The organism is Microbacterium sp. JZ70 (assembly GCF_053903225.1).
Genome location: NZ_CP096405.1, coordinates 1,932,246 through 2,047,588, shown reverse-complemented (window position 1 = coordinate 2,047,588; position 115,343 = coordinate 1,932,246). Strand labels below are relative to the sequence as shown.

At 71.1% G+C, this 115,343-nt stretch carries 94 protein-coding genes and 1 tRNA gene (2 of these 95 cut by a window edge); 52 read left to right on the top strand and 43 right to left on the bottom strand.

The annotated features are described in order from the left end of the window. The 6 genes from gap to uvrA form a co-directional block, all read right to left on the bottom strand. Positions 1–764 carry the 5' portion of a type I glyceraldehyde-3-phosphate dehydrogenase gene (gap, locus tag M1D46_RS09240; protein ID WP_271174037.1) on the bottom strand. Its footprint begins 241 nt before the window's first position, so the window shows 764 of its 1,005 coding nt (coding positions 1–764); the start codon lies at positions 762–764; the stop codon falls past the left edge of the window. A gap of 99 nt (positions 765–863) precedes the next feature. Further along, positions 864–1,490, bottom strand: coding sequence for a superoxide dismutase (locus M1D46_RS09235; RefSeq protein WP_271174036.1), 627 nt, complete (start codon positions 1,488–1,490; stop codon positions 864–866). A gap of 126 nt (positions 1,491–1,616) precedes the next feature. Then, on the bottom strand, positions 1,617–2,591 hold the full coding sequence (gene whiA, locus M1D46_RS09230; protein WP_271174035.1) for a DNA-binding protein WhiA: 975 nt from the start codon (positions 2,589–2,591) through the stop codon (positions 1,617–1,619). A 127-nt stretch (positions 2,592–2,718) separates the two neighbouring features. Beyond that, entirely contained in the window at positions 2,719–3,588 is an 870-nt protein-coding gene (rapZ, locus tag M1D46_RS09225; RefSeq protein ID WP_271174034.1) for an RNase adapter RapZ, read from the bottom strand. A 10-nt stretch (positions 3,589–3,598) separates the two neighbouring features. Next, positions 3,599–5,551 carry an excinuclease ABC subunit UvrC gene (uvrC, locus tag M1D46_RS09220; protein ID WP_456285391.1) on the bottom strand — a complete coding sequence of 651 codons (1,953 nt, stop codon included), beginning with the start codon at positions 5,549–5,551 and terminating at the stop codon, positions 3,599–3,601. Position 5,552: 1 nt separating this feature from the next. Further along, complete coding sequence (uvrA, locus tag M1D46_RS09215) at positions 5,553–8,441, bottom strand: excinuclease ABC subunit UvrA (RefSeq protein WP_456285390.1); 2,889 nt, start codon at positions 8,439–8,441, stop codon at positions 5,553–5,555. A 232-nt stretch (positions 8,442–8,673) separates the two neighbouring features. Between uvrA and M1D46_RS09210 the strand changes: the two genes are divergently transcribed. After that, positions 8,674–8,799, top strand: coding sequence for a hypothetical protein (locus tag M1D46_RS09210; protein ID WP_456285389.1), 126 nt, complete (start codon positions 8,674–8,676; stop codon positions 8,797–8,799). Between the two features lie 46 nt (positions 8,800–8,845). Here the strand turns inward: M1D46_RS09210 and uvrB are convergent, their stop codons facing one another. From uvrB to coaE, 4 genes are read right to left on the bottom strand one after another with little or no spacing between them, the layout of a single operon-like run. Further along, a complete protein-coding gene (gene uvrB / locus M1D46_RS09205) occupies positions 8,846–10,927 on the bottom strand; it encodes an excinuclease ABC subunit UvrB (protein WP_271174030.1) in 2,082 nt (693 codons plus the stop codon). Between the two features lie 9 nt (positions 10,928–10,936). Next, complete coding sequence (locus M1D46_RS09200) at positions 10,937–12,562, bottom strand: 5-oxoprolinase subunit B/C family protein (protein WP_456285387.1); 1,626 nt, start codon at positions 12,560–12,562, stop codon at positions 10,937–10,939. After that, positions 12,559–13,314: a 5-oxoprolinase subunit PxpA gene (gene pxpA / locus M1D46_RS09195; protein ID WP_456285385.1), complete on the bottom strand. Its 756-nt coding sequence runs from the start codon at positions 13,312–13,314 to the stop codon at positions 12,559–12,561. The genes M1D46_RS09200 and pxpA overlap by 4 nt, the downstream gene beginning before the upstream one ends. Then, positions 13,311–13,913: a dephospho-CoA kinase gene (gene coaE, locus M1D46_RS09190; protein ID WP_456285384.1), complete on the bottom strand. Its 603-nt coding sequence runs from the start codon at positions 13,911–13,913 to the stop codon at positions 13,311–13,313. The genes pxpA and coaE overlap by 4 nt, the downstream gene beginning before the upstream one ends. A 34-nt stretch (positions 13,914–13,947) precedes the next feature. Between coaE and M1D46_RS09185 the strand changes: the two genes are divergently transcribed. From M1D46_RS09185 to M1D46_RS09175, 3 genes are read left to right on the top strand one after another with little or no spacing between them, the layout of a single operon-like run. Continuing rightward, positions 13,948–15,939 (top strand): FAD/NAD(P)-binding protein, encoded by a 1,992-nt coding sequence (locus M1D46_RS09185; protein ID WP_456285383.1) that lies wholly within the window; start codon positions 13,948–13,950, stop codon positions 15,937–15,939. Continuing rightward, the gene (locus tag M1D46_RS09180; RefSeq protein ID WP_271174025.1) at positions 15,936–16,631 is read left to right on the top strand and encodes an SDR family oxidoreductase; all 696 of its coding nucleotides are present in this window, start codon (positions 15,936–15,938) and stop codon (positions 16,629–16,631) included. The genes M1D46_RS09185 and M1D46_RS09180 overlap by 4 nt, the downstream gene beginning before the upstream one ends. Then, positions 16,628–17,104, top strand: a complete 477-nt coding sequence (locus M1D46_RS09175) for a tetratricopeptide repeat protein (protein WP_456285382.1) — start codon at positions 16,628–16,630, stop codon at positions 17,102–17,104. Before M1D46_RS09180 ends, M1D46_RS09175 begins: the two co-directional genes overlap by 4 nt. Before the next feature lie 188 nt (positions 17,105–17,292). Here M1D46_RS09175 and M1D46_RS09170 read toward each other — a convergent pair whose 3' ends face one another. Next, positions 17,293–18,015, bottom strand: a complete 723-nt coding sequence (locus tag M1D46_RS09170; protein WP_456285381.1) for a hypothetical protein — start codon at positions 18,013–18,015, stop codon at positions 17,293–17,295. Between the two features lie 170 nt (positions 18,016–18,185). Here M1D46_RS09170 and M1D46_RS09165 point away from each other — a divergent pair, with 170 nt between their 5' ends. Then, positions 18,186–18,548 (top strand): VOC family protein, encoded by a 363-nt coding sequence (locus M1D46_RS09165; RefSeq protein ID WP_271174022.1) that lies wholly within the window; start codon positions 18,186–18,188, stop codon positions 18,546–18,548. Positions 18,549–18,643: 95 nt separating this feature from the next. Here the strand turns inward: M1D46_RS09165 and rpsA are convergent, their stop codons facing one another. Then, on the bottom strand, positions 18,644–20,092 hold the full coding sequence (gene rpsA / locus M1D46_RS09160; RefSeq protein ID WP_271174021.1) for a 30S ribosomal protein S1: 1,449 nt from the start codon (positions 20,090–20,092) through the stop codon (positions 18,644–18,646). A 284-nt stretch (positions 20,093–20,376) separates the two neighbouring features. On the opposite strand from rpsA, the gene M1D46_RS09155 reads away from it, so the two are divergent. The 5 genes from M1D46_RS09155 (at position 20,377) to M1D46_RS09135 (ending at position 28,692) form a co-directional block, all read left to right on the top strand. Continuing rightward, the gene (locus M1D46_RS09155; RefSeq protein ID WP_456285380.1) at positions 20,377–21,612 is read left to right on the top strand and encodes a dicarboxylate/amino acid:cation symporter; all 1,236 of its coding nucleotides are present in this window, start codon (positions 20,377–20,379) and stop codon (positions 21,610–21,612) included. A gap of 61 nt (positions 21,613–21,673) precedes the next feature. Further along, the gene (gene rmuC, locus M1D46_RS09150) at positions 21,674–23,059 is read left to right on the top strand and encodes a DNA recombination protein RmuC (RefSeq protein WP_421075761.1); all 1,386 of its coding nucleotides are present in this window, start codon (positions 21,674–21,676) and stop codon (positions 23,057–23,059) included. A 110-nt stretch (positions 23,060–23,169) separates the two neighbouring features. Beyond that, complete coding sequence (locus tag M1D46_RS09145; RefSeq protein ID WP_456285379.1) at positions 23,170–26,445, top strand: pectinesterase family protein; 3,276 nt, start codon at positions 23,170–23,172, stop codon at positions 26,443–26,445. Positions 26,446–26,563: 118 nt separating this feature from the next. After that, complete coding sequence (locus tag M1D46_RS09140; protein WP_456285378.1) at positions 26,564–27,748, top strand: hypothetical protein; 1,185 nt, start codon at positions 26,564–26,566, stop codon at positions 27,746–27,748. A 17-nt stretch (positions 27,749–27,765) separates the two neighbouring features. Further along, positions 27,766–28,692, top strand: coding sequence for a carbohydrate kinase family protein (locus tag M1D46_RS09135; protein ID WP_456285377.1), 927 nt, complete (start codon positions 27,766–27,768; stop codon positions 28,690–28,692). Here M1D46_RS09135 and M1D46_RS09130 read toward each other — a convergent pair whose 3' ends face one another. The 8 genes from M1D46_RS09130 to otsA form a co-directional block, all read right to left on the bottom strand. Beyond that, positions 28,693–29,982, bottom strand: coding sequence for an RNA polymerase sigma factor (locus M1D46_RS09130; RefSeq protein ID WP_456285376.1), 1,290 nt, complete (start codon positions 29,980–29,982; stop codon positions 28,693–28,695). A 4-nt stretch (positions 29,983–29,986) separates the two neighbouring features. Further along, positions 29,987–30,406 (bottom strand): YciI family protein, encoded by a 420-nt coding sequence (locus tag M1D46_RS09125; protein WP_282979800.1) that lies wholly within the window; start codon positions 30,404–30,406, stop codon positions 29,987–29,989. A gap of 157 nt (positions 30,407–30,563) precedes the next feature. After that, entirely contained in the window at positions 30,564–31,592 is a 1,029-nt protein-coding gene (gene ilvC, locus M1D46_RS09120; RefSeq protein WP_271174013.1) for a ketol-acid reductoisomerase, read from the bottom strand. 60 nt (positions 31,593–31,652) lie between these two features. Next, complete coding sequence (gene ilvN, locus M1D46_RS09115; protein ID WP_271174012.1) at positions 31,653–32,162, bottom strand: acetolactate synthase small subunit; 510 nt, start codon at positions 32,160–32,162, stop codon at positions 31,653–31,655. A 1-nt stretch (position 32,163) separates the two neighbouring features. Beyond that, on the bottom strand, positions 32,164–33,969 hold the full coding sequence (locus tag M1D46_RS09110; protein ID WP_456285375.1) for an acetolactate synthase large subunit: 1,806 nt from the start codon (positions 33,967–33,969) through the stop codon (positions 32,164–32,166). A gap of 63 nt (positions 33,970–34,032) precedes the next feature. After that, a complete protein-coding gene (ilvD, locus tag M1D46_RS09105; RefSeq protein ID WP_271174010.1) occupies positions 34,033–35,736 on the bottom strand; it encodes a dihydroxy-acid dehydratase in 1,704 nt (567 codons plus the stop codon). Positions 35,737–35,811: 75 nt separating this feature from the next. Next, positions 35,812–36,609, bottom strand: coding sequence for a trehalose-phosphatase (gene otsB, locus M1D46_RS09100; protein ID WP_456285374.1), 798 nt, complete (start codon positions 36,607–36,609; stop codon positions 35,812–35,814). Then, entirely contained in the window at positions 36,606–38,021 is a 1,416-nt protein-coding gene (gene otsA, locus M1D46_RS09095; protein ID WP_271174008.1) for an alpha,alpha-trehalose-phosphate synthase (UDP-forming), read from the bottom strand. Before otsA ends, otsB begins: the two co-directional genes overlap by 4 nt. A 171-nt stretch (positions 38,022–38,192) precedes the next feature. On the opposite strand from otsA, the gene M1D46_RS09090 reads away from it, so the two are divergent. The 4 genes from M1D46_RS09090 (at position 38,193) to M1D46_RS09075 (ending at position 40,998) form a co-directional block, all read left to right on the top strand. Continuing rightward, on the top strand, positions 38,193–38,480 hold the full coding sequence (locus M1D46_RS09090; protein ID WP_271174007.1) for a hypothetical protein: 288 nt from the start codon (positions 38,193–38,195) through the stop codon (positions 38,478–38,480). Positions 38,481–38,556: 76 nt separating this feature from the next. Beyond that, complete coding sequence (locus M1D46_RS09085; protein ID WP_456285373.1) at positions 38,557–39,009, top strand: MarR family winged helix-turn-helix transcriptional regulator; 453 nt, start codon at positions 38,557–38,559, stop codon at positions 39,007–39,009. Beyond that, on the top strand, positions 39,006–40,235 hold the full coding sequence (locus tag M1D46_RS09080) for an MFS transporter (RefSeq protein ID WP_456285372.1): 1,230 nt from the start codon (positions 39,006–39,008) through the stop codon (positions 40,233–40,235). The genes M1D46_RS09085 and M1D46_RS09080 overlap by 4 nt, the downstream gene beginning before the upstream one ends. 118 nt (positions 40,236–40,353) lie before the next feature. Next, the gene (locus M1D46_RS09075; protein WP_456285371.1) at positions 40,354–40,998 is read left to right on the top strand and encodes a GntR family transcriptional regulator; all 645 of its coding nucleotides are present in this window, start codon (positions 40,354–40,356) and stop codon (positions 40,996–40,998) included. Here M1D46_RS09075 and M1D46_RS09070 read toward each other — a convergent pair. After that, positions 40,983–42,425: an anthranilate synthase component I family protein gene (locus M1D46_RS09070; protein WP_456285370.1), complete on the bottom strand. Its 1,443-nt coding sequence runs from the start codon at positions 42,423–42,425 to the stop codon at positions 40,983–40,985. The genes M1D46_RS09075 and M1D46_RS09070 overlap by 16 nt on opposite strands. Beyond that, positions 42,422–43,018: an anthranilate synthase component II gene (locus M1D46_RS09065; RefSeq protein WP_456285369.1), complete on the bottom strand. Its 597-nt coding sequence runs from the start codon at positions 43,016–43,018 to the stop codon at positions 42,422–42,424. The genes M1D46_RS09070 and M1D46_RS09065 overlap by 4 nt, the downstream gene beginning before the upstream one ends. A 45-nt stretch (positions 43,019–43,063) precedes the next feature. Here M1D46_RS09065 and M1D46_RS09060 point away from each other — a divergent pair, with 45 nt between their 5' ends. Next, complete coding sequence (locus tag M1D46_RS09060; RefSeq protein ID WP_456285368.1) at positions 43,064–43,855, top strand: aminotransferase class IV; 792 nt, start codon at positions 43,064–43,066, stop codon at positions 43,853–43,855. Between the two features lie 23 nt (positions 43,856–43,878). Beyond that, the gene (locus M1D46_RS09055; RefSeq protein WP_456285367.1) at positions 43,879–44,532 is read left to right on the top strand and encodes an SIMPL domain-containing protein; all 654 of its coding nucleotides are present in this window, start codon (positions 43,879–43,881) and stop codon (positions 44,530–44,532) included. Between the two features lie 37 nt (positions 44,533–44,569). Here M1D46_RS09055 and M1D46_RS09050 read toward each other — a convergent pair whose 3' ends face one another. Further along, positions 44,570–45,958: a glycoside hydrolase family 43 protein gene (locus tag M1D46_RS09050; RefSeq protein WP_324011656.1), complete on the bottom strand. Its 1,389-nt coding sequence runs from the start codon at positions 45,956–45,958 to the stop codon at positions 44,570–44,572. Positions 45,959–46,101: 143 nt separating this feature from the next. After that, positions 46,102–46,272: a hypothetical protein gene (locus tag M1D46_RS09045; protein WP_271173998.1), complete on the bottom strand. Its 171-nt coding sequence runs from the start codon at positions 46,270–46,272 to the stop codon at positions 46,102–46,104. Between the two features lie 238 nt (positions 46,273–46,510). On the opposite strand from M1D46_RS09045, the gene M1D46_RS09040 reads away from it, so the two are divergent. Then, a complete protein-coding gene (locus M1D46_RS09040) occupies positions 46,511–47,164 on the top strand; it encodes a phosphoribosyltransferase (protein WP_456285366.1) in 654 nt (217 codons plus the stop codon). 10 nt (positions 47,165–47,174) lie between these two features. Continuing rightward, positions 47,175–47,879 carry an IclR family transcriptional regulator gene (locus tag M1D46_RS09035; protein WP_271173996.1) on the top strand — a complete coding sequence of 235 codons (705 nt, stop codon included), beginning with the start codon at positions 47,175–47,177 and terminating at the stop codon, positions 47,877–47,879. Between the two features lie 10 nt (positions 47,880–47,889). Here the strand turns inward: M1D46_RS09035 and M1D46_RS09030 are convergent, their stop codons facing one another. After that, positions 47,890–49,779: an FAD-binding monooxygenase gene (locus M1D46_RS09030; protein ID WP_456285365.1), complete on the bottom strand. Its 1,890-nt coding sequence runs from the start codon at positions 49,777–49,779 to the stop codon at positions 47,890–47,892. 274 nt (positions 49,780–50,053) lie between these two features. Here M1D46_RS09030 and M1D46_RS09025 point away from each other — a divergent pair, with 274 nt between their 5' ends. Next, entirely contained in the window at positions 50,054–51,697 is a 1,644-nt protein-coding gene (locus M1D46_RS09025; RefSeq protein WP_456285364.1) for a thiamine pyrophosphate-binding protein, read from the top strand. Positions 51,698–51,754: 57 nt separating this feature from the next. Here M1D46_RS09025 and M1D46_RS09020 read toward each other — a convergent pair whose 3' ends face one another. Next, positions 51,755–53,137 (bottom strand): MFS transporter, encoded by a 1,383-nt coding sequence (locus tag M1D46_RS09020; protein WP_456285363.1) that lies wholly within the window; start codon positions 53,135–53,137, stop codon positions 51,755–51,757. A gap of 158 nt (positions 53,138–53,295) precedes the next feature. On the opposite strand from M1D46_RS09020, the gene M1D46_RS09015 reads away from it, so the two are divergent. From M1D46_RS09015 to M1D46_RS08990, 6 genes are read left to right on the top strand one after another with little or no spacing between them, the layout of a single operon-like run. After that, on the top strand, positions 53,296–54,762 hold the full coding sequence (locus M1D46_RS09015; protein WP_456285362.1) for a fumarylacetoacetate hydrolase family protein: 1,467 nt from the start codon (positions 53,296–53,298) through the stop codon (positions 54,760–54,762). A gap of 4 nt (positions 54,763–54,766) precedes the next feature. Beyond that, the gene (locus tag M1D46_RS09010; protein ID WP_271173991.1) at positions 54,767–55,474 is read left to right on the top strand and encodes a GntR family transcriptional regulator; all 708 of its coding nucleotides are present in this window, start codon (positions 54,767–54,769) and stop codon (positions 55,472–55,474) included. Beyond that, positions 55,471–56,982 carry a 5-carboxymethyl-2-hydroxymuconate semialdehyde dehydrogenase gene (gene hpaE / locus M1D46_RS09005; protein ID WP_456285361.1) on the top strand — a complete coding sequence of 504 codons (1,512 nt, stop codon included), beginning with the start codon at positions 55,471–55,473 and terminating at the stop codon, positions 56,980–56,982. Before M1D46_RS09010 ends, hpaE begins: the two co-directional genes overlap by 4 nt. 34 nt (positions 56,983–57,016) lie before the next feature. Further along, entirely contained in the window at positions 57,017–58,180 is a 1,164-nt protein-coding gene (hpaD, locus tag M1D46_RS09000) for a 3,4-dihydroxyphenylacetate 2,3-dioxygenase (protein WP_456285360.1), read from the top strand. Beyond that, complete coding sequence (gene hpaH / locus M1D46_RS08995) at positions 58,177–58,965, top strand: 2-oxo-hept-4-ene-1,7-dioate hydratase (protein ID WP_456285359.1); 789 nt, start codon at positions 58,177–58,179, stop codon at positions 58,963–58,965. The genes hpaD and hpaH overlap by 4 nt, the downstream gene beginning before the upstream one ends. Then, positions 58,950–59,753, top strand: coding sequence for an HpcH/HpaI aldolase family protein (locus M1D46_RS08990; RefSeq protein WP_456285358.1), 804 nt, complete (start codon positions 58,950–58,952; stop codon positions 59,751–59,753). The genes hpaH and M1D46_RS08990 overlap by 16 nt, the downstream gene beginning before the upstream one ends. A 9-nt stretch (positions 59,754–59,762) precedes the next feature. Here the strand turns inward: M1D46_RS08990 and M1D46_RS08985 are convergent, their stop codons facing one another. Next, complete coding sequence (locus tag M1D46_RS08985; RefSeq protein ID WP_456285357.1) at positions 59,763–62,174, bottom strand: glycoside hydrolase family 2 TIM barrel-domain containing protein; 2,412 nt, start codon at positions 62,172–62,174, stop codon at positions 59,763–59,765. Continuing rightward, positions 62,171–62,899: a TetR/AcrR family transcriptional regulator gene (locus M1D46_RS08980; RefSeq protein ID WP_456285356.1), complete on the bottom strand. Its 729-nt coding sequence runs from the start codon at positions 62,897–62,899 to the stop codon at positions 62,171–62,173. The genes M1D46_RS08985 and M1D46_RS08980 overlap by 4 nt, the downstream gene beginning before the upstream one ends. Before the next feature lie 85 nt (positions 62,900–62,984). Between M1D46_RS08980 and M1D46_RS08975 the strand changes: the two genes are divergently transcribed. The 7 genes from M1D46_RS08975 (at position 62,985) to M1D46_RS08945 (ending at position 74,347) form a co-directional block, all read left to right on the top strand. Beyond that, entirely contained in the window at positions 62,985–64,505 is a 1,521-nt protein-coding gene (locus M1D46_RS08975; protein WP_456285355.1) for an ABC transporter substrate-binding protein, read from the top strand. A gap of 52 nt (positions 64,506–64,557) precedes the next feature. Further along, entirely contained in the window at positions 64,558–65,499 is a 942-nt protein-coding gene (locus M1D46_RS08970; RefSeq protein WP_456285354.1) for an ABC transporter permease, read from the top strand. After that, on the top strand, positions 65,496–67,337 hold the full coding sequence (locus tag M1D46_RS08965) for a dipeptide/oligopeptide/nickel ABC transporter permease/ATP-binding protein (RefSeq protein WP_456285353.1): 1,842 nt from the start codon (positions 65,496–65,498) through the stop codon (positions 67,335–67,337). The genes M1D46_RS08970 and M1D46_RS08965 overlap by 4 nt, the downstream gene beginning before the upstream one ends. Beyond that, entirely contained in the window at positions 67,334–68,188 is an 855-nt protein-coding gene (locus tag M1D46_RS08960; protein ID WP_456285352.1) for an ATP-binding cassette domain-containing protein, read from the top strand. The genes M1D46_RS08965 and M1D46_RS08960 overlap by 4 nt, the downstream gene beginning before the upstream one ends. Then, on the top strand, positions 68,188–69,921 hold the full coding sequence (locus tag M1D46_RS08955; RefSeq protein ID WP_456285351.1) for a DUF5605 domain-containing protein: 1,734 nt from the start codon (positions 68,188–68,190) through the stop codon (positions 69,919–69,921). The genes M1D46_RS08960 and M1D46_RS08955 overlap by 1 nt, the downstream gene beginning before the upstream one ends. Positions 69,922–70,065: 144 nt before the next feature. Continuing rightward, positions 70,066–71,793 (top strand): DUF5605 domain-containing protein, encoded by a 1,728-nt coding sequence (locus M1D46_RS08950; protein ID WP_456285350.1) that lies wholly within the window; start codon positions 70,066–70,068, stop codon positions 71,791–71,793. Continuing rightward, complete coding sequence (locus M1D46_RS08945) at positions 71,786–74,347, top strand: family 78 glycoside hydrolase catalytic domain (RefSeq protein ID WP_456285349.1); 2,562 nt, start codon at positions 71,786–71,788, stop codon at positions 74,345–74,347. The genes M1D46_RS08950 and M1D46_RS08945 overlap by 8 nt, the downstream gene beginning before the upstream one ends. Before the next feature lies 1 nt (position 74,348). Here the strand turns inward: M1D46_RS08945 and M1D46_RS08940 are convergent, their stop codons facing one another. The 6 genes from M1D46_RS08940 to M1D46_RS08915 all read right to left on the bottom strand — a co-directional run bounded on the left by M1D46_RS08940 (position 74,349) and on the right by M1D46_RS08915 (position 82,454). Continuing rightward, entirely contained in the window at positions 74,349–75,572 is a 1,224-nt protein-coding gene (locus tag M1D46_RS08940; RefSeq protein WP_456285348.1) for an MFS transporter, read from the bottom strand. 175 nt (positions 75,573–75,747) lie between these two features. Beyond that, entirely contained in the window at positions 75,748–77,205 is a 1,458-nt protein-coding gene (locus M1D46_RS08935; protein WP_456285347.1) for a family 43 glycosylhydrolase, read from the bottom strand. Positions 77,206–77,303: 98 nt separating this feature from the next. Next, on the bottom strand, positions 77,304–78,188 hold the full coding sequence (locus tag M1D46_RS08930) for an ATP-binding cassette domain-containing protein (protein ID WP_456285346.1): 885 nt from the start codon (positions 78,186–78,188) through the stop codon (positions 77,304–77,306). After that, the gene (locus tag M1D46_RS08925) at positions 78,185–79,975 is read right to left on the bottom strand and encodes a dipeptide/oligopeptide/nickel ABC transporter permease/ATP-binding protein (protein WP_456285345.1); all 1,791 of its coding nucleotides are present in this window, start codon (positions 79,973–79,975) and stop codon (positions 78,185–78,187) included. Before M1D46_RS08925 ends, M1D46_RS08930 begins: the two co-directional genes overlap by 4 nt. After that, on the bottom strand, positions 79,972–80,913 hold the full coding sequence (locus tag M1D46_RS08920) for an ABC transporter permease (RefSeq protein ID WP_456285344.1): 942 nt from the start codon (positions 80,911–80,913) through the stop codon (positions 79,972–79,974). The genes M1D46_RS08925 and M1D46_RS08920 overlap by 4 nt, the downstream gene beginning before the upstream one ends. 20 nt (positions 80,914–80,933) lie before the next feature. Further along, entirely contained in the window at positions 80,934–82,454 is a 1,521-nt protein-coding gene (locus tag M1D46_RS08915; protein WP_456285343.1) for an ABC transporter substrate-binding protein, read from the bottom strand. Positions 82,455–82,674: 220 nt separating this feature from the next. On the opposite strand from M1D46_RS08915, the gene M1D46_RS08910 reads away from it, so the two are divergent. Next, positions 82,675–83,691, top strand: coding sequence for a LacI family DNA-binding transcriptional regulator (locus tag M1D46_RS08910; RefSeq protein ID WP_456285342.1), 1,017 nt, complete (start codon positions 82,675–82,677; stop codon positions 83,689–83,691). A gap of 9 nt (positions 83,692–83,700) precedes the next feature. Here M1D46_RS08910 and M1D46_RS08905 read toward each other — a convergent pair whose 3' ends face one another. Beyond that, positions 83,701–86,394 carry a family 78 glycoside hydrolase catalytic domain gene (locus M1D46_RS08905; protein WP_456285341.1) on the bottom strand — a complete coding sequence of 898 codons (2,694 nt, stop codon included), beginning with the start codon at positions 86,392–86,394 and terminating at the stop codon, positions 83,701–83,703. A 145-nt stretch (positions 86,395–86,539) separates the two neighbouring features. Here M1D46_RS08905 and M1D46_RS08900 point away from each other — a divergent pair, with 145 nt between their 5' ends. Then, positions 86,540–88,966 (top strand): glycoside hydrolase family 2 TIM barrel-domain containing protein, encoded by a 2,427-nt coding sequence (locus tag M1D46_RS08900; protein WP_456285340.1) that lies wholly within the window; start codon positions 86,540–86,542, stop codon positions 88,964–88,966. A gap of 89 nt (positions 88,967–89,055) precedes the next feature. Here M1D46_RS08900 and M1D46_RS08895 read toward each other — a convergent pair whose 3' ends face one another. After that, positions 89,056–90,906 carry a PKD domain-containing protein gene (locus M1D46_RS08895; protein ID WP_456285339.1) on the bottom strand — a complete coding sequence of 617 codons (1,851 nt, stop codon included), beginning with the start codon at positions 90,904–90,906 and terminating at the stop codon, positions 89,056–89,058. 197 nt (positions 90,907–91,103) lie between these two features. After that, positions 91,104–91,835 carry a FadR/GntR family transcriptional regulator gene (locus M1D46_RS08890; RefSeq protein WP_456285338.1) on the bottom strand — a complete coding sequence of 244 codons (732 nt, stop codon included), beginning with the start codon at positions 91,833–91,835 and terminating at the stop codon, positions 91,104–91,106. A gap of 109 nt (positions 91,836–91,944) precedes the next feature. Here M1D46_RS08890 and M1D46_RS08885 point away from each other — a divergent pair, with 109 nt between their 5' ends. From M1D46_RS08885 to M1D46_RS08845, 9 genes are all read left to right on the top strand, one after another. After that, positions 91,945–93,771, top strand: coding sequence for a dihydroxyacetone kinase family protein (locus M1D46_RS08885; protein WP_456285337.1), 1,827 nt, complete (start codon positions 91,945–91,947; stop codon positions 93,769–93,771). After that, positions 93,768–94,238 (top strand): ribose-5-phosphate isomerase, encoded by a 471-nt coding sequence (locus M1D46_RS08880; protein ID WP_456285336.1) that lies wholly within the window; start codon positions 93,768–93,770, stop codon positions 94,236–94,238. Before M1D46_RS08885 ends, M1D46_RS08880 begins: the two co-directional genes overlap by 4 nt. Continuing rightward, positions 94,238–95,002, top strand: coding sequence for a triose-phosphate isomerase family protein (locus tag M1D46_RS08875; RefSeq protein WP_456285335.1), 765 nt, complete (start codon positions 94,238–94,240; stop codon positions 95,000–95,002). Before M1D46_RS08880 ends, M1D46_RS08875 begins: the two co-directional genes overlap by 1 nt. Then, on the top strand, positions 94,999–95,793 hold the full coding sequence (locus tag M1D46_RS08870) for a sugar phosphate isomerase/epimerase family protein (RefSeq protein WP_456285334.1): 795 nt from the start codon (positions 94,999–95,001) through the stop codon (positions 95,791–95,793). Before M1D46_RS08875 ends, M1D46_RS08870 begins: the two co-directional genes overlap by 4 nt. Beyond that, positions 95,790–96,662 (top strand): phosphogluconate dehydrogenase C-terminal domain-containing protein, encoded by an 873-nt coding sequence (locus tag M1D46_RS08865; RefSeq protein ID WP_456285333.1) that lies wholly within the window; start codon positions 95,790–95,792, stop codon positions 96,660–96,662. The genes M1D46_RS08870 and M1D46_RS08865 overlap by 4 nt, the downstream gene beginning before the upstream one ends. Positions 96,663–96,669: 7 nt before the next feature. Next, on the top strand, positions 96,670–97,428 hold the full coding sequence (locus tag M1D46_RS08860; RefSeq protein ID WP_456285332.1) for an SDR family NAD(P)-dependent oxidoreductase: 759 nt from the start codon (positions 96,670–96,672) through the stop codon (positions 97,426–97,428). Positions 97,429–97,452: 24 nt separating this feature from the next. Beyond that, complete coding sequence (locus M1D46_RS08855) at positions 97,453–99,186, top strand: hypothetical protein (protein ID WP_456285331.1); 1,734 nt, start codon at positions 97,453–97,455, stop codon at positions 99,184–99,186. Positions 99,187–99,377: 191 nt separating this feature from the next. Then, entirely contained in the window at positions 99,378–100,967 is a 1,590-nt protein-coding gene (locus M1D46_RS08850; RefSeq protein ID WP_456285330.1) for a DUF222 domain-containing protein, read from the top strand. A 79-nt stretch (positions 100,968–101,046) separates the two neighbouring features. Next, positions 101,047–101,403: a hypothetical protein gene (locus M1D46_RS08845; RefSeq protein ID WP_456285329.1), complete on the top strand. Its 357-nt coding sequence runs from the start codon at positions 101,047–101,049 to the stop codon at positions 101,401–101,403. Here the strand turns inward: M1D46_RS08845 and M1D46_RS08840 are convergent. Next, positions 101,395–102,117, bottom strand: coding sequence for a response regulator (locus M1D46_RS08840; protein ID WP_324011681.1), 723 nt, complete (start codon positions 102,115–102,117; stop codon positions 101,395–101,397). The two genes, M1D46_RS08845 and M1D46_RS08840, sit on opposite strands and share 9 nt — an antisense overlap. Next, the gene (locus M1D46_RS08835; protein WP_456285328.1) at positions 102,114–103,394 is read right to left on the bottom strand and encodes an ATP-binding protein; all 1,281 of its coding nucleotides are present in this window, start codon (positions 103,392–103,394) and stop codon (positions 102,114–102,116) included. Before M1D46_RS08835 ends, M1D46_RS08840 begins: the two co-directional genes overlap by 4 nt. Before the next feature lie 123 nt (positions 103,395–103,517). Here M1D46_RS08835 and M1D46_RS08830 point away from each other — a divergent pair, with 123 nt between their 5' ends. From M1D46_RS08830 to M1D46_RS08815, 4 genes are all read left to right on the top strand, one after another. Continuing rightward, on the top strand, positions 103,518–104,540 hold the full coding sequence (locus tag M1D46_RS08830; protein WP_456285327.1) for a tripartite tricarboxylate transporter substrate binding protein: 1,023 nt from the start codon (positions 103,518–103,520) through the stop codon (positions 104,538–104,540). Continuing rightward, the gene (locus tag M1D46_RS08825) at positions 104,537–105,115 is read left to right on the top strand and encodes a tripartite tricarboxylate transporter TctB family protein (protein ID WP_324011687.1); all 579 of its coding nucleotides are present in this window, start codon (positions 104,537–104,539) and stop codon (positions 105,113–105,115) included. Before M1D46_RS08830 ends, M1D46_RS08825 begins: the two co-directional genes overlap by 4 nt. Then, the gene (locus M1D46_RS08820; protein WP_456285326.1) at positions 105,115–106,653 is read left to right on the top strand and encodes a tripartite tricarboxylate transporter permease; all 1,539 of its coding nucleotides are present in this window, start codon (positions 105,115–105,117) and stop codon (positions 106,651–106,653) included. The genes M1D46_RS08825 and M1D46_RS08820 overlap by 1 nt, the downstream gene beginning before the upstream one ends. A gap of 108 nt (positions 106,654–106,761) precedes the next feature. Beyond that, positions 106,762–107,658: an EamA family transporter gene (locus M1D46_RS08815; RefSeq protein ID WP_456285325.1), complete on the top strand. Its 897-nt coding sequence runs from the start codon at positions 106,762–106,764 to the stop codon at positions 107,656–107,658. Positions 107,659–107,782: 124 nt separating this feature from the next. On the opposite strand, the gene M1D46_RS08810 is transcribed toward M1D46_RS08815, so the two are convergent. Then, a tRNA-Lys gene (locus M1D46_RS08810) sits at positions 107,783–107,855 on the bottom strand. A gap of 170 nt (positions 107,856–108,025) precedes the next feature. Between M1D46_RS08810 and M1D46_RS08805 the strand changes: the two genes are divergently transcribed. Beyond that, positions 108,026–108,862: an inositol monophosphatase family protein gene (locus M1D46_RS08805; RefSeq protein ID WP_324011695.1), complete on the top strand. Its 837-nt coding sequence runs from the start codon at positions 108,026–108,028 to the stop codon at positions 108,860–108,862. Further along, positions 108,859–109,422, top strand: coding sequence for a hypothetical protein (locus M1D46_RS08800; RefSeq protein WP_456285324.1), 564 nt, complete (start codon positions 108,859–108,861; stop codon positions 109,420–109,422). Before M1D46_RS08805 ends, M1D46_RS08800 begins: the two co-directional genes overlap by 4 nt. A gap of 7 nt (positions 109,423–109,429) precedes the next feature. On the opposite strand, the gene M1D46_RS08795 is transcribed toward M1D46_RS08800, so the two are convergent. Together M1D46_RS08795 and M1D46_RS08790 are read right to left on the bottom strand one after the other, a co-directional pair. Further along, the gene (locus M1D46_RS08795; RefSeq protein ID WP_456285323.1) at positions 109,430–110,752 is read right to left on the bottom strand and encodes a hypothetical protein; all 1,323 of its coding nucleotides are present in this window, start codon (positions 110,750–110,752) and stop codon (positions 109,430–109,432) included. 65 nt (positions 110,753–110,817) lie between these two features. After that, the gene (locus tag M1D46_RS08790; protein WP_456285322.1) at positions 110,818–111,360 is read right to left on the bottom strand and encodes an RNA polymerase sigma factor; all 543 of its coding nucleotides are present in this window, start codon (positions 111,358–111,360) and stop codon (positions 110,818–110,820) included. An 84-nt stretch (positions 111,361–111,444) separates the two neighbouring features. Between M1D46_RS08790 and M1D46_RS08785 the strand changes: the two genes are divergently transcribed. Continuing rightward, positions 111,445–112,266, top strand: a complete 822-nt coding sequence (locus M1D46_RS08785; RefSeq protein WP_324011702.1) for an aldo/keto reductase — start codon at positions 111,445–111,447, stop codon at positions 112,264–112,266. A gap of 33 nt (positions 112,267–112,299) precedes the next feature. Here the strand turns inward: M1D46_RS08785 and M1D46_RS08780 are convergent, their stop codons facing one another. Then, positions 112,300–113,064 (bottom strand): IclR family transcriptional regulator, encoded by a 765-nt coding sequence (locus tag M1D46_RS08780; RefSeq protein ID WP_271173968.1) that lies wholly within the window; start codon positions 113,062–113,064, stop codon positions 112,300–112,302. Positions 113,065–113,170: 106 nt separating this feature from the next. Here M1D46_RS08780 and M1D46_RS08775 point away from each other — a divergent pair, with 106 nt between their 5' ends. Both M1D46_RS08775 and M1D46_RS08770 read left to right on the top strand, forming a co-directional pair. After that, positions 113,171–114,622 carry a GntP family permease gene (locus M1D46_RS08775; RefSeq protein WP_456285321.1) on the top strand — a complete coding sequence of 484 codons (1,452 nt, stop codon included), beginning with the start codon at positions 113,171–113,173 and terminating at the stop codon, positions 114,620–114,622. Then, a protein-coding gene (locus M1D46_RS08770) for a CaiB/BaiF CoA transferase family protein (RefSeq protein ID WP_456285320.1) crosses the window boundary here: on the top strand, positions 114,622–115,343 show its 5' portion. The gene runs 505 nt beyond the window's last position; 722 of the gene's 1,227 nt are visible here — the first part of the coding sequence; it begins with the start codon at positions 114,622–114,624; its stop codon lies beyond the right edge, outside the window. Before M1D46_RS08775 ends, M1D46_RS08770 begins: the two co-directional genes overlap by 1 nt.

The following is a 115,343-nucleotide window of genomic DNA, read 5'->3' as shown; positions in this document are numbered from 1 at the left end:
AGGGTGAGCTCGCGCTCGGTCTCGACCGTGAGGTCGGTGATCGAGCCGGTGGGGACCGGCACGCGGAGCGCGAAGCCGTCGAGCTTGCCCTTGAGCTCGGGCAGCACGAGGCCGATGGCCTTGGCCGCACCGGTCGAGGTCGGCACGATGTTGAGCGCGGCGGCGCGGGCGCGGCGGAGGTCCGAGTGCGGACCGTCCTGGAGGTTCTGGTCCGCCGTGTACGCGTGGACCGTGGTCATGAGGCCGCGAACGATGCCGAACTTGTCGTTGAACACCTTCGCCAGGGGTGCGAGGCAGTTCGTGGTGCACGACGCGTTCGAGATGATGTGGTGGTTCTCGTGGTCGTACTGGTCCTCGTTCACGCCGAGGACGAACGTCGCGTCCTCGCCCTTCGCGGGAGCCGAGATGATGACCTTCTTCGCGCCGCCCTCGATGTGCTTGCGCGCGTCGTCGGCGTTCGTGAAGCGACCGGTCGACTCGATGACGATGTCGACGCCGAGCTCGCCCCAGGGCAGGGCCGCCGGGTCGCGCTCCGCGAGGGCGGCGATCTTGCGGCCGCCGACCGTGATCGACGTCTCGTCGTAGGTGACCTCCTGGTCGAGCACGCCCAGGATCGAGTCGTACTTGAGCAGGTGCGCGAGGGTCTTGTTGTCGGTGAGGTCGTTGACGGCGACGATCTCGAGGTCAGCCCCCTGCGCGAGAGCCGCGCGGAGGTAGTTGCGGCCGATACGACCGAAGCCGTTGATTCCGATCCGAACAGACACTGGGTCTTCTCCTGAATATCGTTGGTGCGCCCGCACAGGCGCTGTGGAGGGGAAGGCCGTCCGGGCGGGCTCGCACCCCGCGTCGGACGGCCGTGTCACTCAGGACGCTACCAGGAGACCGGCGGTCTTCTCGCGTGCGGCGGCGAGACGCTGCTGCACGTTGTCCCAGTTGACGATGTTCCAGAACGCCTTGACGTAGTCCGCCTTCACGTTCTGGTAGTCGAGGTAGAAGGCGTGCTCCCACATGTCCAGCAGCAGGACGGGGACGGTGCCCGCCGCGAACTGCGACTGCTGGTCGAAGAACTGCTGGATGATCAGCTGCTGGCCGATCGAGTCCCAGAAGACGCCGGCCCAGCCGGACCCCTGGATGCCGAGGGCGGCCGCGTTGAACTGGCCTTGGAAGCCCTCGAACCCGCCGAAGTACTCGTCGATCGCCGCGGCGATCTCGCCCTCGGGGCGCTCCTGGCCCTCGGGCGTGAGGTTCGTCCAGAAGATCGAGTGGTTGGTGTGCCCGCCCAGGTTGAACGCGAGGTCCTTCTCGAGCTTGTTGACGTTCGCGAACTCGCCCTTCGCACGAGCCTCAGCGAGCTGCTCGAGCGCGGTGTTGGCGCCGGCGACGTACGTCGCGTGGTGCTTGGAGTGGTGCAGCTCCATGATGCGGCCGCTGATGTGCGGCTCGAGGGCTGCGTAGTCGTAGGTGAGCTCCGGGAGCGTGTACTTCGCCATGCGTCGATTCTTCCCATCTCTCGGCGCCGCCGAGCGGCGCTGTCCGGTGCCTCCCCGCTGCGCGGACGGAGGGTTCCCTCACATCCTAATGACGCGGGGGGACCGGGGATGGGCCTTGACGCCGGATTACTCCGCGCCGACGGGCACCGCGGCCTGCGTGCCCGGGATGCCCTCCTGCTCGGCGCGCTTGTCGGCCATCGCGAGCAGACGGCGGATGCGACCGGCGACGGCGTCCTTCGTGAGCGGCGGGTCGGCGTGGTGTCCGAGCTCGTCGAGGCTCGCGTCGCGGTGCGCGAGTCGGAGCGTGCCGGCCTCGCGGAGGTGGTCGGGGACGTCCTCGCCGAGGATCTCGAGGGCGCGCTCGACGCGCGCGCACGCGGCGACGGCGGCCTGCGCCGAGCGGCGGAGGTTGGCGTCGTCGAAGTTCACGAGGCGGTTGACGCCAGCGCGCACCTCGCGGCGCTGCCGCATCTGGTCCCACTCGGCCGCGACCTTGACGGCGCCGATCGCCTGCAGCATGCCGCGGATGCCCTCGGCTTCGCGGATGACGACGCGCGGGACGCCGCGCACCTCGCGCGCCTTCGCGGAGATGCCGATGCGCCCGGCCGCTCCGACGATGGCCATGCCGGCCTCGCCGGTCGGGCAGGCGACCTCGAGCGACGCCGAGCGTCCCGGCTCGGACAGGCTGCCGGCGCCGAGGAAGGCGCCGCGCCAGATGGCGGCCAGGTCGTCGCGCGTGCCGGTGGTCAGCCGGTTGGGGAGACCGCGCACGGGGCGGCGGCGCTGGTCGAGCAGGCCGGTCTGCCGCGCGAGCGTCTCGCCTCCGTCGACGACTCGCACCGCGAAGTGCTCGCCGTCGCGCGACCCCGAGCCCTGGATGTGCGCGATCTCGGGGCGGACGCCGTAGATCTCGGCGATGTCGCGCGCGACGCGGCGCGCGAGGTGGGGCGAGTCGACCTCGGCCTCGACCGCGACGCGGCCGGCGATGGAGTGGAGGCCGCCCGAGAACCGCAGCAGCGCCGTCGTCTCAGCGATCCGAACCGAAGGACGCGGGTCCCTGACGGTGATCAGCTCTGCCTTGACATCGGCGGTCAGTGACACGGATTTCCCCACTCTCGAAGACGGTGATTCGGCCATTTTGGCGCAAGGGTCAAGCTTAGCCGCCATACCCCCGCAGAGACCGGGTGCGAACTCCCAGCCGACGGGGTTATGGCGCCATCGGCGCCGTCTACTCGCGCCCGAGATCGCGGTGCCGCACGCGGACCGCGACACCCGGGACATCCTTCAGCCGCTCCGCCAGCGCCAGCGCCATCGCGACGGAGCGGTGCTTGCCGCCCGTGCACCCGACGGCGACCGTGGAGTGGCTCTTGTTCTCGCGCTGGTAGCCCTCGAGCACGGGTGTCAGGGCCTCAGCGTACGCGTCGAGGAACGCGCGCGCACCCTCCTGATCGAGCACGTAGTCGCTGACCGCAGGGTCCTGCCCGGTGAGCGCGCGGAGGTCGTCGTTCCAGAACGGGTTGGGGAGGAACCGCATGTCGGCGACGAGGTCCGCGTCGGGCGGCAGACCGTACTTGAACCCGAAGCTCATGACGGTGACGCGGTGCCGCGGCGCCCCCTCCTCGCGGAGGAGGTCGGTCACGTGCGTGGCGAGCTGGTGGATGTTGTAGCTCGAGGTGTCGATGATGATGTCGGCGCTGCCGCGCACGGGAGCGAGGATCTCGCGCTCTCGGCGGATGCCGTCGAGCAGCGTGCCGTCGCCCTGCAGCGGATGGGGCCGGCGCACGGCCTCGAAGCGGCGCACGAGCACGTCGTCCGACGCGTCGAGGAAGAGCATCCGGAGGTTGTTGCGCTCACGCAGCGCCTGGGTGGCCGCCGGCAGCTCGGCGAAGAGGTCGCGGCCGCGCACGTCGACGACCGCCGCGATCCGCGGGAGCTGGTCGCCGAGGCGCCCGGAGAGGTCGAGCAGCGGGCGCAGCATCTGCGGCGGCAGGTTGTCGACGACGTACCAGTCGAGGTCCTCGAGCGCGTTCGCGACCGTCGAGCGGCCCGCACCGCTCATCCCGGTCACGATCAGGACCTCGCCCGCTGTCTCCGTCATCGACGCCAGCCTAGCGATCATCCGCTCCTGCCGCCTCGACGGCGGCCTCGCGCGCATCGTCGCGGTGCAGGTGCTCGTAGATCGTCGCCGCGAGCTTCGGTCCGATCCCCGGGAGCTCCTCGATCTGCTCGATCGTCCCCTCGCGGAGGGCGGCCACCGAGCCGAAGTGCCGGAGCAGGGAGCGGATGCGCGCGTCGCCGAGCCCCGGCACCTCGCTCAGCACCGTGCGGATGTCGCGACGCCGCCGCTTGCGCTGGTGGGTGATCGCGAACCGGTGCGCCTCGTCGCGCAGACGCTGGACGAGGTAGAGCGCCTCCGACGTGCGCGGGAGGATCACGGGGTAGTCCTCCCCCGGCAGCCAGAGCTCCTCGAGGCGCTTCGCGATCCCGCACAGCGCGATCTCCTCGTGGCCCGAGTCCGCGAGCGCGCGGGCGGCGGCCGCGACCTGCGGCTGTCCGCCGTCGACGATGAGGAGCTGCGGCGGGTACGCGAATCGCCGCCGCTTCGCGGGGGCCGTGACGACGCCGTCCTCGCCGCTCGTCGCGAGCTCCGCGGCGTCGGGCTCGACCTCCTCGGGGCGGTCGAGGTACGCGAGCCGGCGCATGAGCACCTGGTGCATCGAGTCGGTGTCGTCGGTGGTCTCGGCGATCGAGAACGACCGGTACTGGTCCTTGCGCGGCAGCCCGTCCTCGAACACGACCATCGACGCCACGACGTTCGTGCCCTGCAGGTGCGAGATGTCGTAGCACTCGATGCGCAGCGGCGCCTCGTCCATCCCGAGCGCCTCCTGCAGATCGCTGAGCGCCTGCGAGCGGGCGGCGTAGTCGCTCGTGCGCCGCGTCTTGTGCCGCATGAGGGCCTGCGTGGCGTTGAGGGTCGCATTGCGCAGCAGCTCGGCGCGCTGGCCGCGCTGCGCCACGAGCACCTCCACGCGGCGGCCGCGCTTGCCGGTGAGCCACTCCTCGATCTCCGCCGCATCGGGCGGGAGGACGGGCACGAGCACGCGACGCGGGATGTCGGCGGGCGCCGCATCGCCGTACACGCGCTGGAGGATCTGGTCGACGAGGTCAGGGCCCGAGATGTCGAGCTCCTTGTCGATCGTCGTCGAGTGGACGCCGCGCACGCGGCCGCCGCGGATCACGAAGTGGTGGACGGCCGCGGAGAGCTCGTCCTCCGCGACGCCGAACAGGTCCGCCTCGGTGTCCTCGGGCAGCACGAGCGCGCTCTTGTTGAGGACGGCGTCGATCGAGGCGAGCTTGTCGCGGTACACCGCCGCCTGCTCGTAGTCCATCGCGGCCGCCGCCGCCTTCATCCGCGCGGTCAGCTCGCGCGTGAAGCGCTCGTCGCCGCCGTTCATGAACGCGATGAAGTCGTCGACGATCGCGCGGTGCTCCTCGATCGTCACGCGCTGCGAGCAGGGGCCGCCGCACTTGCCGATCTGCCCGGGGAAGCACGGCCGCCCCGTCTGCATCGCGCGCTTGTAGGACGCGTCGCTGCACGTGCGGATCGGGAACACCTTGATCATCAGGTCGATCGTGTCGCGCACGGCCCAGATCTTCGGGTACGGCCCGAAGTACTTCGCGCCGGGGATGCGCCGGTTGCGCGTCACCATCACGCGGGGCGCCTCGTCGCCCAGAGTGATCGCGAGGAACGGGTACGACTTGTCGTCCTTGTAGCGGACGTTGTACGGCGGGTCGAACTCCTTGATCCACTGGTACTCGAGCTGCAGCGAGTCGACGTCGGTGGGCACGACGGTCCACTCCACGGACGACGCGGTCGTGACCATCCGCCGTGTGCGCTCGTGGAGCGTGTGCAGCGGCGCGAAGTAGTTCGACAGCCGCTGCCGGAGGTTCTTCGCCTTCCCGACGTAGAGCACCCGCCCGTGCGCGTCGCGGAAGCGGTACACGCCGGGGTTCACGGGGATCTCCCCCGGCTTCGGCTTGTACGGGAGGTGGTCGGCCATGTCAGCCGGCCTTGCGCTGCCGTTCGGCCATCCCGAGCACCTCGGCGAGGAACGCGCCCGTGTGGCTGCCGTCGGTCTTCGCGACCTGCTCTGGCGTGCCCGTCGCGACGATCGTTCCGCCGCCCGAGCCGCCCTCGGGGCCGAGGTCGACGATCCAGTCGGCCGACTTGATGACGTCGAGGTTGTGCTCGATCACGATGACGCTGTTGCCCTTGTCGACGAGCCCGTTCAGCACCTCGAGGAGCTTGCGGACGTCCTCGAAGTGCAGACCCGTCGTCGGCTCGTCGAGCACGTAGATCGAGCGCCCGTTGCTGCGCTTCTGCAGCTCGGTCGCGAGCTTGACGCGCTGCGCCTCGCCGCCGGAGAGGGTCGTCGCCGCCTGCCCGAGCCGGACGTAGCCCAGCCCCACATCGACGAGCGTCTTCATGTACCGGTGGATGGCCTGGATCGGCTCGAAGAACTCCTCGGCCTCGGCGATCGACATCTCGAGGACCTCGGCGATGTTCTTGCCCTTGTAGTGCACCTGCAGGGTGTCGCGGTTGTAGCGCTTGCCGTGGCACACCTCGCAGTCGACGTAGACGTCGGGGAGGAAGTTCATCTCGATCTTGAGCGTGCCGTCGCCCGAGCACGCCTCGCACCGCCCGCCCTTGACGTTGAAGCTGAAGCGGCCGGCCTTGTAGCCGCGCACCTTCGCCTCCGGCGTCTCCGCGAACAGGTTGCGGATGCGATCGAAGACGCCCGTGTAGGTCGCGGGGTTCGACCGCGGCGTGCGCCCGATGGGCGCCTGATCGACGTGCACGACCTTGTCGAGGTGCTCGAGGCCCGTGACGCGCGTGTGCTTGCCGGGCACGGTGCGGGCGCCGTTGAGGCGCTGCGCGAGCACCTCGTAGAGGATGTCGTTCACCAGGGTCGACTTGCCCGACCCGCTCACGCCGGTGACCGCCGTGAGCACGCCCAGCGGGAACTCGGCGGTCACGTTCTTGAGGTTGTTCGCACGGGCCCCGACGACCGAGAGCATGCGCTTGCGGTCGATCCGGCGGCGCTTGCGCGGGATCTCGATCATCCGCCGGCCGGCGAGGTAGTCGCCGGTGAGCGACCGATCGTCCTCGACGAGCGCCTCGAACGGACCGGAGTGGATGACCTCTCCCCCGCCGATGCCCGCGCGCGGGCCGATGTCGACGACCCAGTCGGACGCCTCGATCGTCTCCTCGTCGTGCTCGACGACGACGAGCGTGTTGCCGAGGTCGCGCAGCGTGACGAGCGTCTCGATGAGTCGCCGGTTGTCGCGCTGGTGGAGGCCGATCGACGGCTCGTCGAGCACGTAGAGCACGCCCGTCAGGCCCGTCCCGATCTGCGTCGCGAGCCGGATGCGCTGCGCCTCCCCGCCCGAGAGCGACCCGGCGGCGCGGCTCAGCGTGAGGTAGTTGAGGCCGACCTGGATGAGGAACTCGAGGCGGACGCGGATCTCGCGCAGGATCTGCGCGGCGATCTGCTTCTCGCGGTCGGTCAGCGTGACCTGGTTCATCATCGCGAGCGTGTCCTCGAGGCTGAGGTCGGCCGTCTCGGCGATCGACCGGCCGCCCACCTTTACCGCGAGCACCTCGGGCTTGAGGCGCGCGCCCTCGCACACGGGGCAGGGGACCTCGCGCAGGTACTCCGCCCACCGCGCTCGCGTGGTGTCGGTCTCGGCCTGCGCGTACTGGCGCTCGATGTAGGGCACGACGCCCTCGAAGCCGCTCGCGTACCGGACCTCGCGGCCCCAGCGGTTCTTGAACCGCACGTTGACCTTGTAGTCCTGCCCGTGCAGGACCGCGTCCTTCACGATCTGCGGGAGCGCCCGCCACGGGGTGTCGAGCGAGAAGCTCATCTCGTCGGCGAGGCCCTCGAGGAGACGCTCGTAGTACTGGAAGAGGCCCTTGCCCTGCGTCGTCCACGGCACGATGACGCCCTCGCGGATCGAGAGCTCCTCATCGCCGAGCATGAGCTCGACGTCGACGGACATCCGGGTGCCGAGACCCGAGCACGCGGGGCAGGCGCCGAACGGGGCGTTGAACGAGAACGTGCGCGGCTCGATCTCGGTGAGCTGGAGCGCGTGCCCGTTGGGGCAGGCGAGCTTCTCGGAGAACGACTGCCACGCGTCGTCGCCCTCCTCGTCGACGAAGTTGACCTGGAGGACGCCGCCCGCGAGGCCGAGCGCGGTCTCGACGGAGTCGGTCACGCGGCCGAGGATGTCGGCGCGAGCGACGAGACGGTCGACGACGACCGCGATGTCGTGCTTGTACGACTTCTTGAGCACGGGCGGCTCAGCCAGCTGCACGAGCTCGCCGTCGACGACCGCGCGCGAGTAGCCCTTGGCCGCGAGCTCCTTGAAGAGGTCGACGAACTCGCCCTTCTTCTGCGTGACGACAGGCGCGACGATCTGGTAGCGCGTGCCCTCCTCGAGGGTCATCAGCTGGTCGGCGATCTGCTGCACGGTCTGGCGCTGGATCCGCTCGCCGCACTGCGGGCAGTGCGGCACGCCGATGCGCGCCCACAGGAGGCGCAGGTAGTCGTAGATCTCGGTGATCGTGCCGACGGTCGAGCGCGGGTTCCGGTTCGTCGACTTCTGGTCGATCGACACCGCGGGGCTCAGCCCCTCGATGAGGTCGACGTCGGGGCGGTCGACCTGGCCGAGGAACTGGCGCGCGTACGCGCTCAGCGACTCGACGTAGCGCCGCTGCCCCTCCGCGAAGATCGTGTCGAACGCGAGGCTCGACTTCCCCGAGCCCGACAGGCCGGTGAACACGACGAGCGCGTCGCGCGGGATGTCGAGGTCGACGTTCTTGAGATTGTGCACGCGGGCACCGCGGACACTGATCTTTCCGGGCGAGGCGACGGGGATGATGGGCACGATCCAATCCTACGGACCCCCACGGACATCTGGACGTTTGTTCGACGTGTTCGCTCAGCGGATTCGAAGATCCGCGCGTGACGAGCGGTGCCGCGCATCCCCTGTCCTCCGCGCCCCGGGAGGCGCACACTGGAGGGAGAGGAGATGATCAGCATGGAGAGCGGCGCACCACCACCCGCATCTCCGGGAGCGCATCCGCGAGGCGGGCGGCATCTACGAGTGGGCCAACGACGTGCTCATCCGCATCGCTGGACCCGCGCAGCTCGGCGACGGACCCGGCGCGCCGTGCACGCACTGCGGTCGCACGCGCGTCGAGCACGTCGAGCGCGACGGCGTGCTCTACTGCCCGGAGGACTGAGTGCAGCCGCGTCCGCGCCGGGCCCCGCCCGACGCGGACCGCGCGCTCACGCGTGCCCGGCCTTCTCCATCTGCCGGAGCTCCTTCTTGAGGTCCTGGACCTCGTCGCGCAGCCGCGCGGCGAGCTCGAACTTGAGCTCCTCGGCGGCGACGAGCATCTGCTGCGTGAGGTCGGCGATCGCCTCCTCGAGCTGCATGGCCCCCTCCGCGGCGATGCCCTCGCGCTTGCGCACGGGCGTGGGTGCGCGCCCCTTGCCGGTCTTGGTGCGCGCGGAGTCCCGCTTCGAGAGCAGGCTCGCGGTGTCGGCCTCCTCGCGCGCGAGGGAGTCGGTGATGTCGGCGATCCTCTTGCGCAGGGGCTGCGGGTCGATCCCGTGCTCGCGGTTGTAGGCGATCTGGATCTCTCGCCGCCGCTCGGTCTCGTCGATCGCCTTGCGCATCGAGTCGGTGATGCTGTCGGCGTACATGTGCACCTCGCCGGACACGTTGCGCGCGGCGCGCCCGATCGTCTGGATGAGCGAGGTGCCCGAGCGCAGGAAGCCCTCCTTGTCGGCGTCGAGGATGGCGACCAGCGAGACCTCGGGGAGGTCGAGCCCCTCGCGCAGCAGGTTGATGCCGACGAGCACGTCGTACACGCCCTGACGCAGTTCGGTGAGCAGCTCGACGCGCCGCAGCGTGTCGACGTCGGAGTGGAGGTACCGGACGCGGACGCCGTGCTCGCCGAGGAAGTCGGTGAGCTCCTCCGCCATCTTCTTCGTGAGCGTCGTGACGAGCACGCGCTCGTCGCGGTCGACGCGCTGGCGGATCTGCTCGAGGAGGTCGTCGATCTGCCCCTTGGACGGCTTGACGACGATCCGCGGGTCGACGAGGCCCGTCGGGCGGATGATCTGCTCCACGACCGTGTCGGCCACGCCCATCTCGTACTTGCCGGGGGTCGCCGACAGGTAGACCGTCTGCCCGATGCGCTCCTTGAACTCGTCCCACCGCAGCGGCCGGTTGTCCATCGCGCTCGGCAGGCGGAAGCCGTGCTCGACGAGCGTGCGCTTGCGGGATGCGTCTCCCTCGTACATGGCGCCGATCTGCGGCACCGTGACGTGCGACTCGTCGATGACGAGGAGGAAGTCGTCGGGGAAGAAGTCGAGCAGGGTGTGCGGCGGCTCGCCCGGCGCGCGCTGGTCGAGATGGCGCGAGTAGTTCTCGATCCCGGAGCAGAAGCCGAGCTGCTGCAGCATCTCGAGGTCGAAGGTCGTGCGCATCTTCAGCCGCTGCGCCTCGAGCAGCTTGCCCTGCTTCTCGAACTCCTGCAGGCGCTCGGCGAGCTCCTCCTCGATGGTCTTGATCGCCCGCTGCACGGTGTCGGTGCCGGCCGCGTAGTGCGTCGCCGGGAAGATCGCGACCGCGTCCATGCGCTCGATGACATCGCCCGTGAGCGGGTGCAGCTTGTAGAGCGCCTCGATCTCGTCGCCGAACAGCTCGATCCGGATGGCGAACTCCTCGTACACGGGGATGATCTCGATCGTGTCGCCGCGGACGCGGAAGTTGCCGCGCGAGAAGTCGACGTCGTTGCGGTTGTACTGCATCGCCACGAACTGGCGGATGATCGCGTCGCGGTCGTAGCGCTCCCCCACCTGGAGCGCGACGAGCGCGCGGAGGTACTCCTCGGGCGAGCCGAGGCCGTAGATGCAGGACACCGTGCTCACGACGACGGCATCGCGGCGGCTCAGCAGCGTGTTCGTCGTGGAGTGCCGCAGCCGCTCGACCTCCGCGTTGATCGACGAGTCCTTCTCGATGAAGGTGTCGGTCTGCGGGACGTACGCCTCGGGCTGGTAGTAGTCGTAGTACGACACGAAGTACTCGACCGCGTTGTTCGGCAGAAGATCGCGGAACTCGTTCGCGAGCTGCGCCGCGAGGGTCTTGTTGTGCGCGAGGACGAGCGTGGGGCGCTGCACCTGCTCGATGAGCCACGCGGTCGTCGCGGACTTGCCCGTTCCGGTCGCGCCGAGCAGGACCACGTCGGTCTCACCCGCGTTGATGCGCGCGGCGAGTTCGGCGATCGCCTTGGGCTGGTCGCCGCTGGGCTGGTACTCGCTCACCACCTCGAAGGGCCGGACGCTGCGTGTGGTCTGCATGCCTCCAGCCTAGGAGGGGCGTCCGACATCGGCGCCGGAGAGCCGGAAGCGCACGCGCGCGCCGGGCGGGATCTGCCCCGCCAGGTCGAGGTCGGCGGCCACCACCGAGGCGATCACGGGATAGCCGCCGGTCAGCGGGTGGTCGGGCAGGAAGACGACCGGATGGCCGTGCGGCGGCACCTGGACGGCCCCCGTCTCCGTCCCCTCGCTCGGGAGCTCGCCCGGCACGGCGCGCGCGAGCGGCCGCGAGCCCTCGAGGCGGATCCCGACCCGGTCCGAGCGGGACGTCGCCGCCCACTCGTCGCCGAGGAGCGCGTCGAGGGCATCCGCCGCGAACCAGTCGTCGCGCGGTCCGAGCACGACCCGCAGCTCGACGGTCTCGCCAGGGGCGGGAAGAGCACACGGCGCGGGTGACCACGGTGCCACGGCCTCGCGGACCCCGGAGAGCCCGCGCAGCGGGACGACATCGCCCGCTCGGAGAGCGCGTCCGCCGAGCTCGCGCGGCCCGATGCCGGCGAGGGTGTCGGTCGCGAGGCTGCCGAGCACGGGCGTGAGAGCGAGACCGCCTCGGAACGCCACGAGGGCGCGCACACCGCGCGTCGCGAAGCCCGTCACGAGCTCGTCGCCCTCGCGGAAGGCGGTCGGCGCGCCGCGCGGCACCGGCTCGACCCCGCCGTCGGCGTGCACGAGCGCCGCGTCGACCTCCGCGCCCGCGAGCGCGAGGACGCCAGCGCCGCGGAGGCGCAGCCGCGCTCCGCCGCCGAGCAGCTCGAGGCCGGCCTCGCCGTGCCCGTTGCCGACCGCGGCGTTGGCCGCGCGCAGGGCCCCGCGGTCCGCCGCGCCCGACGCGGAGACGCCGAGGTGCGCGCGCGCCGGTCGGCCGAGATCCTGAACGAGGAGCTGCAGCCCGGGCTCGATGACCTCGACAGCAGGGGCGATGCCGCGATCGCCCGGCATGTCGACCGCGCGCGCTCCGAGCGGAGCCGGACGTCCCCTGCGTCGGTCGGCCGCGGTCGCGGGATGCGCGCGCGAGGCGTCGACGAAGCGCACGGTCGTTCCCGGGAGCAGGAGCGCGGGCGGATCCCGGTCGAGGTCCCAGAGCGCGGCGTCGGTGCGCCCGATCAGCTGCCAGCCGCCCGGGCTCTCCCGCGGGTAGACGCCCGAGTACCGGCCGGCGAGCGCGACCGCTCCCGCAGGGACGCGCGCGCGAGGCGACGCCCTCCGCGGCACGTCGAACACGGGGTCGTCGCCCACGAGATAGCCGAAGCCCGGCGCGAACCCCGTGAACGCGACGCGCCACGTGGCCGTCTGGTGGCGGGCAGCGACCTCGGCGGGCGAGAGGCCGAGGTGCTCCGCGACCTCGTCGAGGTCCTCGCCGTCGTAGTGCACGGGGATCTCGACGCAGCGGTCGGCGGCGGCCGTGCGCGCCGCGAGCGCGATCCGCTCGAGCGCGATCCGCACCTCGGGCAGGCGCCGCGGCTCGCAGCGCACGAGCACCGTGCGCTCGGCCGGGACGAGCTCGACGACCCCGACGGGCGGCGCCTCCTCGAGCGCCGCGTGGAGCCGGACCGCGCTCTCGAGGTCGTCCACCTCGACGAGGAGGGCACGGTCGGATGCCGTGAGGATGCGCCTCATGGGCGGGCGGCGAAGGGGGCGATCGCGATGCCCTCGCGCTCGAGCAGGGCGCGCACCGCGGTCGCCATGGCGACGGCCCCCTGGCTGTCGCCGTGCACGCAGACCGAGGCGGGGCGGACGCGGATGACGGTCCCATCGACGGCCTCGATCTCGCCGTCCCGCGCGAGGCGCAGGACCCGCTGGGCGACGACATCGGGGTCGTGCAGGAGCGCTCCCGTCTCGCCGCGTGGTGCGAGCGCGCCCGAGGGCAGGTAGCCGCGGTCGGCGAACGCCTCGGTGGCGGTGGCGAGGCCCGCGCGTGCTGCCGCCGCGAGGAGGGCGCTGGCGGGCAGGCCCAGGACGACGAGCCGGGAATCGACCGCGCGGACGGCCGCGGCGACGGCGGCAGCGCGCACCGGATCGGACGCGGCGGCGTTGTACAGCGCGCCGTGCGGCTTGACATAGCGGATGGCCGCGCCGTCGGCGAGAGCCTGCAGGTCGTGCAGCTGGCGCTCGATGCTCTCCTGCAGCGCGGCCGCGCCGATCTCGACGGGGCGACGTCCGAATCCCGCTCGGTCCTCGTAGCCAGGATGCGCGCCGACGACGACGCCGCGCCGGGCCGCCGCGCGGAGCGTCGCGCGGATCCCGTCGGGTGTTCCCGCGTGCGCGCCGCACGAGACGTTCGCGCTCGTGACCACCGCGAGCATCGCGTCGTCGTCGCTCACGACGCGATCCGGCGCGTTCTCGCCGAGGTCGGCGTTGAGGTCGATCACGGGCCGCCCGTGAGAGATCGCCAGAGCGCGTCGGCCTGGGCGAGCGTTTCGTCGAGCGAGCCCGACGTGTCGATGACGACATCGGCGAGGGCGAGCCGCTCGTCGTCGCCGGCCTGGCTGGCGATCCGGGCGGCGGCGTCCGCCTCGCTCATGCCCCGCTCGGTCACCAGGCGACGACGGCGCACGTCGGCCGGAGCGTGCGCGACGACGATCCGATCCCACTCCCCTGCTCCGCGGGCTTCCGCGAGGAGGGGCACGTCGTAGACGACCACGGTGTCCGGATCGGCATCGAGCGCGGCGCGGAAGCGGCGCTGCGACTCGGCCTTGACGGCCGGGTGGACGATCGCGTTGAGGCGCGCGAGCCGCTCCCGGTCGCCGAACACGATCGCGCCGAGCGCCGCACGGTCGAGTGCGCCGTCCTCGGTGAGCACGTCGTCTCCGAACTCCTCGGCGATCGCCGCGAGCACGGGCTGGCCGGGCGCCTGCACCTCTCGGACGAGCGCGTCGGCGTCCACGATGACCGCGCCGTGCTCCGCGAGCCGGCGCGCGATGGTCGACTTGCCCGACGCGATCCCGCCCGTCAGTGCTACCAGTGGCATGCCGCCAGTCTAGGAGCGCGCGAGAATGGAGGGGATGCCCACCACTGCCCGACCCGTCATCGCGATCGTCGGCGGCGGACCCCGCGGGGTCTCGCTGCTCGAGCGGATCGGCGCGAACCTCCCTCGCGGCGCCGCGCTCGACGTGCACCTCATCGACGACACGCAGATCGGAGCCGGCCGGATCTGGCGCACCGACCAGCCGCGCGAGCTGTGCATGAACACGCTCGCCGACGCCGTGACCCTCTTCACGGACGACGCCGCGAGCATCGCCGGCCCGATCCGCCCCGGCCCGACCCTCTACGAGTGGTGCCAGCTCGTCCGGCACGGCGCCCACGGCGGCGCGGATGCCGTCGTCTCGCGCATCCCGGAGGCTCACGTCGCCGCCTTCGCCCGTGTGCCGGTCCGTCCCGGCCTCGCGGGTGAGTACGGCGCCGAGCTGCGCGCGCAGCGCCCGGAGTCGCATCCGTCGCGCGCCCTCTACGGCGAGTACATCGCGTGGTGCCTCGCGCATGCGAAGGCGACCCTCCCCGCTGGCGTGCGCGTCCACGAGCACCTCGCGCGCGTCGTGGGCGCCCGGCGTCACGACGGGCGCGACATCCTCGACCTCGGCGATCGGGAGATCGCAGCAGACGCGGTCGTCGCGGCGACCGGATGGCTCGAGCGCACGGTGACCGCCGAGGAGCGCAGGATCCTCGGTGCGGTCGACGCGCACCCCTCCCTCATCTGGGTCCGCCCCGACTCGCCCGCCGATCAGTCCCTCGACAGGGTGCCCGACCGCGCCGAGGCGATCGTGCGGGGGCTCGGCATGGGCTTCTTCGACGCCATGGCCCTACTGAGCGTCGGGCGCGGCGGGCGCTTCGCCGACGACGCCGGCGCTCCGGGCGGCCTCCGATACGAGCCGTCGGGGCGCGAGCCCCTGCTCCACGTGACGTCGCGGCGCGGAGTGCCGTTCCGCGCGAAGACGCTGTACGGCTCCCTCCCGCCGCGGGCTCCTCAGCACCACCTCCGCGCCGTCGACTGGACGGCCGTCCCCCGCCCCATCGACTTCGACGGACGTGTGTGGCCGCTCATCCTGCGCGACGCGTTCGCCGACTACCACACGACGCTCGCGCGCGTGAAGCCGGACGCCGTGGATCTCCGCGCGGCCCTCGACGCCATCCGCTCCGCTCCGCTCGAGGCGACGGGCGCCGCGACCCGCGAGCGGATCTCGGTGCTCGCCGACGCGGTCTCCCCGTTCGTCGCCGATCCGGAGGATCGGCTCGACCTGGCGGCGGCCATCCTGCCGGGCGAGGGCGCCACGTGGGCGTCGCCTGCGGAGTACGCGTCCTGGGTCGAGCGGTTCGTCCTCGACGACCTCGCCGAGGCCGAGCGCGGCCTCGACAGCCCGCTCAAGGCGGCGCTGTGGTCGATCGCCTCCGCCCGCGGCGTGGTGAGCCGCATCGGCGCGTTCGGCGGCTTCGACGCGGAGTCCCGCGCCGCGGGGTTCCGAGCTCTGATGACGGTCGGCGGGATGGTCGGATCGGGGCCGCCCGCGTTCCGCAGCCGGCAGCTGCTCGCCCTCATGCGCGCGGGCATCGTGCGCTTCATCGGCCCGGGCGCCGCTGTGACGTCCGCCGACGGCGCGTTCCACGCATCCTCGCCCGCGGTCTCCGGCTCCGGGGTCTCGGCCCCCGTGCTCGTGGACGCGTGGATGCACGCCCACGACGTGGCGGAGACCGCGGACCCGCTCGTCCGCTCGCTCGCGGCGGACGGCAGGGTCCGCCCGTTCGAGGCGCCGTCCCGGGCGTCGGGCGGCGTGGCGACCGGCGGATTCGACATCGAGCCCGCCACGGGGCGCCTCGTGCACGCCGACGGCACCGTCGACCCGTCGTTCCACGTGGCCGGCATCCCGATCGACGAGACCATGCACGACGCGATCATCAGCCCGATGCCGCGCACCGACCCCACCATGCTGCGCGAGACCGATCGCGTCGCACGGTCCCTCATCGCCGCGGCCGCGGCATCCGACCACGGGAGCACGACATGACCGAGAACCGACCCGTCGCGATCGTCACGGGAGCCACCGGCGGGATGGGCACCGAGATCGTGCGCGACCTCGTCCGCACGCACCGCGTCATCGCACTCGGACGCCGCGACGACGCGCTCGCGGCGCTCGCGGCCGAGACCCACGCCGAGCCCCGCCGCCTGGACGTCACCGACCGCGACGCGCTCGCCGCTCTCTCTTCCGACCTCGACCGCGTCGATGTCCTCGTGCACGCCGCCGCGGTGGGCGACCACATCTCGGTCGAGGACGCGACGGAGGACGACTGGCTGCGGATGCTGTCGACGAACGTCGTGGGGCCCGCGCTCCTCACGCGCGCTCTGCTGCCCCAGCTGCGCGCGAGCGCGGCGACCGTCGTGTTCATCGGCTCGGGAGCAGGTACGCGGCCGGTGCCCGGCAGTGCGGTGTACACGGCGTCGAAGCACGCCCTCCGAGCCGTCGCCGACGTGCTGCGCCTCGACGAGGAGAGGCACCGCATGCGCGTCGTCACGATCGCACCCGGCCAGACCGACACGCCCATGCTGCGCGCCGGGATCCCCGCCGAGAGCTACACCGCCGAGCGGTACATCCGCCCCGCGACCGTCGCGGCGTCGGTCCGCTACGTCGTCGACCTGCCCGCCGACGCGCACATCACGGATGTGGCGCTGCGCCCGCGCCAGGAGATCGCACGCCTGTGAACGCGGAATGGGAGAAGCGGGTCGCGGCCGTCTGGGCCGACGACGACGAGTCCACCCTCGTCGAGCGGATGGCCGCGGTCGCGGCCGATGCGCCGCATCCCGCGCTCGCGGCGTTCGAGCTGGGCGGCGCGCACGACAGCGTCGGCCGCGAGGAGGAGGCGCTCGAGCTCTACGAGCGGGCTGCCGCCGCGGGGATCGCGGACCTCGACCCCGATCGGGCCGCGCAGCTCGCGATCCAGCGCGCATCGACGCTGCGCAACCTCGGCCGCGCCGACGACGCGATCGCCCTCCTCGAGGCCGCGCCTGCGCACCCCGCGACAGGTACGGCGCGGGAGGTGTTCCTCGCCCTCGCGCTGCACAGCGCGGGCCGCGACGCGGAGGCGCTGCGGACGGCGATCGAGGCGCTCGTCCCGTCGCTGCCGCGCTACCGCCGCTCGGCGGCCGCGTATGCGCGGGAGCTCACGGGCGAGTGAGCGGCCTCATGCGGAGACGATCCGCCAGCGTGCGCTGATCTTCGGCGCACCGCGCGCCCGCGCGAACGAGCGCCCCGGCCGGTTGGGGGTGGTCCGGCCGGGGCGCCCCTTCTCTCTCCCACGGATTCCTCTCCCGAGAATCCGAGCACGGGCTCCTCTCCCAAAGAGCCCGAGTCCGAGGCGGCGAGTCAGAACTCGAAGCCGCCGAAATCTCCTCCGAAATCTCCGAAGCCGCCGATGTCGGCGGCGCCGCCGTCGGCAGCCGCATCGGCGCCATCCGCGCCGCCGGCGTCGGCCGACGCGTCCTCGCCGCCCGAGCCGTCCTCCCCGCCCGCGAAGGACGGCGCGAGGAAGGCGCTCACGAGCGCCGAGCCGACGACGTAGCCGGCGACCGTCCCGAGCAGGGATCCGCCGACGATCGTCCCGAGTCCCGGGCCCTGACGGCCGCCGCCCAGCGTGCGCTCCATCGTGCCCGGGTTGAGGTACTCGGCCCGCGTGGCGGCCCGTGCCATGGTCGCGGGATCCGCATTCGCAGGACGCTCCTGCGGGGGCAGGGTCTGCGACAGATCCGCCAGGACCTGCTGCCGCTGAGCCTCGGTGAGCCGGCCGAACGCCTCGGCATGCACCTGCTCGATCGTCTCGGGCGGGGCCGTGCGGAGGAGGTAGCGGTAGCGCTCGACGGCAATCTCGTCCTCGCTCCGGCCTGCGGCGCTCGGCGGAGGCGGAGTGGTGTCCGTCGTGTACGAGCGCGAGGTGGGCCGCCCGTCGGCGTCGATCGTGCCGAAGGCGGTCGTCTGCGGAGGCGGGGTCTGCGCGTAGCTGCGCGTGCGATCCTGATCGACGGAGGTCGAGGAGCGCTCGTCGCCCATGACGGCGCGCGCAGCCTGCCTGATGCGGTCGAGGAATCCCATGATCAACCTCCTGTCGGGGTTCGTGATCCGAAGATAGCGCCCCTGGCTCCGTGCCGCGTGTCCCTTCTCTATGCGTCCGCTGTGCGCGCTCGCGGGCCGTGCCCTTGTCCTCCCCCGCCGGCGGCGGTACGGTGACCGCGTCCACCGCCACCCGCTGTGAAAGGACCGCCATGCCCCACGGAGACATCACCCACATCGACATCCCGGTGTCCGACCTCGATCGCGCCGCGGCGTTCTACGGCGAGCTGTTCGGATGGGAGATCTCGGCGCCTCCGGGCTTCGAGGAGTACCCCATGTGGCAGGCGCCGAACAAGATCTCGGGCGGAGGGCTCGCGCCGCGCAGCGCGGACTTCACGCAGCCGCGCTCGTACGTCGAGGTCGACTCGATCGACGACGTGCTGGCGAAGGCGCAGGCCGCCGGCGCGACGGTCGTCATGGAGAAGACGCCGATCACCGAGACGAGCTGGTGGGCCGTCTTCCGCGATCCGGACGGCAACGACATCGGACTCTTCGAGGGCGTCGTCGGCATGTAGCCGGCGCGCACGACAAAGGGCCGGCTCCCGAAGGAGCCGGCCCTTTGCCGTGTGATCGCAGCGTCAGCGGATCAGATCCGCCGCGTCAGCGGGATTCAGCGACCGGAGAGCTTCTCGCGCAGAGCGGCGAGAGCCTCGTCGTCGGCGAGCGTGCCGGCGCCGGTCGACTCGCTCGAGAAGGTCGGCGCGCCGAACTCCTCGCCGGCCTCGGCCTCGGCCTCGAGGGCCTTGGCGACCTGGGCCTTGTGCGACTCCCAGCGAGCCTGGGCGGCAGCGTACTCCTGCTCCCACTTCTCGCGGGCCTCGTCGAAGCCCTCGAGCCACTGGCCGCTCTCGGGGTCGAAGCCCTCGGGGTACTTGTACTCGCCGTTCTCGTCGTACTCGGTGGCCATGCCGTACAGCGCCGGGTCGAACTCGGTGCCGTTGGGGTCGACGAGGTCGTTCGCCTGCTTGAGCGAGAGCGAGATGCGACGGCGGTCGAGGTCGATGTCGATGACGCGGACGAAGACCTCCTCGCCGACCGAGACGACCTGCTCGGCGAGCTCGACGTGCTTGTTCGAGAGCTCCGAGATGTGGACGAGGCCCTCGATGCCGTCCGCGACGCGGACGAACGCACCGAACGGCACGAGCTTCGTGACCTTGCCCGGCGTGATCTGGCCGATCGCGTGGGTGCGGGCGAAGACCTGCCAGGGGTCCTCCTGCGTCGCCTTGAGCGAGAGCGAGACGCGCTCGCGGTCGAGGTCGACCTCGAGGATCTCGACGGTGACCTCCTGGCCGACCTCGACGACCTCGGAGGCGTGCTCGATGTGCTTCCACGACAGCTCCGAGACGTGCACGAGGCCGTCCACGCCGCCGAGGTCGACGAACGCACCGAAGTTGACGATCGACGAGACGACGCCCTTGCGGACCTGGCCCTTGTGCAGGTTGTTGAGGAACTGCGTGCGCGTGGCCGACTGCGTCTCCTCGAGGAGCGCGCGGCGCGACAGCACGACGTTGTTGCGGTTCTTGTCGAGCTCGAGGATCTTCGCCTCGATCTCCTGGCCGAGGTACGGCGTCAGGTCGCGCACGCGGCGGAGCTCGATGAGCGACGCGGGGAGGAAGCCGCGCAGCCCGATGTCGACGATGAGACCACCCTTGACGACCTCGATGACCGTGCCGGTGACGACGCCGTCGTTCTCCTTGATCTTCTCCACGTCGCCCCACGCGCGCTCGTACTGCGCACGCTTCTTCGACAGGATCAGACGGCCTTCCTTGTCCTCCTTCTGGAGGACGAGGGCCTCGACGTGGTCGCCGACGCTGACGACCTCGTTGGGGTCGACGTCGTGCTTGATGGAAAGCTCGCGCGAGGGGATGACGCCCTCGGTCTTGTAGCCGACATCGAGGAGGACCTCGTCGCGGTCGATCTTGACGATCGTGCCGTCGATGATGTCGCCGTCGTTGAAGAACTTGAGCGTCTTCTCGACCGCGGCCAGGAAGTCCTCAGCAGAGCCGATGTCGTTGATCGCGACCTGCTTGGTGGCCGGGGCGGTCGTTGCGTTAGTCATGTAGTGGGTTGTCCTTGTTGAGGGATGATCGGGCCTCGCGACTCGGATGCCATGGGCCTGCTGGCCGACGCACGGCACCCCGGATGAGCCGAGGCAGTGGATTGGATTGTGCTGTCCCACGCTACGCGGCACTCGGCGGCACGCCAAGAGCGCGCACGCGCGCGACAGTCAAGGTTATCAGATCGCGATGTCCGCGGCCACGCGGCTACGATGACCTGCGCGGCCGAGCGGGCCGCACGCGCCGGCGCCGGGCCGGTGCGCCGCGACGGCCGATCGGGATCCCGATGACATTCCTCCGCCTCCCCCTCCTCGCCTGGATCGTCATCGCGATCGCGCTGGGCATCCTCACCGGGCCCGTCATGCCGGAGTGGCTCGGCAACGTCTTCCTCACCTACAACTCGGTCTTCTCGGGCCTGCTCGGATTCTCGGTCCCGCTCATCATCGTCGGGCTCGTGACGCCCGCGATCGCCGAGCTCGGACGCGGCGCCGGCCGGTGGCTCGGGCTGACGGCGGCGATCGCGTACGCGTCGACCATCCTCGCCGGCCTCCTCGCCTACGCCGTCAGCCGGTGGCTCCTCACCCCGGTGATGAGCGACCGGAGTCTCGAGGCGCTCACCGAGGGCGGCGGCTCCGGGCTGACCCCGTACTTCACGGTCGCGTCCGCCCCGAGCGGTTCGGCGACCGAGATCGTGCTGCCGCCCGCACTCGACGTCATGACCGCGCTCGTGCTCGCGTTCGTCGTCGGCATCGGACTCACGGCCATCCGCGGATCGGTCGTCCTCAAGGCGGCCGTCGAGTTCCGCACGATCATCGAGTCGCTCATCCGCCACGTCATCGTGCCGGCGCTCCCCCTCTACATCTTCGGCATCTTCATGGACCTCGCCAAGAGCGGCGAGGCCGCCGATGTGGTGAGCCGGTTCCTGGTGGTCGCGGCCATCTCGTTCGGGCTCACGCTCGTCGTGCTCCTTCTCCAGTACGCGGCCGCGGGCGCGATCGCGGGCGTCAACCCGCTCAAGGCCCTCTGGAACATGCGCGACGCCTACGGCACGGCGCTCGGCACCTCGTCATCGGCCGCAACCATCCCGGTCACGCTCGAGTCGGTCAAGCGCAATCGCGTGAGCGACGCGGTCGCGGGGTTCGTCGTGCCGCTGTGCGCGACCATCCACCTCTCGGGCTCGATGGTGAAGATCACCTGCTTCTCGATCGCGATCCTGCTCATCACGGGCGGGCCGGTCGAGCTCGGGTCCTACCTGCCGTTCCTCCTCATGCTCGGCGTCATGATGATCGCGGCGCCCGGCGTCCCCGGCGGCGCGATCGCCGCGGCCGCCGGTCTGCTCACGAGCATGCTCGGCTTCGGCGAGACCGAGGTCGGCCTCATGTTCGCGCTGTACATCGCACTCGACAGCTTCGGCACGGCGACGAACGTGACCGGCGACGGCGCGATCGCACTCGTCATCAACACGCTCGCGCGGGGCAGGATCGGCGAGGACTCGGAGCAGCAGGACGCCGTCCGCACCTGACCGGTGAGGGCGCGCGCTCGGCGCGCCCGAGGATGTCCGACCCCTCGCGCACAATGCCGGTATGGACATCCTCCTCGTCATCGCCATCGCCGTGATCGCCGCGGCCCTCGCCGGGGCGCTCGGCTTCGTCGTCGGCCGCCAGCGCGGGAGCGCGGCAGACGCCGAGCAGCGCGCGGAGCTCGGCGCCGCCCGCCTGCAGATCGCGAGCCTGCAGCGCGACGTCGCGTCGGCGCGCGCGGAGACCGCGGCGCGCGTCGCGGAGGAGCGCACGCGCGCAGCCGAGCGGGTCGACGAACTGCGCGCCGACCAGAAGCGCCTCGCCGACGAGTTCGACGCGCTCAGCCGGCGCGCGCTCGAGGCCAACACGCGGAGCTTCCTCGCGCAGGCCGAGGAGCGCCTCACGCGCAGCCAGAGCGAGGGCGCGGCCGAGCTGCGCCGACGGCAGGAGGCGGTCGAGCGGCTCATCGCCCCCATCCGCGAGACGCTCGACACCGTCAAGACCGAGGTGTCGACCGCCGAGAGGGCGCGGCTCGAGGCGAACGCCGCTCTCGCGGAGCAGCTCGCGCACATGCGGCGCTCGTCGGAGGCGCTCGGCTCGGAGACCCGCAACCTCGTGAACGCGCTGCGCGCTCCTCAGGTGCGCGGGCGGTGGGGCGAGCTCCAGCTGCGGCGGGTCGTGGAGGCCGCCGGCATGCTCAACCACGTCGACTTCGCCGAGCAGTCCCACCATGTCACCGACGACGGAGCGCTCCGGCCCGACCTCGTCATCCACCTCGCGGGCGACAAGCGCGTCGTCGTCGACTCCAAGGTCGCGTTCAGCGGCTACCTCGAGGCCATGGAGGCGACCGACGACGCGGTGCGCGCGCAGCGACTGCAGGCTCACGCCCGCCACCTCCGCAAGCACATCGACGACCTCGGCGCGAAGGAGTACTGGGACGCGGTGGCCGGGTCGCCCGAGTTCGTCGTGATGTTCGTCCCCGCCGAGCCCTTCCTCGCCGCCGCCCTCGACGAGGACGCGACACTGTACGAGTACGCGTTCGAGCGCAACGTCGTGATCGCGACTCCCTCGACGCTCGTCGCCCTGCTGCGCACGGTGGGTCACGCGTGGCGACAGGACCAGCTCGCACAGGAGGCGCAGCAGATCTTCCTCGTCGGCAAGGAGCTGCACAAGCGCCTCGGCACGCTCGGCGCGCACCTCGCGACGCTCGGGAAGCGCCTGAACGCCACCGTCGAGGCGTACAACCGTTTCGCCGGATCGCTCGACCGGAACGTCGTGACCCAGGCGCGCCGCTTCAGCGCCCTGCAGGGGCTCGACGAGGTCCTGACGGAGACGGCGCCTGTCGAGGCGCTCGCGATCGCCCCGCAGAAGGCCGACCTCTACGCCGACGAGCCGACGGCGTCGTTCGCGCCCGAGGCGATCGCGCAGGTGCGCGAGGAGCGCCTCTGACCGCCCCTCTTGACGACGCCCATGGGCGTCGCTAGCTTTCGAGAAACCGGTTACTGCACGATGACGTGCCCGGTGCGCCTGCACCGCCGGTCCCTCGAAGGAGAGCGAACATGCCCTGGAGACATCCTCGACGACACCCCTCCCCGATCGCCGTCGGCGTCCTCGCGACCGCCGTCGGCGCATCCCTCCTCGCGGCGCCCGCGCACGCCCAGCCGAGCGCCGCCCCCGCAGCGGAGGGCGCGCCGGCGCCTGCGGTCCCCGTGGAGCGGCAGACGCTTCCCGCGGGCGACGGATGGGCCTCCCTCGACGGCGGGACGACCGGCGGGGCCGACGCGCCGGCCGACCGCGTGATCGACGTCCGCACCCGCGACGAGCTCGTCGCGGCCGTTGCGGGCGACGAGCCCAAGATCGTCCGGGTCGTCGCGGACATCGACGCGAACACCCGCGCCGACGGCACGCGGATCGCGTGCGAGGAGTACGCACGAGACGGCTACTCGCTCGACGCGTACCTGGCGGCATACGACCCCGCGGTGTGGAGCGGCCCTGCGAAGGGGGCGCTGGAAGACGCGCGCAAGGCGTCGCAGGCAGTGCAGCGCGCGCAGATCGAGGCGCGCATCGGCTCGAACACGACGGTCATCGGCGTGGGCGACGTCGCGCTCACGGGATTCACCTTCCAGGTGTCGGGTGTCGACGACGTGATCATCCGGAACCTCCGCATCTCCGACGCCTACGACTGCTTCCCGACGTGGAACGGCGAGACCTGGAAGACCGAATGGGACAACCTCGTCGTCTCGGGATCGACGCACGTCTGGCTCGACCACCTCACCCTCGACGACGGCGACACGGTCGACGCCGATCAGCCGGTCTACTTCGGCGAGCGCTTCCTGCGGCACGACGGCCTGCTCGACGTCGTCCGCGCGGCCGACCTCGTCACGATCTCGTGGAGCCGGATGCAGGGGCACGACAAGTCGCTCCTCTGGGGCAACGGCGACGATCGCATCACCGACCGCGGCGCGCTGCGGGTCACGCTGCACCACAACGAGCTCGTCGACCTCAACCAGCGCGCTCCCCGCGTGCGCTTCGGGCAGGCGCACGTGTACGACAACACCTACCGGGTGACCGACCCCGGCCACTACATCTACTCGTGGGGCGTCGGCGTCGAATCGAGCATCATCGCGCGCGAGAACACCTTCGAGCTTGCCGAGGGAGTGACCCCCGACCGGATCATCGGCCACTTCGGCGGCACCGGCATCGACGCCGCGGGCACCTGGGTGAACGGCGCGGAGGTCGACGTGCTGGCGGCCTACAACGCGGCGAACCCGGATCTGCCCCTCGCGGGCGCCGTGACCGGGACCGCCGGCCCGCATGGCCCGATCCAGCCCGCGGAGGTCGCGGCCCGCGCGGTCGCCGAGGGGGCCGGCTCCGGCGTCCTCGAGACCTGGCGCGACCCGCTCGACCCTGCGCATGCGGGAGCGGATCTGCTCGCCGTGATCGGCGCGCCCGCCGATGCGACCGCCGACGGGCCGGTGTGGGCGCCCACGGCGACCGGCTTCGCCTCGCTCCCGTCGCCCGAGCGGCCGCAGGGCACGACGGGCGGAGCGGGCGGCGCGACCGTGACCGTGCGCACGGCCGACGAGCTCACCCGGCACGCGGCCGCGCGCCATCCGCTCGTCATCCTCGTCGAGGGCGCCATCGAGGTCCCGTTCGGCGAGATGATCGAGGTCGCCGACGACAAGACGATCGCGGGAGCCGACGCCGATGCCGCGCTCGTCGGCGGCGGCCTCCTCCTCAGGGGCTCGTCCAACGTCATCGTGCGGAACCTCTCCTTCCGCGACTCGTACGTCCCTGGCGACTGGGACGGCAAGACCCGCGAGAACGACAACGACGGCATCCGGATGGATGCCGCGACGCACGTGTGGATCGACCACAACGACTTCGCGCGCCTCGGCGACGGCCTCGTCGACGTGCGGAAGGGGTCGACAGCGGTGACGCTCTCGTGGAACACGTTCTCCGACCACAACAAGACGGTCGGGATCGGATGGTCCGAGGAGGTCGCGACGGAGATCACGCTGCACCACAACCGCTTCTCGAACACCTACCAGCGCAACGCGAGCATCGGCGGGGCATCCGCCGCGCACGCGTACAACAACCATCTCGAGGGCACGGGGAGCTACGGCATGCTCGCCCGCGAGGGATCGCAGGTGGTCGTCGAGCAGAGCTACTTCGAGAACGGCGAGGACCCCATCGTGGCCTACGGCGACGGCTCGGCCGTGGACTCCCGGGACAACGTGTTCACCGGCACCCGCGGTCGACGCGACGACACCGGCGCGACGTTCGAGCCCGCCGATCGCTACGCGTACCACCCCGACCCCGCCCGGGAGATCCCCGCGATCCTCGCCGCGCATGCGGGCTCGCTCGGCGACGAGGAGGCCGTCGGCGACTCGGTCACGGTCGCGCTCGACGGCACGAGCGACTTCGCGAGCGTGAGCGCTGCCGTCGGCGCCGCCGCACGCGCGGATCATCCCGTCGAGGTCGTCGTGCAGCCCGGGGTGTACCGCGAGGTCGTCCGGATCTGGCCGGACGCCGACGGGCTCACGATCCGCGGCGCGACGGGCATCGCCGAGGACGTCGTGATCACGTACGATCTCGCGGCCGGGCAGCAGAAGTTCTACGGCGGCACGCAGGGGCACACCGGCTCGCCCACCGTCTCCGCGATGGCCGACGATGTGACGCTCGCTGACCTCACGATCGAGAACGCCTACGACGAGGCCGCGAAGGGGCAGAGCCAGGCGCTTGCGCTGCGCACGGTCGGCGATCGCACGGTGCTCGACGGCGTGCGCTTGCTCGGCAACCAGGACACGTTCCTCGCCGACACCCCGCACATCACGCAGACCTCGCGCGTGTACGTGACCGACTCCTACATCGAGGGCGACGTGGACTTCATCTACGGACGCGCCACGGCCGTGTTCGAGGACAGCCGGATCCACTCCCTCGACCGCGGCCAGGCCGTGAACGGCTACGTCGCGGCGCCCTCGACCGCGGCGGGCGTCGCGGGCTTCCTCTTCCAGGGCAGCCGGTTCACGTCCGACGCGGCCGCCGGCACGGTGTTCCTCGGTCGGCCGTGGCACCCGAGCAGCAACCCCGACGTCGACCCGTCGATGGTCGTCCGCAACTCGCACCTCGGTGCGCACATCTCCACGCCGGCGTGGACCGACATGAGCGGATGGCGGTGGCAGGACGACCGGTTCGCCGAGTACCGGAACCGGGGCGACGGGGCCGCCGTCGCCGGCGCCGACGGACGACCGCAGCTGACGAAGGAGCAGGCTCGCGATCACACGCGGGAGGCGTACCTGCAGGGCGACGACGGCTGGAGCCCCTGGCTCTGAGCGCGGGTCGGCGGTGCGGGAGCGTCCGACGACGCTCCCGCACCGCCTGGCGCATGCACGATGATGGAGGGACACCGCGCACGGCGCCGCCGTCCGCCCAGCCATCGAGGAGGCGCTCGTGACCGACGACAGCACGCCCGACATCCCTCCGGCTCCCGCGTCGCCTCCCCCGCAGCCGCCGTCGGCAGCGCCGACACCGCCCCCGGCTCCGATCCCGCCGTACGCGGCGCCGCCCGCGCCGCCCTACGGCGCTCCGCCCTACGGCGCTCAGCCGACTCCGCCCTACGGGGCACAGCCGGCTCCGCCCTACGGCGCTCCGCCCTACGGTGCTCAGCCCGCACCGCCCTATGGCGCTCAGCCCGCACCGCCCTACGGCTCGCCTTACGCCGCCTACGGAGCGCCCCCATCCGCCCCGGGTCCCCGACCCGGCATGGCCCTCGCGATCACCGCGATCGTGCTCGCGGGCGTCGGCTTCGTCTTCGCCCTCATCCCCGTCGTGACCGGCCTGTCGTGGTTGTTCCTCATCGCCGCGATCGTCGTGGCGATCGTCGCCCTCGTCCGCAGGGCGGAGGGCAGGGGCCTCAGCATCGCCGCGATCGTCGTCGCGGTCGCGGGCGGGATCGCGTCGATCGTCGTCCTCGTCGTGTCGGTCTTCGCCGCCGTGGGCTCGTTCATCTCGTCCCCGCCGGCACTCGGCCCGACGGATCTGTACGAGCCGCCCGCCGAGTCGATCACCGTCGACATCGAGACGACCGAGACCGCCTTCGGCCGTCTGCGGGGCGACGACGACTACTGGTGGTACGTCGCGGTGCTCGAGGTGCCGCAGAGCGACGTCGCATACGAGTACGCGTTCCTCGACGTCGAGGCGCACACGGCCGACGGCGACGTGCTCGACGCCGGCTCGACGCCGCGCACGCTGCTGCCGGGCACAACCGTCGTGACGGGATACTTCGAGGCAGCCGATGAGGAGATCGACGGCATCGAGGTGATCGACCCGGTCGTCGAGGAGTACGACGAGGCGCCCATCGAGGAATACGGTCCCCTCGTCGTCGGCGAGCTGACCGACGTGTCCGACGAGTACTCGACGTCCGTGGAGGGCGTCGTGACCACGGAGGGCACGGCCGACATCGAGCTCGCCGAGGTGATCGTGCTCGCGCGGGACGCCGACGGCGTGATCTTCGAGGTCACGACGGCGTACCCGGACGCCGCCGTCACCGCGGAGGAGGGCGCTCCATTCGAGGCGCTCTTCATCGAGGTGCACCCCGAGGGCACCACCTACGAGGCGTACGCCGCCGCCTTCTGATCCGCGAAGGAGAACCCATGACCCCCACCGGCGCATCCCCCGACGTCCTCGTCGTCGGAGAGGCCCTCGTCGACATCGTGCACCGCGCCGACGGCACCGTCGACGAGAAGCCGGGAGGGAGCCCCGCGAACGTCGCGATCACCCTGGGACGCCTCGGCCGCCGCCCGCGTCTCCTCACGCATGTCGGCGACGACGACCGCGGCCGCCTCGTGCGCGCGTGGCTCGAGGACTCCGGCGTCGAGGTGACCGGGCGCGCGGCCGCACGGACGTCCACCGCGACGGCCGTCCTCGATGCGACCGGCGCCGCGCGCTACGCGTTCGCGATCGAGTGGGATGTCGACGCCGCGGGCGCGGACATCCCGGGCGCCGTCCACGTCGGATCGATCGCGACGACGCTCGCCCCCGGCGCCGACGCCGTGCTCGCCCTCGTCGAGCGCGCACGCGGCCGCGCGCTGGTGACGTTCGACCCGAACATCCGCCCGAGCCTCGTGACGGACGCAGACGACGTCCGCCGCCGCGTCCGCGCGCTCATCGAGCGCGCGGACGCGGTGAAGGCGAGCGACGAGGATGTCGCCTGGCTGCATCCCGGAGCCGACCTCGAGGAGGTCGCACGTGCCTGGGTCGCCGCGGGACGCGCGCTCGTCGTGATCACCTCCGGGGCCGAGGGAGCGCTCGCGGCGACCGCGAGCGGGGTCGTGCGGGTCCCCGCGCCGCGCGTCGACGTGGTCGACACCGTCGGAGCCGGAGACACCTTCATGGGCGCACTCGTCGACGGCCTGCTCGATGCGGACGCGTCCGGGTCGCGCGCGCGAGAGACGGTCGCCGCGCTCGACAGCGCACGGCTGACGTCCCTCCTGCGGCGCAGCGCCGACGCCGCCGCGGTGACGGTGTCGCGCCCCGGCGCCGACCCGCCGACGCGCGCCGAGCTCGACGCCCGCGGCTGATCACCCCTCGGGCAGCGCAGCGGCCTTCGCGCGCAGCACGTCGCGCTCGCGCTCGTTCGCCGTCCGCCGCGCCGCCTCCTCGAGGGCCGCGCGCGCCTCGGCGTTCCGGCCGAGGCGCGCGAGGAGCTCACCGCGGACCGACGGCAGCAGGTGCGAGCCGGCGAGAGCGCCCGACCGGTCGAGCTCGTCGACGATCCGCAGCGCGCTGGCCGGGCCGGTCGCCATCGCGACGGCGACCGCCCGATTCAGCTCGACGACGGGCGAGGGGGCGAGGCGCGCGAGCGCCTCGTAGAGGAGGACGATGCGCTCCCATTCGGTCGACTCGACCGAGGTCGCGACGTCGTGGCACTCGGCGATCGCCGCCTGGAGAGCGTATGCCCCGCGCCCTCGCCCGAGCGCATCCGCGCGGGCGAGCGCGGCCCTGCCACGGGCGATGAGCTGCCGGTCCCACCGCGTCCGGTCCTGCCGGTCGAGCAGCACCGGCTCGCCGTCGGGGCCGAGTCGCGCGGGGAACCGCGCGGCCGTGAACTCCATGAGGGCGACGAGGCCGTGCACCTCGGGCTCGCGCGGCGCGAGCTCCGCGAGCACGCGGCCGAGTCGGAGCGCCTCGTGCGCGAGATCCGCGCGCAGCCACCGCTCGCCCGAGCTGGCGACGTGCCCCTCGTTGAACACGAGGTAGAGCACGCTCAGCACCGTGCCCATCCGCTCGGCGAACTCCTCCCGCCCCGGCACCTCGAACGGCGCCTTCACCGCGGCGAGCGTCTTCTTCGCGCGGACGATGCGCTGCTGGACGGTCGCGACGGGCAGGAAGAAGGCGCGCGCGATCTCCTCGGTCGTGAGACCGCCGACGACGCGGAGGGTCAGCGCGATCTGCGCCTCGCGCGAGAGCGCGGGGTGGCAGGCGATGAACACGAGCCGCAGCACGTCGTCGTCGATCTTGTCGGGATCGTACGGCTCGCCGTCCGCGTCGGCGCTCTCGATCTCGCGCGCGATCGCCGCGTAGCGCTCGTCGAGCCGCTCGCGCCGCCGCCATCCGTCGATCGCCCGGCGCTTGGCGACCGCGACGAGCCACGCGCCCGCGTTGGCGGGGACGCCGTCGCGCGGCCACTGCTCGAGCGCTGCCGCGAGGGCGTCCTGCGCGAGGTCCTCGGCGGTCGCGAAGTCGCCCGTGAACCGCGTGAGCGTCGCGACGATGCGGGCCGACTCGATCCGCCACACGGCCTCGACGCTCCGACGCGCGGATGCCGCCGCGCGCGATGCGCGCGCGGCGGCATCCGTCGTGTCGCTCATGGAATCACTCGGTGCCGAGCTGCTCGCGCCACCCGGCCTCCTTCTGGATCCACTCGTTGTCGGCGGGGAAGTCCTCGACGCCGCTGATGCGGCGCACCTCGAGCTTGCTGCCGGGGCCGAGCGGCGCGCGCTTGGCCCACTCGACCGCCTCCTCGATCGTCGGCACGTCGAGGATCCAGAAGCCGTTGAAGAGCTCCTTCGTCTCGCCGTACGGGCCGTCGGTCGCGACCGGCGGCTGGCTCGAGAAGTCGACGACAACGCCCTCTGCGGCGTCCGTGAGCCCCTCGCCGCCGGCGAGGACGCCGGCCTTCATCATCGACTCGTTGTAGGCCCCCATCGCCGCGATGATCTGCTCGAAGGGGATGTCCTTCGACGCGGCGAGAGCCTCGTCGGTGTCTCGCATGATCAGCATGTACTTGCCCATGATGTTCTCCTCGGTCTGGTGCGAAGGCCGCCTCTCGACCCTCTCACTGACGCGTCGAACGAGCCAGACGCAGATCGACATGCGCACGGAGAAAATTCGAAAAAGATCGGCCGCCGCCCCTCGTGAGGGCGGCGGCCGGGTCGGTCGGGTCAGGAGATCAGCGCGCGGCCGAGCCCTCGACGTAGTCCGAGTCCTGCTGCTTCCATGCGAACAGGGCGCGGAGCTCCTTGCCCGTGGCCTCGATCGGGTGCTGCTGCTCCTTCTCGCGCAGCCCGAGGAACTCGGGCGCGCCCGCGTCCTGGTCGTCGATGAAGCGCTTGGCGAACGCGCCCGACTGGATGTCGGCGAGCACGGCCTTCATGTTCTCCTTGACGTGCGCGTCGACGACGCGCGGTCCCGAGACGTAGTCGCCGAACTCCGCCGTGTCCGAGATCGACCAGCGCTGCTTGGCGATGCCGCCCTCCCACATGAGGTCGACGATGAGCTTGAGCTCGTGCAGCACCTCGAAGTAGGCGATCTGCGGCTGGTAGCCGGCCTCGGTGAGCACCTCGAAGCCCGCCTGCACGAGGTGGCTCATGCCGCCGCAGAGGACGGCCTGCTCGCCGAAGAGGTCGGTCTCGGTCTCCTCGGTGAACGTGGTCTTGATGACGCCGGCGCGCGTGCCGCCGATCGCCTTCGCGTACGACAGGGCGACATCCCAGGCCTGGCCCGACGCGTCGCGCTCGACCGCGATGATGTCGGGGATGCCGCGGCCGGCCGCGAACTCACGGCGCACCGTGTGGCCGGGGGCCTTGGGCGCGACGAGGATGACGTCGACGCCCTCGGGAGCGTCGATGTAGCCGAAGCGGATGTTGAAGCCGTGCGCGAACGCGAGCGTCTTGCCCTCGGACAGGTTCGGCGCGATCGACTCGGCGTAGATCGAGCGCTGGTGCTGGTCGGGCGCGAGGATCATGATGAGGTCGGCCCACGCGGTGGCGTCCGCGACGTTCTTGACCTCGAAGCCCTCCTCCTGCGCCTTCTGCGTCGACTTCGACCCGTCCTTCAGCGCGATGACGACCTCGACGCCCGAGTCGCGGAGGTTCTGCGCGTGCGCGTGGCCCTGCGAGCCGTAGCCCACGATCGCGACCTTCTTGTTCTGGATGATCGACAGGTCGGCGTCTGCGTCGTAGAGGATCTCGGTGCTCACTGTATTTCTCTCCTTGGATGGGGTTCGTCGCGGGCGGCGCACCGCCGCCCGAGGTTCTGATCAGCCGCGCAGGACGCGCTCGGTGATGGACTTGCCGCCGCGGCCGAGGGCGAGCAGCCCCGACTGCGCGAGCTCCTTGATGCCGAAGGGCTCGATGGCCTTGAGGAAGGCGTCGACCTTGCCCTGGTCGCCCGTGATCTCGATCACGAGCGCGTCGGGCGCGTAGTCGACGACGTTGCCGCGGAAGAGGCTCACGACCTCGAGGACGTTCGACCGGGACGCGTTGTCGGCGCGCACCTTCACGAGCATGTGCTCGCGCTGCACCGACGCCGCGGGGTCGAGCTCGACGATCTTCACGACGTTGATGAGCTTGTTGAGCTGCTTCGTGACCTGCTCGAGCGGGAGGTCGTCGACGTCGACGACGACCGTGATCCGGGAGAGCCCGGGGATCTCGGTGACGCCGACGGCGAGGGAGTGGATGTTGAAGCCGCGTCGGGCGAACAGGCCCGCGACGCGGGTGAGCAGACCGGGACGGTCCTCGACGAGCAGGCTCAGCACGTGGGACGACATGTCAGTCCTCCTCGGAGAAGGCGGGCGAGTGGTCGCGCGCGTACTGGATGTAGCTGTTGCTGACGCCCTGCGGCACCATCGGCCACACCATGGCGTCGGCGCTCACGACGAAGTCGATCACGACGGGGCGGTCGTTCGTCTCGAGAGCGAGGCGGATCGCGTCGTCGATCTGGTCCTCCCGCTCGACGCGGATCGCGAGGCAGCCGTACGCCTCGGCCAGCTTGACGAAGTCGGGGATGCGGACGGTGTCGTGGCCCGTCTGGAGATCCGTGTTCGAGTAGCGGCCGTCGTAGAACAGCGTCTGCCACTGCCGCACCATCCCGAGCGACGAGTTGTTGATGATCGCGACCTTGATCGGGATGTCGTTGAGCGCGCACGTGGCGAGCTCCTGGTTCGTCATCTGGAAGCAGCCGTCGCCGTCGATCGCCCACACCACGCGGTGCGGCTCGGCGACCTTCGCGCCCATCGCGGCGGGGATCGAGTACCCCATCGTCCCGGCGCCGCCGGAGTTCAGCCACGAGTTCGGGCGCTCGTACTTGATGAACTGCGCCGCCCACATCTGGTGCTGCCCCACGCCCGCGGCGTAGACCGCCTCGGGGCCGGTGAGCTCGCCGATCCGCTGGATGACGCGCTGCGGCGAGAGCAGCCCGTCGGTCGTCGGGGCGAAGCCGAGCGGGTACTGATCCTGCAGGCCGCGCAGGTAGGCCCACCACTCGTCGTAGTCCGGTGCGCCGCCCTGCGTCGTCGAGCGGAACGCCGTGTCGAGATCGACGAGCACCTCCTTGAGGTCGCCCACGATCGGCACGTCGGCCGTGCGGATCTTGGAGATCTCGGCGGGGTCGATGTCGACGTGCACCACCTTCGCGTGCGGGGCGAAGAGCGCCGCCTTGCCGGTGACGCGGTCGTCGAAGCGCGCGCCGAGGGCGACGATGAGGTCGCTCTCCTGGAGGGCGAGCACGGCCGGCACCGCCCCGTGCATGCCGGGCATGCCGAGGTGCTGCGGGTGGGAGTCGGGGAACGCGCCGCGCGCCATGAGCGTGGTGACGACGGGCGCGCCTGTCGCCTCCGCGAAGGTCTTCAGCTCCTCCGCCGCGCGGCCGCGGATGACGCCGCCGCCGACGTAGAGGACGGGCTTGCGCGCCTCCGCGATGAGCGACACGGCGGCCTGGATCTGCTTGCCGTGCGCCTTCGTGACAGGGCGGTAGCCCGGCAGCTCGTAGCGGGGCGGCCAGACGAACGGCGCCTCGGACTGCTGCGCGTCCTTCGTGATGTCGACGAGCACGGGCCCAGGGCGGCCGGTCGAGGCGATCTCGTACGCCGCGGCGATCGCGCCGGGGATCTCGGCGGCGTCCTTCACGAGGAAGGAGTGCTTCGTGATCGGCATCGTGATCCCCACGATGTCGGCCTCCTGGAACGCGTCGGTGCCCATGAGCGTGGAGAACACCTGGCCGGTGATGGCCAGCATCGGCACCGAGTCCATGTACGCGTCGGCGATCGCGGTCACGAGGTTGGTCGCGCCGGGGCCGCTCGTCGCGATCGTCACGCCGACCTTGCCGCTGGCCGAGGCGTAGCCCTCGGCCGCGTGGCCGCCGCCCTGCTCGTGTCGGACGAGGATGTGGCGCAGGGAGGCCGCCGACATGAGCGGGTCGTAGACGGGCAGGATGGCGCCGCCCGGAAGGCCGAAGACGTCGGTGACGCCCAGCAGCTCGAGCGAGCGGACGACCGCCTCGGCGCCCGTGAGCACGGGCGCTTGCGCGGAGGTGCGAGCGGGTGGCCGCGGAACGGCCGGTGCGGTTTCGGCAGGCATGATGATGCTTCCTCGCTGTTGGTCGAGTGGGTGCTCAGCGGACGCGGCGGGGCCGGGACCGGCTCAGCCGGTCGTCGCGCCTTCCGCGGCGGAGCGCACGAGCTTGGAGTACTTGGCCAGAACGCCTCGGGTGTAGCGCGGGGGCAGGGGCTCCCAGCCTTCCCGGCGGGAGCTCAGCTCTGCTTCGTCGACGAGTAGGTCGAGAGTGCGAGCCGCGATATCGACCCTGATCAGATCACCATCGCGCACGAAGGCGATGGGACCAGCGTCCACCGCCTCTGGTGCGATATGGCCGATGCACAGCCCGGTTGTGCCGCCTGAGAATCGACCGTCTGTCAAGAGTAGTACATCCCTGCCGAGGCCAGCGCCCTTGATGGCCGCCGTGATCGCGAGCATCTCGCGCATGCCGGGGCCGCCCTTGGGGCCCTCGTAGCGGATGACCACCACGTCGCCCGCGGCGATCTCGCCGTTCGCGAGCGCGTCCATGGCGCCGCGCTCGCGCTCGAACACGCGCGCGGGGCCCTCGAACACCGACGCGTCGAAGCCGGCGGTCTTGACGACCGCCCCCTCGGGCGCGAGCGAGCCGTGCAGGATGGTGAGCCCGCCGGTCGCGTGGATCGGGTCGTCGAAGCGGTGGACGACCGTGCCGTCGATCGGGTCGGGGTCGAGCTCGCGCAGGTTCTCCGCGACGGTCTTGCCGGTGACGGTCAGCGCATCGCCGTGGATGAGGCCCTCGTCGAGCATCGCCTTCATGATGACGGGGATGCCGCCGTGGCGGTCGACGTCGTTCATGACGTACTTTCCGAACGGCTTCATGTCGGCCACGTGCGGCACGCGGTCGCCGATGCGGTTGAAGTCGTGCAGGCTCAGCTCGACCTCGGCCTCGCGTGCGATCGCGAGCAGGTGCAGCACCACGTTCGTCGAGCCGCCGAGGGCCATCGCGAGCGCGATCGCGTTCTCGAACGACTCCTTCGTCAGGATGTCCTTGGTCGTGATGCCCTGCCGCAGCAGCTCGACGACGGCCTCGCCCGACCGGTGCGCGAAGTAGTCGCGCCGACGGTCGGCCGCGGGCGGCGCGGCCGATCCGGGCAGGCTCAGGCCGAGCGCCTCGGCCACCGAGGCCATCGTGTTGGCCGTGTACATGCCGCCGCAGGCTCCCTCGCCCGGGGCGAAGGCGCACTCGATGCGCTTGAGGTCCTCCTCCGACATGAGACCCGCGCGGCACGCGCCCACGGCCTCGAAGGAGTCGATGATCGTGATGTCCTTCTCGGTGCCGTCCGAGAGCTTGACCCAGCCGGGCGCGATCGAGCCGGCGTAGAGGAAGACGCTGGACAGCCCGAGCCGCGCGCTGGCCATGAGCATGCCGGGGATCGACTTGTCGCAGCCCGCGAGCAGGACCGTGCCGTCGAGGCGCTCGGCCATGATGACGGTCTCGACGCTGTCGGCGATCACCTCGCGGCTCACGAGCGAGAAGTGCATTCCCTCGTGGCCCATGGAGATGCCGTCCGAGACCGAGACGGTGCCGAACTGGAGCGGGTAGCCCCCGCCCGAGTGCACGCCCTCCTTCGCGCCCTGCGCGAGCCGGTCGAGCGACAGGTTGCAGGGGGTGATCTCGTTCCAGCTCGAGGCGATGCCGATCTGGGGCTTGTCCCAGTCGGCGTCTCCCATGCCCACGGCGCGGAGCATGCCGCGCGACGTCGTGGCCTCGATGCCGTCCGTCACCACGCGGCTGCGGGGCTTGATGTCGATCTCAGGGGTATCGCTCACGCTGGAAGTCTATTCCCCGCGCAGGGCGCCGCCGTGCCGCTGCGCAGGTGGGTCGACCAGGGCGCGCGCGACTGGTCAGGATGCTCGACGACGCGCGATCTCGCTGAGCAGCGCGGCGAGAGCGGCGGCGTCGGGGACGCGCACGGCGGCCGCGGTCTCCCCCTCGCCGACGCGGATGCCGAGGTCGCCGTCCCCGAGCGCGCGGAGCGCATCCTCATCGGTCACGTCGTCGCCCGCGAAGAGCACGGCCGTCGCCCCCGTCGCCTCGCGCAGCGCGGCGACGGCCGAGTCCTTGCCCTCGTGCCGCCACGCGAACTCGACGACGTCCCGACCCGTCCGGCGACGCCATCCCGGTGCGCGCTCGGCCACGAGGCGGTCGACCGCGTCCTGCGCGGCCGCGGTCGTCGCGTCGTCGGCGAGCCGCGTGTGCAGGGCGAAGCCGAACGCCTTGCGCTCGATCCACGCGCCGGTCATCCCCGCGACGGCGGTCTCGGCCGCGTCGACCAGCGCGGCGGCTGCGGCCCGCTCATCGGCGTCGTCGGCGGCGGCCACGGGCGCCGCTCCCGCGGGCCGCCAGTGTTCAGCGCCGTGCGAGCCGGAGAGCCACACGAGCGAGGCGTCGTCGTGCTCGGCGATCACCCGGAGGTCGGCGAGCGTGCGCCCCGAGACGAACGCCACGATCGTGTCGGGGGCGGCCGCGAGGGCCGCCACCGCCGCCGTGGCCTCGGGGATGGCCCTCGCCGTGAGCGGGTCGTCGACGAGCGGCGCGAGGGTGCCGTCGAAGTCGAGGGCCACGAGCAGCCGCGGCGTCTGCGCGACCGACGCGATGGCCGCCTGCGCGCGCGGGTCGCCGACGGGCGCCGCGCCGGTCACCGGCGACGCTCCCGGTAGGTCTCGAGGTCGGCCAGGAAGCGGCGCCCCCAGCGCTCGACGTCGTTCTCGAGCACGCGCCGGCGCATGCTGCGCATCCGCCGCGACTGCTCGGCCGGGGGCATCTCGATCGCGCGCATGATCGCCTCCTTCATGCCGTCGATGTCGTGCGGATTGACCAGCAGCGCGCTGCTGAGCTCGTCGGCGGCCCCCGCGAACTCGCTCAGCATGAGCACGCCGCGGTTGTCCGAGTGCACGGCGACGTACTCCTTCGCGACGAGGTTCATGCCGTCGCGCAGGGCGGTGACGAGCATGACGTCGGCCGCCAGGTAGAGGGCGACCATCTCCTCGCGCGGGAATCCCTGATGGAGGTAGCGGATGGCCGTGTGGTGGATCGTGTCGTAGTCGCCGTTGATGCGGCCGACCGTGAGCTCGATCTCGTCACGGAGCTCCTGATACGCCTCGACGCCCGGCCGGCTGGGGCTCGCGACCTGCACGAGCGTGACGTCGCCGACCTGCACGCGGCCATCCTGCAGGAGCTCGCCGAACGCCTTGAGCCGGTGCCGGATGCCCTTGGTGTAGTCGAGGCGGTCGACCCCGAGGAGCACCTTGGAGGGGTTGCCGAGCTGCTCGCGGATCTCCTTCGCACGAGCGCGGATGGCCGGATCCTGGGCCAGCTCGATGAAGGACTGCGCGTCGATCGAGATCGGGTACGCCTTCGCGATCGCCGTGCGCGCGGTGCCGTCCGGCTGCGGGATGGTGATCGTGTCGCTCCTCGTCGCGTAGCGGAGGATGCGCCGCACCGAGCGCTGGAAGTTGCCGGCGTCGGCGACCCGCTGGAACCCGATGACGTCGGCGCCGAGGAGACCCTCGACGACCTGGCGGCGCCACGGGAGCTGGGCGTAGAGGCCGTAGGCGGGGAACGGGATGTGGTGGAAGTAGCCGATGATGACGTCCGGCCGCAGCTCGCGGAGCATCTGCGGGACGAGCTGGAGCTGGTAGTCCTGGACCCACACGAAGCCGCCCTCCGACGCGACCTCGGCCGCGGCCTCGGCGAAGCGGCGGTTGACGCGGACATACGCGTCCCACCAGCGGCGCTTGTAGACCGGCGTCGCGATGACGTCATGGTACAGCGGCCAGATCGTCCCGTTGGCGAAGCCCTCGTAGTAGTCCTCGAGCTCCTCGGCGCTGAGCTGGATCGGCACGAGGTGCGTGCCGTCGAAGTCGAACGGCTCGACGTCCAGGCCCGGCTTGCCCGCCCAGCCCACCCACGCGCCGTCGACCTTGTGCATGACCTGCTCGAGAGCCGTCACGAGACCGCCCGGGGAGCGACGCCAGGCCGGCTGGCCGGTCTCGTCCTCGATCCGATCCACGGGAAGGCGATTTGCTACGACGACGAGATCCGCTTCGGCCATGACGCTCCTTGAGTATCCGGTTCGCCAGTCTAGCCAGCGCCGCGCGACCGACCCCGCTCCCCCGCGGCGCCCTTGACGGCACGGCGCCGCGTCCGATACCAGCGCGCGCGAGACGCCGCAAGCCCCACGGCGCCCTCTGCGCACGCGCGGGTCGCGCGCTAGCGTGGGGGCATGCGCAAGTACCTCATGGGAACCGGACTCCTCGGCGCGATCACGAGCGGCTACTCGCTGCTGAAGGGATCGAACGACAAGCGGTTCACGTGGCGCGTCGCACTCGCCTGGCTGAGCTGGGCGATCACGCTCACCCTCGCGATCGGCGAGGCCCGCGACATCCGCACCGCCTCGCGCGGCGGCGCCGTCCCCGAGGACTCCCCCATCGCCGGCAAGGAGTACAAGTACGCCGGCACGCCGAAGCCCGGCAAGAAGGACAAGGGCACGCGCGGCCGCAAGCGCCGCTGACGCTCGCGGCGTCAGCTCGTCGCTCCATCGTCCCCATATCCATACCGACGTTATATAACTGCGGTATGCTGTTGACATGGATCGCGCACGGGACCTCGAGAGCATCATCGTCGCGGCGCACGCGCTCACCCGCGTGGCGGCGCTCGAGACCCGGAACGAGGCGCCCGCCGCGCAGTGGCGGACCCTCGCGATCCTCCGCGAACGGGGGCCGCTGCGCATCGGCGAGCTCGCTCGACTCAGCCGCATCACGCAGCCGGGCGTCACGCGCCTGATCGGCGGCATGGCCGACGCGGGTCTCGTCGCGCGCGAGCCCGACCCGGACGACTCGCGCGCGGTGCGCGTGGCCGCCACCGAGCGCGGCGAGCAGGCGTACGCCGCATGGCGCGTGCAGCTCGTCGAGGCGCTCCTCCCCCGCTTCGCGGATCTCAGCGACAGCCAATGGCAGGCGCTGCGCACCTCGGCAGAGCTGCTCACGCAGCGGATGGCCGACGCGCGGCCCGCGAACGGAGAGGAGAGCTCGGCACGATGAGCTCAGGAGAGAGGACGGCGTCGATCTGGCGCCAGCCGATGCAGGTATGGGCGGTCGCATTCGCGAGCGTCGTCGCGTTCATGGGGATCGGCCTCGTCGACCCGATCCTGCCCGCGATCGCGGAGCAGCTGCACGCGACCCCCGCCGAGAGCGAGCTGCTCTTCACGAGCTACCTCGTCATCACGGGGCTCATGATGCTCTTCACGAGCTTCGTCTCGAGCCGCATCGGCGCCAAGCGCACCCTCCTCATCGGACTCGGGTTCATCCTCGTGTTCGCGTTCCTGTGCGCTGTCAGCGGCTCGGTCGACGCCGTGATCGGCTTCCGCGCGGGCTGGGGCCTCGGCAACGCGCTCTTCATCTCGACGGCCCTCGCGACGATCGTGGGCGCGGCGGCCGGCGGCAGCGCGAACGCGATCATGCTCTACGAGGCCGCGCTCGGCCTCGGTCTCGCCGTGGGCCCGCTCGTCGGCGGTCTGCTCGGCGAGGTGACCTGGCGCGCTCCCTTCTTCGGCGTCGCGACCCTCATGGCCATCGCCATCATCGCGATCGCCGTGCTGCTCAGGGCACCGGCCGACCGCCCGGAGCCCGTGCGCCTCACGGCGGCATTCCGCGCGCTCGCGACGCCGGCACTCGGTCTGCTCGCGACGGCCGCGATCTTCTACAACATCGCGTTCTTCGTCCTGCTCGCCTACTCGCCGTTCCCGCTCGGCTTCTCGGCGCTCGGCATCGGCTTCACCTTCTTCGGCTGGGGGCTCGGCCTCGCGATCACCTCGATCTGGGGCGCGCCGCTGCTCCTGCGCGTCGTGCGCAGGACGACGGCGATCGCGATCGTCCTCCCGCTCATCGCGGTCGACCTCGTCGTCGCGGGGCTCCTCGTCCACAGCAAGCCCGCGCTCGTGACGTGCATCGTCGTGGGCGGGCTGCTGTTCGGCTTCATGAACACGATCCTCACGGAGACCGTGATGGAGGCGACCGACATCCCGCGCTCGATCGCGTCGTCGTCGTACTCGGGCGTGCGCTTCCTCGGCGGCGCCGCCGCGCCGCCCCTCGCGGCCGTGCTCGCCGAGCATTGGGGCGACACCGCTCCCTACGTCTTCGGGGCGATCGCGGCGTTCATCGCCGCCGTCATCGTCGTGAGCGGGCGCCGTCTGCTCGCGCGCGCCGATGCGGGCCACGAGACCGCGGTCGACCAGGCTCAGGCCGTCCTCGTCGGCGACGCCGACTGATGCGGCGCCCCGTGGAGTCTCGGCGCCGAGCGCGCCGCGACTCCACGGGCACCTGGGTATCGCGCTCGGAGCGCGCGCGGCCCTACACTGCGAACATGCGCGTCATATCGGTATCGCGATGAGCGACTTCACGCCCCTGCGGCCCCCGGCACCCACTCGACTGAGCGAGCTCGTCTTCGAGCGCATCGCCGCGTCGATCGTGTCGGGAGAGCTCGCGCCCGGGGCCCAGATCAAGGACGACGAGGTCGCCGCCCAGCTCGGCGTGTCCCGCATGCCGGTGCGTGAGGCCTTCCTCCATCTCGAGCGCATCGGCCTCATCGAGATGGTCGCGAGCAGATACACGCGCGTGACCGAGATGACGCCCGAGAACGCCCGGGACGCCTTCGAGTACGCGGGCAACCAGGCCGGATGGGCGGGGCGCCTCGCGGCCGAGCGGATGACCGACGAGGAGCTCGCGCACGCGCTCTCGCTCCTCGACGCGATCCTCGCCGAGACCGGCGACGCCGACGCCCATCGGAAGCGGCTCGACGACTTCTACCTCGACCTCCTCGAGCAGTCGCGCAGCCGGCAGCTCCAGCTGGCGTCGCGCGACATCAACCTCGCGCTCGCGCGAGCGGTGCACGGCGTCGAGTCGGTGCCGGACGACCTGCTCGCGGCGATGGGCGACGGGTACCGGCGGCTGCGCGAGGCGCTCTCGGAGCGCGATGCCGACGGCGTCGAGCGGATCATCCGGGAGATCCACGCGATCTACGCGCGACTCTGACCGTCTTCGAAGGGGTGCGTGCAGCCGAATGCGCGCAGCATCGCAGCCGACTTCGCGACGGTCTCGTCGGCCTCGGCCGCGGGATCGCTGTCGATCGTGATCGCGCCGCCCGTGCCGATGCGCGCGACGCCGTCGGCGACGACCGCGGTGCGGATGACGACCGACAGGTCGACGGCGCCGCAGCGCGAGAAGGCGCCGATGACCCCGGCGTAGACCCCGCGAGGCTCCGCCTCGAGCGCATCGAGCAGCTCGACCGTGCGCCGCTTCGGCGCACCCGTCATCGACCCCGGCGGGAACAGCGCCCCCGCGGCCCGCACGCCCGCAGCGGGGCGCGGCAGCAGGCGCGCCCGCACCGAGGTCACGAGCTGGTGCACCGTCGCATACGTCTCCACGGCCATGAGCTGGGGCACGTCGACGGTGCCCGGGGCGCTGATCCGGCCCAGGTCGTTGCGCAGCAGGTCGACGATCATGAGGTTCTCGCTGCGCGTCTTCGGGTCCGCGGCGAGCGCGGCCGCCGCCGCGCGGTCGGCGGCGGGATCGGCGAGGCGTCGCGCGGTGCCCTTGATCGGCTTCGTCTCGGCCCAGCCCGAGCGCGAGACCGTGAGATAGCGCTCGGGCGAGCACGACAGGATGGTCCGGCCCGGCAGCCGCAGATACGACGCGTAGGGAGCGGGGTTGGCCCGCCGCAGCCGCCGATACGCCTCGAAGGGCGCGTCGTCGACCGGGCACCGCAGCGTGTAGGTGTAGCAGGCCTCGTAGGAGTCCCCCGCGAGGAGCCAGGAGCGGACGGCATCGAGGTCGCGCCGGTAGCGAGCGCGGGTCACGGAGGCCTCAGCGGCGCCCGCGGACGGCGGCGCGAGCGGCGGCGCGAGCGGCGCGAGCTCGCCGAGCCGCTGAGTCGTCGCGGCGATCCAGGAGCGCGCGTCCGCCTCGTCGGATGCGGGGCCGGTCGCGACGACCTGCACGACGCCGTCGACGTGGTCGACGACGACGTACCGGCTGAGGTGCACGAGCTGGGCGTCGGGCTCGCGCGTCGGCCGCCGCGCGCCGATGTCCTTGACGCCGTAGCCGATCGCGCCCACGTAGCCGCCGGCGAACGGGAGATCGGACGGCGCATCGACGGGGTTCGCGTCGAGGCGCTCGGCGAGGAGCTCCCACAGGTCGATCCCGGCTCCCGCGTCGGCCCCGTCGATCCGCACCCGGCCGTCCGCCGCCCAGAACTCCACGACGTGATCGCGCGGCCCCTCCGGCGCGCCGATGATCGACCAGCGGCCCATGCCGTACGCCTGCTGGGCGCTGTCGAGCCAGACCGCCGTCCCTCCGTCCGGGCCGTGGAGCGCGGCGAAGATCGCCTCGGCGTCGCCCTCGAGCGGCAGCGTGCGCGTCCACGCGAGCCACGTGCCGGGGCGCCCCGTCGAGCCCGTCATGCGCGCTCCTGTGCGAGGAAGTTCTCGACGATCCGACCGCCCGCGCCGGTCCCGATCGACTCCGGGTGGAACTGCACGCCCCACCATCCGCGCTCGACGCACTCCCCGGCCATGATGAGGCCGTCCTCCGAGCGCGCGGTCACGCGCAGCGCAGCCGGAGCGGGCTCGGCCACGACGAGCGAGTGGTAGCGGACGGCGTCGAACCCGTCGCTCACGCCCGCGAACAGGGCGGACCCGTCGTGCGCGATGCGGTCGATCCGCCCGTGCGCGGGGCGCGGGGCCGGCACGATGCGCCCGCCCAGCGCGACCGCCATCGCCTGGAATCCGAAGCACACGCCGAGCACGGGCACCGCCGCGCGCTCGAGCACCTCGAAGCCGCGCCCGACGTCCTTCGCGCGATGGGGTGTGCCGGGCCCCGGGCCGAGCACGACGTGCGAGTACCTCGCCAGGTGGTCGACGTCGACGTCGTCGTTCTGCACGAGGTGCGGCTCCACGCCCGTCGCGCTCCAGATGAGCTGCAGCAGGTTGCCCGTGTACGAGTCGTAGTTGTCGACGAGGAGCACTCGGCGCTCGCCTGCCTGTCCCTTCGTCATCGACACCATTCTGGGGCACGCGCGGACGGGTGCGAGACTGGGCGCATGCAGCTGCTCGACGGGGCGCCCGCGTCGGCGGCCGATCTCCAGCCGCTCGCGCTCACGGGCTTCGGCCACTTCACCACGATGCGGGTCGAGCGCGGCGGCGTGCGCGGCCTCGCGCGGCACCTCGCGCGGCTCGCGCGAGACTGCCGCACGGTGTTCCGCGTCGAGCTCGACATCGCGACCGTGCGCGATCAGCTGCGCGCGGCGATCGCCGATGAGCCGGACCCCGTCGTCGTGCGGGTGACGGTGTTCGACCCGCGGCTCGGGGTCGAGAGACCCGGAGCGGAGGCTCGCCCCCGCGTGCTCATGACGCCGCGCCCTGCCGCCCCCGCGCGGCCTCCCGCCCTGCGCGTGCGCACGGTCCGCTTCGCCCGCGAGCTCCCGGCCGTCAAGCACACGGGCCTCTTCGGCGCTCTGCTCGCCCGCGCCGAGGCGCAGCGCGACGGGTGGGATGACGCCGTCTTCGCCGACGACGCCGGTCGGCTCGCGGAGGGGCCCACCTGGAGCCTCGGGTTCGTGCGCGACGGCGACGTCGTCTGGCCGGCCGCCGACGCGCTGCCCGGTGTCACGGCGGCGGTTCTCGACGACGCGCTGCGCGCGCAATCGGTGCCGAGCTCGACCGCAGCCGTGACGCCGGCGGATCTCCCCCGGATGGACGCGGCGTTCGCGACGAACGCCGGATTCGGTGTGCGGCCCATCGCGAGCATCGACGGGGTCGCGTGGGATCCCGCGCACCCGGCGCTCGAGCGGCTCGAGACGGCCTATCTCGGGATCCCCCTCGAGCAGGTGTGAGGGCGCCCGCGTAGAGTCGCGCCATGAGCGATGTCATCATCACGGTGCGCGGCGAGGATGAGGAGCGCAGGGCCCCCGAGCGGGCGACCCTCCATCTCTCCGTGCGCGCCGACGCGCCGGCGCGCGACGAGGTCGTGCGGCGCGTCCTCGCGCGGTCCGAGACGGTCCGCGAGCGGATCGCCGCGGCGAGCGCGGCCGGATCGATCCTCGACTGGTCGAGCGCGCGTCTCGCCGTGCGCGTCGAGCGCCCGTGGGGCGACGGCGGCGTCCGCCACGACCCCGTGCACACGGCCGCGGTCGAGTTCACGGCGACGTTCGCCGATGCCGGCGACCTGTCGTCGTGGGTGTCGGACGCGTCGGCGCTCGACGACGTCGAGATCGGCGAGGTGCACTGGCACCTGACCGCGCAGACGCGGGCCGCCCTCGAGCGCGACGTCGCCGCGCGGGCGGTGGGCATCGCGGTCGCGAGGGCGAAGGCGTACGCCGAGGCGCTCGGCCTGCACTCCGTCGTCCCGCTCGAGGTGGCCGACCCGGGCTTCCTCGCCCCCGAGGGCGGCCCGCGGCCGCTTCGCGCGATGCGCGCGACGGCGTTCGACGCCGCAGAGGCCGCCGTGAGCTACCGCCCCGACGACATCGTCGTGGCGGCCGCCGTCGAGGCGCGGTTCGCCGCGCGCTGAGGCGGCGGGCGCCGCACGCGCCCGCCGCCTCACGCGGTCATCGTCGTCCGGGCTTCGCGACCGAGAGCTGGGCGACGTCGCTCTGCACCCGGCCGTGGGCGTTCTCGACCGTCGCGCGCACGAGCATCCCGTCGCTCTCGGAGCGCGCCTTCTCGATGCGGTACGACGCCGAGCCGTCCGTCGCGATCTGCGCGGTCGAGCCGGCCGCGGGCTGCCACGTCGCGCCGCCATCGGCGGATGTCTCCCACGTGACGACCGGAGCGGGCGCACCCGAGACCTCGATCGCGAACTGCGCCGATCCGTTCCTGCGCGCCGTCGCGTCCTCCGGCTGCGCGGCGATCTCGGGCAGCCCGACCGTCTGATCGACCACGGGCCATCCGTCCTCCCACGCGAGTCGATGGAGACCGAGACGGGGGAAGTAGGGGATCTCCTCGTTGGCCGCGTCGTAGTAGTGGAAGGCGAGCACGCCGTCGTCGACGGACTGCCCGCCCGGGCCGACGATCGCGCCGTGGGTGTCGAGCAGCGTGCTCCCTCCCCCGCCGAGCATGTCGCGGCCGTCCTTGTCGAGGTACGGGCCTGTGACCGACCGCGAGCGCCCCACCGCGACGTGATAGGTGCTGTCCGCACCCTGGCAGCAGGCGTCGAAGGAGACGAAGAGGTAGTACCAGCCGTCGTGCTCCTCGATGAACGGCGCCTCGACGCGATTGCCGGGAGCGAAGCGGTCGACGAGGTGCACGGCGTTCTCGACCGCGCCGGGCACGGGCTTGCCGCTCGGCCACGCGATCTCGACGAGGAAGATCCCGTACCAGTGCGAGCCGATCGCCATGTAGGGCGTGCCGTCGGCGTCCTCGATGATGCCGGCGTCGATCGCGTTGAACTCCTTGCCGCCGGCGATGGGCTGGGGCGACGCGATGACGGGACCCTGGTCGACCCACGCGTAGTCGGGGTCGTCGGGGTCGAGCGTCGTGTTCGTCGCGAGCGCCGTGACGGAGGTGTTCGTGCCGAAGCGCGACGCGGAGTAGTAGAGGTAGTAGGTGCCGTCGTGCTCGTAGAGCTCGGGCGCCCACAGGTTGTCGGGCAGTGCTCCGTCGGCGAAGTGGTCGTCGATCCAGGCGGGGATCTCGTCCCACACGTTGCCGTCATACTCCCATGTGACGCCCTCGTCGTGCGACGACCACGTCTGGATCGTCCCGCCGTTCGCGCGGCCGACCTCTCCGGTCGAGTACACGTACCACGTGCCGTCGCTCTCGTCGATGAAGAGCGACGGGTCGTGGATCGGCGCGGTCTGGCCGGTGACCGAGATGCCTCCGGTCGGTGCCGGCTCCGGCTCGGTCGGCGGGGCGGCCGCGGCGGGCACGGCCGCGCTCGCGACGAGCGTGGCCGTCAGCAGCGCGGCCGGGAGAAGGGAAGAGCGGCGCGATGTCATCTGACTCCTTTTACAACGTTGTAGATCAGGACTGCACCGACCCTAGCCGGACCGGACGCGAGGGTCAACCGCACGAGAGAGGGGAACGCGCGGGCGCGTTCCCCTCGACCTCGTGCGGGACGTCGTCCCGACGGCGCTCGGAGTCAGGCGGCCATGCCGCCTCCTCCGATCACGCGTCCGCGCGTCTCGGACTCGCGCGCGAACGGGGTGTGGGCGTTCTGAGAGAAGCCGGGCGTCTCGGCGAGCATGCTGTGGCTCGTCTGACGCCGAGAGTCCCCCACCTCTGCGCACACGTCATAGCGGATGAAAGGCATTTCCGTCTCCCTGCAGATGAGGCCCCAGTCGCCCCGTGATCCCCCTGCGCGCCGATCCGTCCGGCGGGCAGCCCCTCGGTCTCCAGGACGTTCCCCATCCGCCCTCCAGTAAAGCCACCTCGACGTCCGCGAGGTGGGCGCGTCGCGGATTTAACCCTCGACTTCACCCATTGCATCCTCCGGAGGATCATGGCAGAAGGGAGGTGTCCACGGAAGGGCGGGAAGGAGCGCTGACAGGATGCGGACCGACCGCTTCGCCGACCGCGCGGAGGCGGGCCGCGCGCTCGCCGACCTGCTCGCGGATGTCCGCGCCACGCCGGATCTCCTCGTCCTGGGGCTCCCACGCGGCGGCGTGCCGGTCGCGGCGGAGGTCGCGCGTGCGCTCGGCGCCGAGCTCGACGTGCTCGTGGCGCGCAAGCTCGGCCATCCGGCGCAGCCCGAGGTCGCCATGGGCGCGATCGCCGCGGTCGGGCGCGAGGACCTCGCCGCCGTGGAGAACCCGGCCATCGCCGACCCCTCGGCGATGGCCGACGTGCGGGCCGACGAGGAGGTCGAGCTGCGGCGCCGACAGCGGGCGTACCGAGACGGCCGACCGCCCGTGCGGATCGACGGCCGCGTGGTCGTGCTCGTCGACGACGGCCTGGCGACCGGCGCCACCATGCGCGCCGCCGTCGCGGCCGTGCGCGCGGCCTCCCCCGCCCGCGTCATCGTCGCCGTCCCCGTCGCGCTCGGGACGACGGCCGACGACATCGCACGCGAGGCCGACGAGGTGGTGTGCGCGTGGACCGCCGAGGGCCTGTGGGCCGTCGGCGCCGCGTACGACCGCTTCGATCAGACGAGCGACGACGAGGTGCGCGAGCTCCTCGCACGCGCTCTGCAGGACATGTCCTAGTCTCGAACCCATGGCGGCACCCGCAGCTGGATCGCAGACGCTGAGCCGCGGCATCCGGCTGCTCGAGCTGATCGCCGCCTCCGAGCGCGATCCGACGATCGACGAGCTCGCGGCGCGCCTCGACGTGCACCGCTCGGTCGCCTACCGTCTGCTGCGCACGCTCGAGGACCACGGGCTCGTCTCCCGCGACGAATCGGGCAGGGTCGCGCTCGCCGCGGGCCTCGCCGCCCTGGCGGCCGGCGTCTCGCGCGATCTCCGCCAGGCCGCGCTCCCCGATCTCGAGGCGGTCGCCGACGAGCTCGGGATGACCTGCCTCCTCGCGATCCAGCTCGACCGCGACGAGGCCGTGACGCTGCTGAGCGCATCGCCGCGGCAGACGATCGCCGTCGTCTCCTACCGCCCCGGCCATCGCCATCCCATCACGCGGGGCGGCCCCGGCAAGGCGATCCTCCTGTCCATCCCCGAGGAGTCCTGGCCCGCCGACGTCGACGACCGGCTGCGCACGGAGATCGCGGAGAGCCGCGCGCGCGGCTACGCCGTCAGCCACGACGAGGTCGTCTCGTCGCTGCACTCCGTCGCGGTTCCGCTGACCGTGCCGGGTCAGCCGCCCGCCGCGATCGCGGTCATCCACGTGTCGCTGCCGCGCGATGCGGCGGCCATCGCCGCGCGCCTGCAGTCCGCGGCCGCGAGCGTCGTGCGCCGCTACGGGGCCTGACCGGAGCGGATCAGGCGCCGACCGCGGTGGTCGCCGCGCAGCCGGCGAAGAATGCGGCGAGCTCGTCGCGCGCCGCGAGCGGGAGGACGTGCGCGACGTACTGATCGGGCCGCACCACGACGACGGCTCCCGAGCGGTCGACGCCGCGCGCGTCGAAGATGTCGTCACCCGGATCGGCCGCGTACACCTTCTCGTGGTCGACGACCTGGAACGGCCCCGTGCGAGGCCGGAACACGTCGGGAACGCGTCCCGGATCGACGTCGAGATGCGCCTCCTGGTAGACAACCTTCACGTCGAACCACGCATCGCGGTCGGCGCCGGCGGGCGTCGCGGCGAGCGGCGACGCCGACGAGGTCGCGAGCCACTCGGCGAGCTCGACCGTCTCCGACCCGCGCGCGAGGCCATCCGCCCCCGCGAAGACGTAGATGCGCCACCGGCCGTCCGCGCGCGCATGGTGACCGAGGTGCACGGGATTGCCGTCGCACACGCGCACGACCGGGTGCGATCGGAAGCGCTTGCCGATCGGGAACCCGGCGGCGAGCGCCTGGTGGACGCCCTCCCCCACGATCATGGACGGCGCGTACTCGGTCATGAACCCCGCGGGGAACTCGGCCGTCTGCACGTAGAAGCGCTCGAGCTCGGTCGGGTCGTCCAGCTCGTCGGGCTTCGCGGCCATGAGCGACGACCACTTCCGGTCGAAGTCGATGAGGTTCTGCGCGACGACCTGCCGCTCGGCGGAGTACGTCGCGAGCAGGGTCTCGGGCGCGCGGCCCTCGAGCACGTGACCGAGCTTCCACCCGAGGTTGAAGCCGTCCTGGATCGACACGTTCATCCCCTGTCCGGCCTTGGCACTGTGCGTGTGGCACGCATCGCCCATGATGAAGACGCGCGGCGTGCGCGAGCCCGGCTCGACGACATCGTCGAAGCGATCGGTGACGCGGTGGCCCACCTCGTACACGCTGCGCCATGCGACGTGCCGCACGGTGAGCGTGTACGGGTGGAGGATCTGGTTGGCGCGGGCCTCGACCTCCTCCTGCGTCGTCAGCCGCACCCGGCCGTCGTCGTCGGGCGGCACCTCGCCGAGATCGACGTACATGCGGAAGAGGTGGTTCCCCTCGCGGGGGATGTGCAGGATGCTGCCGCCGTCGTGCGACTGGATGGCGCACTTGCGGCGGATGTCGGGGAAGTCGGTGTCGGCGAGCACGTCCATGACGCCCCACGCGTGGAACGCCTTCGCACCCTGGTGCGTCGCGCCGATCGCCTCGCGCACGCGGCTGTGCGCCCCATCGCCGCCGACGACGTACTTCGCGCGGACGACGCGCTCGGCGCCCTGGTCCGGGCCGACGGTGCGCCGCAGCGTCGCCGACACCGGATGGTCGCCCTCGCCGATCTCGAGCCCGACGAACTCCCACCCGTAGTCCGGCCGGTTCCGAGTGGGCGAGTGCGCCATGACCTCGAGGAAGTAGTCCTGCACGCGCGCCTGGTTCACGATGAGGTGCGGGAACTCGCTGATGCCGGTCGGGTCGTCGGGGGCGACCGCGGTGCGCACGATGTTCTCGGGATGCGCGGCATCCGGCTTCCAGAAGGCCATCTCGGTGATGCGGTAGGCCTCCTCGATGATGCGGTTCGCGAAGCCGAACGCCTGGAACGTCTCGACGCTGCGGGCCTGGATGCCGTCGGCCTGGCCGACCTCGAGCCGTCCGCCGCGGCGCTCGATGATGCGCGTCGTGATCCCGGGGAACTGCGACAGCTGCGCCGCGAGGGTGATGCCCGCGGGCCCGGTGCCGACGATGAGGACGTCGACGACGTCGGGGAGCTCCTCCGGGCGCTCCAGCCCGACGCCCGCGGCCGGCTGCACGCGCGGATCGCCGGAGACGTAGCCATGGTGGTGGAACTGCACGGGAGATCTCCTCACGTCGATGTGGGTGATGCAGACTGCTGCGTCGCGAGTTCGATAATCGAACGCAACGTTCTCTTATCGAATGAGCCGAGCGTACTCCGGATCCGCCGCCGAGGCAAGAGAACGTATACGATCTGCCTGCGATTCGATAGGATGGTCGCGTCCGGGCCGCGGGAGCGCCCGGTGCTCGAAAAAGGGGCACGAAGCCGCGCGGCGGCGCGAGCGAGACACATACGGAGCACCGTCGCCCGTCCTCGTCTCGAAAGGCCCTGCCATGCCCCATGTCTCCCAGCACGTCGCCGTCGCCCTCGCCCGCCACATCGACCAGGTGTTCGGACTCATGGGCAACGGCAACGCCCACTTCCTGGACGCCATCCTGCGGCACACGTCCGCGTCGTTCACCGCCGTCCGCCACGAGGCGGGCGCGGTGGTCGCGGCTGACGCGCACTATCGCGCCTGCGGACGGATCGCCGCCGCGACGACGACGTACGGAGCGGGCTTCACGAACACCCTCACCGCGCTCGCCGAGGCGGCGCAGGCGCGCGTGCCGCTCGTCCTCATCGTCGGGGACGAGCCGACATCCGGACCCCGCCCGTGGGACGTCGACCAGATCGCGCTCGCCTCGGCCGTCGGCGTCCGCACGTACACCGCCGGACGCCTGGACGCCGCCGCGAGCACCGTGATCGCGATCGAGCACGCGCTGTCGTACCGCGTGCCCGTCGTGCTCGCGATCCCCTACGACGTGCCGACCCTCGAGGCCGGCGAGGTGCCGCCGACGCCGCCGCTGCATCTGCCGCAGCCGCAGGAGCCGTCGCCGGCCACCCGCGCCGCGATCGCGCGCGTCGCCGAGGCGCTCGCCGCGGCCGAGCGGCCGCTCCTCCTCGCGGGGCGCGGTGCACACCTGGCCGGCGCGCGCACCGCGCTGGGCGCACTCGCCGACGCGACGGGGGCGATCACGGCATCGACGGCGCTCGGCCGCGGGGTCTTCCCCGACCCGCGCCACGATCTCGGCGTGACGGGAGGCTTCGGCGCTCCCGGGGCGATGGAGCTCATCCGCGAGGCCGACGTCGCCGTCGTTCTCGGCGCGTCCCTCAGCCCGTTCACGATGCGCTTCGGCGAGCTCTTCTCGCCCGGAACCCGCGTCGCGCAGGTCGACGTCGCGCCGACGGCGACCCATCCGCGCGTCGGCGAGTTCCTGCAGGGCGACGTGCGCGTGATCGCCGAGCACCTCGTGCGCGCGCTCGACGGGGCGACGCCGTCGGGGTGGCGCGAGAGCGTCGACCTCGCTCCCCTGCGCGTGCAGGACCCGGGCGAGCGCACGGCAGCCGATGGGCGGCTCGACCCGCGCAGCGCCGCCGCGCGCATCGGCGAGCTCCTGCCCGAGGACCGCATCGTCGTGAGCGACGGCGGGCACTTCATCGCGTGGGCCAACATGTACTGGCCGGTCGCGTCGCCCGAGCGGATGATCATGGTCGGCACCGCGTACCAGTCGATCGGGCTGGGGTTCCCGAGCGTCGCGGGCGCCGTGCAGGCCGCGCCGTCGGCGACGGTCGTGCTCACGACCGGCGACGGGGGCGGCCTCATGGCGCTCGCGGATCTCGAGACCGCCGTCCGGACCGCGGGCGGCCGGGGCATGTGCGTCGTCTGGAACGACGGGGCGTATGGCGCCGAGGTGAACCTCTACGGGCTCAAGGGCCTCGCCGAGGCGCCCATGCTCATCCCGGACGTCGACTTCGCCGCGCTCGGCGCGGCGGTGGGAGCCGAGGGGGTGGTGGTGCGCGACCTCGCCGACCTCGAGCACCTCGCGCGCTGGACCGCGCGACCCGTCGAGGAGCGGCCGTTCCTCCTGCTCGACCTCCGCGTGAGCCGGTCGGTCATCGCCCCGTATCAGCGCGAGGTCATCCGCGTGAACAGCTGAGGCGTCGGCGCCGAGGAGGCCGCCCGGATCACCGGGCGGCCTCCTTCCGTGCGCGGGTCAGCGCTCCCAGGCGTAGATGCCCTCCGACTGCTCGGCCTCCGCGGTCGGGCGCAGGTTGATGCCCTTGCGATCGCGCAGGAGCAGCGTCGCGACGAGGCCGACGGCCGTCATGCCGACGAGGTACCACGTGACCGAGGTCGACGAGCCCGTCGTCTGCTGCAGCCACTGCGCGATCGTCGGGGCGAACGCCCCGCCGAGGATGGCGCCGATCGCATAGGAGATGGAGACGCCCGAGAAGCGGACGGACGCCGGGAACATCTCGCTGTACCACGCCGACTGGGGGCCGTAGGTGAACCCCAGCCCGATCGTCAGCAGGATCAGGCCGAGCGCGAGGAGAGCGGCGCTGCCGGTGTTGACGAGCGGGAAGAGCGCGAAGAGCGCGGCGCCCTGCGCGACCCAGCCGATGATGTACGTCGTGCGCCGACCGAGCACGTCGCTCAGCCAGCCGGCGATGAACGTGGAGACGAGCCACGTCACCGACGAGGCCGTGACCGCCCACAGCACCGCGCCGCGATCGAGACCAACGGGCCCGTCGGGGTTCGTCGCGTAGTTCTGCACGTAGCCGCCGGTCGTCATGTAGCCCACCGCGTTGTTGCCCGCGAAGACGAGCGCCGCGAGCACCACGAGCGGCGCGAAGCGCGCGAAGAGCCTCACGACGGGCGCGCTCGTGCGCTCCTTGCGCTCGGCGATCTCGGTGAAGACCGGACTCTCCTCGACGCGGCGGCGCACCCAGTAGCCCACGACGATGAGGACGATCGAGAAGAGGAACGGGATGCGCCAGCCCCATTCGAGGAAGGCGTCGCCGGGGAACACGGCGTTCATGATCGCGAGCATGGCGCTCGCGAGGAGGAGGCCGATGGGGACGCCGATCTGCGGCATCGCCCCGTAGAGGCCGCGGCGGTCGCGCGGCGCGTGCTCGACGGCCATGAGCACGGCGCCGCCCCACTCGCCGCCCGCCGAGACGCCCTGCAGGATGCGCAGGAGGATGAGGAGGATCGGCGCGGCCGCGCCGATCTGCGCGTAGGTCGGCAGCAGCCCGATGAGGACGGTCGCGGCCCCCATGAGGATGAGCGTCACGACGAGGACGATGCGGCGGCCGAAGCGGTCGCCGAAGTGGCCCGCGAGGAACGCGCCGAGCGGGCGGAAGAGGAAGCTGATGCCGACCGTGAGGAACGACAGGATCGTGCCGAGGCCCGGGCCCGCGGGCTCGAAGTAGAGCTGCGCGAACACGAGGCCGGCGGCCGAGGCGTAGATGAAGTAGTCGTACCACTCGACGGTCGTGCCGACGACGGTCGCGATGGCGACGCGGCGGCGGTCGGCCGACGAGGCGATGGTGCCGGTGGGCGTGAGCGGCCCGCCGTTCGGGTGATGCGCGGACATCTGGCACTCCAATGTGACGAGGTCGGATGGCGCGTCTGCGCGCCGTCGATCTGGACAATATACGATTTCGAATACGTTCCGACAACACCCCTTGCGCCGGGCAACGGATCGTATATGATCTCGTACACGACATCCGTTCGACGAGCGAAGGAGCTCCCGTGGGCCTCGAAGACCGCCGCCTCCCCCGACCCGGGAAGATCATCGCGGTGCACCTGAGCTATCCCTCGCGCGCCGACCAGCGCGGGCGCCGCCCCGCCGCACCCTCGTACTTCCTCAAGCCGTCGAGCTCGCTCGCCGAGAGCGGTGCGACCGTCGAACGGCCCGCCGGGACCGAGCTGCTCGCGTTCGAGGGCGAGATCGCGCTCGTGATCGGCACGGCCGCGCGCGGGATCGGCATCGACGACGCGTGGGACCACGTCGCGTGGGTCACGGCCGCCAACGACTGGGGGCTCTACGATCTCCGCGCGAACGACAGGGGCTCGAACCTGCGGAACAAGGGCCGCGACGGGTACACGCCGATCGGCCCCGACCTCATCGACGCGCGCGCGGTCGACCCCGCGGGCCTGCGCGTGCGCACCTGGCGCAATGGCGAGCTCGTGCAGGACGACACGACCGCCGAGCTCCTCTTCCCCTTCCGGCAGCTCGTCGCCGACCTCGCGCAGCACCTCACGCTCGAGCCCGGCGACGTCATCCTGACCGGCACCCCCGCCGGCTCGTCGGTCGCCCTCCCCGGCGACGTCGTCGAGGTCGAGGTCGACGCGCCCGACGCGCCGGGTGCCCCGACGAGCGGCCGACTCGTCTCGCGCGTCGTGGAGGGCGCCGCCCGGTTCGATCCGGCGCTGGGATCCCTCCCCTCCGTCGACGACCGCCAGCGCGAGGAGGCGTGGGGCTCGCGCGCCGCCGCCGGGCTCGACGCCCCTGCTCCCGCCCTCGACCCCGCGCTGCGCGCCAAGCTCCTCGAGGCACCCGTCGCGGGGCTCTCGCAGCAGCTGCGCAAGCGCGGTCTCGACAGCGTGTCGATCGACGGCGTGCGGCCGACCCGCCCGGGCATCAAGCTCGTCGGCGTCGCGCGGACGCTGCGCTTCGTGCCCCACCGCGAAGACCTCTTCCGCAGCCACGGCGGCGGCTACAACGCGCAGAAGCGCGCCTTCGATGCCGTCGGCGAGGGGGAGGTCATCGTGATCGAGGCCCGCGGCGAGCGCGGCTCGGGCACGCTCGGCGACATCCTCGCCCTGCGCGCCATCGCGCGCGGAGCCGCCGGCGTCGTCACCGACGGAGGCGTGCGCGACTACGCGGCCGTCGCGGAGATGGACCTGCCCGTCTTCAGCCAGGGGCCGCACCCGGCGGTCCTCGGCCGACGCCACGTGCCGTGGGACGCCGACATCGCGATCGCGTGCGGCGGCGCGACCGTCGTCCCGGGCGACATCATGGTCGGCGACAACGACGGGGTGATCGTCATCCCGCCCGCTCTCGCCGAGGAGGTGGCCGACGCGGCGCTCGCGCAGGAGGCCGAGGACGCCTGGATCGCGGAGCAGGTCGCCGCGGGGCACCCGGTCGAGGGCCTCTTCCCCATGAACGCCGAGTGGCGCGCGCGCTTCGACGCCGCCCGCGGGACGGGAGGATGAGAGCATGACCGACACCCTCACCGGCCTCAGCAAGTCGCAGCGCGCGTACGAGTGGATCCGCGAGCGGATCCAGCGGCACGAGTTCGGCCCCGGCTACCGTCTCGTGCTCGGCTCGATCGCCGCCGCGCTCGACATGAGCGTCGTCCCCGTGCGCGAGGCCGTGCGCCGCCTCGAGGCCGAGGGCATCGTGGAGTTCGAGCGCAACGTGGGAGCCCGCGTGACGCTCGTCGACGAGACGGAGTACCTCCACTCCATGCAGACGCTCGGGGTGGTCGAGGGCGTCGCGACCTCGCTCTCGGCTCCGCTCCTCGACGCCGCCGACCTCGACCGCGCGAGCGCGATCAACGAGCGGCTGCGCCGGCTGCTCGACGACTTCGACCCGCACCGCTTCACGGTGATCAACCAGGAGTTCCACGCGGTGCTCTTCGAGCCCTGCCCCAACCCGCACATCCTCGACCTCGTGCACCGCGGATGGACGCGGATGGCCGGGCTGCGGGATTCGAGCTTCGCCTTCGTCCCCGGCCGTGCGCACGAGTCCGTCGCCGAGCACGACCGCATCCTCGAGCTCATCCGCTCGGGCGCCGAGCCCCTCGAGATCGAGCTCGCGGCGCGGGAGCACCGCTGGGCGACCATGAACGCCTTCCTCGCGCAGCGCCACGCCGCCGAGACGCAGACCGACCGAACGAAGCCCCTCACCGAGGAGGAGACATGACCGACATCGCCCTCGACCGCCGGCACGTGCCCGCGGACCTGCCCGAGCGCATCCAGCACTACATCGACGGGGAGTTCGTCGACTCCGTCGACGGCGGCACGTTCGACGTTCTCGAGCCCGTCTCGAACGACGTGTACCTGCAGGCGGCCGCCGGGCAGAGGGCGGATGTCGACCGCGCGGTCGCGGCCGCGCGCCACGCGTTCGCGGATGGCCCCTGGCCGCGCATGCTGCCGCGCGAGCGCTCCCGCGTGCTCCACCGCATCGCCGACATCGTCGAGTCGCGCGATGCGCGGCTCGCGGAGCTGGAGTCCTTCGACTCGGGCCTGCCGATCACGCAGGCTCTCGGCCAGGCGCGGCGCGCGGCCGAGAACTTCCGCTTCTTCGCCGACCTCGTCGTCGCGCAGGCGGACGACACCTTCAAAGTGCCCGGCCGCCAGATCAACTACGTCAACCGAAAGCCGATCGGCGTCGCGGGGCTCATCACGCCCTGGAACACGCCGTTCATGCTCGAGTCCTGGAAGCTCGCCCCCGCGCTCGCGACCGGCAACACCGTCGTGCTCAAGCCTGCGGAGTTCACGCCCCTCTCGGCGTCGCTGTGGGCGGGCATCTTCGAGGAGGCGGGCCTGCCGCGCGGCGTGTTCAACCTCGTCAACGGCCTGGGCGAGGAGGCGGGCGACGCGCTCGTGAAGCACCCCGATGTGCCGCTCATCTCGTTCACGGGCGAGAGCCGGACGGGGCAGATCATCTTCGCGAACGCGGCCCCGCATCTCAAAGGGCTCTCGATGGAGCTCGGCGGCAAGAGCCCGGCGATCGTCTTCGCCGACGCCGACCTCGACGCCGCGATCGACGCGACGATCTTCGGCGTCTTCTCGCTCAACGGCGAGCGCTGCACGGCCGGCAGCCGCATCCTCGTCCAGCGCGCGGTGTACGACGAGTTCGTCGAGCGGTACGCGGCCCAGGCGAAGCGCGTGAAGGTCGGCTACCCGCACGACCCCGCGACCGAGGTGGGCGCGCTCGTGCACCCCGAGCACTTCGCGAAGGTGATGTCGTACGTCGAGATCGGCAGGAGCGAGGGTCGGCTCGTCGCGGGCGGCGGGCAGCCCGACGGCTTCGCGTTCGGCAACTTCGTCGCGCCGACCGTGTTCGCCGACGTCCCGCGCGACGCGCGCATCTTCCAGGAGGAGATCTTCGGGCCCGTCGTCGCGATCACGCCGTTCGACACCGACGAGGAGGCGCTCGCGCTCGCGAACGACACGAAGTACGGGCTCGCGGCGTACATCTGGACGAACGACCTCAAGCGCGCCCACAACGTCGCGCAGGCGGTCGAGGCCGGCATGGTGTGGCTGAACTCGAACAACGTGCGCGACCTGCGCACGCCGTTCGGCGGCGTCAAGGCGTCGGGGCTCGGCCACGAGGGCGGCTACCGCTCCATCGACTTCTACACCGACCAGCAGGCCGTGCACATCACCCTGGGCGAGGTGCACAACCCGACCTTCGGCAGGAACTGACTCCCGGCCATCCGCTCACGCAAGGACGCATGACATGACCCGACGCGAGGACATGACCCTCACCTCCTCCGGCTACTTCGTCTCGCAGGAGGCGCCGATCGCCGCGGCGAACCCGATCCCCCGCCCCGCTGCCGCTCCCCCGGACATCCTCCGGTGCGCCTACATGGAGCTCGTGGTGACCGATCTCGCGGCATCCCGCGCGTTCTACGTCGACGTGCTCGGCCTCTACGTGACCGAGGAGGACGACACGACGATCTACCTGCGCTCGACCGAGGAGTTCATCCACCACAACCTCGTGCTCCGCGCGGGCCCGGTCGCGGCGGTCGCGGCGTTCTCGTACCGCGTGCGCTCACCCGAGGACCTCGACCGCGCCGTCGCCTTCTTCACCGAGCTCGGGTGCCGCGTCGAGCGCCGACCCGAGGGCTTCGTGAAGGGCATCGGCGACGCGGTCCGCGTCGAGGACCCGCTCGGCTTCCCGTACGAGTTCTTCCACCAGGCCGACCACGTCGAGCGGATGTCGTGGCGGTACGACCTGCATGTCCCCGGCGAGCTCGTGCGCCTGGACCACTTCAACCAGGTCACGCCCGACGTCCCGCGGGCGGTGTCGTACATGCAGAGCCTCGGATTCCGCGTCACGGAGGACATCCAGGACGAGGAGGGCACGGTGTACGCGGCGTGGATGCGCCGGAAGCCGACGGTGCACGACACTGCCATGACCGGCGGCGACGGCCCGCGCATGCACCACGTGTGCTTCGCCACGCACGAGAAGCACAACATCCTCGCGATCTGCGACAAGCTCGGGGCGCTGCGCCGCTCCGACGCGATCGAGCGCGGGCCGGGGCGACACGGCGTCTCGAACGCGTTCTACCTCTACCTCCGCGACCCCGATGGCCATCGCGTCGAGGTGTACACGCAGGACTACTACACCGGCGACCCCGACAACCCCGTCATCACGTGGGACGTGCACGACAACCAGCGCCGCGACTGGTGGGGCAATCCGGTCGTGCCGAGCTGGTACACCGATGCGTCGCTCGTGCTCGACCTCGACGGCAACCCACAGCCCGTGCGCGCCCGCACCGACGCGAGCGAGATGGCGGTGACGATCGGCGCCGACGGCTTCTCGTACACGCGACGAGACGACGACGAGGCGATGCCCGAGTGGAAGCAGGGCGAGTACAAGCTGGGGCACCAGCTGTGAGCCTCTCGGCCGAGGCGATCCGGGCGATCGCCGACGAGCTGGCCGCGGCCGACCGCGACCGGACGCTCATCCCGCGCATCACCGCGCGCCATCCGGAGGCGACCGTCGACGACGCGTACGCGATCCAGGGCATCTGGCGCGACGGGCGGATCGCCGCAGGGCGCCGCCTCGTCGGCCGGAAGATCGGGCTCACGTCGCGCGCGATGCAGCAGGCGACGGGCATCTCCGAGCCGGACTACGGGGTCATGTTCGATGACACGGTCTGGGAGAACGGCGCGCGCATCCCGCACGACCGCTTCTCGAACGTGCGCATCGAGGTCGAGCTCGCGTTCGTGCTGAGCGCGCCGCTCGAGGGTCCGCACTGCACCCTCTTCGACGTGCTGCGGGCCACCGAGTACGTCACGCCCGCACTCGAGATCCTGAACTCGCACGTCGAGCTGGAGGGGCGGACGATCGTCGACACGATCAGCGACAACGCGGCGTACGGCGGCCTCGTGCTCGGCGGCAGCCCGACCCGCCCCGACGACGTCGACCTGCGCTGGGTGTCGGCGCTGCTCTACCGCAACGAGACGATCGAGGAGACGGGCGTCGCCGCCGGAGTGCTCAATCACCCCGGCACGGGCGTCGCGTGGCTCGCGAACAAGCTGCACCAGCACGGAGCGCGCCTCGAGGCGGGCGAGATCGTCCTCGCGGGCTCGTTCACGCGGCCCGTCTGGATCGACAGGGGCGACACCGTGCTCGCCGACTACGGGCCGATGGGAGCCATCTCATGCCGCTTCGTCTGAACCCGACCCTTCGGCACCGGCTCGCGGAGGCGACGCGGCCGCTGTACGGCGGATGGGTGTGCTCGGGCTCTCCCGTCGCCGCCGAGATCATGGCGGGATCGGGACTCGACTGGGTGCTCATCGACATGGAGCACGCCCCGAACGGGCTCGAGTCGGTGCTCGCGCAGCTGCACGCCGTGTCGGCGTACCCCGTGACCGCGGGCGTGCGCATCCCGTCGGCCGACCCCGTCGTCATCAAGCAGGTGCTCGACCTCGGCGTGCAGACGCTCCTCGTGCCGATGATCTCGACCGCCGACGAGGCGCGTGCGGTCGCCGAGGCCGTCCAGTACCCGCCCGCAGGGCGACGCGGCGTCGGCAGCGCCCTCGCGCGCTCGGCGCGCTGGAACCGGGTCGACGGCTACCTCCGCGACGCGGCCGAGCATGTCGCCGTGTACGTGCAGATCGAGACCGCGGAGGGCGTCGACAACGCCGCCGACATCGCGGCGACGCCGGGCATCGACGGCGTGTTCGTCGGCCCGGCCGACCTCGCGGCGTCGATGGGGCTGCTCGGGCAGCAGACGCACCCCGAGGTCGTCGCCGCGGTGAAGCGCGTCTTCGAGGCGGCCGCGGCCGTGGGTCGGCCGTGCGGCGTGAACGCGTTCGACCCCGCGGCTGCGCGCGCCTACGCCGAGGCGGGCGCGCGCTTCCTGCTCGTGGGAGCGGATGTCGCGCTGCTCGCACGCGCGTCGGAGGCGCTCGCGGACGGCTTCATCGGAGGGGATGCGGAGCGCGGGCGCGCTGCGACCTGACCGGGGCGGTCACGCGGCGTCACGGACATCGAGCACGAGCACGGCCTCCTCCCCCGCCGATTGCACGCGCACCGTGATCCGCCCGGGCGCCCCAGGGCGGACCACAGCGAGTGCGCGCCCGTCGAACGTCCGCCATGTCGACGCATCGAAGCGCTCGACGGTCGCCGGGTTCGCGCTGCACATGCCCGCGAGCGTGCCCGGCCCCTCGACCTCGACGTGCACCTCCCTGTCCGCATCCGTCGCGAGCACGCCGCGGGCATCCCTCAGCTCGATCGCCACGAACGCGAGGTCGGCATCATCGGCGACGAGGGTGCGGCGATCCACCGTCGCGGTCAGCCGAGCCACATCGGCCGTGACGAGCTCGGTTCGGCCCACCTCCTCGCTCCGTTCGAAGACGACGGCCGTCAGCCGCCCCGGTCGGTACACGGTCTCGATGACCGCGAGGCGGGGGCGCTCGATGCCGACGTCCGCCCGACCGATCTCCTCATCGTCGAGAAACAGGACGACCCGCTCGGCGTCCGTGTAGATCTCGACCTGGACGGGATCGCCTTCCGATCCGCGCCAGCTCCACGACGACACCGCGTCGCTCCATGCCCACGGCGACGGCGCGACGATCTCCTTGCCGTGGTGCGCTGGGCGGCGCACCGCGATGTACGGCTCGCGACGGAGGCCGTAGACGATCTCGCGGTAGTAGGACACAGGGCGCCGCCAGCCGGTGATGTCGAGGTCTCCGGTCCATGCCGTCAGCCAGGGGAACTCCCGTTCAAGCGAACGGGAGGGGCGGGCGTCGTCGGCGTACTGCACGGAGCCGATCCCGACCTCGCCCAGGTAGTCCCATCCCGTCCAGGTGAAGTCGCCGATGACGTTCGGGCACGCCAACACGAGCGGCCAGAGCCTCCCGATCTGCGGCGCGAAGGTCTCGGAGCCGACGATCACGCGGTGCGGGTGCGTTTCGGCGTCGGCGGCGTATCGTGCGTCGGCGTAGTTGAGCCCGAGGACGTCGAGCACCGCGCTCGACTCCTCGATGCGCTCGCTCGCAGCGTCCCCGGCGCCCACGACGTTGAACAGGTCGATCCCCGCTGTCGCCGCGGCGTTGAGACCGCCGAGCTCGTCGACCACGTGCGGAACCTCGTCGATCGCCGCGAGGAGCGCGTTCACGCCGTTCGTGATCGGCCGGGTCGGATCCAGTGCGCGGACGTGCTCGGCCATCCGCCTCGCCCACCGGGCGCCGTGCGGCGTTCCCGTCTCGGCGATCTCATTGCCGAGGGAGTAGAGGATGACGCTGGGATGGTTCCGGTCCTTGGCGACCATCGCCTCGAGATCGGCCGCCCACCACTGCGGGAAGTCCGCGGCGTAGTCATACGGCGTCTTGAACCTCGTCCACATGTCGAAGGCCTCGTCGATCACGAGCATGCCGAGGCGGTCACACGCCTCGAGCATCGCGACCGAGACGGGATTGTGCGACGCGCGGATCGCATTGAAACCCGCTGCGCGCAGGAGCTCGACCCTGCGCTCCTCGGCCCGCCCGATCGCGGCGGCGCCCAGCGGGCCGTTGTCGTGGTGCACGCACGCCCCGCGCAGCAGCACCGGCTCGCCGTTGATGCGCAGTCCCTTGCGAGGATCGACCGTGACGGTCCTGATGCCGAACTCCTGCCCGACCGCCTCGCCCTCGCCGACCACCCGCACCGACGCACGGTAGAGCGCGGGATCCTCGGGGCCCCAGAGCCGTGGAGATGCGACGAAGAAGCGCTGGCGCACGAGGCCGGTCTCACCGGGTGCGAGGGTGAGCGGCGTCTCGTCCTGCTCCACGACGCGACCCGTGTCATCGATCACCTGCGAGTGCACGCGAACGGTCCGCGTCACGCGCTCCGTGCTGCGGACCGTCGTCGCGTACTCCACGACGGCCTGGTCGTCCTCGACGCGCACCGTCTCGATGCGCACGCCATCCGGGACGATGTGCACCGGCCCGTCGACGTGGAGGAGCACCGGGCGATGCAGGCCGGCGCCCGAGTACCAGCGCGAGTCCTCCCCCGCGCGGACCTCGATCCGCACGGTCGACGTGCCTCCGAAGCGCAGATACGGGGTGATGTCGACGAGGAACCGCGCGTAGCCGTCCGCCCTGTTGCCGGCGAGCTCATCGTCGACGAACACCTGGGCCCGGCGGAACGCCCCCTGCACCTCGAGCGCGATCACCTTGCCGCGCCATTCCCCCGGCACGTCGAACGTCTTGAGGTAGGTGTAGGCGCCGTGGGGATAGAACGCGGCCGCTCCTCTTCCGGGAGCGTCCGGCGCGCGCAGTTCGTCGCGCAGCGCGTCATGAGGGAGGCGGACCGTGCGCGTCGGCGTCTCGCCGGACGCGCCCGTGAACGGGCCCACCGGCTCGCGCACCCGCCACCCCTCGTTGAACGGGAACGCGCTCATGCACGTGCTCCGCCAGGCGCGTCGAAGTCGACGTCGACGAACCCTTCGAAGAAGCGTCGGAGATGCGCTGCCATGTCGAGGAGTCCCGGCTCGAGCAGCCACTGCACCTGCAGGCCGTCCATCATGGCGATCGTCGCGATCGCCGCGCGCTCCGGAGAGACGCCGTCGCGAAGCCGGCCCTGCCGCTCGAGCGCTCCGAACGCATTGCGCAGGTTCTCCCGCGTACGGGCGTACCGGGCGATGAAATAGCCGTGCGCCGGGTGCTCCGGCGACGTGGCCTCTGTGGAGAGGACGGCGAAGAGCTTGACGATCCCCGGGATCGTCGCGTTGTACTCTGCGAGGCGCACGAGGCCGCGCAGCGTGGTCGCGCCGTCATCCGGATCGAACGGAACGACCTCCATGGCGCGCACGTCGCGCCGGTCGAGGACATCCGCGAGCAGAGCGCTCTTCGAGGGGAAATGGTGCAGCACCCCCGCCTCGCTCATTCCGACCCGGTCTGCGACCTCGCGCAGGGATCCCGAGCGGTAGCCGGACTCCGCGAACACATCGAGTGCTGCATCGAGGATGGCGGTGCGGACGGCGGCCGTCTTCGCGTACGGTCCCCGTCGGCGCTCGCGAGGCCTGGTCTGTGCAGGTGTCTTCATCGTCTTCCCCACGCTAGCCCGCCGCGGCGCTGCGGCGGAATGGATCACAATTTGGTCAACCGGTCGACTGAACGTGATCAAAACCTAGCGACTCCTTGCGTTTCGCGCTAGCGTACTCCGCAACGGCGATCCGATGGAGGCTCGCCCCTTACCCGAAGGACCGATGATGATCCGTTGGAAGGCCGCAGCAGCCACCCTCGCCGTGTCCGCGCTCGCTCTGACCGCCTGCTCCGGCAACGGAGGCGGCGCCGGCGGCGAGACCGACACATCACTCACGCTGGGTGCGATCGCCCCGCCCGTCACGCTCGACCCCGCAGGAGCCGAATGGGGCAACCGCGCGCCCTACTACCAGGCGGTCTACGACACCCTGCTCTACGCAGACACCGAGGGCGAGATCCAGCCCTGGCTTGCGACCGAGTGGTCCTACAACGCCGACAACACCGTCCTCACGCTGACCCTGCGGGACGACGTCACGTTCACCGACGGCAGCGCCCTCACGGCGGAGGTCGTCGTCGAGAACCTCCAGCGCTTCAAGGACGGCACCTCCCCCGACGCCGGCTACTTCGCCGACGTCGCCTCCTTCGAGGCACCCGATGAGAAGACCGTCGTCATCACGATGAACGCGCCGAATCCCGCGTTCCTGGACTACCTCACGCGCGATCCCGGCCTCATCGCGTCCAGCGAGGCGATCGCGTCGGGCGACCTGACGACGGAGCCGGTCGGCTCCGGCCCCTACATGCTCGACGCCGCGGCGACCGTCACGGGCACCAGCTACGCCTACACCGCGAACCCCGACTACTGGAACAAGGACGTCCAGTACTACGACTCGCTCACGATCAATGTCTTCCAGGACCCCACGGCCGCACTGAACGCCATCAAGGCGAACGAGGCCGACGCCGTGCGCCTCTCGACCAACGACAACCTCGCCGAGGTCGAGGGCGCGGGGTGGACCATCAACTACAACGAGCTGGACTTCCAGGGCCTGCTTCTGCTGGACCGCGCAGGGGAGGTCAGCGAGCCGCTCGGAGACGTCCGCGTGCGTCAGGCCATCAACTACGCGATCGACCGCGAGGCGATGCTCGAGGCAGTGCAGAAGGGCAACGGCACCGTCACGACCCAGGTCTTCCCCGCGACCAGCGCGGCGTACGACGAGGCGCTCGACGAGTACTACACGTATGACCCCGAGAAGGCCCGCGAGCTCATGGCCGAGGCCGGCTATGCCGACGGGTTCACGATCTCGATGCCGAGCTCGGCTCTTCTCGGAGCGTCGACGTACTCTCTCATCGACCAGCAGCTCTCGGAGATCGGGATCACCATCGAGTACACCGACCCGGGCAACAACTTCATCGCAGACCTGCTCGCACCGAAGTTCCCCGCCTCGTACATGGCCCTCGAGCAGAACCCCGACTGGCAGCTCATCCAGTTCATGCTCGCGCCGAACGCGATCTTCAACCCGTACCACTACGAGGACGAGACGGCGAGCGCGCTCATGGAGCGCATCCAGTTCGGCGACGAGGCCGAACAGGAGGCCGGAGCCGCCGAGCTCAACCGGTACATCGTCGAGCAGGCATGGTTCGCCCCCTTCTACCGCGTCCATGGCGTGATGGCATCTGCTCCTGGCACCTCGGTGGAGATGGTCCCGACCAACGCGTACCCGTCGATCTTCGACATCCGCCCCGCCGAATGATCTCCGCCCGGGCCGCCTCCTGCGGCGGCCCGGGCTCCTGACAGGAGCGAAGATGCCCACCTTCATCGCCCGGCGCCTGCTCTCCGGCGCCATCATGCTCGTCGTCATCTCGGTCGTCGCGTTCACGCTGCTCTATCTCGGGGGCGGCGACATCGCGCGCCGCATCCTCGGCCAGAGTGCGACGGCCGAGACGGTCGCAGCCAAGGCCGCGCAGCTCGGCCTCGATCGCCCGCTGGTCGAGCAGTTCGCGGACTGGTTCACCCGCGCGCTCACCGGCGACCTCGGACGCTCGTGGTTCAGCAGCCAGTACGTCACCGTGAGCATGGAGACCCGTCTCCCGGTCACGCTCTCGATCGTGATCGGCTCGACGCTCATCGCCGCCGTGCTCTCGGTCGTGCTCGGCGTCCTCGCCGCGAGGAGGGGAGGCTGGGTCGACGGGCTCGTGCAGTTCCTCGCCGTCGTCGGCTTCGCCGTTCCGGGGTTCCTCATCGCGCTCGGGCTCGTCCTGCTTTTCGCGATCAACCTGGGGTGGTTCCGGGCGACGGGGTACACGCCCATCGCCACATCGCTCGGCGGCTGGCTGGCGTCCATCACGCTGCCCGTGATCGCCCTCGCCATCGGCGCGATCGCGACCGTCGCCCAGCAGATCCGCGGGTCGGTCCTCGACGCCCTCAGTCGCGACTATGTCCGGACGCTCCGCAGCCGCGGACTGCCGGAGAACCGTGTCGTGTACCGGCACGTGCTGAGGAACGCCGCGGGGCCCGCGCTCGCCGTGCTCGCGGTGCAGTTCATCGGCATGCTCGGCGGCGCGGTGATCGTGGAGCAGGTGTTCGCCCTGCCCGGCATCGGCCAGCTCGCGGTGTCGGCCACGACCCAGGGCGACATCCCCGTCGTGATGGGCATCGTCGTCATCACGGCCATCATCGTCGTCGTCGTGAATCTCGCGATCGACCTCGCGCAGGCAGCGCTCAACCCGAAGGTGCGACTCTCATGAACGCCACCCCGACCCCCGCTCTCCTCCGGCGCCTGCTCCGCCGGCCTCTCGCCGTCGTGTCGCTCGCCGTTCTCACGGTCATCGCGCTTGCCGCGGCGCTGGGGCCGACGATCGCCCCGCAGGACCCGCACTACTCCGACATCGCCGCCATCCTGCAGGCCCCGAGCGCCGCGCATCTGCTCGGCACGGACTCCGCAGGGCGCGACGTCCTGTCGCGCCTTCTCGCCGCGACGCAGATCTCGATCGCGTCGGCGCTCGTCGCACTGGTCACGGCTCTCGTCATCGGCGTGCTGTCGGGACTGGTCGCCGGCTACTATCAGGGCTGGTTCGACGCCGTCTCGTCCTGGGTGACCTCGCTCGTCATGGCGATGCCCGGCATCGTCGTGCTCCTTGCGGCCCGCGCTGTCCTCGGTCCCAGCGTGTGGATCGCGATGCTCGTGTTCGGCGTGCTCATGGCGCCCGCATTCTTCCGCCTGGTCTACGCGAGCGTCACCTCCGTGCGCGGCGAGCTCTACGTCGACGCCGCGCGCGTCTCGGGACTCGGCGACGGCCGCATCATCGGCCGGCACATCCTCAACGTCGTGCGCGCGCCCATCCTCATCCAGTCGGCGATCATCGCGGGCATCGCGATCGCCATCCAGTCGGGCCTGGAGTTCCTCGGGCTCGGCGACCTCGCCGTGCCCACGTGGGGCTCCATGCTCAATGACGCCTTCACGAAGATCTACACCCAGCCGATCCTCATGCTCTGGCCGTCGCTCGCGATCGCGCTCACGTGCATCGCACTGACGCTCCTCGCGAACGCGATGCGAGACGAGCTCGAGCGCACGGTGTCCGTCCGACGCCGGCGCCGCCGCGCCGTGTCGGGAGCGACCGGATCGGTCGCAGCGGTCACGACGTCGTTCGCCATGAGCGGCGCCGATGCGCCCGTCGACCTCGACGAGCCGCCGGTGTTCGAGACCGCGCCGGTCGTCGTGCACGAGGAGGACTCGCGATCGGCCCTCCGCACGCACGACGTGCTCCTCAGCATCCGCGACCTGCGCGTCGGATACGACCAGCCGAACGGCTCGACCATCGAGGTCGTGCACGGCGTCTCGCTCGACGTGCGGAAGGGCGAGGTGCACGGGCTCATCGGGGAATCCGGCTCGGGCAAGACCCAGACGGCGTTCTCCGTGCTCGGGCTGCTGCCGCGTGGCGGGCGCGTCACAGCGGGCACGATCGCATTCGACGGCATCGAGCTCACGCAGGTCGGCGAGCGCGCCTACACGGATGTCCGCGGGCGCCGCATCGGCTACATCCCGCAGGAGCCGATGTCGAACCTCGACCCCTCGTTCACGATCGGCTCCCAGCTCATCGAGCCGCTCCGCGTCGGACTCGGGATGTCTTCGAAAGACGCGACGGACAAGGCGCTCTCGCTGCTCGACCGCGTCGGGATCCCCGACCCGAAGCGCACGTTCGCCGCCTATCCGTTCCAGGTCTCGGGCGGGATGGCGCAGCGGGTCCTCATCGCCGGCGCGGTCTCCACCGATCCCGAGCTGATCATCGCAGACGAGCCGACGACGGCACTCGACGTCACGGTCCAGGCCGAGGTGCTCGATCTGCTGCGCGGTCTTCAGGAGGAGCGCCACATGGCGATGCTGCTCGTGACCCACAACTTCGGGGTGGTGGCCGACCTCTGCGACCGGGTCTCGGTCATGCAGGACGGCCGCTTCGTCGAGCAGGGTCCTGTGCGCGCGATCTTCCGGAACGCTCAGCATCCGTACACCAGGACACTGCTGGAGGCGATCCTCGACGAGGGTCCTGCCCGCGGTCCGCTTCAGATGGCAGGAGGTGCGCGATGAGCGCCCCGATCCACGATGCTCCCCTCCTCGAGATCACGGACCTCGTCGTCGAGTATCCGGGCAAGGGGCTGCGCGGCCAGCCGTTCCGGGCGCTCAAGGGCGTCTCCCTCGACATCCGCCCCGGGGAGTGCGTCGGACTCGTCGGGGAGTCCGGATCGGGCAAGACGACCCTCGGACGAGCCGTCCTCGGCCTCGCGCCGGTGACGGAGGGCGCGGTCGTCTACGACGGCCGTGACATCTCACACCTCTCACGCGCGGAGCGACGCGGGCTCGCGAGCGAGATCCAGGTGGTGTTCCAGGATCCGTACTCGTCGCTCAATCCCGCGATGACGATCGAGCAGATCCTCGCCGAGCCGCTGGGCGTCCAGGGTGTCAGCGCAGGCGAGGCGAAGGCACGCGTCCGCGACCTCCTCGACCAGGTCGGTCTGCCGACGGATGCCCGCACGCGGCTCCCGAGGGAGTTCTCGGGAGGTCAGCGGCAGCGCATCGCGATCGCCCGCGCCCTCGCGCTGTCGCCGCGCCTCATCGTGTGCGACGAGCCCGTCTCGGCGCTCGATCTCTCGACGCAGGCGCGCGTGCTCGATCTCTTCATCGAGATCCAGGAGCGCACGGGCGTCGCGTACCTCTTCGTCACCCACGACCTCGCCGTGGTCCGTCACATCAGTCATCGCGTCGCGGTCATGTACCGGGGTGAGATCGTCGAGCAGGGGGACGGCGAGCAGGTGACGTCGGCCCCGGTCCATCCTTACACGCAGCGCCTCTTCATGGCCGCGCCCGTTCCCGACCCGGACCGTCAGGAGGAGCGCCGCGCTCAACGGCGCGCCCTGCTGGCCGCAGGACAGGAGACCTGATGCCCTTCCACCGTTCGTCCGCCTTCGGAGACGCACTCGACAGCCCAGCCGCTCGCGCGGTGCTCGAGACGTTCCTGCCGGGGATCGCCGCGTCGCCCATGGCGACCCAGTACCGAGGCGCCCGGCTCGGGCAGCTCGTGGGGTTCGTCCCGCAGCTCGAGGACCCCGCGGAGCGGGAGCGGCTCTGGGCCGCGCTTGCATCGATCGAGGATGGCGATGACGCGAAGCGCGAGTACCTGCCCGCGGTCGCGCCCGACCCCGACTACGACTCGGCTCCCCGCTCGTCCGCGCCCGCAGCGGTCGCGTCCCCCGTTCCGCGCTGGGGAGTCGCGGAAGTCCGGCTCGAGGGCCCACGGCACGGCAACCCGTACCTCGAGGTCGAGCTCGAGGCGGTGTTCCGACACGGCGACCGCGAACTCCGCGCGGGCGGGTTCTACGACGGCGAGGGCGTCTGGATCGTCCGCCTCCTCGCTGACGAGGAGGGCGACTGGACATTCGAGACGCGCTCGACCGCGCGCTCGCTCGACGGGGTGACAGGGGGCTTCACGGTCGTCGCGTCCGGTGCGCCGGGGCCGGTGGTCGTCGACGGCTTCCACTTCCGCCACGCGAAGGGCGACCGCTACCGGCCGGTCGGCACGACCGCGTACGCCTGGACGCATCAGCCGGAGGAGCTGCAGGAGGAGACCCTGCGCACCCTCGCCGATTCCCCCTTCAACAAGGTGCGGATGTGCCTGTTCCCGAAGTCGTACCTCTACAACGAGAACGAGCCCGACGACTTCCCGTTCCTGGGATCGCTCGAGGCGGGGTTCGATCTCGAGCGCTTCGACCCCGCGCACTTCCGTCGGCTCGAGGCGCGCATCCGCCAGCTCGGCGAGCTCGGGATCGAGGCCGACCTGATCCTCTTCCACGCGTACGATCGCTGGGGCTTCGCCGATCTCGGCCCGGCCGTCGACGACCGCGTCGTGCGCTACGTCGTGCGCCGCCTCTCCGCGTTCGCGAACGTGTGGTGGTCGATGGCGAACGAGTACGACCTGCTCTGGTCGAAGAGCGAGGAGGACTGGGAGCGGCTCGCCGCGATCGTCGTCGAGGAGGACCCGCACGGACATCTCCTCTCGATCCACAACTGCCGTCCTTTCTACGACCACTCGAGGCCGTGGATCACCCATGCGAGCGTCCAGCGCCAGGACGTCTACCGGACAGCCGAGTTCACGGACGAATGGCGCATCCGCTGGGGCAAGCCCGTCGTCATCGACGAGGTCGGCTATGAGGGGGACATCGACCAGGGGTGGGGAAACCTCACCGCAGAGGAGCTGATCCGCCGGTGCTGGGAGGGTGCCGTCCGCGGCGGGTACGTCGCGCACGGCGAGACCTACCTCGCCGACGATGAGGTCCTCTGGTGGTCGAAGGGCGGGGTCCTGAAGGGCCATGCGCCCGCGCGCATGGCCTTCCTCGACCGGATCGTCGGCGAGGCTCCCGGCGGCGTCGTCGATCCGCTGCCGAGCGACTGGGACGTCCCGTGGGGCGGTGTCGCCGATCGCTACCTGGTCGGGTACTTCGGCTTCAACCGCCCGCGGTTCCGGAACCTGGTGCTCCCGGGCGATCGGCCCTGGCGCATCGACGTCATCGACACATGGAACATGACGGTCGAGCGCGTGCCCGGCGCCCATACGGGCGCGTTCCGTGTCGACCTGCCGGGCCGCCCCTTCATGGCCGTCCGTCTCGTCGCGGAGTGAGGAGACGGCTCCGCGCCGGTCAGAGCTCAGCGGAGTCGGCACTATTTTGCGCAACCAGCCAGCGCAGTGTTGGCGATGCACCTAGCCTGGTCCGGCCGGGCGCTGACGCCGCCCCGGGCTGAGTCCTACGAGGAAGTTCCGACCATGCGCCACATCACCCGCCGCACGCCGCTCGCCACTGTGCTTGATCATCCGGACACGCGCGACGTCGTCGCCCGTATCGCCCCCGACGTGCTCGATGCCCCTCTCCTGAAGGACCTCGTCGGGTTCCCGACGGGACCGATCCTCGGGCTCGTGCTGGGCGCGGAGGATCCGCGCGTCACAGCGATCCTCGAGGAGCTCGCGGCGTTCGAGGACCGCTCGGAGCGGCCCGCGGACGGACGTCAGGTCGTGCCCGCGGACGACTACGAATCCGCGACAACCGCGCGTGCGAGCGCCGGCGCGCGCGTCGCGGAGTCCGCAGCGCCGGGTGCCGTCGAGCTCGTGTTCGACGGCCCGTCGCACGGCAACCCGTTCGTCGAGGTCGAACTCGCCGTCGAGTTCCGCCGGGAGGGCACGTCGGTGCGTGTCGGTGGCTTCTACGACGGCGACGGCACCTACCGGGCGCGCTTCCTGCCCCCGGCGCCTGGCACGTGGACGTTTGCGACGCATTCGACCTCCCGCTCGCTCGACGGGATCGAGGGAGAGGTCTCCGCCGAAGCCGATGGCTCGCATGGCCCTGTGCACGTCGACGGACTGCACTTCGCGCATCGCGACGGCACGCCGTTCGCCCCCGTCGGCACGACGGCGTACGTCTGGACGCTCCAGGACGACGAGCTCCAGGAGCGCACGCTCGGCAGCCTCGCGCAAGCCCCGTTCAACAAGGTGCGGATGGGACTCTTCCCGAAGGACTTCCTCTACAACTCGAATGAGCCCGATCGATATCCCTTCGCGCGCGCGGACGGCGGATGGGATCCCGAGCGCTTCGACGTCGCGTACTTCCAGCACCTCGAGCTCCGCATCGCGCAGCTCGCCGACCTCGGGATCGAGGCCGACCTCATCCTCTTCCATCCGTATGACCGCTGGGGCTTCTCGCGCATGGGCGAGGTGATCGACGATCGCTACGTCTCCTATGTGGTTCGCCGCCTCGCCGCGTTCCGGAACGTCTGGTGGTCCCTCGCGAACGAGTACGACCTTCTCACCACCAAGGACGACGCCGACTGGAACCGCCTCGGCGAACTCGTCGCGGCGGAGGATCACGTCGGTCACCCCCGCTCCATCCACAACTGGATCGATATCTTCGACTACTCAGCCGGCTGGGCCACGCACGCGAGCATCCAGGGCGGCGGCTACCGCATGGGAGAGCTCGTTGCGAGCTGGCGAACCCGGTGGCACAAGCCCGTCATCGTCGACGAGTTCGGCTACGAAGGCGACCTCGACCAGGGCTGGGGCAATCTCACCGCCGAGGAGGTCGTGCGCCGCTTCTGGGAAGGCACCGTGCGCGGCGGCTACCTCTCGCACGGCGAGACCTTCTACGCCGACGATGAGGTGATCTTCTGGGCCAAGGGCGGCGACCTGCGCGGCGAGAGCATCCCGCGTCTCGCCTTCCTGCGCGAGATCGTCGCGCAGTCCCCGACGGGCCGCATCGATCCCCTGCCCTCCGACTGGGACGCCGCGTGGGGCGGCGTCCCCGACGAGTACATCCTGATCTCCTTCGGCGGCGCACGCCCGAGGTTCCGCGACGTCCTCATCCCCGACGGGATGACCGCGCGTATCGACGTCATCGACACCTGGAACATGACGATCGACCCCGTCCCCGGCGAGCATTCGGGCCGCACGCGCGTGCAGCTGCCCGCCAAGCCCTTCATCGCTGTCCGGCTGACCCGTGCGTGACGCGCAGAGCGACGCGCCGACGGAACTGCGCGTCGAGCACCGGCTGGACGCACTCGGTATCGGGGAGCGCGCGCCCCGTCTGTCGTGGCGCGAGATGGGTGCCGAGCCGGCCGAACGCTTCGAACTCGAGGTGAGCTCGGAGAGCGAGACGTGGACAGCGACCACCACGGGCTGCGTGCTCGAGGAGTGGCCAGCGCCTCCTCTGCGGTCGCGAGACATCCGCACGGTGCGCGTGCGCGCCATCCGGTCCTCCGGCCCCTCGGACTGGAGTGCGCCACTCGCCGTCGAGGCCGGCCTCCTCGAGCCCGAGGACTGGTCGGGCCGCTTCATCCGCGGCGCGGCATCGGCGAGCGGCGCACCCGTTCTGCGGCAGATGGTCCGCATCGACGCTCCGGCGCAGCGCGCACGTCTCTACGTCGTCTGGCGAGGAGTCGGCGAGATCCGCGTGAACGGCGCCGTCCTCGGAGAGGATGTGCTCTCACCCGGCTGGTACAGCTACGCGCACCGCGATCTGGCGTGGACGCATGATGTGACGGATCTTCTCGTCTCGGGCGACAACACGATCGAGCTTCGGCTCGGCGACGGCTGGTACGCCGGCCGCGTGGGATTCTTCCAGCAGCGCGGTCTCTACGGCGACGCCCCGGCGGTGCTCGCGCAGCTCGAGATCGCCGACGTCCACGGCGCCCAGACGCGCATCGCGACGGACAGCACCTGGGCGAGCGCGCCAGGTCCCGTCCTGCGCTCGGACATCTACGACGGCGAAGTCCACGACGCCCGACACGAGCTGCCCGCACTCACCCGCGACGAGCTCGCCACCTGGGCGCGCGCCGTGGAGACCGACGTCCCCGGCGATCGCATCGCCCCCGCGCTGCTCCCGCCCTCCCGCCGCCACGAGACGCTCGCGCCCGTGAGCATCGGGACCGCGCCGTCGGGCGAGACGGTCGTCGACTTCGGTCAGAACCTCGTCGGTCGGGCACGCATCCACGTGGATCTCCCGGCCGGAACCACGCTGCGCCTTCGCCACGCCGAGGTGCTCGAGCACGGAGAACTCGCCGTCGCAGAGCTGCGGTCGGCGCAGGCGACCGACTGGTACACGTCCGACGGCTCGCCCTCCGTCTGGGAGCCCGCCTTCACCTTCCACGGATTCCGCTACCTCGGGATCACAGGATGGTCAGGACCGATCGACCCGGATGCCGTGTGCGCCGTGGTCATCCACTCGCGCATGCGTCGCATCGGAGAGTTCCGGACATCGCACCCGGGGCTCGATCGCCTGCACGAGAACGTCGTCTGGTCGACCCGCGGCAACTTCCTCTCGCTGCCGACCGATTGCCCGCAGCGCGACGAGCGCCTCGGATGGACCGGTGACATCGCCGTGTTCGCGCCGACCGCGGCGTATCTGTTCGATGTCACGGCACTGCTGCAGTCCTGGCTGACGGATGTCGTGCTCGAGCAGACAGTGGAGGGCTCGATCCCCCATTTCGTCCCGTTCGTGCCGTTTCCCGCGAACGCCCCAGACTCGCCCCTGTTCAAGAACTCACCGACGGCTGTCTGGGGCGACGCTGCCGTGCTCGTTCCCTGGGCACTGTACGAAGCCACGGGCGACACGGCGATCCTCTCCGCCCAGTACACGTCAATGCGGCGATGGGTCGAATTCGTCGACGAGCGCGTCGGTCCGTCCCGCATCTGGGAAGGCGACTTCCAGTACGGCGACTGGCTCGACCCGACCGCGCCCGCGGACGACGCCGCCAACGGAGCGACCGACCCCGCACTCGTCGCGACCGCGTACTTCGCGAACTCCGCGCGTCTCCTCGGCGAGACGGCGCGGATCCTCGGCGAGGGCGCTGACGCCGTTCGGTTCGCGTCGCTCGCCGCGGACATCCGCGCGGCGTTCCGCACGAGGTTCCTGCGACCCGACGGTCGCCTGTCGAGTGACTCGCAGACGGCCTACGCGATCGCCCTGAGTCTCGGCCTCCTCGAGAGCCCCGATTCCGAGCGCAGCGCCGGTCGCCGCCTCGTCGAGCTCGTCCGCGCGACTGGCCACCGCATCGGCACCGGATTCGTCGGAACGCCGATCATCCTCGACGCACTCTCCCAGGTCGGCGCCGTCGACGACGCCTACGGGCTCGTGCTCCAGACCGAGCTGCCGTCGTGGCTGTATGCCGTGGAACACGGTGCGACGACCATCTGGGAGCGATGGGACTCCCTCCTTCCCGACGGCTCCGTCAACCCCAGCGGCATGACGTCGTTCAATCACTACGCCCTGGGATCGGTCGCGTCGTGGCTTCATGGCACGGTGGGCGGGCTGTCCTCACTCGCCCCGGGATGGACGCGGCTGCGGATCGCGCCTCGACCGCACCGTGACGTGCGATCGGCTGCGACGTCCCACGAGACGCCCTACGGACGCGCCGCGGTGGAATGGTCCGTCGACGACGGGGTGCTGCGGGTTCGCGCGACGGTGCCGCCGCGCACGAGCGCGGTCGTCGACCTCCCCGGGTTGGACGCCCTCATCGTCGGCGAGGGCCGGCACGACTTCGAGGTGACCTGGCACGAGTAGGTCAGCGCAGCGGGCGCCGCATCGTCATCGCGATCGCCGTGAGCGAGACCGCCGTCGCGGCGATCGCGAAGACGGGCAGGGACCCGAGTCCCCATGCGGCGATGATCCCTCCCCCGATCACGGCGCCACCGCCGATCCCGACATTGAAGGCGACGGTCTGGAGCGCGGCCGCCGTGCCACGCGCACGCTCCGACGCGATCCGCATCATTCGCGCCTGGAGGAGCGGCGACACCGCTCCGAACCCCGCGCTCCAGACCAGCCCAGCAGCGATGAGAGCGATCGTCGGCGCGTCGACCGCGAGCGCGAACAGGATCAGGCTCACGAGCACCACAGCGAGACCGCCCAGCAGCGTCGCGCGCGGATACCGGTCGCCGGCGGCACCGCTCACGGCGAGGCCGACCGCGCCCGCGAGGCCGGTCGCGAAGAGATATGCGGGGATGGCCGCGGCGGGGAATCCTGCCTCGGCTTCGAGCCATGGCGTCAGATACGTCCCGAAGGCCGTCTGCGACAGCACGGTCAGAACGATGAGCGCGCACATGCCGAGGATGAGCGGCAGCGTCGCGTCGCGATGGCGACGCGGGGCCGGATCGGCTGCGGGCGCGATCCGTGGGACCGCGCGAATCAGGACCGCGAGTGCTGCGACTCCGGCTGCCGCGAGCGCGACGAACGCCCATCTCCAGCCGACGAGCTGCCCGAGGGCGTTTCCGATCGGCACACCGAGGATCCCCGCGAGCGAGCCGCCGCCCGAGACGATGACGGTCGCTCGCGCGAGCTGCGCCGTCGGCACGAGGTGCGCGGTGTACGCGGCAGCCACCGACCAGAACGCGCCGTGGGCCACGCCCCCGAGCACCCGCGCCGCCAGCAGCCATCCGTATCCCGGCGCAAGCGCGGTCGCCAGGCTCGAGAGCGCGATGACTCCCAGCGCGATCGCAAGCAGTCGGCGACGGTCCACGCGACGAGTGAGTGCCGCGACCGGCGCCGTGAAGACGATGACGGTCGCCGCGAAGACGGAGACCAGCTGCCCGGAGGCGGCGACGGACACGTCCAGGTCGCGCGAGATCGCGGGAAGGAGCCCGCCGGGCAGGAACTCGACGGTCATCGACACGAAGATCGCTCCGGCGAGGGCGACGAGGGCGCGGACAGGAAGCGGTCGCTCGTCCGCTGGCACGTGTGCGGTGCGGTGCGGACGGCGCGAGGTGCTGGGAAGCAGGCGGAGGCGGGACATGGCAGAAGTCCAGACGGAGTACCCCGGTGTCGGCGTCCCCGCGGGCGCGCAGGAGGGGACCAGCGCGACCATTCGGGCGGGAGCACCCGCAGTAGACCGTAGTGCGGGGCGCGCCGCGTCGGCGACTCGTTGCGCAAATGCCGCGTTCAGCTCCTCCGTGCCGGAGGCCATCAGCTCACGGCCCACCCACGGGGTCGTACGAGATCGAGAGCACACGACCCTCTCGTCTGGGCGAGCCGACCGCAAGCATCCGACCGGTGAAGCCCGCAGCGACTTCGGTGGAGAAGTACCGCCCGTCGAGCCGACCGAGGTCCACCCAGCCTTCGCCCGTCTCGGCCGACAGCACGATGTCATCCGGCCCGGCATAGCCGAACGGGACCTGAGGCGTGCGCGGCGGGACCGCGCGCACCCTCAGCGTCGTGACGTCGGGCACGTCGACCGCGCCGAGCTCCTGACGTATATCGCCGATCCGCACAAGCGCACGGACGCGGCGCTCCTCCAGGACGAGGCCGCACCAGTGCCGGTCGTCGATGCGCAGACCGAAGCTCCCGGCAACCGCGACGACCGCCTCCGCGGACCATTCGAGGTCTCTCACCCGAGCACACAGGAAGGCTCCCGCGACGCCACCCTGCCGGAATATCAGGCCGCCGTCCGGGCTCCGCTCCACCACGTCGGCCGGATCGCCATCAGGGACGACCCATCGCGGATCGAGCGCCGCGTCTGAGAAGTCGTCCCGGAACGCCGTCGCAGGAGGGGGTACGTCGAATGCCCCTTCGACGAAGATCGGCCAGTCGTCGACCCACTCGATCCCCGCGAGGAAGGTCTCACGGCCGAGCACGTGGAAGCCGGGAGTCGACCCCTTCGGTCGCGCCCCCAGGTAGACCGCGGCCCAGCGTCCGTCGGGCAGCTCGACAAGGTCGGCATGCCCGGTGTTCTGAACCGGATGGGACATGCCTCGGTGGGTGAGGACGGGGTTCGACGGGCACGGCTCGAACGGCCCACGGGGGCTTCGCGAGCGGGCGACATTCACGCAGTGGCCACGCTCGGTTCCGCCTTCGGCGACGAGCTGGTACCAGTACTCGCCCCGTCTGTGGAGATGCGGTCCTTCCGCGGTCGGCTCCCCGCTTCCCTGCCAGACGGGATACGCGCGCTCCAGGAGGCGCCCCGTCTCGAGGTCGATCGGCGCCTGGAGGATGCCCTGTCCGCCGACCTCGAAGTCGAGCAGGTGCCAGGTGAGATAGGCCTGCCCCTCATCGTCCCAGCACAGATCGGGGTCGATCCCGCGCGCCTCGGGCACGAGGACCGGATCGCTCCAGGGCCCGGCGGGGTCGGCAGCATGGACGATGAGCTGCCCCGCGGCGAAATCGCTCGCGTTCGTCGTGACGAACCAGAAGCGGCCGTCGTGGTGGCGCAGGGTCGGGCCGTAGATCCCGGTCGACGGCCCCGTCGTGCCCGCTCGAAACTGGGAGCGCCGGGTGAGGATGTTGCCGATCTGCGTCCACTGCACGAGGTCTCGGCTGTGGAAGATCGGTGCGCCTGGGAAGTACTCGAAGCTCGACGTCGCGAGATAGTAGTCGTCGCCGACGCGGCAGATCGAGGGGTCGGGGTGGAAGCCCGGGAGGATGGGCTGCACCGCAGAGCTCCGCGCGTGCCGGTCGCCGACGGCCCCCTGCCCCCTCTCCGTCGCCTGCAGGGAGGGACTCGCGTCCGGCGGGGAGGTGGAAAGCGAGCTCATTCAGAGCCTCTCTTCGAGTGAGCGATCGTGGGGGAAATCGGGGACTCGAAGACCGGCAGCGCCCCCGTCTTCTCGGCGAGCACGCGCAGGCGCTCCGCACGCCGAGCTCGCTGCCGTGGCGGGTCGGCGATGGGCGCCGACATCTGGAGGCGATGCGTGTACGGGTGCTGCGGAGCGGTCGCAACCTGGTGGGCGTCGCCGAACTCGACGACGCTGCCGTCCTTCAGGACGGCGATCCGATCGCTGATGGCGTGCACGACACCCAGGTCGTGGCTGATGAAGAGGTACGCGACGCCGGTCTCCTTCTGCAGGTCGCGCAGCAGCGTGAGCACGCGCGCCTGCGTGGTCACATCGAGCGCGCTTGTCGGCTCGTCGCAGACGATCACGGCGGGGTCGAGCGCGAGGGCGCGCGCGATCGCGATGCGCTGTCGCTGCCCACCGGAGAACTCGCGCGGGTAGCGTGCGATCGCGTCCGACGGGAGGCCGACGGCGTCCAGAAGCTCGCGGACGCGAGCGGTTCCGTTCTCGACGCCGGCGGCGCGGAGCGGCTCGACGAGGATGGCGCCGACCGTCATCGAGGGGTTCAAGGAGGAGTAGGGGTCCTGGAAGATGACCTGGATGTCGCGCGCCACCTGGCGTCGTCGGCCGCGCGAGATGTGGGAGATGTCCTGTCCCCGGAAGCGGATGCGTCCCTCCGTGACCGGCGCCAGGCCGAGGATCGCGCGCCCGATGGTCGTCTTTCCTGATCCCGACTCGCCGACGAGGCTCACGGTCTCGCCCGCGTGGAGATCGAGCGTGACGCCCTTGATGACGGTCTTCCCGCCTCGCCGTCCGCCATAGCGGACGACGAGGTCTTCGACCGTCAGCAGCTGCTCGCTCATGCGCTGGCCTCCTTCAGCTCCACCTGGCGCGACGCCGCGAGCAGGTCCTGCGTGTACTCGTGCTGCGGTGCGGCGAAGAGCGCGTCTACGGCCGCGCTCTCGACGATGCGCCCGTCCTTCATCACGCTGACTCGGTCGCACAGGTCGGCGACGACCCCGAGGTTGTGGGTCACGATGATCATCGCCAGTCCGCGCTCGATGCTGAGCTCCCGCAGAAGCTCGAGCACCTCGGCCTGGACCGTGACGTCGAGCGCCGTGGTCGGCTCGTCGGCGACGATCAGATCGGGTCCCGACGCCACAGCACCGCAGATGAGCACGCGCTGCGCCATGCCGCCCGAGATCTCGTGGGGGTACAGCCGCATCACCCGTTCAGGCTCGTGGATGCCGACACGCGCCAGCAGCGACAGGAGCTGTGCCCGCGCTTCGATGCGAGATGCCCCGGTCGCGGCTCGGAGACCGTAGACGAGCTGCGCGCCGACCGTGAACGACGGATCGAGGTTCGTCATCGGCTCCTGCGGGATGTAGGCGATCCGTCGTCCCCGGGCCTTGCGCATGCGTGCCGGGTCAGCCAGGAGGTCGCGCCCCTCGAAGTGGACGCTGCCCTCGAGCACGACGGCCTCACGCGGCAGCAGCCCGAGTGTCGAGAAGGCGATCTGCGACTTCCCTGACCCCGATTCGCCCACGAGGCCGTGGATCTCGCCCCGCCGGACGTCGAGGTCGACCCCGTGCACCACCGGGCGCACCTCGTCGCTCGAGCTCGGATAGCCGACGCGGAGCCCCCGGATCGACAGGATCACGTCCTGCGGAGGGGTGAGATCGTTGACGCCGGCGACGCGCTTGTCCTGCGCGGCGCGCTCGACCGCGCGGCGCCTGGCCGGCTTCAGCACGGCGCTGCGGTTCGAGGCCTGCAGGGTGTCTCGAAGGGCGTTGCCGAGGAGGATGAACGACAGCGTCGTGATCGTGATCAACGTCGCCGGCCAGATCACGTTCGCCGGGTTCGTGTAGATGTTGTTGAACGCCTCCTGGAGCACGCGGCCCCACGAAGGCTGGGACGGGTCGCCGAGTCCCAGGAAGTCGACGCCCGCGAGGATGGAGACCGCGGTCGCGAGCACGAAGGCGCTCTGGACGATGACAGGTGCCCGCACGGCGGAGAGAACGTGTCGTCCGATGATGCGCGCGTCGGAGAGACCGACGACCTTCGCGGCGTCGACGTAGAGCTCCGAGCGCACGGAGACGACGACGGACCGAACGAGTCGGTAGAACGACGGAGCCACGATCACTCCGAAGACCGCCATCGCCGCCGGGATGTTCGGACCGGTGAGGGCATAGAGCGCGATGAGCATCACGATGCCGGGGAGCGACATGATGACGTCGGACACGAAGTTCGCGATGGCCTCCACCCGGCCGCGGTAGAACCCCGCGATGAGGCCGAACACGAGGCCGAGCACGACCGAGATCCCGAGGACGAGAAGGCACGCGACCACCGTCTGCTGTGATCCCCACATGAGGCGGGAGAGGACGTCGCGCCCGGATGCGTCAGCGCCGAAGAGATGGCCGTCGCTGAACGGCGGCGCGTTGGTCGCGCCGAGGTCGGTCGTGTTCGGCCCGTACGGCGCGATCCACGGAGTGAGGATGGCGACGAGGACGACGACCGCGAGGAACGCCGCGCTGATGGCCGCGAGCGGGTTCCGCAAGAGGGAGCGAGCCGTCGATCGGGCGGGGACGCGCCGCTCGACGGCAGCGGCTCCATCCGCAGCGGGGTCGACAGCGTGCTGATCGAGGCTCATCGTGCCCTCGCCTTCGGGTTGAGCGCCGCCGCGAGCAGGTCGGCGAGGAAGTTGACCACGAGCACGAGGGCGATCGTGAAGATCACCGTGCCCATCACCATGGGGACGTCACCCGCTTGGGCCGCCGTGTTCGCCAGCTGGCCGACGCCCGGGAGAGCGAACAGCGCCTCGACGAAGAGGGCGCCGCCCAGCAGTCCGAGCGTCGTCAGGCTGAGCACGACGAGGCCGGGGCCGGCGGCGTTGCGGAGGACGTGGCGGAAGAGGATGGCTCTCTCGGGGATTCCGCGCGAGCGCAGCGTGCGCACGTAGTCCTGAGACAGCGCATCGAGCACCGATCCGCGGAACTGCGATGCCGCATTCGCGATGGCGCCGAACAGGAGCGCGACAACCGGAAGCGTGAGAGACCAGAGCCAGCCCTGCGCACCATCCGTCAGGCGGATGTATCCGGTCGCGGGATAGAGAGGGGCAGCGATCGCGAAGGCGAACACGAGCCCGATCCCCAGGACGAAGGGCGGGACGGCTGCGCCGACGACGGCGATGAACTGCACGACGCGGTCCACCCATCCGCCGTAGAGCGCAGCCGTCACGCCGAGGACGACGCTGATGACCGCCGTGAGGATCATCGTCAGCACGATGAGCGAGAGCGTGACCGGTACGCGGTTCGACAGCGCATCGGTCACCGCCTGGCCCGTGAGGAAGGACGCGCCGAGATCGCCGCGCACGGCGCCTGCGAGCCAGTCGGCGTATTGGATGACCAGCGGCCGATCGAGCCCCAGTTCGACGGCGTACGCCGCCACCTGCTCGTCGGACGCGGTCACGCCGAGAACGGCGCGAGCGATTCCGATGCCGTCGCTGAACATCATGCAGAAGGTGAGAAGGCTCACGATCAGCAGCACGCCGACGGCGCGAGCGAGTTGGATGGCGATGGTGCGGAGCATGACTGGGGCCCGTCGGTCGATCAGTTCTTCTGGAAGTCGCGCAGCAGCGGGTGCAGCGCGGAGAAGTCGGACATCGTGGGAATCGAGATCTCCGGCGAGTGCAGATAGAACCCGTCGGGGTAGGCCATGGGCACGAACCACGCCTGGTCGATCACGTACTGGTTGATCTCCTGCTGCGCCGCGACCTTCTCGTCATCCGAGCCGGTCAGGATCTGCTGCCACAGGGCGTCGATCGTCGCGTCCGGCTGGTGGGACACATTCCAGATCCCGTCGACGAGGATGTAGTCCTTGATGTCCTGGAGCGACTCGCCGAAGTTGCCGAGCTGCCACAGCGGAACCGGGTACTCGCCGCTGAGCAGCTCGCTGATCGCATCGGGGCCCGTCAGGTTCACCTGCTCGACCGTGATGTTGAGGAGCGCGAGCTGCTCGGTCACGTACGGGAACAGCAGATCGTGGTTCTGTCCCTCCATGAACGGGATCTTCAGCGTGAAGCCGTCGCCGTACCCGGCCTCCTCCATGAGGGCCTTCGCGGCCTCCACGTCGTAGGGGTACGGATCCTCGGTCAGATCCTCGAGGTAGGCGTCGCTCCCCTCGCGGAAGATCTGGTACGCCGGGTCGGCGTAGCCGCGATAGAGGTCCTCGGCGATCGCCTCCCGGTCGAACACCATGTTCATCGCCTGCCTGACGCGCACGTCTCCGAGTGCCTCGATCTTCTCGCCGTTGTGGTCGGTGAGCAGCAGGCGTGTCGTGACGCCGCGCAGCGTCACGGCCTCCATCCCCGAGCTCTTCGCCTCGTCGACCGTGGACGCGTCGCCGAGGATGCCGTCGATCTGGCCCGTCTTCAGCGCGTTCACACCGGCCGTGCTGTCGGTGAACACCTTGATGACGAGGTTCTCGTACGGATAGGTGTCGGGGTCCCAGTAATCCGGGTTCTTCGTGAGCGTGTACGTCGATCCCTGCGTGCTCGCGCTCGCGTCGTAGATGTACGGCCCCGACCCCACGACCTCGCTGTCCAGGGTTCCCGCCTCGATCTGGTCCGCGGACGCGACAGCCACCTCGCACATGAGGATGTCGAGTGTCGGGATCGGCTGCGGGAACGTGATGGTGAGGTGGTGCGGGTCGGCGACGTCGACGGAGACACCCGCGAAGCGCGCGTTGACGTCTGCGACCTCGGCCAGCGTCGCGACGACGTCCTCTGCGTCCAGAGCGCTTCCGTCGGAGAACGTGACCCCCTCACGCAGGGTGATGGTCGCAGCCGACTGGTCGGCGTTGTACTCCCACTCCTCAGCGAGCTGGGGCGAAGCCGTCCCGGTCTCGTCGCAGACAAGCAGGGAGTCCCAGACGGCGTCGGCGAACCACCCCTGGTAGGACGGCTGGATCAGCGGGCTGAGTCCGGGGATGTCGGCGGTCATGCCGAGGACGAGGGTGTCCTTCTCCCCCGTGGAGGTCTGCGGGCTGCCGGGTGCGCATGCGGCGAGTGCCAGCACCGATGCGGCGATTGCGCCGGCGGCGACCGCTGTCCGGGAACGAGTGCGTTGCATGTCAACTCCTTTGTCGAGCTCTCTTGGCGAGAGGGCGCGGGGCCGAGAGCATCGGGCTGTGTCGGCGCACCCGCCTCTCGGAGATTAGGTGTCGACATCGAAATGCGGCAATGCGGGGGCCCATTTTTGCGCAAGAAGCGAGCGAAACAGCCCTCGTCACTGGTCCGCCATCAGCGTCGCCACTACGCTCGGCTCGTTGCGCAATTCGAAGGAGGCGACGATGACGGCTTCTCGTCCCGACGCGACCTTGCGGGACGTCGCGCTGGCCGCGGGAGTCTCGATCGCGACGGCATCCCGCGCGCTGTCCGGTCGAGGCGATCTCTCGCGCACGACACGGGCACGCGTGTTCGATGCGGCGGAGGCGCTCGGTTACCAGCGCATGGCATCGCGACGCGGTCGTCCGACCACACTCGATCCTCGGCTCATCGAGTTCGTCGTGGGCGACTTCCACGACGACTGGGAGGAGGCGATGACCTCCGGCGTCCGGGATGCCGCGTTTGCGGCGGGCTTCGATCTCGTTCTCACTCGCGAGCGGCCGGAACCCGATGACGACTGGCCAGCGCGCGTCGCGACGCGACGGCCGTCGGGCGTGATCATCGGCATCCTCCACCCGACCACACGTCAACTCGCGGAGCTGCAGGGGCTCCGGACGCCCATCGTGCTGCTCGATCCGCGCTCGGAGCCGGACGGATCCCTCCCGGCGATCGGCACGACCGACTGGCAGGGCGGCTACGACGCCGGAACCCACCTGGCCGACTGCGGCTACGAGCGCTTCGTGCTCATCAACGGTGTCCCGCAGTACCGATTCGGCCGGGCGCGCAGGGAGGGCTTCCTCGCGGCGCTCGCCGACCGACGACCGGCCGCGGACGTGACCCTCGTCAACTCGGTCTGGACCGAGGCTCCCGTCGATGAAAGCGTGGTGCGGGCCTTCACCCGTGACAGATCGTCCGTCGGGGTCTTCGCCTGCAACGACGAGATGGCACTCGTCGCCTACCGCGTGGCGGCTCTGCTGGGCCGCGACATCCCGCAGGACATCGGCGTGGTCGGATACAACGACGAACCGCGCGCTGCGACCGCGTCTCCTCCGCTCACGTCCCTGCGCCCGCCGATGGCGGCCATGGCGGCGCGCGCGGTGGAGACGATCAAGGAGCTTCGGGAGCACAGCGCCGCCGAGTTCCCGCTCATCGAACTCCCGACCGAGCTCGTCGTGCGCGGATCGACCCGGGTGCGGGGCTGACGATCGCGCTCAGCGAGCCGTGCCGGCGATCCGGGTCTGCAGACGATGCTCTCCTGCACTCAGGGCTCTCCGAAGATCGCCGACCTCCACCCGCGCGACCGCGCCCGAGGGCACGACCACCTCGATGTCGACGGCGGTGCCCGACCGCCGCCACCGCACGGCGGCCGTTCCCCGCACGGTCTCGATGCTGGTCTCCGCCCAGTCCAGTGGGCCCTCGACGTCGGGGGCGATGACGATCTCGGCATACCCCGGAGCGGCGCAGGCGATGCCGCCGATCTTTCTGATGATCCAGTCGTCAACGGAGCCGAACGCGTAATGGTTCATCGACGAGCGCGTCGGAGTTCCGTCCGGCAGGATGGCTTCCCAGCTCTCCCAGATTGTCGTCGCTCCCTGCGCAACCGCATACAGCCATGACGGGGAGGTGTCCTGGAGCAGCAGACGGCGCGCAAGGTCGCGCTCGCCCCCATCCCAGAGGACGTCGAGGAGATGCGGCGTCGAGAGGAACCCCGTGTCGAGGTGATCCGCCGCCACGTGGACGAGGCGCACGAGCTCCGCGAACGCAGCCGATCGGACGCTTTCAGGGATGAGTCCGAAAGCAAGCGCGAGGACGTAGTGACCTTGGAGCGGGATCGGCAGCGTGCCGTCCTCGGCGACATACTCGTCGGCGAATGCGGAGGCGATCCGGTCTGCCCGGACATCGAGCTCGCCCGCTCGCGTCCGGTCTCCCAGCACACGGGCCACGCGCGCAGCGGTGCGCGTCGTGTGCGCGTGGTACATGGCCGTCACGATCTCGCTGCTCAATCGCGGTTTCGCCATCTCGACCGGATCGAGACCTTCGCGCACCACGCTCGGCACCAGCCAATCGCCGAACTGCCACCCGGTATTCCACATGACCCGATGTCGCGCGAGTGACTCAGCAGACGCGCGCTCGGCATCCAGTCGTCCGGGGATCGCCGCCTCGGCCTCCCTCTGCTGGAAGTCGACCCACGCGAGCATCGCTTCATAGTTCTCCTCCAGCGCTCTGACATCGCCGTACCGCTCGTACAGCGTCCACGGCACGAGCACGATCGCATCTCCCCAGCCGGCAGCTCCGCGGACGTCGTCCTGGACGCGCTCCGAATGAGTCGGGATCTCCGGGACGACCGTGGGGATGACGCCGTCGGGCAGCTGATCGGCCCGCGCGTTCGCAAGCCAGCGCTCGAGGAAGCTGCGCACGTCCATGTTCACCGTGGCGCTCGGCGCGAAGACCTGCACGTCACCTGTCCAACCGGCCCGCTCGCGCTGCGGACAGTCGGTCGGGATCGAGAGGAAGTTGCCCCGTTGCGACCACACGATGTTCTCGTGCAGCCTCGCCAGTCGGCTGTCGGACGCGCGGAACCGGCTCGTCACCGGCAGGTCGGAGCCGATCACCACGGCCGCGGCGGATTCCACCAGGAACGGCGCGTCCCCCGTGAGTCGTGCGTAGCGGAACCCGTGGAAGGTGAATGTCGGCTCGTACTCGTCGAACACCGCTCCCGAGGTGATGAGCACGTCGCGCTGGTCCTTGTTGGGTCCGACGATGTTGTCGAAGAACACGCCGCCTGCCGACATGACCTCGGAATGCTCGATGTCGATGCGGGTGCCCTCTTCAGCCCGGACGCGGACACGGAGGCGGCCCGCGATGACCTGGCCGACGTCGACGCTCCAGCTTCCGTCGCCTTCACGCCGGATCTCGCACGGAAGCATCTGCGTGCGGCGGACGGGCTCGTCCGATCGGGGTACGAGCTGGGTCGGGTTCGCCGGAGCGAGGGTGCAGGCCGACCATCCGGCGTCGTCGAACCCGACGTCACCCCACCCCGCAGTCTTCCGGCGTGCGTCGAAGCGCTCGCCGATGAAGAGGTCCGCGTAGTCCCAGCCTCCCCGCGCGCTCCGCGCGGGGACGTCACCGCTGCTCCATCTCTCACCCGTGCCGTCGACGTATGCCGCGCTGAGATGCCACAGAACCGCGAGCTCATCTCCGTACGGCGCGCTCGACCCTGACATGCCGACTCGCCCGGCGTACCACCCGTCTGCCACGGTCAAGCCGATGACGTTGTGGCCAGGAACCAGCAGATCGGTGACGTCGAAGCACTGCACCGAGATCCGCGAGTTGTACGAGTCGAAACCGGGCGCGAGCACCTCGTCGCTCACCTCGACGCCGTTGACATGCGCCGTGTAGATCCCGCGCGCCGTCGCGTACAACCGAGCGCGGACAGGGCGATCCGCCAGGTCGACGATCTGACGGACGTGCTGGGGCGGACGAAGCCGCTCTTCGGGCGGAAGGGGCGACCCCGCCTCGCCGGCCAGGATCTGTGCGATCGTGTAGCGCTCGATGTGGGTCTTCCGCTGCGCGGGCACGACCCAGGATGCACGGGGCTCGTCCGCGTCCAGGAGGGCCGTGCCGAAGGTCGCGCGTTCTGCTGCACTCCTGCCCGACGCGAACCACACCGTCAGCTGCCAGGAGTAGTCGGCGTCAGAGCGCAGCGCGCGACCCCGATACGGAATATCCACGTTCTCGGGGCTGGCGACGCGCCCGGTCGACCACATCACACCCTGCGCGTCGCGCACCTCGATCTCGTACGCGATCTGCGTCTCCGACCCACCGATCCGCCATCCGAACAGGGGCTGCCGAGTCGCGATGGCGATCGGCGACACCGCGCGCTCGGTGGTCAGAGCTTCGAGCATGTCATCTCCTCGTCGAAGGTGGCCTTGATCCTCCCACTTCACCATCGGCAGCGGCCGCACCCCGCCCCTTTGCGCAATGCGACGAGCCCTGCCGTCCGATCGGTCAGAGTGAGGTGTGAACGCCGCGTGAATATGAGGAGCCCCGATGACTCGAGTGCCATTCGACGATGCCTGGACGGTGAAGCCGAAGGTCAGCCCGTTCGCTCAGCTGAACGGCGCGCTGACCCCCGCGACCGAGGTCGTCCTGCCTCATGACGCCATGCGCGATCTCCCGCGGTCGCCCGAACGCAGCGAGGGTTCCGCGACCGGCTACCACCCGGGGGGCGCCGTCGAGTACTCCAAGCGGTTCGCGGTGCCCGTGAGCTGGCGCGACAAGCGCGTGTCCCTGCACTTCGACGGGGTGTATCGCGATGCCGTGGTGTTCGTGAACGGCGCCTTCGCCGGCCATCGTGCGTCGGGATACGCACCGTTCGACGTCCCGCTCGATCCATACCTCCGCTACGGCGCGGAGAACGCGATCCGCGTCGAGGCCCGCGCGCATCTCGACTCGCGCTGGTACTCGGGCCTCGGGATCCACCGCGGTGTCACGCTCTCGGTCAAACCCCTCGTGCACATTGCGCCGAACTCCATCACGTCGTCCACCTTGCAGGCCGATCAGGAGCTCGCTGTCGTCGAGATCGCGGCCTGCGTGAGCAACCGATCCGCGTCGACCGCGTCCCCGCGCGTGCAGATCCGCCTTCGCGACGCGGAGGGCGCGGTCGTCGCGGAGTCGAGCGCGCCTGTGACCGTCCATCCGGGCGGCGACGAGATCGCGCGCTGTCGATTGCCGGTCGTCGAGCCGCGCCTGTGGGATGTGGACAGCCCTTCGCTTTACGAGATCGAGGTCGCGATCGCCGATGGAGGCGACGACACCGAGACCGTGTCCACGGGCATCCGCACGGTCTCGGTCGATCCGCTCCGAGGTCTGTCGATCAACGGTCGCACGCTGAAACTGCGCGGGGCCTGCATCCACCACGACAACGGCGTGCTCGGCGCAGTGTCCCTGCGTGCGGCGGAGGAGCGGCGCGTCCGCATCCTGAAGGAGGCGGGCTTCAACGCCATCCGCTCGGCGCACAATCCGGCAAGTGAAGCGCTGCTCGCCGCATGCGATCGGCTCGGGATGCTGGTGATGGACGAGACGTTCGACATGTGGACCGAGTCGAAGAACCCGTTCGACTACTCCCTCGCGTTCCCCGACTGGTGGGAGCGAGACCTCGAGTCGCTCGTAAAGCGCGACCGGAATCATCCGAGCGTCATCCTCTACTCGATCGGCAACGAGGTCCTCGATGCAGGGAACCCCCATGGCGCGCGGCAGGGCCGCCGTCTCGCCGAGAAGCTCCGAGCGCTCGACCCTACGCGGCCGCTCACCAATGGCGTGAGCGGATTCGTCGCGACGCTCACCACCACCATGGATGAGGTCAAGGAACGTCTTGCAGACCTCGGCGCGAACGTCGGCGCCAACGAGCTCACGGGCGAGACCGAGCACCTCTACAACCAGATCAGCCTCTCCGACGAGGTGACGGACCGGACTGAGGAGTCGCATTCCGTCGTCGATGTGGTCGGCCACAATTACGCGCACTCCCGCTATCGCGGCGACCTCGAGAGGTTTCCGCAGCGGGTCGTCGTCGGCACAGAGACCCTCGCTCGTGACATCGACGAGATCTGGGCGCTCGTCACGCGTCACGCGCACGTCATCGGGGACTTCACGTGGACGGGGTGGGACTATCTCGGTGAAGCCGGCCTCGGTGGCGTGACCTACGCCGACGACCCCGATGCAGAGACCGAGTTCGCACCGTGGCCCTGGCTTCTCGCCTGGTGCGGAGACATCGACATCACCGGACATCGGCGTCCCGCGTCCTACTACCGCGAGATCGTGTTCGGGCTCCGCACCGCACCCTTCATCGCCGTGGAGCGCCCGCATGGCCGCGGGAAGCATGCTCGCAAGCTGAACTGGGCATGGAGCGACACCGTCGACAGCTGGGACCTGGGGCTCGACAGGGGTGCGCCCGTGATGATCGAGGTGTACAGCGCCTCCGACGAGGTGGAACTTCAGCTCAACGGGCGCTCCCTCGGCGTCCGTCCCACAGGAGAGCGCAGCCGGTACCGCTGCTCCTTCGAGGTCCCCTTCGAACCCGGCGAGCTTCTCGCGGTCGGCCGCACGGACGGCGTGATGGACGGCACTCATATCCTCCGCACCCCCGTCGGAGCAGCGACATTGACCGCCACGGTCGACAGGAACGAGCTTCGGGTCGACGCCGATGACCTCGCCTATGTCGAGATCGAGCTCAGGGATCGCGCCGGCACCTTGGTCACCTCGTCCGACGACACGGTGTCGGTCTTCGTGTCCGGTCCGGCGATGCTCGCCGGTCTCGGAAGTGCGCGTCCCGCCACGGAGGAGCGATTCGACGCATCCTCCTGCACGACATTCGAAGGCAGAGCCCTCGCCGTGATCCGACCCACCGGTGCGGGCGAGGTCGAGGTGCGTGTGTCACGTGGAGACGAGCAGTCGATCGTCCGCCTGCAGGTGCGCTGAGACGCAACGGGAAGGCAACCTGACGGCGGCGGTCCTGAAGCCAGATCAGGACCGCCGCCGTCAGGACAGCCGCGTGAGCACAGCAGGCACTAGCCTCCGACAACCACCCGGATCCGATCGATATTGTGCAGCAGCGCGTACTCGGCGGCGCCATCGCCGTCGCGTTCCGCCGTGACCTTCACGCTGACGAAGTACGTTCCCGGCTCCGTGAAGGTGTGCGTCGTCTTGAGCGCCGCATTCGCTCCTGGCGTGCGCACGTCGCCGGGCACGAAGGTGCCGTCGCCTTCGAAGTCCCACGCGGCCGCGACAATCTTCCCCCCGCCGCGCGGGGTGCGGGCATGAGCCACGAGGTTCACGGGCGCGCCGGTCCTCGCCTTGACGGTCTCATCACCTCGCGAGGCGAACTCCACAACGGGCTGGAGACCGCCGCGGTCGAGCACATGGCGCGCCACCTCGACCTGCGCTTCCTCGATCGAATAGCGGGTCGAAGCCGGTGCAGGAACGCCGTCTTCGACCCACCGTGCGACATCTCGAAGGGCCTGCTCGACGACCCCGTACCAGTCGACGAGCGATGCGGCCCGTTCACCTGTGGGCGGAGCATCCTGATGATCGGCGTGATCCGTGAAGTACACGCGATAGCTCTCCGCAGCCGACGCGCCGAGGCTCTGCTCGACCTTCTTGCGGTACCAGTCGGTGTGCAACGGCAAGGCGTCGCTGTCGTACAGGTTGGAGACGACGACGACCTTGCCGTTGATCGAGCCGTCGAAGGCCGCGTTTCCGGACACGGCGCCGGAGAAGCTCGGCTCGCGCGCCGCGCGCTGAGGATACAGCGGCGCTCCGTCGGCGTCTCGGAACTGATCGAGTGCGGCCCATCCTGCATCCGCCGCCGGGAGCTGGTACCGATAGGCGAACCGCTTCGCGATATTCCATCGATGGCCGAGCGTGTCCCCCATCTCGGCGAGCTCCGCTCTCACGCGGCTACCGAGCGCGCTGGCTTCCGTTCCGAGGTAACCCGGTGCGTTCCAGAAGTCGTCGACATAGGTCGGGTCATACGCGAGGGGGCTGTCGGAGTCGAGTCCACCGCCGAAGTAAGCCGGGTCGTAGCCCAGCAGGTAGTCCGGGTTCTCCCAGGCGCTCCACGGAATGCCCAGCCTGTGCAGTTCCGTGAGCATGGCGCTCTCGGCCTCGTCGAGCGTCGCGTACGGATCGCCGCTCCCCCCGGGCATGAGCGCGTCCCGGATCTCCGAGGCCTTGTCAGCGAGGATGAGCTCCGCCGCGGCGCGCCCGTTGAAGTTGTAGCTGTTCGGGGTGGGGACAGCCTGCACCATCGGCACGAACCCCTGCCACACGTCCTCCGTGTTCTCGGCAGCGCCCACCGTCTGGAACGAACCGCCGCTCGGCCCGTAGAGATAGCCGAAGATCTCGCGGTCGCTTCCGTAGTACTCGGCCGCAACAGCTTCGGCGAACTTGGCCGCAGCCGCGGTGTGACGATAGCCGAGCGAGACCGATCCGTTCCCCGCCTGCACGGCATAGCCGCCACTGGCCAATGCGAATCCGATGGCACGGTCGGTGGCCCGAGCGGTGCTCTGTCCGGCGGAGAACGTCGTGGGGTAGGTGAACTGGAAGAACCGTCCATCCCATTCGGCCTTCTCCGATGCGGTGTGCAGATAGATGTTGAACTCGATGTCTGTCCCCTCGAAGTGCCCGGACACACGGTGATGAGGCACAGGATCAGTCTCCTCCGTCGTCGAGTCGATGACAGGGTGCGCATAGAGCGGGTCGGTGCACTCCGGCGTCACGAGCATCGGCGCGCTCGGGCCCGGCTGCGCACAGGCAGGCTGATCGGCGGCGGCCGGGACAGCTGGCACGAAGGCGCACGCGAGTGCGAACGTCGCCGAAAGCGCGAGAGTCCTCCTTCTGGCTCCGGGATACTTCTTCACGTGTTGCCTCCAACGTCTTCGGTGGGTGCCGCCCGGATTACTCCAGGCCGACTCGAGGTGCCAGCCGCATCGGCGCGGCGCGGTCAGCGACCGACACTAGAGCGGCCGTTGTCCCCGGACAACGACTCGCGCCGGTATTGCGCAAGGCGGCGAGGACGTCCACCGGATGAGGGCACCGGCGAAGGGCTCCGCGCCGGTCAGAGCTCGGCGCGGAGCCTGTCGCTCGCCGTCGCCATGTGGACGGCCATCGACGAGGCTGCGGCATCCTCATCGGCCGCGTGGATGGCCTGAAGGATCGCCTCGTGCTCGCGGAGCGCGACAGCCGCCGCCTCGCGATCGTCGACGGCGCGATCGGCGTAGACCTGCAGGAGAGATCGCACGACGTGCAGCAGGTCGACGAGGAGGGCGTTGCCCGCCGCCTCGGCGAGCGTCTGATGGAACTCGCGGTCGGCGCGAGCGAACGCGCCGAGATCGTCGAGGCTCTCGGCCATGGAGCGCACGTGCTGCGCGAGCTCCGCGTGCTGCTCCGGCTTCATGCGACCCGCGGCGAGCCGAGCCACGTAGATCTCCAGCCCGGCGCGCAGCTCGAGCAGCTGCACCGTGTTGCGCTCTCCGATGAGCAGTCCCCAGCGCAGGGTCTGCGGGAGAAGCTCGCTCGTCTCTCCGCGAAGGTATGTCCCCGACCCGGGGCGCACGTCGACGATCCCGAGGATCTCGAGTGCGGCGAGCGCCTCGCGCACGGCCGAGCGGCCGACCCCGAGCGACGCCGCGAGCTGGCGCTCGGGCGGAAGGCGCGTGCCCGGCGCGATGGAGCCGCCCGTGAAGAGGTCGAGCAGCCGTCGCGCGACCTCCGACACCGGGCTCCCGGAGGGCAGGGTGCCGAGAGCAGACGCGATGTCGTCGGGCGCGGCATCCGGGTAGGCGGGCATGTCCCCCAACCTACCGACCCTCCGGCCCGCGCTCGGATCACGGCACGGACTTGTAATTGGTCAACCGGTTGTGCACAATGAGGGAACGCCTCTCCGAAGGAGCTCGACGATGACCCGCCTCTGGAACGACCCGGCCGATTTCGCGGACGAGATGATCGACGGGTTCGTCGCGGCCAACAGCCGCTGCGTTCGCCGCGTGTCCGGCGGAGTGGTCAGGGCGAGCGCATCGCCGCGGGGCGAGGTCGCGGTCGTCGTGGGAGGCGGCTCGGGCCACTACCCCGCCTTCGGAGGCCTGGTCGGCCGAGGCCTCGCGCACGGGGCCGCGATGGGCAACCTGTTCGCATCGCCCTCGACGCAGCAGGTGCTGGCCGTGGCGAGAGCCGCCCACCGCGGCCGTGGCGTCCTCTTCTCGTACGGCAACTACGCCGGCGACGTGCTGAACTTCGACGCGGCGCAGGAACGGCTGCGCGAAGCAGGCATCCCCTGCGAGACCGTGACGGTCACCGACGACATCTCCTCCGCGCCGCCCGCCGAGAGGCATCGCCGGCGCGGCATCGCGGGCGACCTCACCGTCTTCCGGATCGCGGGCGCGGCAGCCGAAGCGGGGTACCCGCTCGCCGAGGTCGCCCGGGCGGCCCGCCTGGCGAACGAGCGCACCCGGTCGTTCGGCGTCGCGTTCACGGGCTGCACCCTCCCTGGCGCGGACGAGCCCCTGTTCGAGGTCGCCGAGAACCGGATGGCGGTCGGTCTCGGGATCCACGGCGAGCCGGGTATCGACGAGACGGACGTGCCCTCCGCCGACGCGCTCGCCGAGCTGCTCGTGACGCGTCTCCTCGCCGAGCTGCCGGAGGGCGTCGAGTCGCCCCGAGGCGCGCGCGTCATCCCCATCCTCAACGGGCTCGGCGCACTCAAGTACGAGGAGATGTTCGTCGTGTACCGCCGCATCGCGCAGCTGCTCGAGAGCGCAGGGCTCGACGTCGTGGATCCGCACGTGGGCGAGTACTGCACGTCCTTCGACATGGCCGGGACATCCCTCACGCTCTTCTGGCTCGACGACGAGCTCGCCGCCCTCTGGGAGACGCCCGTCGACACGCCCGCGTACCGCCGCGGAGCGCTCGCACCCGCGACCGTGGAGGAGGACGCAGCCCCGGCCGATCGCGGCGCCGCCCCCTCCGCACCGTCTCCCCTCGTCGCGGGTGCCGACTCCCGACGGGCCGCGCAGCGCGTGCTCTCGATCATCGAGGCCATCGCGGACACCGTGGACGCCCACGTCGACGAGCTCGGCCGGATGGACGCGGTCGCGGGCGACGGCGACCACGGCATCGGGATGCAGCGGGGCTCCCGCGCTGCGCGCGATGCCGCGCGTCAGGCATTTGCGGAGGGAGCCGGCGCCGGCACGACGCTCGCGCGCGCGGCCGATGCCTGGTCGGATCGCGCGGGAGGGACATCCGGCGCCCTGTGGGGTGTCATCCTCTCGACGGTCGCCGACCGCCTCGGCGATCGCGACCGCCCCTCCCCCGACGCCATCGCGCAGGGCGTCGTGGAGGCGGCGGACCGCGTGATGGCGTACGGCAAGGCGCAGGTCGGCGACAAGACGCTCGTCGACGCACTGGTCCCGTTCGCCGAGGCCCTGTCCGCCGCGGTGGGCCGGGACACCGCGCTCGCCGATGCCTGGCGCATCGCCGCGCAGGCCGCGACCGAGTCGGCCGCCGCGACCGCCGACCTCCTCCCCCGCATGGGCCGCTCGCGCACCCACGCCGAGAAGGCGATCGGCACCCCGGACCCGGGCGCGCACTCGCTCGCGCTCATCGTCACGGCCGTCGTCGACGTCCTCGATTCGCCGGTCCCCACCCACCATGTCTCGAATCCGGCCGGAATCGCCCCACCAGACCCGCGCGAAGCGAGACATGCAGACGTGATGAAGGAGAGCTCATGACCGACCAGCTGCGGATCGTGATCGGCTGCGATGACGCCGGCTACGACTACAAGGAGATTCTCAAGCGCGACCTCGAGCAGAACCCGGGCGTCGCGTCGGTGGTCGATGTCGGCGTGGGCGCAGACGGTCACACGCCGTACCCCCGCGTCGCGATCGAGGCGGCGCAGCGCGTCGCCGACGGCTCCGCCGACCGCGCCCTGCTCATCTGCGGAACCGGTCTGGGCGTCGCGATCGCGGCGAACAAGGTTCCCGGCATCCGCGCCGTCACCGCCCACGACAGCTTCAGCGTCGAGCGCGGCGTGCTGTCCAACAACGCCCAGGTGCTCACCATGGGCCAGCGCGTCGTGGGCATCGAGCTCGCTCGCCGCCTCGTGCGGGAGTGGCTCATCTACCGCTTCGACACCGCGAGCGCGTCCGCGGCGAAGGTCGCGGTCATCGACGAGTTCGAGCACACGGGCTCCTGCTGATGGCGCGCGTCCGGGTGGGGGTGAGCCTGAAGATGTACTTCGGCCACCGTCAGGCGACCGCGTGGTTCGCCGCGGTCGCCGAGCGCGTGCGCCGGCATGAGGCCATCCGCTCCGGGCGCGTCGAGCTCTTCGTGATCCCGACCTTCCTGCAGATCATTCCCGCCGTCACCGCGTTCGCCGGGACCCCGGTCCGCATCGGCGCCCAGGATGTCGCCGAGCACGACGCAGGGCCGTACACGGGCGAGGTCTCTCCGGTCGAACTCGCCGAGATCGGCGCGTCGATCGCGGAGGTCGGCCACGCCGAGCGGAGGCGCCTGTTCGGCGAGGACGACGGCGTCGTCGCGCGCAAGACGGCCGCCGCACTCCGGAACGGACTCACACCCGTCCTCTGCCTCGGCGAGACCGAGCCGGTCGCCCCGGGGGTCGCGGCCGAATCCACGGTCGCGCAGCTCCGTGCCGCCCTCGCGGACGCCCCGGCGGGGCCGGTCATCGCCGCCTACGAGCCCGTGTGGGCGATCGGAGCGCCCGAGCCCGCGCCCGCGGAGCACATCCGCGCGGTGGGCCGCGCACTCACGGCGGCACTCGCTGAGCTCCCCGACCGCGACGGCTCGTCGGTCGTGTACGGCGGCTCGGCGGGCCCCGGCCTCCTCGCTCGACTCGGCGACGACATCGACGGGCTCTTCCTCGGCCGCTTCGCGCACGACCCCGACGCCCTCGTCGCCGTCGTCGACGAGGCAGACGCGCTCGCGAGGTCTCGGTCGTGATCGGGCTCGGAACCTACGCCTTCTTCTGGCAGCACTCCGAGCGCGCGCGGGAGCCGCTCTCGCTGCGCGCCGCGCTCGAGGCGACGCGCGATCTCGATGTCGGCCTGTTCCAGATCTGCGACTACGCGCCCCTCGAGCGGATGTCCGACCGCGAGCTCCGCGAGACCGCCCGCGTCGCGCGCGAGCTCGGGATGGCGATCGAGCTCGGCACGAAAGGTGTCGCGCCCGATCATCTCGAGCGGTTCGCGCGCATCGCGGAGCTCTTCGAAGCGCGCCTCGTGCGCAGCATGGTGCATGCTCCCGGGAGTCGCCCGTCTCCGGCCGAGGCAGAGTCCTGGCTGAGGACGGCCCTCCCCGCCTACCGCGCGGCCGGCCTCGTCCTCGCCCTCGAGACCTACGAGCAGGTCGCCACGCGGCAGCTCGTCGCGCTGATCGAGCGGATCGACAGCCCCGCGCTCGGGATCTGCCTCGATCCGGCGAACGTCGTCGCCCGACTCGAATCGCCGACGGAGTGCGTCGAGGCGACCGCGGCTCATGTGAAGAGCGTCCATGTGAAGGACTTCGCCTTCGCGCGGCAGGAGGGCTGGGTCGGATTCACCTACTCCGGCTCCCCGCTCGGCGACGGTCTCCACGACTACGAGCATCTGCTGCGCATCGTGCGTCCGCGCGAGCGCGGCATCAACGAGATCGTCGAGCACTGGCTGCCCTGGCAGGGCGATCCCGACACCACCATCCGGGCCGAGCGGGCGTGGACCCGTCGAGCCCTCGACTATCTGAGGAGCACGTCATGACCGACACCGCGACAGCGCAGAGCACCTATCGGATCGCCGTCTTCGGCGCCGGGGGGAAGATGGGGACCCGCGTCTCGAACAATCTCGCGCAGACCGATCACGTGGTCTGGTATGTCGAGAACTCCCCCGCCGGGCAGGAGCGCGTGCGGGCCGCCGGTCGTGCGCTCTCGGACGCCGCGACCGCCGTCGCCGACGCGGAGATCGTCGTCCTCGCCGTCCCCGACCTCGCGCTCGGCCCCGTCACCGCCGAGCTCGTGCCGCAGCTCCGGCCCGGCACGATCGTCCTCACTCTCGACCCCGCCGCCGCCTATGCGGGCCTCCTCACCACGCGCGAGGATGTCGTCCAGGCGGTCGCGCACCCGTGCCATCCGTCGATCTTCCTGCAGCGCGAGACCCCCGAGCAGTGGGCCGACACGTTCGGCGGCATCGCGGCGCCGCAGGATGCCATCGCCGCCGTGGAGTCGGACGACCCCGCGAAGAAGGAGATCGTCGAGGCGACCGTCCGCGCGATCTACGCTCCTGTGATCGACGTGCACTGGGTGACGGTCAAGCAGCTCGCACAGCTCGAGCCGACCCTCGTCGAGACGGTCGCCTGCATGATCGGGGACCTGCTGAACGAGGCGCTGCAGGAGGCCGTGCACACGATGGGCGTGCCCGAGGCGGCCGCGCGCAGCATCCTCTACGGGCACACGCAGGTCGCGCTCGCCAACGGCCTGCGCGGCGACAACCCCTTCAGCGACGCGTGCCTCATCGCGATGGACTACGGACGCGAGAGCATCATCAAGGAGGACTGGAAGAAGATCTTCCGCGACGACGAGCTCGACAAGAACCTCGCGCGCATGCTGCACCTCGACGAGATCAAGCGATAGGACGACGATGACCAGGCTCCAGGGAAAGACCGCCCTCATCACCGGATCGGCGACGGGAATCGGCTTCGCCGTGGCCGCCCGCTTCGCCGCTGAGGGTGCGCGCGTCGTCATCGCCGACCGCGACGCGGAGGCCGGATCCGCCGCGGCTGCGCGGATCGGCGCGGATCGCGCACGCGCCGTCGCCGTCGACATCGCGCAGGAGCAGAGCGTCGAGGCCGCGTTCGCGGAGCTGGATGGCGCGGGCTGGTCGCCCGACGTCGTCGTCGCGAACGCGGGCGTGCAGCTCTTCGGCCAGGATGCGCCGGCGGCCGACCTCGACCTCGATGTGTGGCGGCGCACGATCGACGTCAACCTGACGGGCACCTTCCTGACGGTCAAGCACGCCGTGCGAGCGATGCTTCCCCGGGGCGGCGGGTCGATCATCCTCACCGGGAGCCCGACGGGCATCAACGGCGAGGGCAGGGACTTCACCGCCTACAGCGCGTCGAAGGCGGGCATCCACGGACTTGCGCGGACCGTCGCGGCCGCGTACGCCGACCGCAACATCCGCGTGAACACGGTCGTCCCCGCGTACACCGAGACGTCGCTCGTGACGACGATCACAAGCGACCCCGAGGCGCGCGCCGCGATCATCGGCCGGATCCCGCTCGGCCGCGCGGGAGCCCCGTCGGACGTCGAGGGGATCATGGTCTTCCTCGCGAGCGACGACGGAGCCTTCGCGACCGGCGCGCTGTTCGCGGTCGACGGCGGCATGACCACCCTCTGACCGGCTCTCGAGAGACGACGCTCCGTGACCCACGACGATTCCTGGCGCACGCCCTCCGAGACCTGGCGCAGCGGCCCCTGGTCGCTCGAACGACGCGGCGACGAGCTCGCAGACGTGCGATGGCGAGGCCGGGTCGTGCTCCGCGGCGTCCGGGCGGTGGCTCGCGACCGCGACTGGAACACGCCGGCCATGCACGTGGATGCGGTCGCAGCGTCGCCCGGCGCCCTCGAGATCTCCGTGCACGCCGATGACTTCGGCGCGGCGATCTCGGGCGCGGTCCGCGTCCGAGCGGACGGCGACCGGCTGACGATCGGATGGCGCGGCGCCTCCACCGTCGACTGGCTCACGAATCGCACGGGGCTCGTCGCGCTCCATCCGCCGCACCTCGCCGGCGCGGCCCTCGATGTCGTCCACGCGGACGGGTCCTCCGAGCGCACGGCGTTCCCGACCGCGATCAGCCCGCATCAGCCCGTCCGCGGCATCACCCGGCTCGGATGGCGCGATGCGGGGATGGATGTGGCGGTCGCGTTCTCGGGCGACGTGTTCGAGATGGAGGATCAGCGCAACTGGACGGACGCCTCCTTCAAGACCTACAGCCGACCGCTCGACCTGCCGTTCCCGTACCCGGTCGCGGCGGGACAGGAGCTGCGGCAGTCGATCGAGATCTCGGTCGCGGGCGAGCCTGAGCCGGATCACGCGGTGTCCTCGCGGATCGGGCTCTTGCCATCCGGTGCGTTCCCCGAGATTCTCACGTGCGCATCATCCGCACCAGACCCGGCACCGGCCATCCCGCCGATCGGCGACACGCTTCTCGTCGAGCTCGATCTCGCCGCCCCGAACTGGCGTGCGGCGCTTCATCGCGTGCCGAAGCGACCGCTCGACGTGCGCCTCGTGCTCCCGCAGGACGACGAGGACCTCTCCCCTGCGGCCGTCCGCGCTCTCGACGCCGCGATCGACGCGCTCGCCGATCGCGAGATCCGTCGGATCGCCGGGTTCGCGCGTCAGGCGCACACGTCCCGGTCGGTCCACGTGTCGGCGCTGCGGCACGCTCTCTCGCGTGCAGGCCTCTCGGCGCAGATTCTGGCGGGCGCTCGCTCGCACTTCACCGAGCTGAACCGCGAGCAGGCCGACCTCCCCGCGGATGCCGACGGCGTCGTGTTCGCGTCGACCCCGCTGTTCCACGCCCTCGGAACCGAGCAGCTCGTGGAGTCGGTCGCGATGCAGCGGCTCACGGCCGAGCAGGCTGTCCGCATCGCGCGCGACTTGCCCGTGCACGTCGGTCCGGTGACCTTGCGGCCCCGGTACAACAACGTCGCCACCGCCCCCGCGCCGATGCCGTCGCGCGACGACCTCGCGGAGGGGTACGGCGCCGAGTTCACAGGCGCCGTCGACGATCGTCAGGCTGCGCCAGAGCTCGCGGCGTGGGTCATCGCGAGCGCGGCGGCGTTCGCCGTTTCTGGCGTGTCGAGCGTCGCGTACTTCGAGGAGTGGGGGACGCGTGGTCTATACACCGCCGATGGTGCGGCGACTCCCGCCGCGACGGCGGTAGGTGCCCTGGCGGCACTCTCTGGCGCGGAGCTGCTGTCCGGCGCGAGCCCGGACGGTCTGCTGTGGGCGGTCGGAGGGCGACGCGACGGTCGCGAGGTGGTCCTCGCGGCGAATCTGTCTGACGCGGCACGCACGGCGGTCGTCGAGATCGATGGCCGCGAGATCGAGGTCGCGCTCGAGGCATGGGGCTGGGCCGAGCGGAGAGTGTGAGGCGGGGTCGCTGGACGGCCCGGGCCCGGGAAACCGCACCGTCAGCCACACATCTCGTTGGCGCCGCGCGGTGCACGCCCCCTGTCGGAGGCTCCGAGACCCTTCGTTTCGTTATCGTTCCGTGACCTTTTGTGCTTCGTTCTGGCTCGTAGGGGTCTTCGAATGTCCGTGGTGGGCGGGACACTGGTGTCATGAGCGATGGGGCTGTGTGGGGTGAAGGGGATGGTCCGTCCCCGACGGCTTCGGAGCGTGCGGCGGTGGAGTCGGCGATCGAGGCGATCCGGGCGGCGGACAGGGTGATCGCGCATGCGCAGGCGGCGCGTCAGATGGCGTTGGCGTCGGCGTCGCAGGTGGCGTGGGCGCAGCATGAGCGGCAGGTCGCGGCCGGGGGCTCGTCGCGGGCGTGGGCGCATCGGGCGATCGCGGAGGAGATCGCCGCGGCCACGCACACCCCGGGCCGGTCGGTGGAGCGGCAGATGAACGACGCGACGAACCTGGTGTCCCGGTTCCCGGTCGTGCGGGACCGGCTCGCGGCGGGGACGGTGTCGCTCCCGCACGCGCGCACGATCGTGCTGTGCGGGGACCGGCTCGACGACCCTGCCCTGCGGGCGACGTATGAGGTGCGGGTGCTGGAGCGGCTGGACCGGGTGCCGATGACCGCGGCGGCGTTGGCGGAGGTGGCGCGGAAGATCGCGCAGGAACTGGACCCGGTCTCGATCAGCGACCGCCACAAGGCCGCCAGGCGGAGGCGGCGGGTGGGGTTCCGTCCCGGGGAGGACGCGATGGGCGCGTTCGATGCGGAGGTCGCGAACGTGCTCGGGCTCGGGATGATGGACCGCATCGACCAGATGGCCAAGACCGTCATCACCGCCCGCGCCGCCGCCCGCCGCGCCGGCGACCCGGCCGCGCTCGCGGATGACCGCACCTTGGATGAGATCCGGGCGGACATCTTCACCGACCTCACCCTCACCGGCACCCCCACCGGCCACGACCACCTCTACGGCGCCACCTTCCCCCAGACGCCCGAGGGCGACCGTGCGGGCGAGGCGGACGCGAAGACCGGCGACGTCGGACTCGGCGCCACCGCGGACGGCACGGGCGGCGCGGCCGATGCGAAGGGCGGGGATGTCGGACTCGGCGCGCTGAGCGACACGGACACGGACACAGCCGACGGGGTGAACGAGAGCACGGCCGCGGGTTCAGCATTCGGCCCCGCCGCAGGGCCCGCACGGAAGCCGGCCATGAAGCCCGTCGGGCTCGGGGCGATTCGCGGGAGCGTGCACATCACCATCCCCGCCACGGCGCTCGCCGACCCCACGAACCGGACCGAGGGCGCCACCCTCGCCGGGGCAGGACCCATCCCGATCATCGACGCCAAGCAGATCGCCGCCGACGCCACCATCTGGAACCGCGCCTTCACCGACGCGCACACCGGGGTCCTCCTCACCGTCGACCAGAGATTCCCCACCACCGCGCAGCGGCGGTTCCTGAAGGCGCGAGATGAGCGGTGCCGGTTCCCCGGGTGCCGGCAGGCCATCCGGAAGCACTACGTCGACGTCGACCACACCCATCCCCACTCCCGGGGCGGCCCCACGAACGTGGCGAACCTCGAGTACTTGTGTGAAACGCATCACATGCTCGAGCAGATGACCGAATGGACCGTCACCCAGGGCCCTGGCGGCGTGCTCGAATGGACGTCCCCGAACGGACGCGTCTATACCGATACCCCACCACCCGTCGCCCGCTTCACCCCACCCGACGACGAACCACCACCCTTCTGACACGCACGCGGGTAGACGGCAGGCGCCGCCGCCCGTCGTGTCCGCGCCTCGGCCCGCTCGTCGCCGATAGGGTGCAGACGTGGATTCAGACGCGCCTGAGCACGAACAGCACCGACTCGATCTCGATGCGGCCTCGGCCGAGCAGATCGACGACCCGTGGTCGGCCCGACGACGCCTGGCGTGGGGGCTGGCATGGAGCATCCCGGTCGTCGCGCTCGTCGTCGGGATCGTGCTGACGAGCAGCGGAACGCTCGAGTTCACCCGGACGTACGACGGATACACCTACGAGGCCGAGCACCACACGGTGTGGCCCGCCGGCCTCGCGCTGCTCACCACCGGTGTCCTCGGTCTCACCGCGGCGGCGATCGCCACCGCCCTGATGCTGACTCCGCGGCCCGCCCTGACAGCCGCTGATGCGCGCGTGCCGTCAGCCTGACGGCGCCGGGGCCAGCCGATAGAGCACGCGCGGGCGGCCCCGCCGCCCGTAGCTGTGCGCGATGTCGATCCGCCCCTCGGCGACGAGGTGCTCGAGGTACCGGCGAGCCGTCGCGCGCGAGATCCCGCACGTGGCCGCGAGTTCCTCGGCGGAGACCGAGCGGACGGGGTCAAGCGCCGCGAGGACGCGCTCGAGTGTCTGCGCGGCGAGTCCCTTGGGAAGCTCGACACGCCCCTCGCGCCTCGGTCGTTCGGGAGCCCGCGTGGTGCCGACGGCGAGGAGGCGATCGATCTCGCCCTGGGAGAGACGCCGATCTGCAGCGTCTGCCCGTCGTCGGTCGGCGTCGGCCGCGTACGCTCGCAGCCGTTCCTGGAGCGCCTCCTGCGTGAACGGCTTCACGAGGTATCCCGAGACGCGTGCGGCGAGCGCCTGCCGGACCGTCACCTGATCGTGGGACGAGCTGATCACGAGGACATCCGCCCCGGCCTCGCCCAAGGTCCGCAGACGGTGCAGAACCTCGATCCCGCTGATGTCGGGAAGCCGCATGTCGAGGAGCACGAGATCGACGCCGCGTCCGAGCTGGGCGAGCGCCGCTCGCCCAGTGGCCGCCGTCGCCGCCACGTAGAACCCCGGCGTCTCAGCGACGAACCGGCTGTGCAGGGCGCGCGCCGCGGCATCGTCGTCCACGATGAGCACCCCGATCCGCTCGCTCATCGCTCGGCACCCAGATCGAAGTCGAAACGCGACCCGCCCAGCGCGGATCGACGCAGCTCGATGGTGCCGCCGCGCGACGTGACGGTGCGCCGGACGAGCGCCAGGCCGATCCCGCGCCCGACGCCCGACGCGTCCGGCTTCGACGAATAGCCGCGCGTGAAGACGCGATCGACGTCGGCGGGGTCAATGCCGGGCCCGTCGTCTTCGACGGCTCCGACGAACCGGCCGTCGACCTGCCGCAGCGAGCAGCGCACCGACGACGCCCCGGCCTCGGCGGCGTTGCGCGCGAGATTCGCGAAGACGAGGAGCACTCCCTCGTCGATCGGGACGTCCGGATCCATGTCGGTCTCGAGCCGCGTTCCACGCGCGCTCAGCTCGGAGCGGAGCGCCTCGATGCTCGCGCTCAGCAGCCCCGAGGGCCGCGAGACCCCCTCGCCCCCGTTCCCGGAGAGGACGGGCACGACCCCTTCGATGTACTGGAGCGCCTCTGCGCGATCGCCGTGCGAGACGAGTCCGTGGATCACGTGGAGTCGGGTGCCGAACTCATGCGCCTGCTCGCGCAGCGCCGCCGTCACATGACGCAGCTGGCGGTGCTCCGCCTCCATGGCGTCGCTCCTCCGGAACCGTCGCTCGATCGCGGCCGCGAGCAGCGAGCTCGCGAGGGTTGCGACGATGAGCGCGGCGGATGCCCAGGGCAGCAGCTTCTCGACGCCCGCGGCCGTCTGGGCGGAGATGCTCGACTCGAGGATGCCCACGGCCACCATGCCGACCACAGCCCCGTCCGAGCCGATCACGGGCACCTTCGCGCGGAGCGAGGCCCCCGACGGCCCCGTCTCGGTGCCGACGAACTCCTCCCCCGCGAGCACCGGCTCCGTGGTGGTCGACACCTGGACCCCTCGCTGAGACGGATCGGGATGCGTGATCCGCACGCCCTCGTCGTCGGTGATCACGACGTAGTACACCCCGGCCGTGCGCTGGATCACGTCCGCCAGCGGCTGCAGCGCCGCGGTCGCCGTCGCGAGGGAGGATGCGTCGGCGGGGCGCCCGGCGGTCCCGATCGGACCGGCCGCCTCCACCGCCGTGCGGACCTCGATCAGCTCGGCGAGGCCGCGCGCCACGTCGTGCACGCGCTGCGTCGTCGCCTCCCGGATGCTCCGCTCCTGCACCGTGAGCGCGACGAGCGTCGTCAGGCCGACCGCGACGAGCACGATGACGGATGGCAGGAAGAGCATCACGAGGCGCACGGCGCGCGTTCGGGTGTCGGCGGTCCTTGTCATGTCCTCGCGAGGATTCGGTGAGCATCAATGATCACAACACCTCGGGACGAGGCGCGCGCTCTCACGGCGGCTCATCCTATTACTCATCTTGCGGCGACAAAGGTGTCCGCAGAAGGAGCAGAGATGAGCACAGACGATTCCGTCACCCCTCCCCGTGGGCGCTCGCCGGTCGCCCGCACGGTCACACGCGTGATCGGCGCCTCCCTCGCGACGGCGGCGATCGCGACCGCCGTGTACGGATCCGTGACGTCGGCAGCCGCCGGCACGGACCTCCATGCATCGATGACGATCATCGCTCCCGCCGCTCCGGGCGGCGGATGGGATGGCGTCGCGCGCGAGATGCAGCAGGCGCAGCGGGCGAACGGCCTGGTGAACAACGTGCAGGTCGTGAACATGCCGGGCGCGGGCGGCACGATCGCGCTCGGCAACGTGTCGGTCCTCGCGGGGCAGCCGAACAACCTCCTCGTCGGGGGAACCGGCCTCCTCGCGGCGACGATCCAGTTCGATTCGGCCGCCACGCTCGACGACGTCACGCCGGTCGCCGTGATGGTGGAGGAATACGACGTGGTCGTCGTCCCCGCCGACTCCCCGTACGAGACCCTCGACGATCTCGTCTCCGCATGGCGGGAGGATCCGCGGGCGCTGCCCTGGACCGGCGGCGGCTCGTTCGACCAGCTCGTCGTGACCGATCTCGCTCTCGCGGCGGGCATCGATCCGGTGGAGACGACGTACATCTCCTCGGATGGCGGCGGCGAGGCCATCCAGGCCCTCCTGAACGGGACCGCGCAGGCGGCCACGGGCGGCTACCCCGACAACATCGACCAGATCGCGTCCGGGCGTCTGCGGGCGCTGGCACTGATCGCCGAGCAGCCGGTCGAGGGCATCGAGATCCCCACGGCGGCGGAGCAGGGCTACGACGTGGCGCTGACGAACTGGCGCATGGTGGCCGCGCCCTCCGCGCTGTCTGAGACAGAGCGCACGGAGCTCACCGACCTCGTCCTCGAGACGCTCGACACTCCGGAGTGGCAGGACGCGATCGAGCGCTACCACTGGACGGAGCGCGTGATCACGGGTGACGAGCTGACCGATTTCCTGGCATCCGAGCGTGCTCGGATCGCCGACCTCTACGAGGAGATGGGGCAATGATGCCTTCGAACAATCCCACCGCCCTGTCCGCGGTCGTGGGCGGTCCGGGGGCGCCCCGCACGACGGCGCCGTCGATCGCCACGCTCGCGGCGCATCTCGTGATGCCCGTGCTCCTGGCGGCCTTCGCGAGCTACCTGCTCGTGGGCATCCTCACGATGTCGGTCCCGGAGGGCGCGGCGTTCCCCGGCCCGCAGTTCTTCCCGGGACTGATCTCGGCGGGCCTCTACCTGCTGGCGGTCCTGCTCGGGCTCTCGGGCTTCCGGCAGTGGCAGAGCAGCCGGACGCAGACCGATGACGCGGCAGCCGACAGCGCAGGCGGCATCCTCTCCCGCCCGCGCTGGCGCTCGCTGCTGTGGGTCGTGGGGTCGTTCCTCGCCTTCGCGCTCCTGCTCGAGGTCCTCGGCTGGATCATCGCGGCGACGCTCCTGTTCGTCGGCGTCGTGCGCGGCTTCGCGTCGTCGCGCTGGCTGTTCAATGCGCTCGTGGGGCTCACCCTGAGCTCGGTCATCTACATCGCGTTCGACATGCTGCTCGGCCTCCCGCTGCCGTCGGGCATTCTCGGAGGGGGTCTCTGATGGACGTCCTTCCTCTTCTCGCCGACGGATTCGCCGGGGCGCTGACCTGGCAGAACCTCATCTGGGTCCTCGTCGGATGCCTGCTCGGCACCGCGGTGGGCGTGCTGCCCGGCCTCGGCTCGTCGATGGCGGTCGCGCTGCTGCTGCCGGTCACCTTCGCCCTCGAGCCGACCGCCGCGTTCATCATGTTCGCCGGGGTCTACTTCGGCGGGCTCTTCGGAGACTCGACCATGGGCATCCTGATGAACACGCCCGGTCAGGCCTCGGCCATCGCCTCGACGTTCGAGGGGCACCGGATGGCGCTCAGCGGCCGGGCGGCGCAGGCGCTCGCGACCGCGGCGATCGGCGCCTTCATCGGCGGATTCGTCGCCTCGGTGCTCGTCGTCTTCCTCGCGCCGCTCCTCGCCGACTTCTCGAGCAGCTTCGGCCCGGCAGAGTTCTTCGCGCTCGCGGTCTTCGCGTTCGCTGCGACCTCATCCGTCGTGACGGACACGCCGCTGCGCGGCATGGCGTCGCTCTTCCTCGGGCTGGGGATCGCCGTGATCGGGGTCGACAGCGTGTCCGGTGCTCCGCGCTTCACCCTGGATTCGCCGTACCTCTTCGACGGCATCTCGCTCGTCACCGTGACCGTGGCAGTCCTCGCGCTCGGCGAGGTGATCTACGTCGCGTGCCTCTCGCGGCAGTCGGGCGAGGGCTCGATGGTCAAGCCGGCCGGTCGGCCCTGGCTCTCGCGCACCGAGTTCCGCGAGGCGGCGCCCGCGTGGCTGCGCGGCACGGCGATCGGCGTGCCCTTCGGGATCGTGCCCGCGGGCGGGTCGGAGATCCCGACCTTCCTCGCGTACGGACTCGAGAAGCGGCTCGACGCCCGTCGGGACGTCCCCCGCTTCGGGAGCGGCGCCATCCGCGGCCTCGCCGCCCCAGAAGCCGCGGGCAACTCGACGACCGGCATGGCGATGGGCTCGCTGCTCGCCCTGGGCCTCCCGATCTCGGCGACCGCCGCGATCATGCTCGCGGCCTTCCGCCAGTACGGGCTTCAGCCCGGCCCGCTGCTGTTCGAGCGCGCGCCGGACCTCGTGTGGTCGCTGCTCGCGAGCTTCTTCATCGCGATGGTCGTCCTGCTGATCCTCAACCTGCCGTTCGCGACGCTGTGGGCCAAGCTGCTGCTCATCCCCCGGCCGTACCTGTTCGCCGGCATCACGGTGTTCTGCGCGCTCGGGACGTACGCGACCGGCGGCTCGACGTTCGACCTGCTCATGCTGCTCGGCATCGGCATCGTCGGCTTCATCATGCGGGCGGTCGACTATCCGCTGGCGCCGCTCATCATCGGCATGGTGCTCGGCCCACTGGCCGAGACGAGCCTCCGCGACGCCGCGATGAGCGCCAACGGCGACTTCTCGGTGCTCGTCGGCGGGCCGATCCCGATCGCGCTCTACGCGCTGCTCGCCGTCGTGCTCGCGTTCTCGATCCGCGGGCGGGTCGTCGCGCGCCGGCGGCAGAAGCTCGAGGCGGAGACGAACGAGACGTCGCTCGTGCGCTGATCCGCGCTGAGGCCCGGTGCGTCCCGAGCGGGGCGTGCCGGGCCGGTGCACTATCCTGCATCTTATGGGAACCAACACTGCGACTGATCGACTCATGGGCGCAGGCTCGTGACCGCGCGCCGGACGGTCCTTCCGCCGTGGTCGATGGCGGTTGCCGCGATGCTCGCGGTGCAGCTGGCAAACGCTCTGTCCGTGGGCGTGATCGAGCACGTCGGGTCCGCGGGGACAGCGTGGTTGCGGATGTGCTTCGGCGCGGCACTCGTGTGGATGATCGCGCGACCGTCGCTGCGGTCGGTGCGCCGACGCGACGTACCGGTCCTCATCGGGCTTGGCGTCGTGACGGGATTCATGACGACCTTCTTCCTTGCGGCGGCAGAGCTCATCCCCCTGGGCACGGCGGTAGCGATCGAGTTCCTGGGTCCGCTCGTCGTAGCCGGCATCACCAGCCGTCACCGACGGGCCCTCATCTGGCCTGCACTGGCACTCTCAGGCGTCGCGCTCATGACCGAACCCTGGTCGGGGAAGATCGACCTCGTCGGAGTCGGTTTCGCGCTCCTTGCCGGAACCTGCTGGGGCCTATACAACGTGCTCACACAGAAAGTCGGAGACCGGTTCGCCGGCATCAGCGGGCTCGCGATGACCCTGCCGATCGCCGCTGTCGCGACCGCACTCCTCGGGCTGCCTCAGGTGGTCTCCGGCACTCCGTCCTGGGGTGTGATCGCCACCGCAGCGGGCATCGCTGTGATCACACCCGTGATCGCCTTCGGCTTGGAGATGCTCGCGCTGCGCAGGATGACGCACACCGCGTTCGGCACACTCCTCTCGATCGAGCCCGCCTTCGGCATCCTGATCGGACTGCTCCTGCTCGGACAGAATCCGACACCGTTCCAGGTCGTCGGCATCATCCTCGTCGTGACCTCCGGCGCGGCCGCACAACGGGATGGCGCGCGCGTCGTCGACCGGTCTGCGGGAGAACCCGCGCCCACACGAACGGACACGCCATGACCCCTTCGGCCACCTCCGGGCACCCGGCCTCGTAAAGTCCGCACCAGCCGGCCCCACTACGTCAAGGTGGCCCGCAGACGCGAAAAAGCCCCGGTCACTGGCGAGAGTGACCGAGGCTGTTCCGTGCACCCCCAGGGACTTGAACCCTGAACCCACTGATTAAGAGTCAGTTGCTCTGCCGATTGAGCTAGAGGTGCGTTCCGTTCTCCGGGAATTCCTTCCCTGCGAACCGAGAGACTACGTTACCAGGCTCGCCAGGCCCGCGCGAATCGAGGTGCGCCCGGGCGTGCCTGTGCGTCTCCTGTGCACCGCTCACGCGTGCTCTGAACCTCAGGGCCGGTCGCGACGGCGCCGATATCCTGAGCGGGTGACCTCCCCCTCGTCGACTCCCGCCTCCCCCGCCCGCGCCGGCCTCGACGAGGATCTCGCGCTCGCCCTCCGCCTCGCCGACGCCGCCGACGCCCAGACGCTGCCGCGCTTCGACTCCGCCGACCTCGAGGTCTCGCGCAAGGCCGACCGCAGCCACGTGACCGACGCCGACCTGGCCGCCGAGCGCGCCATCCGCGACATCCTCGCGACCGAGCGCCCGGACGACGGGATCTTCGGCGAGGAGTACGGCCGCGACGACGACGCGCCTCGCCGCTGGATCATCGACCCGATCGACGGCACGGCGAACTTCCTCCGCGGCGTCCCCGCGTGGGGCACGATGATCGCGCTCGACATCGAGGGCTATCCGCGCCTCGGCGTCGTGAGCTCCCCCGCGATGCGCCGCCGCTGGTGGGCGGCCGAGGGCCTCGGCGCCTGGACGAGCGTCGACGGCGGCGAGCCGCGGCCCATCCGCGTGTCCGACGTCGCCGATCTCGACGATGCGAGCGTGAGCTTCCAGAGCATCGCGCAGTGGGACGACGCGGGCCACCTCGAGGAGCTCATCACCCTGAGCCGCCGTGTGTGGCGCGACCGCGCGTACGGCGACATCTGGTCGTACATGCTCCTCGCCGAAGGCCGTCTCGAGTTCGTCGCGGAGTTCGACGTCAAGGAGTACGACCTCGCCGCGGCCGCCGCGATCGTCACCGAGGCCGGAGGGCGCATGACCTCCTTCGACGGCGCGCCGACGATCGCGGAGGGCTCGGCTCTCGCGACCAACGGCGTCCTCCACGACGCCTTCCTCGAGCTCCTCGCCGCCCCGCCGCAGGCCACGACGTGACGACCGGGGCGGCCCGCACTCGGCGCTCCCTCGCCGCGGCGGGAGCGACCCTCCTCCTCGCCGCCGCGATGCTGGTCGGCTGCGCCTCGCCGCTCACGCCCAAGACGCCGTCCGACGGCGGCTCATCCGCGAACGGCGGCGCCTCCAGTGCGGGCGGTGGCGCGCCGACCTGCGAGACGATCATCGCGCCCGCGCTCGTCGACCAGTTCGCCGAACTCGGATGGACGGCCCGCACCGATCCGTTCTACGTCGGCCCCACCGAGGTGCCCGGCGGCGTCAGCTGCACGTGGGGCGACTTCGAGGCCGGAGCGACCGACGTCGTCCAGATGTACGGATGGGCTCCCGTCGAGGCGGATGTCTCGGCCGAGCTGCAGGGGTACCTCGCCGACCAGGGCTGGAAGCGCGAGGAGGCCGACGGCGTCGTCTACCTCACCGAGAGCATGCCCTCGGCGGAATGGGCGGATGAGCAGGGGTACGGCATGACGTACGCGTTCGGCGACGGATGGGTCGCGCTCGCGGACACGAAGAGCGGCCTCGCCGTCATCACGTGGCGCGGCTGAGCAGGCGTCACTCGATCCAGCCGTAATGGCTGCCCTCCGCCGCGGAGAAGTCAAGTGCGGACTCGGCGACGGCGACGACGCTCCACGTTCCGCCTGCGGAGTCGGTGAACTCGTACGTCGGCACGAGCAGCACAGACCCATCGGCCTGCCAGTGGCTCGCGAGCCCGAGGCGTGCCGACACGATCTCGACGTCGTTGACGCTCCACGAGACCGACGCGCCCGGCTCCGGCAGGGACGGCGCCGCGGTCGGCGGCGTCCACTCCTCACCCGCCACGCCCTCACGCAGCGCCTCGGGAAGGGTCGTCAGCTGAGCGCCGAAGCGCGGATCGGACAGGCGCTCGAACGCCTCCTGCTCGCTCACGACCTCGTACTCCCCGAACGGCACGATGTCGGCGAGGGCGCCGTATCCGCTGACGATCCCCTCGGCGGCGTAGTCGAGGTGCAGGGCGCTATCGATGCGCTGGCCATCGATGACGGTCCAGATCGCGACCGACCGGGTCGCGGACCCCTCCCAGGTCGCCGACGTGTACTCGTACGCGGCCGGGTCCTCTCCGAGCCGCGTCATCAGGTCGCGCGCGGCGGCGATGGCGGGGCCCTCCTCCGGGGCGACGCAGGCCTCGCCGCACGCCCATGGATCCCCGCCGCTCCAGAACCAGAAGCCGAGAGTGCCGTCGAGACTCGCGCTGAACGACGGCGCGCTGCCGTCCTGCGGGCCGACCACCCACATCCCGTCGCGGATCTCCGGCGCGCCCTCGACGCCGAGAGCCGCGGCGAAGGCGCCCACCTTCTCCGCCGTCGACGACGCGGCACCGTCGTAGGCATACGCAGCCGCCCGGCCGCCGCTCGACGAGAGCAGCATCGACGACCGGAACGAGCTCCGCGACGAGTACCCGTACGGATAGCTCGTGTCCGACGACTGTGCGGAGAGATCCTGCGAACCGGACTCCGCCGCGCCCCGATCGGCGAGCGCGCCTCCCTGCGCGGGGCCGCCCTCTCCGGGCAGCGAGATCGGCGGTGCCGCACCGTCGCCATCCGAGACCCCGGCGTCCGAAGAACCGGTGCCCGATCCGGCGGTGGACTGGCCCGCCGCGAGGCCGTAGCCCGCGACGCCTCCGACGACGAGCGCGAGCGCGACCGAGGCCGCGATCGCGAGCATGGCCATCCGCCTCGGTCCGCGGCGAGCGCGCTCGGCGTCCAGATCGACCGGTGCCGTGCCGTCCGCGGTCGCCGCCGCGATCACCGCGTCGGCGAAGCCCTCCCTGGGCTCGACGTCCGCTGCCGGGTCCGCCGCGCGGAGGCGGTCGACCGGGTCCTGGTCATGCGCGTTCATGGCGTCCTCCTGGAAAGCTCGCTCTCCCTGCCTATGTGGCGGGAAGGCCGGATCTTGCGGCGGGATCAGAACCGGAGGCGCTCGCCCCACGCGGCGCGCAGCCGCGCTCGGGCCCGCGAGAGCGCGGCGTCCGCGCCCGAGCGCGAGATGTCGAGCACCGCCGCGAGCTCCTCGCCGTCGAGCCCCTCCCACGCGTGCAGCAGGAGGATCCGCCGGTCGCGCTCCCCCACCGCGGCGAGCGCACCGCGCAGCTCGGCGTCGAACAGCGCGTGCAGCTCGGGATCGTCGGCGACGCGAGACGCTCCCGACTCGGGCAGGGTCTCAACGGGGAGGTCGACGTGCTTCCGACGCGCATTCGCGAGGGTCAGCTCGGCGGTGCGATAGAGCCATGGAAGCTCCGCCCCTCGCGGCACGTCGGCACGTCGCCGCCATGCGACCGCGAAGACGTCCGACGCGAGGTCCTCGGCATCCTGCCGGGGCCCGCGCCGGGCGAAGTACTTCACCAGCGCGGTCGCATGGGCGCGCACGACCGCCGTGAACCAGGCGAGGTCGTCGGGCATCGTGCCTCCCTCGGCCGGCGGATCCTCCGCTGCGGTGCGCACGCTCATCACACCATGTCTCTGTCGCGACGCCCGCGGATCTTGCACGCGGCGCGCCGACATCCTGCGCGCGGCCTGCGGCAGAGTGGAGGCATGACGTCGCATGCGCTCATCCCCCTCTCCGACGGACGCTCGATCCCTCAGCTCGGTCTCGGCGTGTACAAGATCCCGGATGCCGATGCCGCCGAATGCGTGCGGGTCGCGATCGAGGCGGGGTACCGACACATCGACACCGCCGCCCTGTACGAGAACGAGCGCGGCGTCGGCGAGGGGATCCGCACGAGCGGCATCCCTCGCGACGAGGTCTTCGTCACGACGAAGGTGTGGAACGACGACCACGGCTTCGACGAGACCCTGCGCGCGTTCGACGCGAGTCTCGATCGCCTCGGCCTCGACACCGTCGACCTGTACCTCATCCACTGGCCGATCCCCTCGCGCGACCGCTACGTCGAGACCTACCGCGCCCTCGAGCGGATCCGCGAGGAGGGGCGGGCCCGCTCGATCGGCGTCTCCAACTTCGCGATCGCGCACCTCGATCGCCTCCGCGCGGAGACCGACGTGGCCCCCGTCGTGAACCAGGTGGAGCTGCATCCTCTCCTGCCGCAGGCCGAGCTGCGTGCGTATCACGCCGCGCACGGCATCGTGACCGAGGCGTGGTCGCCGCTCGCACGCGGGCGGCTCCTCGACGACCCCGCCCTCGCCCGCATCGCCGAGAAGCACGGCGTCGCCCCGGCGCAGGTCGTCATCCGGTGGCACCTGCAGCTCGGCAACGTCGTCATCCCGAAGTCCGTCACCCCTGCGCGGATCCGCGCGAACATCGACGTCCTCGGGTTCGAGCTCGACGCGGATGATCTCGCGGCGATCGCGGCACTCGAGTCGGGCCTCCGGACGGGCCGGGACCCCTCGCTCGACTGAGGCGGATGGGCCTGATCCGACAGAGGGGAGCGCTCAGGCCGCGCTGGGCTTGCGCCCGCCGAACGCGGCCGTGAGCGCATCGGCCGCGGTGACGACCGCGTCGACGAGCTGCTCGCAGACCTCGACGGGCATCCGGAGGGTGGGCCCCATCACCGTGAGCGCGCCGACGAGCGCCGCGTGCTGGTCGAAGACGGGAGCCGCGAGCCCCGAGGCCGCTTCCATGCGCTCGCCCACGGTGATCGCGTAACCCGCTGCGCGCGTCTGCGCGACCGCCGCGCGCAGCACGTCGGGGTCGGTGATGGTCGCCTCGGTCAGCGCGGGCAGCTCGCCCGACGCGACCTCGTCGAGCAGACCGTCGGTCCACGCGAGGAGCACGCGGCCCGAGCTGCCGACGTGCAGCGGCTGGATGCGCCCGACGTACATCTCGCGCTTGAGACCGTGGCGCGTCTCCGCAACGCCCACGCACACTCGCGCGCCCTGCTCGACGCGGAAGAAGCACGCCGTCTCCCCCGTCTCGTCGCGCAGCGCCTGCAGCTGCGGCGTCAGGAGCTCCGTGAAGTCGCGCGCGCGGGTCGCGGGGCCGGCCCAGTACGCCATCCGCACGCCGATCCGGTACCGCTCGCCCTCGCGCTCGAGGAACCCGTGGTCGACGAGGTTCGCCAGCAGCCGGTGCGCGGTCGACGCGGGCAGGCCTGTCGAGGCGCGGATCTCGCTCGCCGTCCGCAGCGGCTCGCTGAGCGTGAACGCGTCGAGGATGGCGGTGATCTTCGCGAGGACGAGGAGCGGCTGTTCGGCCATGAGGCGATCCTAGGGACCGGACGCCAGTTTGCCCACATCGTGAGACTGCTCCTACAGTGTGGGATCAGAGCAGGAGCAGGATGACGCTTCAAGGGAGAGGCCGTTTGTGAACGAGTGGTACACGCTGGGAGTCGTCGGACTCGTCATCGTCGGGGTGGTCTTCGCGATCGTGCGGTTCCGCATCAACCCCGTGATCGCGCTCGCGGTCGGTGCGGCCGCGATCGGCCTGCTCACGGGCCTCGGGCCGGTCGACACCGTGACGACCATGACCCGCGGCTTCGGCGACGTCATGATGGAAGCCGGCCTGCTCATCGCGTGGGGCGTGCTCATCGGAGCGATGCTCAACGAGATGGGCGCGATCACACGGCTCGTCGACGGCCTCCTGCGGATGTTCGGCAAGCGCGGCGTGCCCTACGCGCTGGGCCTGTCGTTCGCGACCTACCTGCAGACGATCTTCGTCGACGTCATGATCGTCATCGCCGCACCCCTCGCGCGCCGGATCGCCCCGCGCCTGGGTCGCAACGGCACCGGCATCATGGGCGTCGTCTTCGCGGTGAGCCTCGAGACGGGCATCGTGCTCATGGTGCCGGGCTTCGCGGCGGTCGCGCTCGCGGGCCTCCTCGGCGTGCCGCTCGGCGTCATGCTCATCGGGGGCCTCGTCGTGGTCGTGCCGACCGTGATCCTCACGATCATGCTCATGACGATCGCCTTCCGCCTCGGCTTCTGGAACCCCGAGAAGGACGAGAAGGCGATCGTCGAGGAGCCGACCGATGAGGACGCGGCGGATGGCTCGGCCGGCACCGCGCCATCCGCTTCGTCGCCCCGGATCGATCGCACGCGGACGGGCACGGTGCGCACCGCGCTCGGCGGCGTGCCGCACGGATACACGGCCGTCGCCGAGCGCACCGAGCGCGAGCAGCCGCTCCTGCTCCTGTTCGCCCCGATGCTCACGGCCCTCCTGCTCATCGCCGCGCAGGCGGTGCTGACGGTCCTGGCGATCGAGGTGCCGGCGATGCAGTTCATCGGCAATCCGGTCATCGCCCTGCTGTTCGCCGTCATCGCGACCGGCATGATCGGGCGCCGCGCAGTCGGCACGCAGCGCATCGAGAAGTCGCTCGTGAAGGGCTTCCAGGACGGCGGGCAGATCTTCGTGCTCACGGGCGTCGGCGGGTCGCTCGCCGCCGTCATCTCCGAGGGCGACCTCGGCGCCATCCTGCAGGGATACTTCCAGGCGACGACGTTCGCTCCCCTGCTCGTCGTCTGGGTGATGGCCGCCGTGCTCCACATCGCGGTCGGCTCCGTCACCCTGTCGGCGATCACCGCGGCGGGCGTCATCGCGCCGGTCGCGACGAGTCTCGGGCTCGACCCGCTGCTCATCGCCCTCGCGGCCGGCGCCGGAGCGCTCTTCTGCGTGCACGTCACCTCGAACACGTTCTGGCTGCTGCAGTCGTTCCTCGGGCAGTCCGTGCGCGGCGCGCTCAAGACCGTGACCGTGGGCGTCTCCCTCGCCTCCGTCATCGCGCTCGCGATGACCCTCGTCCTGGCGGTGTTCCTCTGATGTCTGACTTCCGTCCCCTCGACGGCGTCCGCGTCCTCGAGCTCGGCAACTACATCGCGGCGCCGACGGCAGGGCGCCTGCTCGCCGACTTCGGCGCCGACGTGATCAAGGTCGAACGACCGCGCACGGGCGACGAGCTGCGCCGCTGGCGTCTGCACCGCGGCGAGACCTCGATGCTCTACCGCACGATCAACCGCGGGAAGAGGTCGGTCGTGGTCGATCTGCGCAGCGACGAGGGCCGCGCGATCGTGCTCGACCTCATCCGCACATCCGACGTGCTCCTCGAGAACTTCCGCCCCGGCACCCTCGAGAAGTGGGGCCTCGACGCCGCCGCGCTCGAGGAGGCGAACCCCGACCTGATCGTCGCGCGGATCTCCGCGTTCGGCCAGAGCGGCCCCCTGTCGCACCGGCCCGGCTTCGCCGCCGTCGCCGAGGCGTACGGCGGCTTCCGCGAGCTCGTCGGCGAGCCCGGGCGACCGCCGAGCCGCACGGGGGTCTCGATCGGCGATACGATCGCGGGCATCTACGCGGCGTTCGGCATCGCGATGTCGCTCTTCGCGCGTCTGCGAGACGCGGGCCGGCTGCGCGAGACGCCGTTCGGCGATCGCGTGATCGACGTCGCGCTCAACGAGGCGATGCTGTCGGTGACCGAGTCCCTCGTCCCCGACTGGGAGGCGTACGGTGTCCGGCGCGAGCGCACGGGAGGGCGGATGGAGGGCAT

Coding starts and splice junctions, on each gene's coding strand:
- M1D46_RS09235 (WP_271174036.1), bottom strand. CDS start 1,490: ATGGCGAAGTACACGCTCCCGGAGCTCACCTACGACTACGCAGCCCTC.
- rapZ (WP_271174034.1), bottom strand. CDS start 3,588: ATGACGGAGACAGCGGGCGAGGTCCTGATCGTGACCGGGATGAGCGGT.
- uvrC (WP_456285391.1), bottom strand. CDS start 5,551: ATGGCCGACCACCTCCCGTACAAGCCGAAGCCGGGGGAGATCCCCGTG.
- uvrB (WP_271174030.1), bottom strand. CDS start 10,927: ATGCAGACCACACGCAGCGTCCGGCCCTTCGAGGTGGTGAGCGAGTAC.
- M1D46_RS09200 (WP_456285387.1), bottom strand. CDS start 12,562: ATGAGGCGCATCCTCACGGCATCCGACCGTGCCCTCCTCGTCGAGGTG.
- coaE (WP_456285384.1), bottom strand. CDS start 13,913: ATGCCACTGGTAGCACTGACGGGCGGGATCGCGTCGGGCAAGTCGACC.
- M1D46_RS09185 (WP_456285383.1), top strand. CDS start 13,948: ATGCCCACCACTGCCCGACCCGTCATCGCGATCGTCGGCGGCGGACCC.
- M1D46_RS09180 (WP_271174025.1), top strand. CDS start 15,936: ATGACCGAGAACCGACCCGTCGCGATCGTCACGGGAGCCACCGGCGGG.
- M1D46_RS09170 (WP_456285381.1), bottom strand. CDS start 18,015: ATGGGATTCCTCGACCGCATCAGGCAGGCTGCGCGCGCCGTCATGGGC.
- M1D46_RS09165 (WP_271174022.1), top strand. CDS start 18,186: ATGCCCCACGGAGACATCACCCACATCGACATCCCGGTGTCCGACCTC.
- rpsA (WP_271174021.1), bottom strand. CDS start 20,092: ATGACTAACGCAACGACCGCCCCGGCCACCAAGCAGGTCGCGATCAAC.
- M1D46_RS09155 (WP_456285380.1), top strand. CDS start 20,377: ATGACATTCCTCCGCCTCCCCCTCCTCGCCTGGATCGTCATCGCGATC.
- rmuC (WP_421075761.1), top strand. CDS start 21,674: ATGGACATCCTCCTCGTCATCGCCATCGCCGTGATCGCCGCGGCCCTC.
- M1D46_RS09145 (WP_456285379.1), top strand. CDS start 23,170: ATGCCCTGGAGACATCCTCGACGACACCCCTCCCCGATCGCCGTCGGC.
- M1D46_RS09135 (WP_456285377.1), top strand. CDS start 27,766: ATGACCCCCACCGGCGCATCCCCCGACGTCCTCGTCGTCGGAGAGGCC.
- M1D46_RS09130 (WP_456285376.1), bottom strand. CDS start 29,982: ATGAGCGACACGACGGATGCCGCCGCGCGCGCATCGCGCGCGGCGGCA.
- M1D46_RS09125 (WP_282979800.1), bottom strand. CDS start 30,406: ATGGGCAAGTACATGCTGATCATGCGAGACACCGACGAGGCTCTCGCC.
- ilvN (WP_271174012.1), bottom strand. CDS start 32,162: ATGTCGTCCCACGTGCTGAGCCTGCTCGTCGAGGACCGTCCCGGTCTG.
- M1D46_RS09110 (WP_456285375.1), bottom strand. CDS start 33,969: ATGCCTGCCGAAACCGCACCGGCCGTTCCGCGGCCACCCGCTCGCACC.
- otsA (WP_271174008.1), bottom strand. CDS start 38,021: ATGGCCGAAGCGGATCTCGTCGTCGTAGCAAATCGCCTTCCCGTGGAT.
- M1D46_RS09090 (WP_271174007.1), top strand. CDS start 38,193: ATGCGCAAGTACCTCATGGGAACCGGACTCCTCGGCGCGATCACGAGC.
- M1D46_RS09085 (WP_456285373.1), top strand. CDS start 38,557: ATGGATCGCGCACGGGACCTCGAGAGCATCATCGTCGCGGCGCACGCG.
- M1D46_RS09080 (WP_456285372.1), top strand. CDS start 39,006: ATGAGCTCAGGAGAGAGGACGGCGTCGATCTGGCGCCAGCCGATGCAG.
- M1D46_RS09075 (WP_456285371.1), top strand. CDS start 40,354: ATGAGCGACTTCACGCCCCTGCGGCCCCCGGCACCCACTCGACTGAGC.
- M1D46_RS09070 (WP_456285370.1), bottom strand. CDS start 42,425: ATGACGGGCTCGACGGGGCGCCCCGGCACGTGGCTCGCGTGGACGCGC.
- M1D46_RS09065 (WP_456285369.1), bottom strand. CDS start 43,018: ATGACGAAGGGACAGGCAGGCGAGCGCCGAGTGCTCCTCGTCGACAAC.
- M1D46_RS09060 (WP_456285368.1), top strand. CDS start 43,064: ATGCAGCTGCTCGACGGGGCGCCCGCGTCGGCGGCCGATCTCCAGCCG.
- M1D46_RS09055 (WP_456285367.1), top strand. CDS start 43,879: ATGAGCGATGTCATCATCACGGTGCGCGGCGAGGATGAGGAGCGCAGG.
- M1D46_RS09050 (WP_324011656.1), bottom strand. CDS start 45,958: ATGACATCGCGCCGCTCTTCCCTTCTCCCGGCCGCGCTGCTGACGGCC.
- M1D46_RS09045 (WP_271173998.1), bottom strand. CDS start 46,272: ATGCCTTTCATCCGCTATGACGTGTGCGCAGAGGTGGGGGACTCTCGG.
- M1D46_RS09040 (WP_456285366.1), top strand. CDS start 46,511: ATGCGGACCGACCGCTTCGCCGACCGCGCGGAGGCGGGCCGCGCGCTC.
- M1D46_RS09035 (WP_271173996.1), top strand. CDS start 47,175: ATGGCGGCACCCGCAGCTGGATCGCAGACGCTGAGCCGCGGCATCCGG.
- M1D46_RS09025 (WP_456285364.1), top strand. CDS start 50,054: ATGCCCCATGTCTCCCAGCACGTCGCCGTCGCCCTCGCCCGCCACATC.
- M1D46_RS09020 (WP_456285363.1), bottom strand. CDS start 53,137: ATGTCCGCGCATCACCCGAACGGCGGGCCGCTCACGCCCACCGGCACC.
- M1D46_RS09010 (WP_271173991.1), top strand. CDS start 54,767: ATGACCGACACCCTCACCGGCCTCAGCAAGTCGCAGCGCGCGTACGAG.
- hpaE (WP_456285361.1), top strand. CDS start 55,471: ATGACCGACATCGCCCTCGACCGCCGGCACGTGCCCGCGGACCTGCCC.
- hpaD (WP_456285360.1), top strand. CDS start 57,017: ATGACCCGACGCGAGGACATGACCCTCACCTCCTCCGGCTACTTCGTC.
- M1D46_RS08990 (WP_456285358.1), top strand. CDS start 58,950: ATGCCGCTTCGTCTGAACCCGACCCTTCGGCACCGGCTCGCGGAGGCG.
- M1D46_RS08985 (WP_456285357.1), bottom strand. CDS start 62,174: ATGAGCGCGTTCCCGTTCAACGAGGGGTGGCGGGTGCGCGAGCCGGTG.
- M1D46_RS08975 (WP_456285355.1), top strand. CDS start 62,985: ATGATCCGTTGGAAGGCCGCAGCAGCCACCCTCGCCGTGTCCGCGCTC.
- M1D46_RS08970 (WP_456285354.1), top strand. CDS start 64,558: ATGCCCACCTTCATCGCCCGGCGCCTGCTCTCCGGCGCCATCATGCTC.
- M1D46_RS08965 (WP_456285353.1), top strand. CDS start 65,496: ATGAACGCCACCCCGACCCCCGCTCTCCTCCGGCGCCTGCTCCGCCGG.
- M1D46_RS08960 (WP_456285352.1), top strand. CDS start 67,334: ATGAGCGCCCCGATCCACGATGCTCCCCTCCTCGAGATCACGGACCTC.
- M1D46_RS08955 (WP_456285351.1), top strand. CDS start 68,188: ATGCCCTTCCACCGTTCGTCCGCCTTCGGAGACGCACTCGACAGCCCA.
- M1D46_RS08950 (WP_456285350.1), top strand. CDS start 70,066: ATGCGCCACATCACCCGCCGCACGCCGCTCGCCACTGTGCTTGATCAT.
- M1D46_RS08940 (WP_456285348.1), bottom strand. CDS start 75,572: ATGTCCCGCCTCCGCCTGCTTCCCAGCACCTCGCGCCGTCCGCACCGC.
- M1D46_RS08930 (WP_456285346.1), bottom strand. CDS start 78,188: ATGAGCGAGCAGCTGCTGACGGTCGAAGACCTCGTCGTCCGCTATGGC.
- M1D46_RS08925 (WP_456285345.1), bottom strand. CDS start 79,975: ATGAGCCTCGATCAGCACGCTGTCGACCCCGCTGCGGATGGAGCCGCT.
- M1D46_RS08920 (WP_456285344.1), bottom strand. CDS start 80,913: ATGCTCCGCACCATCGCCATCCAACTCGCTCGCGCCGTCGGCGTGCTG.
- M1D46_RS08915 (WP_456285343.1), bottom strand. CDS start 82,454: ATGCAACGCACTCGTTCCCGGACAGCGGTCGCCGCCGGCGCAATCGCC.
- M1D46_RS08910 (WP_456285342.1), top strand. CDS start 82,675: ATGACGGCTTCTCGTCCCGACGCGACCTTGCGGGACGTCGCGCTGGCC.
- M1D46_RS08905 (WP_456285341.1), bottom strand. CDS start 86,394: ATGCTCGAAGCTCTGACCACCGAGCGCGCGGTGTCGCCGATCGCCATC.
- M1D46_RS08900 (WP_456285340.1), top strand. CDS start 86,540: ATGACTCGAGTGCCATTCGACGATGCCTGGACGGTGAAGCCGAAGGTC.
- M1D46_RS08890 (WP_456285338.1), bottom strand. CDS start 91,835: ATGCCCGCCTACCCGGATGCCGCGCCCGACGACATCGCGTCTGCTCTC.
- M1D46_RS08885 (WP_456285337.1), top strand. CDS start 91,945: ATGACCCGCCTCTGGAACGACCCGGCCGATTTCGCGGACGAGATGATC.
- M1D46_RS08880 (WP_456285336.1), top strand. CDS start 93,768: ATGACCGACCAGCTGCGGATCGTGATCGGCTGCGATGACGCCGGCTAC.
- M1D46_RS08875 (WP_456285335.1), top strand. CDS start 94,238: ATGGCGCGCGTCCGGGTGGGGGTGAGCCTGAAGATGTACTTCGGCCAC.
- M1D46_RS08865 (WP_456285333.1), top strand. CDS start 95,790: ATGACCGACACCGCGACAGCGCAGAGCACCTATCGGATCGCCGTCTTC.
- M1D46_RS08860 (WP_456285332.1), top strand. CDS start 96,670: ATGACCAGGCTCCAGGGAAAGACCGCCCTCATCACCGGATCGGCGACG.
- M1D46_RS08850 (WP_456285330.1), top strand. CDS start 99,378: ATGAGCGATGGGGCTGTGTGGGGTGAAGGGGATGGTCCGTCCCCGACG.
- M1D46_RS08840 (WP_324011681.1), bottom strand. CDS start 102,117: ATGAGCGAGCGGATCGGGGTGCTCATCGTGGACGACGATGCCGCGGCG.
- M1D46_RS08835 (WP_456285328.1), bottom strand. CDS start 103,394: ATGACAAGGACCGCCGACACCCGAACGCGCGCCGTGCGCCTCGTGATG.
- M1D46_RS08830 (WP_456285327.1), top strand. CDS start 103,518: ATGAGCACAGACGATTCCGTCACCCCTCCCCGTGGGCGCTCGCCGGTC.
- M1D46_RS08825 (WP_324011687.1), top strand. CDS start 104,537: ATGATGCCTTCGAACAATCCCACCGCCCTGTCCGCGGTCGTGGGCGGT.
- M1D46_RS08820 (WP_456285326.1), top strand. CDS start 105,115: ATGGACGTCCTTCCTCTTCTCGCCGACGGATTCGCCGGGGCGCTGACC.
- M1D46_RS08795 (WP_456285323.1), bottom strand. CDS start 110,752: ATGAACGCGCATGACCAGGACCCGGTCGACCGCCTCCGCGCGGCGGAC.
- M1D46_RS08790 (WP_456285322.1), bottom strand. CDS start 111,360: ATGAGCGTGCGCACCGCAGCGGAGGATCCGCCGGCCGAGGGAGGCACG.
- M1D46_RS08785 (WP_324011702.1), top strand. CDS start 111,445: ATGACGTCGCATGCGCTCATCCCCCTCTCCGACGGACGCTCGATCCCT.
- M1D46_RS08780 (WP_271173968.1), bottom strand. CDS start 113,064: ATGGCCGAACAGCCGCTCCTCGTCCTCGCGAAGATCACCGCCATCCTC.